Here is a 114969-nt window from a genome sequence, read left to right as displayed (position 1 = left end):
GGGACCGGCTTGCCAATGCGGTCGTCACTGGTGGAACTGAGGTTGGGCTTGAGGAATTGCAACGCATGATCGAGACCTTGCGCCCGCTGTCGCGCCTGTCCCTGTCGGTCCGGTTCGAACCCGGATCGTCCCGCCCGGACGCGCAGTCGCGCGCCAATATTCAGCAACTGGCGCAAATGCTGGACGCGGGTACGTTGCAGGCGCGCAAGGTGGTGTTTGCAGGCTTCAGCGATGGGGACGGGGGTGCCGTTTCAAATGCCCGCATCGCCCTACGGCGCGCGCAAACCGTGCGAAACGCGGTTATCGCCGCGCTTGAAGCCCCGATCCCTGATAGTATCACGGTCACCGCCGAAGGATTTGGTGAAGCGATGCCCATGGCCTGCGATGACACCGAATGGGGCCGCAAGGTCAACCGGCGGGTCGAGATTTGGGTGCAGTAGCCGCTAGAGATACCCTTCGGAACGAAAGCTGAGCTCGGTCGATTTGCCGATGATCAGGTGGTCATGCAGGGTCAGCCCCAGGGCGGAGCAGGCATCCTGAATGCGGTTGGTCATGTCGATATCTGACTGTGACGGCGTTGGGTCGCCCGAAGGATGGTTGTGCACCAATATCAGGGCCGAGGCATTCAGTTCCAACGCCCGTTTCGCCACTTCGCGCGGATAGACCGGCACGTGATCCACGGTGCCTTTGGCCTGTTCCTCATCCGCGATCAGGACATTCTTGCGATCCAGATAGAAAACGCGAAATTGCTCGGTCTCGCGATGCGCCATTGTTGTATGGCAGTAATCCAGCAGCGCGTCCCAGCTGGATATCACGTGCCGTTGCATCACCCGCGCCCGTGCCATCCGATGCGCGCAGGCTTCGAGGATTTTCAGATCGGTGATGACCGTATCACCAACGCCCTTGATCTGGCGCAGCCGTTCTTCGGGCGCTGTCAACACGCGGTTGAAATCGCCAAAGGCATTCATCAATGCGCGTGCCAATGGTTTCACATCCTGCCGCGGGATGGACCGGAACAAAACCAGCTCCAGCAACTCATAATCCGGGATCGCTGCTGACCCGCCCGCCATGAACCGTTCGCGCAGCCGCTTGCGATGGTCTTTGATGTAGGAGGGTAACCGACCATTCGGCAGCGGCTGCGCTGGCGCTTCGTCCGTATCAAACAGCATGGGGGCTTCGGCAAAGGCGTCCTGTGTCATGCGTTTACCCTGTCGCAGAATCACTTTCCGAAAGGTTAACGCGCCTCTCCTGCCATACGTGCGGTGGCGCGGCGGACAATCATGTGCAGAAGGATCGAAAACACGCCCAGCGTCAGCATCGCCGCAAACATCAGGTCCGTCTTGGCGCGGCCATTGGCCAGCAGCATCAGATATCCCAGACCTTGCGATGAACCGACCCATTCGCCGATCACGGCACCGATCGGCGCATACACCGCCGCAAGCCGCATCCCCGAGGCCAAAGACGGCAACGCCGCAGGGATACGGATGTGCCACAACACAGCGCGCTTGCCCGCCTGCATCGTGCGCGCAAGGTCCAGATACCCCTGCGGTGTCCGCATCAAACCGTCAAAAAAGGACGACGTGATCGGGAAATAGATGATCAGCACCGCCATCGCGACCTTGGACAACAGGCCATAGCCCAGCCACAGGGTCAGCAACGGGGCCAGCGCAAACACCGGCAGGGCCTGAGTGAACACCAGCATTGGCTGCACCAGAACCCGTGCGACACGGGAATTGGCCAGCTGCAATGCGGTGACAACGCCAAGCAGCGTGCCGCAGGCAAGACCGATAATGACCTCGATGGCTGTGATCCAGGTGTGTTCTGCAATCAGCCAGCGGTTCTGCCACCAGGTCTCGGCAACCACTGCGGGACCGGGCAGGATGAATTTTGGCAATCCGGTCAGGGTCACGATCCCCTGCCAGATGGCAAGGGCAAACAGGGTTGCTGCCAGAACAGAGAGGGACTTCATACCCCGCCCTCCCGCAACAGCCGCAAAAGCGCGCCTTGTGTTTCCAGCGTCTGCAGATCATCCACGCTGCGCGGGGCTGGAGCAACCGGCGGGTCGCAGGGCGTCAGCCCGTGCTGTGTCATGACGACGATGGATTGCCCCAGACGCGCGGCCTCGCCCGGATCGTGGGTCACCAGAAGGACAGTGCGGCCTCTTAGCGCCTCGGCGGCCAGATCCTGCATATCGGCACGGGTTCGGGCATCAAGGGCGGAAAAGGGTTCATCCAGCAACACAATCGGCCGGTCTTCCATCAGGGTGCGGGCCAGCGCCACGCGCTGACGCTGCCCGCCCGAAAGCTCGGGCGGTTTCTTGGTCATATGGTCCTGCAACCGCATCCGTTCGATCAGGCGGTCACGCCGGTCAACGTCAACTTTCTCGCCCCGCAGCCGCGCGCCCAACGAGACGTTTTGCGCAACACTCGCCCAAGGCAGCAAAAGGTCGTCCTGCGCCATATAGGCAACCCGGTCCGAAACCGGCTGGCCATCGCTGGCGGTGATCCGGCCCGAGAATTCAGCCCCGGTTTCCAGCCCCGCAATCAGCCGCAAGACCGTGGTTTTTCCAACACCCGATCCACCCAGCAGACAGGTCCACGCCCCGGCGTCAAGCGTCAGGGTCAGCGGCGCGAACAAAGTCGCGCCGTCGATCGTGGCTGTACCGCTGATGGTCAGATCGGGCGCCGGGGTCATGGGGTCAGACCCATCTGCCAGAAGTTGACCTCCAATTCCGTCGCCGTACGGAACGTCCGGCACAGACGATCCCAGCGAGGTGACGATTGAAAATCCGCCCCAATCCTTCGTGTTAGAGCCGAATCCAGCAATTCGCCTACGGCGGTGCAGGCGTTCTGATAGCCCTCGTCCGCGTAGGTATCGATCCAGCCACGATAGGATGTGGATGTTGCCTCTGCAGACAGGCGGGTGCCAATCTCACCATATCCCATGACGCAGGGTGCAAGTGCAGCCAGAAGATCCGGCAGATCACCGCTATAGCCCGCCTCGAGAACAAAGCGGGTATAGGCCAGATTCTCGGGCCGTTCAGGCGTTGCAAACAGATCGGACTGCGAAATGCCTTCTGCTTCGCAAATACCGATATGCAGCTTCATCTCTTCGCTGATCAGGCCGTTCACGGTACGCGACGCCGCCAGCATTTCAGCATGTGTTTCCGATTTCACCACGGCCAGCGCCCAGGCGCGCGAGAAGTGGATCAGGAACACGTAATCCTGCCGCAGGTAATGCAGGAACGCCTCGCGTGGCAGCGTCCCGTCTTTCATCCCTTCGACAAAAGCGTGGCGGGTGTAGTCCCGCCACGGCCCCTGCGCCGCATCGCGCATCAGCGCAAAGGCTTTGCCATAATCGCTCATTGCGCGGTGACGTCGATGGCAATGTCACTGACGGGCAGGACAGTGTCGATCATGCCGCTGTCGTTCAGGAATGCTTCGAACCGGGCATATCGGCCAGCGTCAAACCCGGCGGGACGCAGGGCAAAGCGCGGCAGCGTGTCGACCCATGCGCGCGCGTTCAGCTCGTCCTGCAACTCGGGTGATGTGGCCGAGAAGACCTCCCAGCCTTTTTTCGGGTTGTTGACGATGTACTGAGTCGCTTTTTCGGTCGCGGCCAGGAAACGGGCGATCTTGTCTTTGTCCATCGTATCGGGGTTGGCGACATAGATCAGTTCGTCATAAGACGGCACGCCTTCTTCCTCGATATAGAAACAGGTGCCGGGGCGGCCTTCGATATCCATCTGGTTCAGTTCGAAGTTGCGATAGGCGCCAATCACCGCATCCACCTGACCGGTCATCAGCGAGGGCGAGAGTGAGAAATTCACGTTGATCATCTCAACATCATCCAGCGCGACGTCGTATTTGCCAAGCACGGTGCTGAGGATGGCCTCTTCCACACCGGCGACGGAAAAGCCGATTTTCTTGCCCTTGAGGTCAGCGGGCGATTTGATCGGGCCGTCTTTCAGAACCAGCAGGCAGTTCAGGGGCGTCGCGACCAGCGTGCCGACCCGTTTCAGCGGCAGCCCTTCGTGGATCTGCAAATGCAGCTGCGGCTGATAGGATACCGCCAGATCCGCCTGACCGGCAGCAACCAGACGCGGCGGCGCGGACGGGTCGGCGGGGGCAACGACTTCGACCTGCAATCCCTGCTCGGCGAAATAGCCGTTTTCCTGCGCCACGATGATGGGCCCGTGGTCGGGGTTGATGAACCAGTCCAGCAGGACGGTCATCTTGTCTTCGGCCCAGGCCGGCGCGGCGGCCAGAAGGGCAAGGGCTGTCATCAGCTTTTTCATATCTCACGTTTCCTTTTCTCAGGAGGCTGAGGCCGCGACGAGGACAATCTCGCCCGGCCAAATCGGTTGAATTTTCTCGGCAGCGCGCCATGCGCGCAGCCCGGTGGCACAGCAAAGGGCAAGGCGTTGCCCTTTTTTAGAATCTATTATTTGAATTTCTTCGGGTGAAATGCGCGTCGCATTCGGGTGAGCTGGAACCGGCGCTTCGTCCGGGTCACGCAGTTCGACAATCTGGTCTGTCTCCTTCAACTGACTGGCAGAGAGAAAGCGGAAACAGCTGTTCGGTTCCGGCGCGTCATCAAAACGAAACCCGGTGCAGCGCAGGGTTCGCGCATCATATTGCACCATCTGCCCAAGCGGGGACGGGTCAAGCCGCAAGATCAGGTTCAGCGCCATCTGCGCCTGCATGGACCCGATCACACCGACAACGGGGCCTAGAACACCCGCCGTGGCGCAGCTTGCGCCGCTATCCGGCGCATCGGGGAAAACGGCTCGCAGAGAAGGCGCGCTGCCGCAGAAGCCGCCCACATAACCCGAAAGCCCCAGTACCGAGGCGCTGATCAGTGGCTTGCCTTGTGCCAGACAGGTATCCGACAGCAAATAACTGACCGCATAGCTGTCGGCACAATCCAGAATGATATCTGCCTGCGACACCAGATCGGGCGCATTTTCCCCAGTTAGAGCCTGTTTCCTGGAAATCACATCGATTTCGGCATTCAACGCACGGCATCGGTCAGCGGCGCGTTCAGCCTTTGACTGCCCGCAATCTTCTTCTGAAAACAACGTTTGGCGATGCAGATTCGACAGATCAATGATATCACCATCTACAATCGTGATATGCCCCACTCCGGCTCCGGCCAATAGCGGCAGAAGCGGCGCGGCCAGACCACCTGCGCCGACCACCAGAACACGGGCCGCAGTCAGGCGGGCCTGTCCTTCGGCCCCAACCTCGGGCAGCAGCGTTTGGCGGACATAGCGGCTCATCTCGTGACCTCTATCCAAGCACGCACCCGCGCTTCGGGGTCGGTGTTCAGCGTGATGTCCGTGACGGCCGAGACAATGTCGGCCCCCGCTGCCAGCACCCCTGCTGCGCGCTCGACGCTCATGCCGCCAATACCGACCAGAGGAATGTCGCCAACCCGCGCCTTCCATTCGGTCACGCGGGGCAGGCCCTGCTGATGCCATTTCATCTTTTTCAGGATGGTCGGATAGATGGGACCCAGCGCCACGTAATCAGTATCCATGGCCAGAACCCGCTCAAGCTCATCATCGTCATGAGTAGAAACGCCCAGCTTTAGACCCGCTTTTCTGATGGCTTTCAGGTCAGCATCATCCAGATCCTCTTGCCCCAGATGAACCCAGTCACAACCCAGATCGATGGCCTGCTGCCAGTAATCGTTGATCACCAGAACCGCCCCGTAGTCGCGGCACAGATCGCGCGAGGCGGCAATCTGATCGCGCACCACCTCATCCGGCTGATCCTTGATACGTAGCTGCACCAGCTTGACACCCAGGGGCAGCATCCGCCGCAACCAGTCCGCGTGATCGAAGATCGGATAGAAACGGTCCAGCGTCATGACAGGAATGCCTTTCCAACAACAGGGGTCGAAGGTTCGGCCATATCACGCGCCTCGATCGGGTCTGCCTGATGGGCGAGTTGTCCGGCATGGATTGCCTGCGCCATCGCCTTGGCCATCAAAACGGGATCACCGGCACGGGCCACAGCGGTGTTCAGCAGAACGGCGTCATAGCCCAGTTCCATCGCATGGGCCGCGTGGCTGGGCAGGCCGATCCCGGCATCCACCACCAGCGGCGTGTCAGGAAACTCGGCCCGCATCGACCGCAGGGCGTATTCGTTGTTCAGCCCTCGCCCGGACCCGATAGGCGCGCCCCACGGCATCAGCACTTCGCACCCCGCTTCCAGCAGGCGTTCGCCCACGATCAGATCATCGGTGGTGTAGGGAAACACCTCAAACCCGTCTTCGGTCAGGATGCGCGCGGCCTCGACCAGCTGGAACACATCCGGCTGCAAACTGTCGGTGTGGCCGATCAGTTCCAGCTTGATCCATTTGGTATCAAACACTTCGCGCGCCATATGGGCTGTTGTCACCGCCTCTTTCACCGTATGACAGCCAGCCGTATTTGGCAGGGTCAAAACACCCAGCTCGCGGATCATCTGCCAGAATGTCTGACCCGCGCCGGATTCCCGCCGCAGCGATACCGTGGCAACCGCCGCACCGCTTTCGCGAAAGGCCTGTTCCAGAATGGCAGGGCTGGGATATTGGGCGGTGCCCAGCATCAAGGGGTTCGGCAGTTCGATGCCGTAGAACATTCGCATCCTCAGCCCCCCTGCATTGGTGCGACCACTTCGACCCGGTCGCCGTCGGTCAGTTTGTGCGCAATACGCAGGCTTGACGGCACGAAATCTTCGTTCACGGCGGTGGCCACACGGCCTGAGAAGCCGCATTCCAGCAACAGATCCGACAGGGTTTCCGCGCGCACATCGCGCGTCTCGCCGTTAAGCACGATCTTCATCGACCATCTCCGAATGTGTGTTGTCCAATGCCAGATCAGCGACACCCCGCGCCAGTGCAGGGGCCAGCAGATAGCCATGGCGATAAAGCCCGTTGGCATAAATTGTCCGGCCCAATCGCCGGATACGCGGCAGGTTGTCCGGGAAAGCGGGGCGCAGGTCGACGCCGATCTCCAGCACCTCAGCCTCGCCAAAGGCCGGGTTCACGGCATAGGCCGCGCTGAGCAGTTCCAGCATCGAGCGGGCGGTGATGCGGCTGCTGTCCTCAGATTCGATCATGGTTGCGCCCAGCATGTAGACGCCGTCCCCGCGCGGAACGATGTAAAGCGGCATCCGCGGGTGTAACAGCCGCACCGGGCGCGAAAGGGTCACATCGGGGCAACGAAGAACCAGCATCTCACCCTTCACGCCGCGCAGGTCGTGCAGATATTCGCGCGCGTGCAGGCCCCGGCAGTCTATGGCGTTGTCCAGTTGCGCCGGAGCCAGCTTTCGGTGGAATTCCACGCCGGCGCCTTGCAGGTGACGATGCAGATCGCGCAACGCCTGACGAGGATCAAGGTGCGCTTCGTTTTCAAAATACAGAGCTTTACCGAACTTGCTCAGATCAGGCTCTAATTCGCATATTTTCGCCCGATCAACCTCGCTGTACCCTTCGGTTCGGCGCGCAAACCGGCGCAGGTCAGGCAGGTCACGCGCGTTGGCAACAACAAGGGTTCCATGTCTGTTTACCTGCGTTCGCTGCGCCCACCATTCGATTGCTTCCTGCCCCAGCCGCAGCACCGGTTCTTCGGCATTTTCGTACTCACACCAGGGGGCCAGCATCCCCCCGGCCCACCAGGAACACCCATGCGGGCCGGGCGGGCCGCCCGGATCGAAAACCTGCACCTTTGCGCCGCGTGACACAAGCTCGCTGGCCACGGCCAGACCCGCTACGCCCGCACCTATGACCGACCAGAGTGTCATGCGGGCCAGAGCCGGTGGAAATGGTGCACAGGTCCGTGCCCGGCACCAATCTTCAGTTCATCCGCCCGCGCGATGGCCCCTTGCAGATAATCATGCGCCTGCGCGACCGCATCTCTCAGCGGCAGGCCCCTGGCCAGACCGGCAGCGATCGACGACGACAGGGTGCAGCCGGTTCCGTGGGTGTTTCTCGTATTCTGACGCGGGGCCTGAAACGTGGCCACGATACCTGAGGGGTCGACCAACAGATCATGGCAGACATCGCCCGACCCATGCCCGCCCTTCATCAAGACCGCACCCGCGCCCAGATCGCAAAGGGCCTGGCCTTGTGCGGCCATCTCGTCCGGTGATTGCGCCGGTGTCGCATCCAACAAACATGCCGCTTCCGGCAGATTGGGCGTCAGCACAGTCGCTGCTGGCACCATCACTTCACGCAGCGTCCGGACCGCTTCCTGCGCCAACAGCGCATCTCCGGATTTTGCGATCATGACAGGATCAAGAACAACGGGGCCTTTGAACGCTTCCAGGCCTCGGGCCACTGTGTGAATGATCTCTGGCGTCGCAAGCATACCGATCTTAATTGCCTTCACGTCCAGATCGCTCAGCACAGCATGGATTTGAGCGGCAATGACATCCAGCGGAACCCCATGCACCGCAGTGACGGCTTGCGTGTTCTGCGCTGTAATGGCGGTAATGACGCTTGCGCCGAACACACCCAACGCGGACATCGCTTTCAGATCGGCCTGAATCCCGGCGCCTCCGCCACTGTCAGACCCAGCAATGGTCAGGGCAATTGCCGCCATTTCGTTGCTCCATCTTTTTTGGGCAACGAGGTAGGGAAAACGTCTGTGTTCATAAGACCGTTCCCTACGCCGGAATTGCCCGGATCAGGTTCGATGGGTTAGCGCGGCTGCGCCTCTCAGCCCTGATACGGGCACCCCAACGGTTGTCTTGGACAATTTCAGGGTCAGCGGTTGGAATCAAGACCCAATTTGGCAAATGCATTGCCACTTTTGGTCATCTGATAAGGCCAATTGAGTGTCTTTAGGGAGTGTTTTGCGAGGCTCTGCCTCGCGCTCCGGGATATTTAGAGCCAGATGAATAACGGATCCCTGCTTCATCGTCTACGATACCCCAAGTTTGTGGGCGTTTTGGCAATATAGCAATTATTTAGCGTAGAAACACTCTATTTTGTTGTTCGCAAAGTTATCCACACCAAATGATTGACTCAACATCAACTTCAGGGAATCATAGGCTGTCTTGAAGGTGCGCCATCGGGAATCGCTAAACTGCCCGACAGCGCTTTCCTTCAGGCAAACGCAACAGAGGTTGCTTCGACTGTTTGGACTCTGACACTAGAATCTAGTTGTTGGAAACTGTCAAGAGCGGCCTCTCTAATCCGGTAACCCCGGGAAAGGAGGCCAACATGGCCAAAAAAGCACCATGGCATTCAATCAAATCGAATGTTTATCACGACGACACCGAATGCAACACCGGCAACAATATTGAACGCGAAAACTTGCGCTCTGGCACTGGTGGGAAACCTAAATGCCAAGAATGCAAAAGCATCAATAGCCGGTAGGCCAAAAAACGGGTAGGCGGCTTTGGTCGCCTACTCAACTCTTCATACCGTCCCAGAAGGATTTGACGGATGAGAAGAAGCTTTTTGATTCCGGGTGGTTATCTTCGCCCAGGTCATCAAACTCGCGCAGCAGTTCTTTTTGGCGGCTGGTCAGGTTGACCGGGGTTTCGACGGCCAGTTCGATGAACATGTCGCCAACACCGCCGCCGCGCAGCGCGGGCATACCTTTGCCGCGCAGGCGCATTTGCCGGCCCGACTGGCTGCCTGCCGGGATCTGCACCCGCCCACGGCCGCCATCGATTGTCGGAACCTCGATCGATCCGCCCAGCGCGGCCTTGGCCATGCTGACCGGTACACGGCAATAGAGGTTCACGCTGTCGCGTTCGAACAGTTTGTGATCAGACACTTCCACAAAGATGTAGAGGTCGCCCGGAGGGCCACCGCGCATTCCGGCCTCGCCTTCACCTGCCAGACGAATACGGGTACCGGTTTCGACACCAGCGGGGATGTTGACCGACAAGGCGCGATCTTTTTCGACGCGGCCTGCACCTTTACAGGATTTGCAGGGGTTCTTGATGATCTGACCCAGACCCGAGCAGGTGGGGCAGGTTCGTTCGACCGTAAAGAAACCCTGTTGCGCCCGTACCTTGCCCATGCCGGAACAGGTGGGGCAGGTTGTCGGCTCGACCCCGCCTTCTGCACCGGTTCCTTCGCAGGAGGAACAGGCCACGGCTGTCGGTACATTGATGGTTTTCTGCTGACCCGAATACGCCTCTTCCAGCGATACGCGCAGGTTATAGCGCAGGTCCGAGCCGCGCGCGGCGCGTCGACCGCCACCGCCACGTTGCCCACCCATGAAATCGCCGAACAGGTCGTCGAACACATCCGAGAACGCGCTGGAGAAATCGCCCTGCCCAAAGCCGCCGCCAGGTCGGCCACCACCGCCCATGCCGTTTTCGAACGCCGCATGGCCAAAGCGGTCATAGGCCGCCTTTTTGTCGGCATCGCGCAGCACGTCATAAGCCTCGTTGGCTTCCTTGAACTGCGCCTCGGCATCCGGGTTGTCCTTGTTGCGGTCCGGATGCAGCTCTTTGGCTTTCGTGCGAAAGCCTTTCTTGATCTCATCCGCCGAAGCGCCTTTGGACACGCCGAGCACTTCGTAATAGTCGCGTTTTGACATCAGTATTTCCTTCTGCCTCAACGTAAATAGGCCGGCCCGGCATCCGGACCGGCCTACATTGGCCCGGTTACCCGTTAGTTACGCTTGTCGTCGTCCAGATCTTCGAACTCGGCATCGACGATATCGTCATCACCATGTGCGGCATCTGCCGCGGCAGGCTCGTCCTCGGCCTCTTCGGACTGCGCCTTGTAGATGGCCTCACCCAGCTTCATCGCTGCTTCGGTGACGTTCTGGATGCCAGACTTGATCTTGTCGGCATTGTCGGTTTCCAGCTCGTCCTTGAGTGCGGCGATCGCCAGTTCGATAGCTTCGATCGTGGTCGGGTCGACCTTGTCGGCATGCTCTTCCATCGACTTTTCGGTCGAGTGGATGAGGCTTTCCGCCTGGTTCTTGGCGTCGACCAGCTCGCGGCGTTCCTTGTCGGCTTCCGCGTTCTCTTCGGCGTCCTTGACCATCTTTTCGATGTCTTCGTCGGACAGACCGCCCGATGCCTGGATAGTGATCTTCTGTTCCTTGCCGGTGCCTTTGTCTTTGGCCGAAACCGAGACAATGCCGTTGGCGTCGATGTCGAAGGTCACCTCGATCTGGGGCATGCCACGCGGTGCGGGCGGGATGTCTTCGAGGTTGAACTGACCGAGGATTTTGTTGTCCGCAGCCATTTCACGCTCGCCCTGGAACACGCGGATGGTCACGGCGTTCTGGTTGTCCTCGGCGGTCGAGAAGACCTGAGACTTTTTCGTCGGGATCGTGGTGTTGCGGTCGATCAGGCGGGTGAACACGCCACCCAGCGTCTCGATGCCCAGCGACAGCGGGGTTACGTCCAGCAGAACCACGTCCTTGACGTCGCCCTGAAGAACACCGGCCTGAATGGCGGCACCCATGGCAACCACTTCGTCCGGGTTCACGCCTTTGTGCGGCTCTTTGCCGAAGAACTTCGTGACCTCTTCGATCACTTTCGGCATCCGGGTCATACCACCGACCAGAACAACTTCGTCCACGTCAGCGGCCGACAGACCGGCATCTTTCAGAGCAGCCTGGCACGGCTTCATCGACTTCTTGATCAGGTCACCGACCAGGGATTCCAGCTTGGCACGGGTCAGTTTCATGACCATGTGCAGCGGCTGACCGTTCGAACCCATCGAGATGAACGGCTGGTTGATCTCGGTCTGCGAGGTCGAGCTGAGTTCGATCTTGGCTTTTTCCGCGGCTTCTTTCAGACGCTGCAGGGCCATCTTGTCAGCAGACAGATCGACACCGTGTTCCTTTTTGAACTCATCCGCCAGGTAGTTGACGATGCGCATGTCAAAGTCTTCACCGCCCAGGAAGGTGTCGCCGTTGGTCGATTTGACCTCGAACAGGCCGTCGTCGATTTCCAGAATGGTCACGTCGAAGGTACCGCCACCAAGGTCATAGACCGCAATGGTTTGGGTTTCCTGTTTGTCCAGACCATAGGCCAGTGCGGCAGCAGTCGGTTCGTTGATGATCCGCAGCACTTCCAGACCGGCGATTTTACCGGCGTCTTTGGTGGCCTGACGCTGTGCGTCGTTGAAGTATGCCGGAACGGTGATGACCGCCTGCGTGACTTCCTCACCCAGATAGCTTTCCGCGGTTTCCTTCATCTTACCCAGAGTGAAGGCCGAGATCTGGCTTGGGGAGTATTTTTCACCGCGGGCCTGAACCCATGCGTCGCCATTGCCACCATCAACGATGGTATAAGGCACCATTTTCTTGTCTTTTTCGACTTCGGCATCATCCACACGACGGCCGATCAGGCGCTTGACGCCAAAGATCGTGTTGTCGGGGTTGGTGACCGCCTGACGCTTTGCAGGCTGACCGACCAGTCGCTCATCTTCAGTGAAGGCGACGATCGAGGGCGTGGTCCGCGCCCCTTCGGCGTTTTCGATAACCTTCGGCTGCGAACCGTCCATGATGGCCACGCACGAGTTTGTGGTCCCGAGGTCAATCCCGATTACTTTTCCCATTTTTGCAATCCCTTTCTCTTCAAGGCGATGTCTCGACGACAGGACCCGTTACGGCATCCCGCCCCCGATCTGATGTGCGCGACAGCACTACCATCGCGCGTCCCGGCGTATATAAGGGCGAGACCAGAGGCCTGCAAGCACCGTAGAACGCAGGTTTTAGGGATTCTGATGCCTTTTTTGGCAAGGAATTGGAAAGGATTGGGGTTTCTGGAATGGCGCGATTGGTTTTGCGGGGGTTCGATATCAGGAAAGGTTATCTTGATCCTGAGGCCCAGTCGCGGGTGATCGCGGATTTGCGCCCGATTCTGAAAGCTGCGCCCCTGTTCCGGCCTGTTACCCCCTCGGGCAAGGAGATGTCGGTTCGGATGACCTCGGCCGGTGATCTGGGTTGGGTGACCGACAAGGCAGGATACCGATATCAGGATCAGCACCCCAAAGGTGGAATATGGCCGGAAATCCCCGCCACCATTCTGGATATCTGGCGTGATCTGGTCAGCACCGAGCGGGCCCCCGATTGCTGTTTGGTCAACTATTACGGGGAAGGCGCAAAAATGGGCCTGCACCAGGACAAGGACGAGGCAGATTTTTCATGGCCCGTCCTGTCGGTTTCGCTGGGCGACGATGCCTTGTTTCGGATTGGCAGCACGACGCGCGGCGGCAAGACCGAGTCGATCTGGCTGAGCTCGGGGGATGTGGTTGTCATGGGTGGTCCGGCGCGGCTGGCATATCACGGTGTGGATCGGATCAGGTTCGGATCCTCGCGCCTGCTGCCCAAAGGCGGGCGCATAAATCTTACGCTGCGGGTGGCGCGTTAGCGGCGCGCATTCCAGCTTTTCGACACGTGCTGACGGGTAAAGAACTCACCCATAAGACCGATCATCAACAGGGCGATTCCAACCCAGGCCGCGTATTCCCAGCTGGTGTTTCTTGGATAATAGTTGCGGAACACGAACCCGCGGGTCTGGTCGATGATGTGAAACAGCGGGTTCCAGGCAAACATCATCAACAGCCCGCCACCCAATGCGTTCGCAATGAACATCTTGCCGGAAAACACCATGTTCAGACGGCGATATATATTGGTTAGCATCGAAACGGTCGTCGGGGCCCACGGTTTCAACGCCATGAACACAAGCCCCACCGCGCAGCCGGTAAACCAAGCCAGCACCAGCATTGCGAAGGCGCCGCCGGGGTTCTGCACCTCAAGCGGAGCAACCGCGACACTGTAGACGAACAGGATGATGAACATGGCCAGCAGAAACTTATAGAATGTGCTGAAGGCCGCCGCGAGAATCGTGACCATTACGTTCATCGGCGAATGCAGCATCATCGGGTTATTGGATGACCCAACCCCGGAAATCGCGCCAATCGATTGTATGTGCAACATGAACGGGAACACGCCCGACAGGACATACAGCAGAAATTCGCCCCTGATCCTGGCGACCCCGCCCCGGCCCATCAGCGACATGAGCAGATAGAACGTGACCATCATCACCAGCAATTGCACAACGTTGAGCAGGATCGCGATCACCGCATTCGGATGCTGCGCGCGCACGTTCCGCACCACCGCGTGGAACACCAGTTCCGCAGTCGTCAGTGCACCGCCCAGCAGCGTTTGATTGCGCTTGTAATAGAACACTTAAAGGGTCTTTCCTGCCTCGTCGTCCCTAACCTGGCATGAATATCTTGCCGTTCGGTAACCGTCGCATCATAAGTCGGTCACGAGTTTGGATCAACAAACCACAGGAACGGAGCATTTTTGTGACCTACGACGCGCTTATTCCCGTCATCCGGCGTCTGGCCCTTGAGGCAGGCGACAGGATCATGGAAATCTACGAGGCAGACGATTTCGACGTCAAAGTCAAATCAGACTCCAGCCCTGTGACCGAGGCGGATGAGGCAGCCGATGCGCTGATTTCAGCCGGGTTGCGTCAGGCGTTCCCCGATATCCTGCTAATCACCGAAGAACAGGCCGCCTCGCATTCCGAAAAAGGGGATACCTTTCTGATCGTCGATCCGCTGGATGGCACCAAGGAATTCATCAACCGTCGTGGCGATTTCACCGTCAACATCGCGCTAGTCGAGAACGGAACACCGACACGGGGCGTGGTCTATGCCCCGGCGCGGGGCCGCATGTTCTATACGCAGGCCGATGGTCAGGCAGTCGAGGAAACGGGCGCGTTTGACAAGGATGCACCCGGCACCCTGACCCCAATATCAGTCTCTAACCCGGACAATTCCGCGCTTTTGGTCGTGGCCTCAAAATCGCACCGGGATCAGGCCACCGAGGATTACATCAACAAGTATCAGGTCAAGGACAGCAAAAGCGCGGGATCGTCTCTCAAGTTCTGTCTGGTTGCGACGGGCGAGGCGGATCTTTATCCGCGGGTCGGGCGCACGATGGAATGGGATACGGCGGCAGGGCACGCGGTACTGGCCGGGGCCGGAGGCCGGGTTGTGCGGTTTGACGATCACGCGCCACTTGTCTATGGCAAAGAGGGCTATGCGAACCCGTTTTTTATCGCGTACGCTCCGGGTGTTAAGCTGAAGGAGGCCTGATGTCAGTTCTGATCGCCATCCCCGCGCGCTATGCCTCGACCCGGTATCCGGGCAAGCCTTTGGTGCCGCTGACCGGCGCGACCGGCGTTTCGATGACACTGATCGAACGGTCCTGGCGGGCGGCCACTTCTGTTGCGGGCGTGGACCGGGTTGTGGTCGCAACCGATGACGACCGCATCCGCGAACTGTCCGAAGGCTTTGGCGCCGAGGTGGTGATGACCTCGGAAAACTGCCAGAACGGCACCGAACGCTGCGCCGAGGCGCACAAGGTTCTGGGCAGCGGATATGACATCGTGGTCAACCTTCAGGGCGATGCACCCCTGACACCGCATTGGTTTGTCGAAGACCTGATCACAGGGCTGCGCGCGGCACCCGACGCTGGCGTAGCCACACCCGTCCTGCGTTGCGACGGGGACGCTTTGAACAGCCTGCTGAACGACCGAAAACATGGCCGTGTTGGCGGAACAACCGCCGTGTTCGGGCGCGACAACAGCGCGATGTATTTCTCGAAAGAGGTCGTGCCCTTCACGTCAGAAACCTTTGGCGGGGATGAACCCACGCCGGTGTTTCACCATGTCGGCGTCTATGCCTATAGGCCTGATGCGTTGGCGGCCTATCCGGGCTGGCCAACAGGCCCTCTGGAAAAGCTGGAAGGTCTTGAACAGCTCAGGTTCATGGAAAATGGCCGCAAGGTTCTGTGCGTCGAGGTTGACGCCAAGGGCCGTCAATTCTGGGAGCTGAACAACCCGCAGGACGTGCCCAAGATCGAAGAGATGATGGCCGCGATGGGGCTGGAATAGCCGGTTTTTGCCCATGACGCCCCGCGGTTTCCATATCTCGATGACAGGCAATCTGGTTCCAAAGGACGTTTCATGAAACCAATCCTCGTGACCGGTGGTGCCGGATATATCGGGTCGCATGCCTGCAAGGCGCTTGCGCAGGCGGGTTATGTTCCCGTGACCTACGACAATCTGGTCACCGGCTGGCAGGATGCGGTGAAATACGGGCCGTTTGAACAGGGCGACCTGTTGGACCGGGCACGCCTGGACGAGGTATTTGCCAAACACAAGCCGGTTGCGGTGATGCATTTTGCGGCGCTCAGCCAAGTGGGCGACGCGATGCGGCAGCCCGGTTTGTACTGGTCGAACAATGTGACCGGATCGCTGACGCTGGTCGAGGCTGCGGTTGCGGCAGGCTGTCTGGATTTCGTGTTCTCGTCCACATGCGCCACATATGGCGAACATGACAATGTGGTTCTGGATGAAGCCACCGCCCAACACCCGCTGAATGCCTATGGTGCATCAAAGCGCGCGATCGAGGACATCCTGAGGGATTTCGAAGCGGCCCATGGGCTGCGCCATGTCATTTTCCGGTATTTCAACGTTGCTGGTGCCGATCCCGAAGGCGAAGTGGGCGAGTTTCACCGGCCTGAAACCCATCTGATCCCCCTGATGCTGGACGCGATTGATGGCAAGCGCGAGGGTTTGACCGTTTTTGGCACCGATTACGATACGCCGGACGGCACATGTATTCGCGATTATGTCCATGTCTGTGATCTGGTCGACGCACATGTTCTGGGGCTGGGCTGGTTGGAACAGGGTAAAGAAAGCCGTGTTTTCAATCTGGGCACCGGCTCGGGGTTTTCCGTGCTTGAAGTGATCGAGCATTCCAAATCCGTCACCAACCGCCCTGTGCCATATTCGGTCGGCGCCCGACGGGCGGGCGATTGCACCAAGCTGGTGTCCGGTTCCGTCCGCGCCCAAACCGAACTGGGATGGAAGCCGAAAAGGTCAACGTTAGAGACGATGATTGCGGATGCCTGGCGCTGGCATCAGAACGGCCACTACGAGAAATGAGGCCCCTGTGATGTCCAATACGGTTCAGACACTTCCTGATATCGGTTGGCGACAGGAATACCGGTTGCGCTGGAAACGGCGACGCCTTCTTTGGCGCTCGATGCGCAGCCGACATCAACTGACCTGCCTGAAAGATCAGACAAGCAGGATACGGGGCGGCGACGTGCTGGCCTTTACCACCTTGCGCAATGAGATTACCCGCCTACCCTGGTTCTTCCGTCACTACCGCCAGCTGGGCGTGAACCATTTTCTGATCGTCGACAACGGCAGCGATGACGGCTCGGCTGACTACCTGCAAGGGCAACCGGATGTGTCCCTTTGGCAGACCCGGTCCAGCTATCGCGGATCACGCTTTGGGCTGGACTGGCTCAGCTGGCTACAGATGCGTTACGGCCATGGCCACTGGTGCCTGATGGTCGATGCGGATGAGTTGCTGGTTTATGCCCGGCACGACCGCCATTCCCTGCATGAGCTCACAGAATGGCTGGACCGGCAGGGGCGGGTCGGGTTTGGCGCTTTGATGCTGGATCTGTATCCAAAAGGGCCGTTGGGCGGACAAACCTATGACCCGGAAACGGCCCCGATCGAGGTGCTGAACTGGTTTGACGCAGGCCCGTATCGCGCGCAGCGGCAAAGCCCGATGGGAAACCTGTGGGTTCAGGGCGGCGCACGCGAGCGGGTGTTTTTTACCCAAACGCAGCAGCGATCCCCGACACTGAACAAGATCCCGCTGATGCGCTGGTCGCGGCGATATGCCTATGTAAACTCGTGCCATTCCGCCCTGCCCCGCCGCCTGAACGCAGTGTATGACGGGCCAAGCGGCGACACCCCGTCCGGCGTTCTGCTGCACACTAAATTTCTGCCGGACATTATTGAAAAATCTAAAACTGAAAAGCTGCGCCGCCAGCATTTTCATGACCCGAACCAGTTCGCTGCGTATTACGATCAGATATTCAATCAACCAGACATGTGGACCCCGCACTCGGTGCGCTATACCGGCTGGTCGCAGTTGCTGGAAATGGGGCTGATGCGCGACGGCGGCTGGCGTTGAAAACAAATCGAGGGGGATCAACGGCACCTTTACCATTTCCGGGGTTTAAAAAAGTTGCCTCAGAAGAGGTAGAAGTGGCATAAACCCACAATGTCCTGTCGCACCAGCGGTCACGGCAGGTTCGGGGAAAGCTCGCGTCATAATAAAGGTTGGGCAGTCGCGTGAGCCTGTTTGATTCATACAAGATGAGATTGCGGCGCAAGCGCCGTATTCTGCGCTGCCTCAGACGTCGGCGCGAACTTAAGCCCGCCAGCACCAACACGTCTGCCATCCGCCGTGACGATATCCTGTTGATGAGCGTTGTGCGAAACGAGAAAATTCGCCTGCCCTACTTTCTGGAATATTACCGCAAACTGGGCATCGACCATTTTCTGTTCATCGACAATGACAGCGATGACGGCAGTTTCGAATTCCTGAAAGAGCAGGCCGATGTATCGGTCTGGCGGACAACAAGCAGCTACAAACGTGCAAGCTATGGTCTTGACTGGTCGAATTACCTATTGCGCAAATACGCGCATGGACATTGGGTTCTGAGCGTCGACCCGGATGAGTTTTTCATCTACCCCTTCTGCGACACCCGCCCGATCCGCGCCTTGACAGACTGGCTGGACGGAAGCGCCGTGCGCAGCTTTGGCACCATGCTGATCGACATGTATCCCGAAGGGCCTGTCGATGCCGAAACCTATCGCGAGGGGCAGGATCCCTTTGAAATCGCACGGTGGTTCGATCCGGGGAATTACACGATCACCAAGAACCCCGATTACAAGAACCTGTGGATTCAAGGGGGCGCGCGGGCGCGGGTGTTCTTTCGCGACAAGCCATCCAAAGCCCCGGCACTGAACAAGATCCCGCTGGTCAAATGGGATCGGCGGTATGTCTATGTCAGCTCGACCCACTCGCTTTTGCCGCGCGGACTGAATCAGGTTTACGACGAATGGGGTGGGGAAAAGGCCAGCGGTTCGTTGCTTCATGCCAAGCTGATCGACACCCTTGGCGACAAGGCACGCGAAGAATTGCAGCGCAGCCAGCACTATAGCGGTTCTGGCGAATACAAGGCCTATGCCGCACAGCTTGAAGACAAGCCCGTATTCTGGTGCGAATGGTCTGAGGCCTATATCAACTGGCGGCAGCTTGAGATTCTGGGCCTGATGTCAAAAGGAAACTGGGCATGAGCGGTCTGGGCATCGTCATGTTGGTTCATACCTCGCTGGACCGGGCCGAACAGGTCGCGCGCCATTGGACCGCTGCCGGATGCCCGGTTGTGATCCATGTGGATCGCAAGGTGCCCGGTGAAGAATTTGCGCGATGCGTCGCGTCCTGTTCCGACAACCCCCGGATCGCATTTTCTGACCGGCATCAATGCGACTGGGGCGGGTGGGGCATCGTTGCTGCTTCACAAAGCGCGTCCGAACTGATGCTGGAGCGGTTTCCGGAAACGCGCCACATATTCCTGTCGTCGGGGGCCTGCCTGCCGCTGCGCCCGGTTCAGGAGCTGATCGATTACCTGGCCGACCGGCCCCGTGTCGATTTCATCGAAAGCGCGACAACGTCTGATGTCAGCTGGACAATCGGCGGGTTGGATCATGAACGGTTTACGCTGCGGTTCCCGTTTTCCTGGCGAAAACAGCGCGGATTGTTCGACGCATATGTAAAGCTTCAGCGCGCGGTCGGGTTTCGCCGGAAAATCCCCGACGGTTTGGTCCCGCATATGGGCAGCCAGTGGTGGTGCCTGACCCGTCAAACACTGTCTGCCATTTTGCAGGACCCCAAGCGCAAACAATATGACAGTTACTTCCGCCATGTTTGGATTCCGGATGAAAGCTATTTCCAGACATTGGCGCGGCTGTATTCTACACATATCGAGAGCCGATCCCTGACCCTGTCCAAGTTCGACTATCAGGGCCGCCCGCACATCTTCTACGACGACCATCTGCAATTGCTGCGGCGGTCAGACTGTTTTGTTGCCCGCAAGATCTGGCCCCGTGCGGAACGGCTGTATCAGGCGTTTCTGACCGATCAAGCAAGTGCGATGAAACCGGCCGAACCCAATCCCGGCAAGATTGACCGGGTGTTTTCCAAGGCGGTCGAGCGGCGGACACGGGGGCGTGACGGGCTGTACATGCAAAGCCGGTTTCCCCGGCACGGCAGTGAAAACGGCCTTACCTCGTCACCCTATTCCGTATTTCAGGGCTTTTCCGAACTGTTTGAAGATTTCGAAGAATGGCTGGCCGCGGCCACTGGCACACGCGTGCACGGGCACCTGTTCGGACCCGAGCGTGCAGAATTTGCAAAGGGTGAAACCATCACAAACGGTGCGCTCAGCGATTGTGCTTTGCTGCGGGATTACAATCCGACGGCCTTTCTGTCGAACCTGATCTGGAACACACGCGGCGAACGCCAGTGTTTCCAGTTCAGCCCCCGCGACACGCAGGACATCAACTGGTTTCTGGCGCGGGACAAGAATGCGCAAATCTCTGTCATCACCGGGGCCTGGGCAATTCCGCTGTTCCGGTCGAACCTGAACTTCTCGGACATCCGGAGCGAGGCCGCGCGTCTGCAACAGATCGAAACCAAACAGCTTGAGGTTTTGACCTCGGTCTGGACCAAGGCGCGGATGCGCAGCTGGTCGCTGGCCGATTTCCTTGAAGCACCGATGGAGCCCCTGCAGACAATCCTGGACGAGATTGGCGCGCATCAGTCCAGCCACCTGACAGAAGCGCCCACAATGGTCGATCTGTCCGGCTTCGGGAAGTTCCTGCAAAACCTCAAGAACCAGGGTATGCACCCTTACCTGATGGGCGATTTTCCTTCGGACGATGTGTTCGGCCGTCAGACGAAACCCTATCGCAAACCCTATCTGGTGCAGTAATTACCCATGCCAGCCAATTTTGATTACTTCGTTGTTCTGGCTGCCATGCGCACAGGGTCGAACCTTCTTGAGGCCAATCTGAACGCGCTGGACGGGGTTTCCTGTCATGGCGAAGCCTTTAACCCGCATTTTGCCGGCAACCTGAAGTCCGATACCCTTCTGGGTCTGTCGCTGGAAGACCGCGATGCAGATCCGATGCGACTGTTGAAGGCAATCCGGTCGGCACCGGGTGGCTTGAACGGTTTTCGGTATTTCCAGGACCACGATCCGCGCATTCTGAAGCCTGTGCTGAATGATCCGCGCTGCGCCAAGATCATTCTAACACGCAATCCGCTGGACAGTTTTCTGTCCCTGAAAATCGCGCGCACCACGCAGCAATGGCTGCTGAAGAACGTGAAGCGTCGCGTCGATGCACAGGTCGCTTTCGACGGGGTTGAGTTTTCTGAGTATCTCGATCAGGTCCACGGCCACCAACACATGTTGCAGCGGCATTTACAGAAGACCGGGCAAACCGCTTTTTTCATCACCTATGACGACCTGGCCGAGTTGGACGTTCTGAACGGTCTGGCCGCATGGCTGGGGGTCGAGGCGCGGCTGAGCAAGCTGGACGATACTCTGAAACCGCAAAACCCGGCACCTGCCGTATCGAAGGTCACCAACCCCGATGAGATGCAAGACGCCCTGTCCAAACTGGACAGGTTCGGATTGCACCAGCCTTCCCGTTTCGAACCAAACCGGGGGGCGGCAGTACCGCAATACATCGCCGCAGCCGGATCAGCATTGATGTATTTGCCCATTCGCGGCGGAGTAGAGCCTGTTATTGCGCAATGGATGGCCGACATGGATGGCTGTTCTACGGACGATCTGGTCACAAACCGGAACCGCAAGGAAATCCGCGCCTGGATGCAAGACCACCCCGGACACCGGAAGTTCACCGTGTTGCGCCACCCGCTGGCACGGGCGCATTCGGCGTTTTGCCAGTACATTCTGGATACCGGGCCGGGCAGTTACAAGATGGTTCGCAATTACCTGCGCAACCGCCTTGACCTGCCGATCCCCGGGCAGGTGCGCGACACCAATTACTCGGTCGAACAGCATCGGGATGCGTTTCTGGCGTTCCTCGGGTTCCTGCGCATGAACCTCAACGGTCAGACGCCGATCCGCGTTGACGGGACGTGGTGCAGCCAGTCCCGCACGCTGGATGGTATTGCCAGCTTTTTGATGCCGGACCTGATTCTGCGGGAAGAAGAGCTGACCACGGCTCTGCCGGATCTGGCCCGCTCAACAGGCCACCCCAATCCGCCGGTTCCCGGCCCGTGCGCGCAAGATGTTCCGTTTACGCTGGATCAGATCTATGACGAACAGCTTGAAGCGCTGGCATCCGAGGTCTACCAGCACGACTATGAAACATTCGGGATTGCAGCGTGGGCGCCTGTGCCCCCTAAGGGCGCAGGGTGATCAGCGTCCCTCGGTTGACCATCGCATAGATTTCTTCGATCTCGTCATTCTTGACCGCGATGCATCCCGCGGTCCAATCCGGAGTTTTCTTGGCGCGTTTGAACTCGGATCGTAGATTTGGCTGCCCGTGAATGAAGATGTCCCCACCGGGATCAACTCCCGCAGCCTTAGCCTTGGCGATGTCCTGAGAGTTGGGATACGATATCCCGATAGACAGGTGATACCGGCTGTTGGGGTTGTGCCGATCGATCAGGTAACTTCCTTCGGGCGTGCGGCCGTCTCCGCGTTTGGTTTTTGTGCCCTGCGGCGCAAATCCCAGATCCACATCATATTCCTTGAGGACTTTTTCGTGGTGCAACAAATAAAGTTTGCGCGCGCCCTTGTTGACCACCAGCGAGGTGACCTCGGGCCCATCATAAGTCAGAAAATTTGGTCGGGCTGATGCACAAGCCGATAGGCCCAGCGTTGCTACCGCCCCCAATCCGAATGCTCGACGATCCATGTTTCACTGCCTGCTTTGTTTTTTTGGGGCTTATTATGCCAAAAAACGCGAAAACTGAAATCACTTTTTGATGTTCAAGTTTTCGGTCAGATGCCGCTCGATGCTCTCCAAGCGTTCCAGAACCTCATCACGATACGCATCAGTTTTGACCTCATCCTCTGCATGGTGCGCGTCCTGCATGGAATTTACGATCAGACCCACCAATAGGTTCACCACCGCAAAGGTTGTGACCATAATGAAGGGGACGAAGAACAGCCAGGCATAGGGATAAACCTCCATCACCGGGCGGACGATCCCCATCGACCAGCTTTCAAGCGTCATGATCTGAAACAGTGTATAGGCCGACAGGCCAAGATCGCCGAACCAATCCGGGAAGGTTGCCGAGAACAGCTTGGTCGAGATCACGGCACCGATATAGAACAGAATTGCCATCAGCAGGAAAACACTGGCCATTCCCGGTAGGGCCGAGATGAACCCTTCAACCACCCGGCGCAGTCTTGGCGCAACGGAAATCACGCGCAATACCCGCAGGATTCGCAGGGCTCGCAGAACGGAAAGACCTCCGGCGCTGGGAACAAGCGCAATGCCGACGATCAGGAAATCGAAATTGTTCCAGCCGTTTGTGAAAAACCTGCGTCCGGTCGCGGTCAGCTTCATGGCGATTTCCGCCACAAAGATCGCAAGGCACAGCTTGTCCAGCATCACGATCAGCGGCCCGGCGGCTTCCATCAGGGTCGGCGACGTCTCCATCCCCAAAAGCACTGCGTTAAAGATGATGACAGCCGTTATGAATTGCCCGAATGCAGGCGCTTCGATGATGTTCAGCAGACGCTGTCTGAAACCCATGGGTCGCTTTCTCCTGTCTGATCAAGATGCGGCGTTCAGGGTAAACCGCGCAGCAAGTTCCGTATGTGACGACCATCGAAACTGGTCAACGACCTGCACCCATTCAAGGGTATAGCCAGCGTTAACCAAAATTTTTGCATCGCGCGCAAAGGTGACGGGGTTGCACGAGACATAGGCAATCACCGGGCGTCTGGCCTCTGCCAGCTCGGCCACCTGCGCCTCGGCACCGGCGCGGGGCGGGTCCAGAACGATTGCGTCAAACGATTTCAGTTCATCCGGCATCAACGGACGGCGGAACAGGTCGCGGGCCTCGGTCGTCACGCGTTTCAGACCTTGCGCCCTGCGCCAGCCCTGATCCAGTGCCTGCACCATGTCTGCCGCACCTTCTACCGCGTGAACCTCGGCTTTTTCCGCCAGAGGCAACGAAAACGTACCGCTGCCCGCAAACAGGTCAACAATTCGTTTCGCACCCTGCGCCGCCTCGGAAACGGCCTGTAATAGAGCCTGTTCTCCGTCTTTGGTCGCCTGAAGGAAGGCACCGGGCGGCGGCGTGACGACGGCGGCCCCAAAGCGCTGAACCGGAGCGTGGCGCATGGCAATCACTTCACCATCCCAGCTGAGCCGCGCCAGACCATGTTTTTCGGTTTCTTGCGCCAGTGCCAGTTCCAGCGGCCCATCCAAGGGCTTGCCGCCCTTGACGGCCACATCCAGCCCGCCCTTGGACAGGGTGAGCGTGACGGCCAAGACACCCTTGCGGCTGCCGCCCAGAACCGCCAGCGCCTCGGCCACGGGAATTGCGGCGATCAGGGCCGGGTCAAGCAAACGGCAATCCGGGATTTCGGTGATCGTATCCGATGCACGTCCATGGAACCCGGCCAGTGTGCCTTTCTTGGTCCGCCTGACGGCAATCGTGGCGCGTCGGCGTGAGTGTTCGGGAGATGTGTGTATCGGACGCATCGGCGCCTCAAGCCCCTGCGCGGACAGGGCGTTGCGGACAATGCTCAGCTTCCAGTCGGCGACAAACACATCAGAGGCGTGTTGCAACTGACAGCCACCGCAGGCTTTGTAATGGCGACACGGGGCCTTTACCCGGTCATCAGACGGCACCTCGACGCGGATATCGGTCAGCACCTGATCAACAAGGGTGCCGCTGACAACCTCACCCGGAAGGGTGCGCGGGGCATAAACGGGCCCATCAGCGATGCCGTCGCCCTGATGGCCAAGCCGGGTGATTGTGTAATACTGCGTCATGAGGCGCCTGATATCCGGGCTTTGGGTGCAACAAAACCCTTATTCGGCAGCTTCTGCCTGAATGAAGCCACCAGATTGCCGATGCCAGAACCGGGCGTAAAGCCCGCCCTGATCCAAAAGGTCTTCGTGGGTTCCGGTTTCCACGATTTGCCCCTGATCCAGAACGATGATCCGGTCCATCTCGCTGAGCGTTGACAATCTGTGGGCGATGGCCAGAACGGTTTTGCCCTGCATCACCCGATGAAGCGCCGATTGAATCGACGCCTCGACCTCGGAATCAAGGGCTGAGGTTGCTTCGTCCAGAACCAGAATGGGCGCATCCTTGAGAATGGCGCGTGCAAGGGCGATCCGTTGCCTTTGACCACCGCTGAGCTTTACGCCACGCTCGCCCAGATGAGCGTTATAGCCGGTGCGGCCCTGGCCGTCCTTTAAGCTCAGGATGAAGTCATGCGCTTCGGCCTTGATTGCTGCTTCGATCAACTCGGCCTCGGACGCGTCCGGGCGACCATAGAGGATGTTTTCGCGGGCAGACCGGTTGAACATCGCCGTTTCCTGCGTGACCATGCCGATCTGGCGGCGCAAACTGTCCTGCGTGACCTGCGACACGTCCTGCCCATCGATGCAAATAGCGCCGTTTTCCCTGTCATAGAGCCGAAGAAGAAGCGAAACGAGTGTTGATTTGCCCGCCCCTGAGGCACCGACAATTCCCAGCTTTTCGCCCGGTTGCACGGTGAGCGTCAGGTCCGTAACACCGCCGACGTCCCGGCCGTAAGCAAAACTGACATCTTCGAACGAGATGGATCCTTCGGTTACATCAAGATCTTTCGCGCTGCGCGCATCCTCGACCCTGTCCCGTCTGGCCAGCGTCTTCATCCCGTTTTCAATCTCACCCACATTGGCATAGAGGCCCATCAGCGTGAAGCTGACCCATCCGGTCATCTGCGAAATACGAACCGACACGGCGCCAGCGGCAACGATGTCACCCGCAGTCGCCAATCCGAACTGCCATAACCACAGCGTCGTCCCCAGCAGGAGAACAGGCAAAATACCGGCAAGCGCCATCAGGACGAACCGGAAACTGGCCGACAGCTTGCCAAACGCCAGTGATTTTTTCCGCAGCTCGACCATCGAGTGCCGCGCGGCCTGATCTTCGAAATCCGAGTGCGCAAAAAGCTTGACGGTTTTGATGTTGGTGATCGTGTCGACCACCTGCCCCGAAACCATCGCCCGCGCCCCGGCACGCGCAGCTGAGCGTATGCGAATACGCGGCAGGTACCAGCGCACCAGAAGGAAATAGACCACCAGCCAGGCTGCAAAGGGCAGCATCACCAAAGGATGAATAGACCCTAACAATAGCAAAGAGCCCGCTAGCGACGCCAACGCAAACACAATCGCACTGATCGTTTCGGACACGACCGAGGCCATGGCGTTCGACGTCTGCATCTGTTTCTGGGCAATGCGCCCGGCGAAATCATCGTCGAAATAGGTGACAGACTGGCCCAGCGTCCAGCGGTTCAGCTTGGCCAGCACCAAAGGCGTGATGTTGGGCATCACGATATAGTTGTTCGAAATCGAAGACAGCCCAAACAGGATCGGGCGCAGCAGCATGAAGAACACCACCGCCCCAAAGATCATCCACATATTCCCGGCGGTCATGAAATGCTCGGGCCCGCTGGATGTTGCCACATCGATCACACGCCCCAGAATCCACGCTGTTCCAGCCTCCATCGCGCCAGCCAGGGCCGAAAAGAACGCGGCGACAAACAGCATGGGCCAAGCACCGGAAAGGCTCCAGCGAATGAACGCCCCCAATGTCTGCGGCGGGGGCGTTTCAGTGGTCCTGAACGGATAGATGAGATCGGCAATCTTCATTCAGCGGCCTCCGGGTTCATGAAGCCGCCAGATTGCCGCGCCCAGAACTGCGCGTAAAGGCCGCCCTGCGCCAACAGATCAGAATGCGCGCCCTCTTCGACGATGCGGCCCCCGTCCATCACCAGAATGCGATCCATCTGCGCAATGGTGCTGAGCCGGTGGGCGATGGCGATCACGGTTTTGCCCTGCATCATGCCGTAGAGCGTTTCCTGAATTGACGCTTCGACCTCGGAATCCAGTGCCGATGTCGCCTCGTCCAGCAAAAGGATTGGTGCGTCTTTCAGGATCACCCGGGCCAGCGTTACCCGCTGCCGCTGACCACCAGACAACTTTACGCCCCGCTCACCCACATGCGCGTCATACCCGGTGCGCCCCTGCGGATCTTGCAGGTCAAGGATGAACGCATGCGCTTCGGCCTGTTTGGCTGCGGCGATCATCTGCGCCTCGGTCGCGTCCGGGCGGCCGTAAAGGATGTTGTCGCGCACAGACCGGTGCAGCAGCGCACTGTCTTGCTGGACCATGCCGATATGGCTGCGAAGGCTGTCCTGTGTGACACCCGCAATGTTCTGATCATCGATCAGAATGGCACCGCGTTCGATGTCATAGAACCGCAAAAGCAGCTTTACCAGGGTCGATTTCCCGGCACCCGACCGCCCAATGAGACCGACCTTTTCGCCGGGCTGAATGGTCAGGTTGATGTGGTCAAGCCCACCGGCCTCGCGCCCGTAATGGTGCGAGAGATCGCGAATCCGGATCTCACCCCTGGTCAACCGCAGGGGTTTGGCTTCGCGCGCGTCAAGCAGGTCGATAGGCTGGGCAATGGTCTCCATCCCCTCGGCCACGATACCAAGCTGGCGGAAAAAGCTGGTCAGCGCCCACATGATCCATCCGGTCATGGCGTTCAGGCGCAGGGTCAGCGCGGTTGCTGCCGCAACGACGCCAACCGAAGCGGAACCCTGCATCCACAGGGCAATTGCCCAACCCACGACACCAACGATCAGCACCCCGTTCAGGGTAACCAAAACCGCATCCATGATGGTGAAAATCCGCATCTCGATCTGGAATGTCCGGCGGGTTTCCTCGATCGCTTCACGGGCATAGTCCAGCTCTTGCGGGCCATGGGCGAACATCTTGACGGAATGAATGTTGGTATAGCTGTCCACGACGCGGCCCGTGACGGTTGACCGCGCATCGGATGCCGCCTTGGACGCCGGCCCGACACGGTGAACAGTCCAGCGCACCAGCATCGCGTAGAACGCAAACCAGATCAGCAGCGGGATCAGCAGGCGCGCATCCGCCGCATAAAGCAGGATTGCCGCCCCGATCAGGTAAGCCAGTGAAAAGGAAATCGCGTCAAAGACCTGAAAGATCACCTCACCGGCCGCGGGCGGTGTCTGCATGATCCGGTTGGCAATCCGCCCGGCAAAATCATTCTCGAACCAGCCAACCGACTGACGCAGAACGTGCTTATGGGCGCGCCAGCGGATCAGAGTGCCAAAGTTCGGCAGAATCGTGTTGTTCAGGATCAGTACGTCGACCAGATGCAACAAAGGGCGCAGAAACAGGACAAAGGCCGCGATCAACAGCAGCTCGGTCCCGTGGTTCTGCCACACCTCGGTTGGTGTGCCGCCCAACAGGTCAACGACACGACCCATATAATAGATCAACCCAATCTCGACACCGGCGACGATAATGGAAATCAGCGCAGCCCAGACAAACACCCGATAGAACGGGCGCGAATAGTCCAGCAGAAACGGCCACAGCCGGGTCGGCGGCGCGTCAGCCTCATGATAGGCGACAAAAGGGTCAACAAGGTTTTCGAAATAGCGAAACATGGAGTGTGCTCCGATTGAGCAGAGATAAAGACGTGCGAAGACAGATGGCGCCTGAACACCACCCTTTACGGGGCAAGTGTCCCGGCTTTAGCCGAACCAGATCCCGTAATACATTCGCATTCCTCCATCCATGTGACTGGCGCACCTAACCACAATGGACCAAAGTTGTCATCCCCTTTTGAGACTAAACATTAACTTGCAAGCAAGTCCTCGCGCGACAGCGCAAAACCCGACGCGATCCACCGGCTTTCAAGCTCGGCCAGCTTTTGGCCCAGCGCCGGGCCGGTAAACCCGGGGATCAGGTCTTTGGCCTGTATCGGGAAACGCGCGGCTGCGCCTGCGTGCAGGTCCTGTCTGAAGCTTTCGGACCAGGGCTGTTCGAAAAACGCGCACCGCAGAAGGGTTTTGTTCAACCCGCCTTCGTCACCATACCGATAGCCCAGTTCAGCCACGCTGGTGGTTGACTGCGCTTCGCTCCGCATTCCGGTAAGGCGTTGCAGTTGCGAACGGCTCAGGCGCAGGGTTGCGGCGTCATCGGGTGTCGCGATGGCCGCCAGACGGCGCACGGGGTTCGGTTCGGCACCTGCCGCATGTTCCAAAGCGACCAGAGGTGCCAGTGACCGGTCATCCGCGCCCGGCAGCAACTTTGCCAATACGCCCGTGCTGCGCATCGTCGCAATGGCCGGGGCCGGATCAGGCGCGCCCAGCAGTTTCAGCAGTTCCGCCCCGACGCGTTCCCGCGACAACGAGGTCAGCCCGTCAAGATTGGCACCAATGGCAGCCAGCGCGTCCGGGTCGAAACCGGCATCCGGGTCGCCATACCATGCGTGAAACCGGAAATAGCGCAGTGACCGCAGATAGTCTTCGCGAATGCGGTCCTCTGCTTCACCGATGAACCGCACCCGCCGGGCCCGAAGGTCGGGAAGCCCGCCAAGCGGGTCTAACACAGTGCCATCGGGCCTTGCATAAAGTGCATTCATGGTAAAATCGCGCCGCGCAGCATCTTCTTCGACGTGATCGGAAAAGGCGATGACAGCGCGGCGACCATCGGTTTCGACGTCACGCCGGAAAGTGGTGATCTCGTGCGGGATACCGGCGCTGACCACTGTAATCGTGCCATGGTCGATACCGGTGGGGATGGCCTTGAGGCCGGCAGCCTGCGCCATCTCGACAACCTGTTCAGGCCGGGCATCAGTGGCAATGTCGATATCCGACACCGGCGCGCCCAGCAGCGCATTGCGCACGCACCCACCCACAAAAAGCGCCTGCGCCCCGGATGAGGTCAGGGCGGCGCATACCTTTTGGGTCGCCGGTTCGCTGACCCAAAGCTCCTCAATCTGCATCATTCATTCACCCGCGCTGCAAGCCCGCGCAATATGCGGGCCGTCGCACCCCATATGTAATAAGGGCCGTACGGAACTGTGTAATATCTGCGTTTTTGTCCGCGCCAACGGCGCGATTCCACCAGATAATTCTTGGGATTCAAGAGATGCGCAAGGGGGGTCGAAAAAACTTCGTCGACTTCGCCGGGTTCCGGAACAGGTTGAAATCCCTTTCGAAGAACGGCCACCACGGGTGTGACCGTGAATGAAGTGACAGTTTCATGCGTCGGCAGGTAACCCAGAATTTCGGGAAGGTCCGCGGGAAGGCCGATCTCTTCCTGTGCTTCGCGCAGGGCCGTTGCCGTGACATCCGCATCCCCTTCATCCTGTTTGCCACCGGGAAACGCGATCTGACCCGGATGGTGTTTGAGGGCCGAGGACCGTTTCGTCAGAATCACCCGAGGGGTGTCATCTGCAAGCGAGATTGCAACCAGAACCCCCGCCGGGCGCAGGCGGCGCCCGGGCGGCAGGACAGTGTCCGGGTTCAGGTCAAAATCGCTGGACCCGTGACCGGGACGGCGCAGTGCCGTCCGGATCTGTTCAATCGGGTCAAGCACCCTTGCGGTCTTCGGCTTCAAAGCCAACCGTTGACGGGTCAAGCACATAGTGTGCGCCGCAGAACTGGCAATCGGCGGTGACCTGACCTTCGGGCGTCGTCATCTTTTCGAGGTCTTTTGCCGAATAGATCGACAGGCTCTGCCGTACCCGGTCTTCGGAACAGGTGCAGCCAAACTGCACGGACTGCGCATCAAAGACCCGTGGCTGTTCTTCGTGGAACAACCGGACCAACAAATCAGTCGGCGCAATCGAAGGACCGATCAGCTCAAGATCCTCGACTGTGTCCAGCAGGATATTGACCCGGCCCCAGTTCTCGCCCTCTTCGCCGTCGACCAGATCGCTGGCGGTCAGGATCTCGCCATTGCCCTCACCCGAGGCGGCAAATGGCGAAGCTTTGGGCATATGCTGCAACATGATGCCGCCGGCACGCCAATGTTCATCCACGCCGGGCTCGGTCGATTTGCCAAAGCTCAGCGAGAACCGGGTTGGCAGCTGCTCGGACTGTGCAAAATAGGCCTCGGCACAGGCGCTGAGAGAGGCTCCGGTCAGCGGAGTGATGCCCTGATATGGCTGTGTGCCTTCGCCCTGATCTATCATGATGGCAAAATACCCTTCACCCACCTGATCGAAGGGTGTCGCATCTGTCAGCCGGTCACGGTCAAAGCTGGCATAGGCCCGGATCTGCGCCGGCTGGCCTTCGGCCTTGGGTGCGTAATAGTCGGTCGCAATCATGCGCACAGGCCCCTTGGATTGCACCTGCAACGACAGTTTCCAACGCAGCGCAACCGTCTGCCCGATCAATGCGGTCAGCAGGGCCATCTCGGCCACCAGCGCCTCGACCTGTTCGGGGTAGTCATGTTGCTTGAGGATGCCATCCAGCACACCATCCAGACGAGCCACACGGCCACGCATATCCGATACATCGAGTTGAAAGGGCAGGACGGTATCGTCCCACGCGATTTTCGTTCCAAGAGACATGGGGTTTCCTTACGCGCCACAGGTTGGCATACCGGCACCATATAGGTCGAACAGATTAGGTTGTAAGGGGCCATACATGATCAGGCGGTTCGGTGAAACCCCAGAGCCGGGGCGGAAATACACGCGACGGGTCGGTGTTTACGCACTTTTGCCCCGCAGAAGTCACCTTTTGCTGACCTGCCAGACAGAACCCGGACCCGACCTGCAATTGCCCGGCGGGGGTATTGATCCGGGCGAATCACCCGTTACCGCCCTGCATCGCGAAGTCTTTGAAGAAACCGGGTGGCTTATTGCGGCGCCCCGGCGGATTGGTGCCTTTCGGCGCTTCACCTATATGCCGGAATACGACCTGTGGGCCGAGAAGGTCTGCCTGATCTATCGCGCCCGCCCCGTGCGACGCATAGGCCCGCCGACCGAGGCGTTTCACGAAGCGCTGTGGATGGAAACTGCTGACGCCGTCGGTTTACTGGGAAATGACGGTGACCGGCACTTTGCCGAATTGCATCTCGGGTCGCTTTAAGGTCCGTTATATTCAAAAAAGACGGCCGAGACATCATCGCCGATGCCGTCTTTGGGTGACATCACTTGCGTCAAACGCCAGAACATGTCGTCCAGAAACTCTGACCCGCCCCTTTCCGAGATGCTCTGTTGGGCCATCTGACGCAAACCGTCTTCGTCCAACAAACCGCCACCAGCCAGTTGGCATTCGGTAAACCCGTCCGAGTACAAAAGCAGCTTGTCGCCGGGCTGCATCTGCGTTTCGATTTGTTGAAAGCTCGCATCTTCGATCAATCCTATGGGCAAGCCTCCGTCACCAAGAAACTCAGCGCGGCCACCCTGCCGCAGCAGCAGGGGATGCGGATGCCCGGCCTGCACCATCTTCAGATGCCCGTTGCGCAGGTCGACGATGGCGTAGACCATCGTAAAATACTCTTCGATACCTTCATCGGCCATCAGCCGGGAATTGAGCGTTTCAGCCACATGTTCTGGTGGCAGAAGTGCGTAAAACTTGTCGAACCTCCGCTCCATCGCGACGTTCTGATCGAAATGCTTGCTGGACAGATATCCCCCCAATCGCGCCGTCATCATGGCCGAGGTGATACCATGCCCGGATACGTCGATGCTGTAGAACCCAAGCCGGTTCACCCCGGGCGAGAACATCCCCACCAGATCACCGCCGATATGACCACAAGGTTTCAGCAACAAACTGACCCGCGATTTGCCGAATGTCCGGGTCAGTTCGGGAACCAGCGATTCCTGAATTTTCCGCGCCTGCATCAGGTCCTTGTCGATCGCGTCATGCGCAAGCCTGAGTTCCTTGAGCGCGGATTCAATCAGGCGGTTTTTCTGGGAGAGCTCGCGCTGCATGTCCAGAATGCGCGCACCAGCTGAAATCCGGGCGCGCAGTTCGTCCGCCTCAAGCGGCTTGATCAGAAAATCGTCGGCCCCGGCATCCAGACCGCGCGCGACTTCCTGCTTTTCGCTTTTGGATGTCAGAAGGATGAAATAGCTGTATTGATCCGTTTCCAAGGCCCGAAAGGCACAGCAGAATTCAAGGCCGCTCATCCCCGGCATGACCCAGTCGCTCAGCACAAGATCGGGCGGATTATCGACACAAAGCGCCAAAGCGGCATGGCCTGTATCGGCCTCGATCACCTCGAACCCCCATTTCCTGAGCGAGGCCACCAGAATGCGCCGTTGCAAGCGGCTGTCATCCACCACCAGCACCGTGCGGATCGCGCCGAAATCCAGATCAGTTCTGGTTTCCTCAAGACTCGCCCCCGGCACCATTTACCCTCAGCTCTGATGAGTTTCGTCACTTATGGCGACCCTATCGCCGACTGATTTAACATCCGGTGAAGAGTGACGATTGCCGAAGCGTGGCCCCGTTAACCTGCTTTTTACCGGACGCGTCTATTCAGAACCATGACCATTCATTAGCTGGTGTATAGGATGATCCACTGGGCCAGAGTCAGGCAGTTGCGGGATGAAGTCGGCCCCGAGGAATTCGATGAGGTGGTAGAGATATTTCTGGAAGAAGTGCAGGACGTGATCATCCGCCTGCGCCGCGACACCAACCGGGCCGAGCTGGAGCAGAACCTGCATTTCCTGAAAGGCAGCGCATTGAGCCTGGGGTTCGATCAATTCTCGAAACTCTGCCAGGATGGGGAACGGCAGGCCGCGGCAGGGCAAGGGGCCGAGGTTGATCTGCCAGCGCTTTTGGCTGCTTTCGACAGCTCGAAAACCATGTTTGAAGCCGAGCTGAATGAGAACCTGAACTAGATCACGAACTGTGCCAGCGTCTCGTCCTCGGTGATGTCGGTATAGGTGAACCCGGCATCGTCCAGATGGGCAAACAGGCGCATGAAGTTTTCGGGCTTGCGGGTTTCGATCCCGATCAGAACCGAACCGAAATTGCGCGCCGATTTCTTCATGTATTCGAACCGCGCGATATCATCCTCGGGGCCGAGAATATTCAGGAATTCCTTCAGGGCGCCGGGTCGCTGCGGCAGGCGCAGGATGAAGTACTTTTTCACACCGGAATACCGCTGCGCACGTTCCTTGACCTCGGGAAGGCGTTCGAAATCGAAATTGCCGCCGGATGTCAGGCAGACCACGGTCTTTCCGCGCACAAAGCTTTGGATATCACCTACTGCCTCGATCGCCAGCGCCCCCGCAGGTTCCAGCACGATGCCTTCGACATTCAGCATCTCGATCATGGTGGCGCAGATACGATCCTCGGACAGGACCAGAACGTCCGACAGGTGGCGTGATTTCAACAACTCGAACGGCTTTTCACCGATCCGCCCGACCGCCGCGCCATCGACAAAGGTATCCACATAATCCAGCGAAACAGGATGCCCCGCCGCCAGGGCTGCGCGCAGACAGGCCCCTCCGGCCGGTTCGACGAACAGGCAATGGGTGCGGTCCCCGAACCATGTAGCGACACCGGCGGACATGCCGCCTCCACCCACGGGAAGCACAACGTGATCGGGCGCACCGCCCATCTGCCTTTCGATTTCAACCGCCAGCGAGGCTTGCCCTTCGATCACATCGGCATCGTCAAAAGGTGACAGGAAATATCCGCCCTGCTGCGTGCACCATGCCTGAGCGGCAGCAAGCGTGTCATCGAAATAGTCACCGATCAGATGAATCTCGACGGTGTCCCCGCCAAAGATACGCGTTTTCTGGATCTTCTGCTGAGGCGTCGTGACCGGCATGAAGATCACGCCCCGGACCCCCATATGCTGGCACATATAGGCCACGCCCTGCGCGTGATTGCCCGCGCTGGCACAGACGAACAGGTCCTGCCCCTGTTGCTTTCGCATGGCGTTAAAGGCACCGCGAATCTTGTAGGAGCGCACCGGGCTCAGGTCTTCGCGCTTGAGCCAGATATCCGCCCCATAACGGTCGGACAGGTGGGCATTGCGCTGCAACGGCGTCGCCGGGAAGACAGAGCGCATCGCCTCTTCGGCGGCGCGGGCGCGGGTCATGAAGTCGGTCATGCCCGCCTCCCTGCCCCATCAGCGTGATAAGGGCAAGGAATACATATGTGTACGGGCGTCAGCGTAGTTCGCGCTTCTCGACGACAAAACCGTAAAGGGCCGTCATGATGCTGACGCCCAGCATGAGCAGAAACCATTGCGCAACTAGGAAATAGACAAAGCTGCCTATGATTGGGGCCAGAGGTGTATGTAGCAACAAATTCGGTATTGCTGTAAGAACTCCAACACAAAGTGCGGCAACAAAAATCGGCTTAGAGAACTCTTTGGTTTTGCGCCACGAATCTGGAACTTTCATAAATTCCCCAACTGCCGCAGCCGGTAACACGAGCGAAAGCCTAAACGAAATGTACGAAATGACGACACCAAGCAAAAAACCAAGAAAGGTGCCGTCATCAGTTGACACCCCGCCATCATAAAAAACGGCTGCAGGTACCAGAAAAATAAAAACAGCGACAAGACTCAGTAGAATGCTCAATGGGATAATCCGAAGAAATGCGCCGCCATAGGCCCACATACGGTCTCCGTCCCATACTGGCCACGCGAGATGTGGTTCAACGTTCTGAAGTACGTAACGATGCCAGCCTACGGCCACCCAAACCAGTACGATCAAATAGAGGACTGCGAGTACAAAGCCAGCTAGAGACACGCCCAACATCGGAGAGAGTTTATCGGTCTCCGGCAAACTTTCCGTCTGAAAAATAGTCAAAAAATAGAATGCGGTGCCTAAAACAAGAAACGGAAAAAAGCTTAATCTCAACGCGACTGATATGTTGTCCAAAAGCATTAATACCGCATGCCTAAAAATCTTGTAGCCCAGCATCCTAAAACTGCCCTCTCAACCAATCCTTGTTCTCTTTCCCTCCGTTTCACCTCATTTCCCGGCCTTCGTCAACGCGCACCAACTTGCCCCCGCGTCCAAAACCCGCTAGGGGCCAATCGTTCTACGCATAAAGGGAAGTCAGATGTCCGCGCCCAAGAAAGTTGTTCTGGCCTATTCCGGTGGCCTTGATACCTCGATCATTCTGAAATGGCTGCAGACCGAGTATGGCTGTGAGGTCGTGACCTTCACCGCCGATCTGGGTCAGGGCGAGGAACTGGAGCCCGCACGCCAAAAGGCCGAATTGCTGGGGATCAAGCCCGAGAACATCTATATCGAGGATATCCGCGAGGAGTTTGTCCGCGATTTCGTCTTCCCGATGTTCCGTGCCAATGCGCAATATGAAGGGCTGTACCTGCTGGGTACCTCGATCGCACGGCCGCTGATCTCGAAACGTCTGGTTGAGATTGCCGAGGCCACTGGTGCTGATGCTGTTGCCCACGGCGCAACCGGCAAGGGCAACGATCAGGTGCGGTTCGAACTGGCGGCTTACGCGCTCAACCCAGACATCAAGGTCATTGCACCGTGGCGCGAATGGGATCTGACCAGCCGCACCAAGCTGCTGGAATTCGCCGAGCAGAACCAAATTCCGATTGCCAAGGACAAACGCGGTGAGGCACCGTTCTCGGTTGATGCAAACCTGCTGCACACCTCATCCGAGGGCAAGGTTCTGGAAGACCCCGCCGATATGGCGCCCGACTATGTCTACCAGCGCACCGTCCACCCCGAAGACGCCCCGAATGAGCCTGAGTTCATCGAGATCGGCTTTGAAAAAGGCGACGCGGTCAGCATCAACGGTGAGGCGATGAGCCCGGCCACGATTCTGACCAAGCTGAACGAATATGGCGGCAAGCACGGTATTGGCCGTCTGGACCTGGTCGAAGGCCGGTTCGTGGGCATGAAGTCGCGCGGTATCTACGAGACACCCGGCGGCACCATCCTGCTGGAAGCGCATCGTGGCATTGAATCCATCACCATGGACCGCGGCGCGATGCACCTGAAAGACCAGCTGATGCCGCAATATGCGGAACTCATCTATAACGGTTTCTGGTACAGCCCCGAGCGCGAGATGCTGCAAGCCGCCATCGACAGATCGCAAGAGCATGTTACCGGCACCGTTCGTGTGAAACTGTACAAAGGTCTGGCCTCGACCGTGGGCCGCTGGTCGGATCATTCGCTGTATTCTGAGGCACATGTGACCTTCGAAGAGGATGCAGGTGCGTACGATCAGAAAGATGCGGCAGGCTTTATCCAGCTGAATGCGCTGCGTCTGAAACTGCTGGCTGCGCGCAACAAGCGCCTGTCCAAGTGATCGACGAAGACGATACCGACGACGAGCTCGATATGTTCATCGAGGCGCAGGACACGGTTTGGGCCGATGTCCTGCGCGAACTTGAACAGGGGCAGAAAACCAGCCACTGGATGTGGTTCGTGTTTCCGCAACTGGCCGAGCTAGGCCAATCCCATATGGCACAGCTCTACGGCATTGAAGATCTGGACGAGGCGACACGCTATCTGAACCACCCGGAACTGCGCGACCGGCTTAGGCAGACGGCCTCGCTGATGCTGCTGCACACGGGGCGCGATGCCCGCGACATTCTGGGCGGAATTGACGCGAAAAAGCTGCGGTCTTCGATGACATTGTTTTCATCTGTGGCAGATGCTCCGCCCGAGTTTCGTGCTGTTCTGGACGCCTTCTATGGCGGTAAGCCTTGTGACCGGACGGTTCAGATTCTCGGCGCATCGTGATCAGAAGTTCCAGTTGGGTCAGCCTTGCCTGTTCGGCACCTGACGCATTACGCATTCGGAAACCGTGAAAGGACCCCGAATGCTTCAGGACATCGCCGATGGAATTCAAAAAGGGCTGAACGGCAAAAGCTTTGACGGTTCGCTCAAATTCGATTGCGGCGCGGACGGTGTGATTGTTCTGGCGGACAATCAGGCAACGACGCAGGATCGGGACACGGATTGCACAATCCGCATCTCGCAGGAGAACCTGACCAAGCTGTTGACCGGAAAGCTGAACCCGATGACCGGCGTTGCTTTGGGCAAGCTCAAGATCTCGGGCAATATGGGTGTTGCGATGAAGCTGGGGCAACTGCTGGGCTGAGTTTACTGCAAAGCTGGCCTTTGTCCCAGGCCAGCCAGACCGGCGGTCCCGCCCGCGGTGTACCGCCGTTCCCCATCGGGATACCTATCGCGCATGATCCGTCGCAAATGAACGGTGGTTTCGTCCGCCTTTCAAGTGGGCCGTTTACGCGTGATCGCAGACGATAAACTAGTCTCACCAGCGCGTGACATTGCATGACAGGCAATTGCAAGGGGGTCGAACCCGCGTCAATCTCATCTTAAAAGGAGACCTGACATGATGCGGACTGCTTATTTTGAAACCGTCAGACCAGCCCTTCTGTTTACACTGATTGCATTGGCTGCACTGTTGCGCGCGCTGCCCGCCCCGGCTGCAGGAACCGAAACGCTGACGGTGGCTGGCGGGTGTTTCTGGTGCGTGGAATCCGATTTCGAATCCGTGCCCGGCGTAATCGGGGCGGTGTCAGGGTACACCGGCGGCACATCTGCGGACCCGACATATGATCAGGTTTCAAAAGGGGGAACCGGACACTACGAGGCGGTTCAGATCACGTTCGATCCGGCGCGCGTCTCTCGCGCGTCACTTCTGAACATGTTTTTCCGGTCGGTTGACCCGACAGACGCAGGTGGCCAGTTCTGCGACCGGGGCGACAGCTATCGAACTGCAATATTCGTCTCTAACAAAGGCGAAAAGGTGTTGGCAGAACAAGCCAAAGCAGACGCGCAGCAAGCGCTGGGGCAGACCATTGTCACCCCGGTTCTTAGCGCAGGACCCTTTTACCCCGCCGAGGCGTATCATCAGGATTATTACAAAGGCAACAAACTGGTCCTTACCCGTTTTGGACCAAAGCGCCAGCACAACGCCTACAAGGCGTATCGCAAAGCCTGTGGTCGTGACGCGCGCGTCAAGCAGCTTTGGGGTGGGGATGCGCCATTTGCAGGCTCCTAGTCAAAGGATGCGTCACGTACTTCTTTCAGATCGGGAATGACATCCGCCGTTCCGTGCCGCATGACCATCAGGGCTGCGGCGCGGTTTGCCTGCAATATGGCCTGTTCCATTGGCATTCCGCGATCCATGCCTGCCAGCACGTAGCCGGTGAAGGTGTCGCCTGCCCCTGTGGTATCCACCGCCCGCACCTTATGCGCGGGAAACTCGACCGGATCGTTGCCCTGCTGCAAGTACCTCGCACCTTTTGAGCCGAGGGTAACGATGACATGCCGAACGGGCAGATCGGCGATGCTCAGACCGGTTTCCTGGCGCAGCTGTTCAGCCTCCACCTCATTCAGGATCAGGAAATCCAGATAAGGCAGAACGCCCTGAACGGCCTGAGCCTGAAACGGGGCCGCGGCATAACAGACGGTCAGGCCAAGCTTGCGCCCCAGCTGCGCCGCTTCGACCTGGGCATTGGTTTCATTCTGCAAGATCAGCAGATCACCGGTGTTTGCCGAGGCCAGCGCCTGCCCCAGATGGGCGGGTTCCAATGCGTGATTGGCCCCGGGATACAGGATAATCAGGTTCTCACCCTCGGCATCCACCGCAATGATGGCGTGGCCTGTGGGAACATCCACCTTAGAGATATGGCGTGTATCCACACCATATTCTGTCAGTCGATCCTTGGCCCAGCGCCCATCGGGCCCCACGGCACCTATATGGCTGACGCGTGATCCCGCACGCGCCGCGGCCACCGACATGTTGGCCCCCTTGCCGCCCAGGAACCGATCCAGCCTACGGGCAGCCAGAGTTTCCCCCGGCGCAGGCAGATGCGGCAGGTCATAGACCATATCCGCGTTGATCGAGCCGAGATTCCAGATCGTCATGATTTATCCGATGTCGCAAGAGGCCAGAATGGCCATGTTCAGAATATCGTTCGCGGTCGAGACGGTCGAGCAGATCTGGATCGGCTTGTCGATGCCTGACAGGATCGGGCCGATCACGGTCGCTCCACCCATTTCCTGCATCAGCTTGGTCGAGATTGATGCCGAATGCCGGGCCGGAACGATCAGGATATTCGCCGGACCGGTCAGGCGCGAGAACGGATAGGCCGCTTGCTGTTCGATGTTCAGGGCGACGTCCACCGTCATTTCACCCTCGTATTCAAAGTCGACGCCGCGCCGATCCAGAACAGCCGGGGCACGGTGCATCTTTTCAGCACGTTCTGACACCGGATAGCCAAAGGTCGAGAAGCTGACAAAAGCCACGCGCGGCTCCAGCCCCATATGCCGGGCAACTGCGGCCGAACGCTCGGCAATATTCGCCAGATCGTTTTCGTCGGGCCATTCATGTACCAAAGTGTCGCCAATCAGGACAATCCGGCCCTTATGCAGCAAAGCTGTCACACCGGCAGCACCGTTGGCCGCATCTGCATCAAACACATGGTTGATCCGGTCGAGCACATGCGCGGACTTGCGGGTTGCGCCAGTGACCAGACCATCACCATGCCCGTGGGCCAGCATCAGCGAAGAAAACACATGGCGGTCCCGTGCAGCCAAACGGTGAATGTCTTTGCGGTCAAACCCCTTACGCTGCAGGCGCTGATACAGGAAGTTCGAATAGGTTTCGAGATGCGTGGTATTGGCGGCATTCACGACCTCGATTTCACGCACAGCGTCGCCCAGGCCCGTGGCTTCCAGTTTGGTCTTAACATCGTCTGGCCGACCCACCACAAGCGCCTTACCAAAACCTGACCGCTGATACATGACCGCAGCGCGCAATACCCGGGGATCGTCGCCTTCGGCGAAAATCATGCGGCTTTGCGCCTGACGCGCACGGGCGTTCAAACCGCGCAGGATACTGGCGGTCGGGTCCATCCGGGATTTCAGGCTCAGCTCATACGCGTCCATATCGATGATCGGACGGCGCGCGGCACCGGTGTCCATCCCCGCCCTTGCAACGGCCGGTGGGATGCGATGGATCAAACGCGGGTCGAATGGGGTGGGAATGATATAGTCCCGCCCAAAGGTCAGCGACTTGCCATAGGCCATGGCGACCTCATCCGGCACATCCTCGCGCGCCAGATTGGCAAGTGCGTGGGCACAGGCGATCTTCATCTCATCATTAATGGCGCGGGCGTGAATGTCCAACGCACCGCGGAACAGGTAGGGGAAGCCCAGAACGTTATTCACCTGGTTTGGATAATCGCTGCGCCCGGTGGCAACGATCGCATCCACGCGAACCTCGTGCGCTTCTTCCGGAGTGATCTCGGGGTCGGGATTGGCCATTGCAAAGATGACAGGATTGTCGGCCATGCTGGCGACCATATCCTGCGTGACCGCGCCTTTCACCGAAACGCCCAGGAACACATCCGCCCCCTTCATCGCGTCTTCCAATGTGCGCAAGTCGGTTGTGATCGCGTGGGCCGATTTCCACTGGTTCATGCCCTCTGTCCGGCCCTGATAGATCACGCCCTTGGTATCGCAGACAATGCAGTTTTCATGCCGCGCGCCCATTGCCTTGAGCAGTTCGATACAGGCAATCCCCGCGGCACCTGCGCCATTCAGAACGATTTTCACGTCCTCGATCTTCTTGCCCGAGATATGCAGCGCGTTCAGCAGGCCCGCCGCACAGATCACGGCCGTGCCGTGCTGGTCATCGTGAAAGACGGGGATGTCCATCTCTTCCTTCAGTCGCTGTTCGATGATGAAACACTCGGGCGCCTTGATGTCTTCCAGATTGATGCCGCCAAAGGTTGGCCCCATCAGACGCACCGCGCGGCAGAATTCATCCGGGTCTTCGGTGTCCAGCTCGATATCGATCGAGTTCACATCGGCGAACCGTTTGAACAGGACCGATTTGCCTTCCATCACCGGTTTCGAGCCCAGCGCGCCGAGGTTACCAAGGCCCAACACCGCCGTCCCGTTCGAGATTACGGCCACCAGGTTGCCCTTGTTGGTATAATCATAGGCCGTTTCCGGGTTTTCCGCGATAGCCTCGCAGGGAACGGCCACACCCGGGCTGTAGGCCAGCGACAGATCTCGCTGCGTTGTCATGGGGACGGTGGCCTGCACCTCCCACTTGCCGGGGGTGGGGTCCAGGTGAAAGGCCAATGCCTCTTCTTTGGTGATCTTCGCTTTGGGCATCTTAAATGTCGTTTCCATGACTTCAGGGCTGACGCCTCATAGCGCAGGAGAACGCCCGCCTCAACGAGAATGAGTTTTCGGCTTTTACAGAAGATGCGGGATTTGTAAGGTCGCGCCCGGAATACGCCAAAAGGGGGCCGCTTTTGTCCACAGTCACGCCAATGATGGCGCAATACCTCGAAATCAAAGAGGCCCACCCGGATGCCCTGCTGTTTTATCGCATGGGTGATTTCTATGAGATGTTTTTCGAGGATGCCGTCAACGCTGCCGAGGCGTTGGACATCGCCCTGACCAAGCGCGGCAAGCACAATGACGAAGACATCCCGATGTGCGGCGTGCCGGTGCATTCAGCCGAAGGGTACCTTCTGACCCTGATCCGCAAGGGCTTTCGCGTTGCGGTCTGCGAACAGTTGGAAAGCCCGGCTGAAGCAAAGAAAAGAGGCTCTAAATCGGTCGTAAAACGTGATGTCGTGCGACTCGTCACGCCCGGAACACTGACCGAGGATGCGTTGCTTGAGGCGCGCCGACACAACTTTCTGGCTGCCTATGCCGAGGTCCGGGACGAGGCCGCGCTTGCCTGGGCGGATATATCAACGGGCGCGTTTCACGTGATGCCCCTGACCTCGGTCCGGCTCAGCCCCGAGCTTGCCCGGCTTGCGCCCTCCGAACTGATCGTGGCCGATGGAACGCAGGAAAAGCTGAACGAATCGCTGCTTGATCTGGGGATTTCACTGACGCCGGTCGGGCGCGCCAGTTTCGACAGCACGGCGGCGGAAAAGCGCATCTGCGGGCTGTTTCACGTGGGTGCCTTGGACGCGTTCGGCAATTTCGGCCGCGCCGAAGTGTCCGCGATGGGCGCGCTGATCGACTATCTGGAGATTACGCAAAAGGGCAAACTGCCCCTGCTGCAAACGCCGCTGAAAGAATCTGAGGATCGGGTCGTTCAGATCGACGCTGCAACGCGCCGCAATCTGGAACTGACCCGCTCGCTGTCCGGCGGACGCGCAGGATCGCTTCTTTCTGTCGTTGACCGGACCGTTACCCCCGGTGGCGCGCGATTGCTGGAACAGCGGCTTTCAAGCCCTTCTCGAAATCTGGATGTGATCCATGCCCGGCTTGACGCAGTCAGTTTCGCCGCTGGTGACAGCCTGATCGCGTCTGATCTGCGCGAAGCCTTGCGCAAAACCCCGGATCTGGACCGCGCCCTGTCGCGTTTGTCATTAGAACGCGGCGGGCCTCGTGACCTGACAGCCATTCGCAATGGCCTGACCCAGGCGGCCACGATTGCCGAAATCTGCACCGGTCAGGATTTACCGGTGTTGCTGGCAACCGCGCTTCAGAACCTTGTTGGTTTCGATGACTTGCTGACCTTGCTGGACGAGGCGTTGGTGGCCGAGCCCCCGCTTCTGACCCGCGACGGAGGCTTTATCGCGCCAGGTTTTGACGCTGAACTGGACGAGGCCCGCACCTTGCGCGACGAAGGCCGGTCCGTCATCGCCGGGTTTCAACGAAATTACGTCGAACACACCGGCATCACCTCGCTGAAAATCAAGCACAACAACGTGCTGGGCTACTTCATCGAAACCACGGCCACCCATGCCGAAAAGATGCTGAACACACCCTTTAGCGAAACCTATATCCATCGCCAGACGACAGCCAATCAGGTGCGGTTTACAACCGTCGAACTGTCAGAGATCGAAACGCGTATCCTGAACGCCGGAAATCTGGCGCTGGAGATCGAAAAGCGGCTCTATCAAAGGCTCTCTGGCGCTATTTTGGACCTCGCTTCCCGATTGAATCAAGCCGCCCGCGGGCTTGCGGAACTGGACCTGACGACCGCTCTGGCTGATCTTGCGCGGGGTGAAAACTGGTGCCGTCCAAGGGTTGATGCCTCTCGCTCATTCAATGTGCAGGGCGGTCGACACCCGGTTGTGGAACACGCCCGCCGGCAGCAAAGCGGCGATGCATTCATTTCCAATAATTGCGATCTGACCGTCGAAAACGGCGCGGCGATATGGTTACTGACGGGTCCGAACATGGCCGGTAAGTCAACCTTTCTGCGCCAGAACGCCCTGATCGCACTGCTTGCCCAAATGGGCAGCTATGTTCCGGCCGAAGAGGCGCATATTGGCGTCGTCAGTCAGCTGTTCAGCCGCGTCGGAGCCTCGGACGATCTGGCGCGGGGGCGGTCGACCTTCATGGTCGAAATGGTCGAAACCGCCGCCATCCTGAATCAGGCCGATGACCGCGCTCTGGTCATTCTGGACGAAATCGGTCGTGGCACCGCCACCTATGATGGCCTGTCCATCGCCTGGGCCACATTGGAACACCTGCACGCGGCCAACAAATGTCGCGCATTGTTTGCCACGCATTATCATGAGCTTACGGCTTTGGCTGGCAAACTCGAAGGTGTCGATAACGCCACCGTAGCGGTCAAAGAGTGGGATGGCGAAGTCATCTTCCTGCACGAGGTTCACAAGGGCGCGGCTGATCGGTCTTATGGGGTGCAGGTTGCGCAGCTGGCCGGTTTACCCGCTTCTGTCGTCGAACGTGCCCGGGTGGTTCTGGACCAGCTTGAAAAAACCGAACGCGAAGGCGGCAAGCAAAAGGCGCTGATTGACGACCTGCCGCTGTTCTCGGCAGCCGCGCCGCCACCCCCGCCCGCACCGAAAACCTCGCCAGTGACCGAGATGCTGGAGGGTGTCCTGCCCGACGAACTGACCCCGCGCGAGGCGCTGGATCTGATCTACAAATTGAAAGAGGCGGCCAGATCCTGACCGCCCTTCATCTTTTCAAAAATACTCTCGCCGAAGGCTTGGCTTTGAAAAGCCAATCAGCTTGCTGGCGTTGAAGAGACCCCGACCTGAGCCGGACGCAACAGTCGGTCGTGCAGCATGAAACCTTCGGCGGACACCTGGATGATGTCCCCTGCCCGCGTGCCCGGGACCGGGGCCTCGAACATTGCTTCGTGCACATTCGGATCAAACCGGTCGCCAACCTGGGGTGTAATCACTTCGATCCCGTGTTTCTGGAACACATCCTTCAGGGCACGCATGGTCAGTTCGACGCCTTCCAGCAGTCCGGCGGCAACCTCTTTCTGCTCGTCGGTCGCGGCCTCAAGCGCGCGCTTCATGTTGTCGTAAACAGGCAGCATATCGCGGGCCAGCTTGGAACCGCCATACTGCTCGGCATCGCGGCGCGCCTTGTCACCGCGTTTGCGCGCGTTCTCGGCGTCGGCAAGCGCGCGCATGAATTTGTCTTTATACTCATCCCGCTCAGCGCGCAGCTCGTCCAGCTCCAACGCCTCGTCACTGATCTCAGTAAACTCCTCGGCCAGCTCTTCCGCTTCTGCCGCCATGATATCGTCCAGAAAATCTTCGTTCTTGGGCTCTGCCATCTCTTACCCTCTAGCTCCGGTCGGATATCAGCTTGCCGACCAGTTGCGCCGTATAATCCACGATCGGCACGATCCGTCCATAATTCAGACGCGTGGGTCCGATGACCCCGACCGCACCGATTATCTTTCGATCAGCGTTCATATATGGAGACACCACCAAAGAGGAACCCGAAAGTGAGAAAAGTTTGTTCTCAGACCCAATAAAAATGCGCACACCCTCGCCGCCTTCCGTCAATTCGAGGAAATCAGCGATGTCGCGCTTGCGCTCCAAATCATCAAACAGGCTGCGAATACGCTCCAATTCTCCGGCCTGACCGGGTTCGTTCAACAGATTCGCCCGCCCCCGCACGATCAAACGGGCCGAGTCGGCTCCGTCTCCGTCCCAGGCCGCCAGCCCACTTTCCACCAGCTCGCGCGCCAGCGCATCTATTTCCTGCTTGCGCGCCTGAATCTGTTTCTGCATCTGACGGCGCACTTCACTGAGCGTGCGCCCCTCGATCAGCGCATTCAGAAAATTCGCAGCCTCGCGCATCGAACTGGGCGTCTGGCCGGGCGGCGGTGTGAACAGGCGGTTTTCAACATGGCCGTCAGAAAAAACCAGCACCACCAAAGCCCTGTCATGCCCTAACGAGACAAACTCGATATGTTTGATTTCGGCTTCATGCTTTGGCGTCAGAACCAGCGACGCACCTTGTGTTACGTGTGACAGAGCTGACCCGACCCGATCCAGCATTCCGCCAACATCACCCGTGTTAGAGCCTAAAGTCTCTTCCAGTTTTTGCTTGTCGTCGACGCCCAGATCGCCAACCTCAAGCAAACCGTCCACGAACATACGCAGTCCTTGCTGCGTCGGTACCCGACCCGCGCTGATATGCGGGCTGTCCAGAAGACCCAGAAACTCAAGGTCCTGCATCACGTTGCGCACGGTTGCGGCACTGACTTTTTCAGACAGGGTACGCGTCAGGGTGCGGCTTCCAACCGGCTCTCCGCTTTCCAGATAACTTTCAACGATCAACCGGAACACCTCGCGCGACCGGTCGTTCATCTCGTCCAGAATTTTGCTCGCTTCACTCATGCGTTTTCCCCTGCTGGTTCATCATTAAATAGCAGGCAAATGAAAGGTCAATCGGGGTTGCATCGTAACGCTGCGGGGCGGTATCCCCAACCCAGCAAACAAAGGATTTCCCATGCGACCCTCTGGAAGAGACTTAAGTGAAATGCGCGCCGTTTCAATTGAAACGGGGTTCACCAAACATGCCGAAGGTTCCTGCCTGATCAAAATGGGCGATACACATGTTCTGTGTACCGCTACGATCGAAGATCGCGTACCCCCTTTCATCAAGGGTTCGGGGCTAGGCTGGGTCACCGCCGAATACGGTATGCTGCCCCGCGCCACCAATACTCGGATGCGGCGTGAAGCGGCCTCGGGCAAGCAAGGCGGGCGTACGGTGGAAATCCAGCGCCTGATTGGTCGCGCCCTGCGCGCCGGCGTCGACCGGGTTGCACTGGGCGAACGTCAGATCACCGTTGATTGCGATGTGATCCAGGCCGATGGCGGCACCCGCTGTGCCTCGATCACCGGCGGCTGGGTTGCGCTGCGACTGGCCGTCAACAAACTGATGAAAGCAGGTGACGTGATTTCAGATCCGCTGGTTGATCCGGTCGCCGCCGTGTCCTGCGGGATCTATGCGGGCCAGCCTGTGCTGGACCTTGACTATCCGGAAGACAGCGAGGCCGGTGTCGACGGCAACTTTATCATGACCGGATCAGGCAAACTGATCGAGGTCCAGATGAGCGCCGAAGGTTCTGTTTTCAGCCGCGCCCAGATGGATCAGCTGGTGGATTTGGCGGAAAAAGGCGTTGCCGAGCTGGCCGCAGCCCAGAAAGCCGCCACCGCATGACCCGTAAGTTTGACAGCGACAGGCTTCTGGTCGCGACCCACAACAAAGGCAAGCTTGAGGAGATGGCGCATCTCCTCGAACCTTTCAGCGTGACGGTTGTGGGTGCGGCGGACATGGACCTGCCCGAACCGGAAGAGACCGAGGACACCTTTGTCGGCAACGCCCGGATCAAGGCCCACGCCGCCGCAAAGGCCACCGGACTGCCTGCCCTGTCAGACGATTCCGGAATCACCATCGACGCGCTGGACGGCGCGCCGGGTGTTTATACCGCGGATTGGGCCGAAACCGCCAATGGGCGCGACTTCCTGATGGCGATGACCCGCGCCCATACTGAGCTTGAGGCAAAGAACGCCCCCCATCCCCGCACAGCGCAATTCCGCAGCACGCTGGTGCTGGCCTGGCCTGATGGGCATGATGAAGTGTTTGAAGGCATTGCCCCCGGTCATTTGGTCTGGCCCATCCGCGGCGAAGGTGGATTCGGCTATGACCCGATGTTTGTTCCCGAAGGATACGACATTACCTTTGCCGAGATGGATCGCTGGGAAAAGAACAAGATCAGCCATCGCGGACGCGCGGTTGAGAAGTTCGTGAAAGGCTGCTTTGGCGGATGATTGGCGCAACGGGGGCTTTGGCCTGTACGTGCATTGGCCCTTTTGCGAGGCCAAATGCCCCTATTGCGACTTCAACAGCCATGTTTCCAAAACTATCGATCAAAAACAATGGCTTAACGCCTATCTGAGCGAATTGCGGCGCTCGGCCGTCGAAACCCCGGATCGGGTGCTGAACACGATCTTTTTCGGCGGTGGAACCCCGTCGCTGATGGACCCGGAAACCGTTGCTGCCGTGATCGGTGAGGCCCGTGCGCTCTGGCGCCCTTCCAACACCATGGAAATCACGCTGGAGGCTAATCCCGGATCGGTCGAGGCCGGCCGGTTCGCGGCCTATCGTGACGCAGGCGTCAACCGGATCTCGATGGGCGTGCAGGCGCTCAACGACGAAGACCTGCGCCGCTTGGGGCGGATTCACACTGTGGCCGAGGCCCGCGCTGCCTTTGACATCGCCCGTGATTGTTTTGAACGGGTGAGCTTTGACCTGATCTATGCCAGGCAACACCAAGCGTTGGACGCCTGGCGGGCCGAGTTGAACGAAGCTTTGTCCATGGCCGTGGATCACCTGTCGCTGTATCAGCTGACAATCGAAGAAGGCACGGCTTTTGGCGATCGTTATGCTGTCGGAAAGCTGCGCGGCTTGCCCGAAGATGACAGTGCGGCCGACATGTACCTTGCAACACAAGAGATTTGCGAGAAACACGGCCTGCCCGCCTATGAGGTGTCCAACCATGCCCGCCCCGGCGCAGAGTCGCAGCACAATCTGGTCTATTGGTGTTACGGAGATTATGTCGGCATTGGTCCCGGTGCTCATGGGCGAATAACGGTGGGTGGTGAAAGACACGCGACCGAAACCCATCTGAACCCGCAGCGTTGGCTTGACGCCGCCGCGAAGGGTGACGGAGAAAAGAAACGCTATGTCCTTTCGCTTGAAGATCAGGCGAGCGAATACCTTATGATGGGCATGAGGAATTCAGAAGGACTAGATGTAGATAGGTGGGAGGCCCTGTCGGGCCGTCCACTTCCAGACGAAACCGTGGACCATCTGGTCGGCATTAATATGATTGAACGTGATAACAACAGACTCAGAGCAACACCAGCGGGGCGCGCCGTGCTGAATGCTGTAATCCGGGAATTGATGGGCTAGATATGCAGTATCTTTGGGCGGGGCTGGGATTGCTTTGCGTTGCGATGGCCGCGATTGGGGTTGTTCTGCCTCTTCTTCCAACGGTCCCGTTTTTGTTGCTGGCAGCGTTTTTCTTTGCGCGATCCTCTTCACGGTTGCACAACTGGCTTCTGTCGCACCGGATTTTCGGGCCAATGATACTGGATTGGCAGAGTTCGGGCGCAATACGCCCGGCCGCAAAAAAGGCAGCAACCCTGTCGGTCGCCGCTGTTTTAGGAGTGTCTTTGCTCTTATCCGTTCCGCCCTTCGTGCTGATCCTTCAGGTCATTGTTCTGGGCGGCGTCCTGATATTTATCTGGACGCGCCCTAACGGCTGAGCTTTGCACAAAGATCGTCAAGCTGATCCAGGTTTTCATATGTCAGAACAACCTGACCGGATTCCGTTCCCGCCTTGTGGTTGATTGATACTTTCATTGCCAGAATCGCAGACAGGTCTTTTTCCAGCGCGCGTGTATCAGCATCTTTTCCGGCATCCAGATTCCTGGATCTGGGAGCAGGTCGTGCAGTGTCGCCCTGCTGCTGTTTCTTGACCAGCGCCTCGGTCGCGCGCACAGACAAACCATCCTTGACGATCAGTTTTGCCAATTCCGAGGGATTTTCCGCCGTAATCAGCGCCCGCGCATGACCAGCCGATAATTTCCCTTCAATTACAAGAGTTTGCATGTCAATTGGCAGAGACAAAAGCCGCAACAGGTTCGCAATATGGCTGCGGCTTTTCCCCAAAGCCTCAGCAAGCTTTTCCTGCGTGTGGCCAAAGCGATCCATCAACTGCCTGTATCCGGCGGCCTCTTCCACTGCGTTCAGATCAGCGCGCTGGATGTTTTCGATGATCGCAACTTCCAGTACCTCGGTATCATCGAATTCGCGCACAATCACAGGGATCTCGTGCAGCTGCGCCATCTGAGCAGCCCGCCACCGGCGTTCACCAGCGACGATTTCGTATTCTCCAACCCCTGTTGGACGTACGATCAAGGGTTGGATGATACCTTTTTCCCGAACCGACGCGGCAAGCTCATCCAATTGTTCGGGCTGAAATGTGCGTCGCGGCTGATTTGGGTTTGCCTTCAGCTTTTCAATCGGAACCTTCAGATCAGGTCTGCGCACGTCAGATGGTACTCGGTTGCCCGCCTCTGGATTAACGTCCGCCATGAGTGCGGATAATCCGCGGCCCAACCCTCTGGATTTCGCTTTCCTGGTGCTCATGTCGGCCTCCTCTCCACCGCTCATGCTGCGGTCTTGTTGTTCTTATGCATGATCTCACGGGCCAGATGCCGATACGCCATCGCACCAAGTGATCCCGAGTCATACTGCAATACCGGCAGCGCATAGGATGGCGCCTCGCTGACCCGCACATTCCTGGGTATCTTTGTTTTAAAAACCATCTCGCCCAAATTGTCACGCGCATCCTTTTCGACCTGGCGGGACAAGTTGTTGCGGTTGTCATACATAGTTAACACAACACCTTCGATTCTCAGGTCTGGATTCGCGGTTTGCCGGACCTCCCGAATTGTCAGCATCAATTGCGAAAGACCCTCCAGCGCAAAGAACTCACTTTGCAGCGGTACTAGGACAGAATGGGCGGCAACCATCGCGTTTACCGTCAAGAGGTTCAGTGACGGCGGGCAATCTATCAGGATGAAATCCAGCTCAAACGCGTCCACCGCCGTCTGACGCAGCGCATCATGCAAAAGATAACTGCGTTTTTCGTTGGAAATCAGCTCGATATCCGCCGAGCTCAGGTCGACCGTTGCAGGGACAACCAAAAGGTTCTCGATCTCCGTCTCTTGAACCACTGCCTCCAAAGGCGCGTCGTCCAGAATGAGGTCATAAGTGGTCCAATCCCGATCTTCGACCCCTAATCCGGTGGATGCGTTCCCTTGTGGATCGAGGTCAACCACTAACACCCTGCAACCAGCTTCGGCCAGTCCTGCCGCCAGGTTGATCGCTGTGGTTGTTTTCCCTACTCCGCCCTTCTGATTGGCAACCGCAATTATCCGGGGTCCGGACGGTCGAGACAGATCAACCACGTGATACTCCTTTGATCTTAAGGATAACGGCCTGAGGTTCAGTTAAACTTGTAATGGCCTCAGCATCGAAATTCCATTCCCCGCGCGCTTCTTCCAGCTCTTTTTTCCAGTTTGCACCTTTGGGCAACAGCGCGGTCCCGTTTTCACCTAAATGTCTGTCACAAAACGATAACAATGTACGCAAATCCGCCAGCGCGCGCGCCGAAACGATGTTTGCACCCAGGGGTTCAACCACCTCAATCCGCTTGGAAATCACTTTACACGACACGCCACATTCACGGGCAACGTTACGCAGAAATGCCGATTTTCGCTGGTCGCTTTCCACAAGAGAGAAACTGGCGGCCGGAACTTCCTCGGCCGCAATAATGGCGCACACCATTCCGGGGAACCCGCCGCCACTGCCAAGGTCCACCCAGGTGTCAAACGTTTCAGCGCATCGAAAAACCTGGACAGAATCCAGAATATGCCGATCCCAAATGAATTCCAGGCTATTGCGCGAAACAAGATTTATCCTGGGGTTCCAGCGGTTCACCAGATCAACATAGGTTTTCAGACGCTCAAATGTTTCACGTGAAACATTCAAGCCATCAAACTTGGAATAATCGACCGTCATGCCTGGCGTGCTCGTTGATCGCGGCGCAATTTCGCCAGGACAAGGGTCAAGGCAGCCGGAGTAACACCTTCGACACGGCTTGCTTGCGCTATGTTCGACGGCTTGGCCTGCGACAGTTTTTGCTTCATCTCAGAAGACAGCCCATCCAAGCCAAAGTAGTCAAACCCACGTGGGATAACATAGGATTCATCCCGCTTCATGGCCTCAACATCGCGCTTTTGCCGATCGATATAGTTTGCGTAAAGCGCGTCGCGTTCGATTTGAAGCCGGATCGCCACGTCAACATCTTGTAGATCAGGTATCAGACGGAACATATCCTCGAAGGATGTATCCGGAAATGCCAGAATCGCCATTCCATCTCGGCGGTTTCCATCCTGGTTGACGTTGATCCCAGCCGAAAGAACTTCCTTGGGTGTGTATGTGCGTGCGGTCAACTTGGATTTCGCGGCATCAAGCTGGCTCATTTTCTTTTCAAAATGTGCCTGTCGCTTCTCTCCGACACAACCAAGTTCCAACCCAATCGGTGTCAACCGTTGATCGGCATTGTCTGCCCGCAAAGACAGACGGAATTCAGCCCTGGAGGTAAACATTCGATACGGCTCAGCCACACCACGGGTCGTCAGGTCGTCTATCATCACGCCGATATAGCTGTCTGATCTGGTGAAAATGACCGGTTCGCGGCCCAGTACATCCAGCGCCGCATTGAGGCCGGCGACCATCCCTTGTGCTGCGGCTTCCTCATATCCTGTGGTTCCGTTGATCTGCCCTGCCAGATATAGTCCCGGAACGTCGGGTAGCGACAAGGACGCGGTTAAGATACGAGGGTCCACATAATCATATTCAATCGCATAGCCCGGTTGCAGAATATTTGCCTTTTCAAGCCCTTTGATCGACCGAACATATTCCAACTGCACGTCCTGAGGCAGTGACGTTGAAATACCGTTGGGATAAATCGTGTGGTCATTAACGCCTTCGGGCTCAAGGAAAACCTGATGCGAGTCCTTATCTGCAAAGCGCACAATCTTGTCTTCGATCGAAGGGCAATATCTTGGACCTATGCCGTCGATATGGCCGCCATACATCGCCGATTTTGAGAGGTTTGCTTCGATGATCTCATGCGTCTTTGCATTGGTGTGTGTAATACCGCAGGAAATCTGAGGCGCGACAACCGATGTTGACAGGAAAGAAAACAAGGTTGGGTCCTCATCCCCGTCTTGTTTTTCCAAACCCGACCAGTCGATCGTACGCCCATCCAGACGCGGCGGTGTGCCGGTTTTCAAGCGTCCCAGCGGAAGGTTATAGCTATCCAACCTCTCGGCCAGTTTTATTGACGGGCGATCTCCCATTCGCCCACCAGCCCGTGACACGTCGCCGATATGGATGACGCCGCGCAGGAAGGTTCCGGAGGTCAGAACAACGGCTTTGGCGTACACTTCCGACCCATCTCCGAGGACGACACCGGCGACACGGTGTCCGTCCATCAGAAAATCTACAACCTCCCCAACGATAACGGATAGGTTTTCCTGATTGCTGATTTCGTTTTGCATCGCCGCCCGGTACAAGGCGCGATCAGCCTGCGTTCTGGGACCCTGAACAGCCGGACCTTTTCGCCGGTTCAGCAGTCGGAACTGGATACCAGCCTGGTCAGCGACACGGCCCATTACACCATCTAGCGCGTCAATCTCTCGTACCAGATGTCCCTTCCCCAACCCGCCGATGGCCGGATTGCAGGACATGACTCCGATATCGGTCGCGGATAATGTCACCAAAGCGGTTTTCGCACCCATCCTGGCAGCGGCGTGCGCAGCCTCCGTACCGGCATGACCAGCCCCAACCACGATGACATCAAAGTTTGAATGTTTCACGTGAAACAATCCTTATTTTCCCAAACAAAAGCTGGAGAAGATTTCATCCAACAGTGTTTCGACATCTATTCTGCCAACCAGAGATTCAAGTGCCCGTATGGCGGTTCTTAACTCCTCCGCAGCGATATCATACAGGTCCGGGCCTGATTCCAGAACCGTGATCGCAGCAGCAAGTGAATCCGATGCCTTGTTCATCGCAACGCGGTGGCGCTCACGCGTGGCAATACCATGTGTTGTGGTTCTATCACTCAAAACCCACGAAATCTGGCCTACAAGCGCGTCAATCCCCTGTCCTGTCTTTCCTGAAACACCTTCAGCAGCGCCCTCTCGTAAGTCCGCTTTGGGTAGAACGTGGATATCACCATCCTGCATGGCCACACCCAGATCTTCCGGTGCTTCAGCCAGGAAAACACGCAGGTCCGCCGCATCTGCCCGTTTTCGAGCCAGCTCGATCCCAAGATTTTCGACATGATCTTCGGTATCCCGCAACCCGGCCGTATCCAGCAATGTCACAGGCAAACCAGCCAGATCCATTCGAACCTCAATCACGTCCCGGGTCGTGCCTGCGTATTCCGAAGTAATCGCAGCCTCGCGCCCCGCAAGCGCGTTCAGCAGTGTTGATTTTCCTGCATTGGGAAGACCGACTATAGCCACTTCAAATCCGGTACGAATACGCTCGGCGATTTTCACCCCATCAGCTTCTCGACGAAGATCTGCCAGAACTCCGCTTGTCAAACTACGGACTTCCGGCGTGACGTCAGTGGGGACGTCTTCATCAGCGAAATCTATGACCGCTTCCAGCAACGATGCCGCGCGGATCAAATCGCGCCGCCAGCGCTCGGCCAGCGTGCCAAGCTCACCGGCCAGAATGGTTTGGGCCTGCTTACGCTGTGCCTCGGTTTCCGCGTCAATCAGGTCTGCCAGGCCTTCGACCTGTGTCAGATCCATCTTGCCATTTTCAAGGGCCCGGCGTGTGAACTCACCCGGGTCCGCCAGTCGTAGACCAACGGTGTTCGACAAACAGCGCAGAACCGCATTGACCGAGGCCGTGCTGCCATGGATCTGAAGTTCTGCCACGTCTTCACCGGTGAAACTTGCCGGTGCCTGAAAGGTCAGAACCAAACCATCATCCAGATGTGATCCATCCTGGTCCCGCAGGGTGCGCAAGACCATTCCCCGCTTGGGCAGTTCCGCGCCGCACAGATATGCGGCTGCGGAGTGCGCTTCGGGGCCAGAGAGGCGAATGACCGCCACCCCTGCTTTGCCTTGCGCGCTGGCCAAGGCGAATATCGTATCCATTCGAAGGCCTCGCTGGGGTCTAAGACCTGTGTCAGGTGTTCATCGAATCGAAGAACTCACCGTTTGTCTTCGTCTGTTTCAACTTCGACAACAAGAACTCGATTGCGTCGGTGGTGCCCATCGGATTGAGGATACGGCGCAGAACAAAGGTTTTGGCCAGATCGCCCTTTTCGACCAGCAGGTCCTCTTTCCGAGTACCGGATTTGAGGATGTCGATCGCCGGGAACACGCGTTTGTCTGCAATCTTCCGGTCCAGAACGATTTCCGAGTTACCAGTACCTTTGAATTCTTCAAAGATCACCTCGTCCATCCGGCTGCCGGTATCGATCAGCGCGGTGGCGATAATGGTCAGCGATCCACCCTCTTCAATATTCCGGGCCGCACCGAAGAAACGCTTGGGCCGCTGCAACGCATTCGCATCCACACCACCGGTCAGAACCTTGCCCGAGGATGGTACAACGGTGTTAAAAGCCCTACCAAGTCTTGTGATTGAGTCGAGTAGAATAACAACATCTCGTTTATGTTCGACCAGGCGCTTGGCCTTTTCAATGACCATCTCCGACACGGCCACGTGACGCGTTGCGGGCTCATCGAAGGTTGACGACACAACCTCACCCTTAACCGAGCGCTGCATGTCGGTCACTTCTTCCGGGCGTTCGTCGATCAGCAGGACGATCAGATAACACTCCGGATGGTTCTGTTCGATCGAATGCGCGATGTTCTGCAGGATCACGGTTTTACCGGTCCGCGGCGGTGCCACGATCAGCGAACGCTGACCTTTACCGATCGGCGCAACCAGATCGATCACGCGCGCCGACTTATCTTTTATGGTGGGATCTTCGATTTCCATCTTCAGACGCTCATCCGGGTACAGAGGCGTCAGGTTGTCGAACAGGATCTTGTGCTTGGCCTTTTCGGGATCTTCAAAGTTGATCATGGTGACTTTGGTTAGCGCGAAATAACGCTCATTCTCATCCGGCGCCTTGATCTCGCCCTCGACCGTGTCCCCGGTCCGCAGCGAGTGCAGACGGATCATATCGGGCGAGACATAGATATCGTCAGGACCCGGCAGATAGTTCGCCTCGGGTGAGCGCAGAAAGCCGAACCCGTCCTGTAGCACTTCCAGTACGCCATCACCGCCGACGGTCCAGCCATCATCGGCACGTTCGCGCAGAATCTGGAACATCATTTCGCCCTTGCGCATGGTCGAGGCGTTTTCGATCTCCAGTTCTTCGGCCATGGCCAGAAGGTCTTTGGGGCTTTTGGCTTTCAGGTCGGCCAGATTCAGGGATTCATTGGACATGATATATACCTTCACCGCTAAGAACGCGGCTTGAAGTGGAATTTCAGTACGGAAAATACGCCGCCCGGACGGGCGTGTTGTGATCTACATAAGCGCAGCGCCGTTCGGAGTCAAACAGGCGTTCAGAACTTCAGAATGACCGCCAGAACGATGGCAACCATCAGAATGGTAGGAACCTCGTTCATCATGCGATACTGCCGCCCAGTGAGCTTATTCTGGCCTGCCAGGAAATCCTTCCTTCGGGCCATAAGCCAATGGTGGAACCAGGTCATCGCGATCACGCCCGCACCTTTGACCCAGGGCCATGCAAAATCCCATCCGACGATCCCCGGTGTGAACACCATGATCAGCCCGCATACCCAGGTTACAACCATCGCGGGGCGCATGATCACCCGCAGCAGCTTGTCTTCCATTTCAAAGAAGATGTCTTGCGCGCCCTCTACGGTCTGCGCTTTTTCGACGTGATAAACAAACAGTCTGGGTAAGTAGAACAAGCCGGCCATCCATGAGATCACGGCCATGATATGTAATGACTTCACCCACGGGTAAATCGTGAAAAGAAGGTCTGTCATGCCGGCTCCGAACGTTGTTCGGAACTCTCCCTAATAAAAAAAAAAGAAAAGAAAAAGGATGATGGTTTTGTAGGGTGCCAAAAATCCGTGGATTACTTTCTTACCCTAGCGTTTTCCCCAAGGGGACAGAATATCTGAGATCGCCAGTGATTCTGTTGATATAAATAAATTGTTATCTAAATCAATAAGTTAATATTGAATCATCGTATCTGATCTGTGGATAACCCGATGGGTATCGCTGGATAGATCTGTTATCCCAAGAGTTGGAGTTATCCTTGTCCCGACAGGATGAGATTTGAGCGACTCGGGGATCTTTGCCACAAAATTCCCGGGGTTGCGTGTCAACCGGAAAACCATACAAAACACTCCAGAACTCTCATCAATTTGCACACGGGGTTTTCCACATGTCTGTCCCCATTCTATTGGCCTCGGGATCTGTTATTCGCGCGCAGTTGCTAAGGAACGCAGGTGTGCTGTTTGCGGTTCAAACGGCGCGCGTGGATGAAGAGGCGGTCAAAAGGGCGTTGCTGGCAGAAAATGCTTCGCCACGCGATATTGCTGATACGCTGGCTGAGATCAAAGCGCGTAAGGTCAGTGACAAGAACCCCGGTGCTATGGTGATCGGGTGTGATCAGGTGCTGGATTTCGAAGGGCTGCTGCTGTCAAAGCCCGAAACCCCGGAACAGGCGCTGGACCAACTGAAAGCCATGCGCGGCAAGCGGCACATGCTTTTGTCCGCAGCTGTGATCTATCAGGACGGTGAGCCGATCTGGAGGCATGTAGGGCAAGTGCGTTTGCGGATGCGGGCCAGTTCTGATGCCTATCTGAAAGACTATGTTGCGCGGAACTGGGACAGCATTCGCCATGCCGTCGGAGCCTACAAGCTGGAAGAAGAAGGCGTTCGCCTGTTCGCCACCATTGACGGCGACTATTTTAACGTTTTGGGTATGCCCCTGTTAGAGCTTCTCAATTTTCTGGCTGTCAAAGGGATGATCGAGCAATGACGGACAATCGGGTTCCTTTGGCCGGAGTGATTGGGCATCCCATCGGGCATTCGCGCTCACCCAAGCTGCACGGGCATTGGTTAAAGACCTATGGGCTTGCCGGGCATTATATCCCGATGGACGTCGCCTCTGCTGATCTGGAGACTGTGCTGCGAACCCTGCCCAAAGCGGGCTTTGTCGGGGCCAACGTGACCGTTCCGCACAAAGAAGCTGCGTTGAAGATCGCAGATCACGTTTCCGACCGTGCAACAGTGATTGGTGCCGCAAATACGCTGGTGTTCCGAACTGATGGTTCGATCCACGCAGATAACACCGACGGGTACGGGTTTATGGAAAACCTGCGCAATGGCGCACCTGACTGGAATGCGAAAGATGGCCCGGCGGTTGTGTTTGGTGCCGGGGGCGCTGCCCGTGCCGTTTTGCAGGCTTTGTCTGATGCCGGGGTGCCGGAAATCCTGCTGACCAACCGGACGCGCGCCCGCGCGGATCATCTGAAGGAAGAGTTCGGCCAACGCATTCGCGTGGTCGATTGGGTTCAGGCGGGAAATGTCATTGAAAACGCCGAACTGGTGGTCAATACGACTTCACTGGGGATGCAGGGCCAGCCAGAGCTGCGCGTGCCGTTGGACGGGTTGCAGCCCGGTGCCGTGGTAACGGACCTGGTCTATACCCCGTTGAAAACCCGCCTGCTGCAAACTGCCGAGGAGGCCGGATGCACCACAGTCGATGGTCTTGGGATGTTGCTGCATCAGGCCGTTCCCGGATTTGAACGCTGGTTTGGTGTCCGCCCTGAGGTAGACGCAGATACGCGCGCGGCGGCTTTGGCATGAGTTTTGCGCTTGGCCTGACAGGCTCAATCGGTATGGGGAAAAGCACCACAGCGCAGATGTTCGTTGAAGAAGGGTGCGCATTGTGGGATGCGGATGCGGCGGTGCATCGGCTGTATGCCATTGGTGGAGCAGCGGTTGAACCAATGCGGGCAGCCTTTCCCGATGCGATACGTGATGGGGTGGTTAGCCGTGACGCGTTGAAACGGATCATCGCGGATGACCCGGCCACGTTGAAAACGATTGAGGCGATTGTGCATCCACTTGTCGCTGCTGACCGCGCAGAATTTCGCGAAAGCGCAACAAGCGACATTTTGGTGTTCGATATTCCACTTTTGTTTGAAACGGGCGGGGATGCAGCAATGGATGCCGTGGCCTGTGTTTCTATCCCGGCCGAAGACCAAAAACGGCGCGTGATGGAACGCGGAACAATGACCGAGGCGCAGTTCGAGCAAATCCGCGCCAAGCAGATCCCGAATGATGAAAAATGCGCGCGGTCGGATTTTGTGATCGTGACCGATACTCTGGACCACGCCCGCGCGCAGGTGCAGGATGTGGTCAAGCAGATACGGGCGGGGATGGCACATGCGTGAGATTGTACTGGATACCGAAACCACCGGGTTTGATCCCGAAAGCGGAGATCGGATCGTGGAAATCGGCGCCGTTGAGCTGTGGAACCACGTTGCCACCGGTGAAACCTACCACGTCTATATCAACCCCGAACGCTCGATGCCGGAAGAGGCGTTTGGCGTGCATGGTATAGGTCCCGATCTGCTGGAAACCCCGCGCCCGCCTGAAAAGGGCGAAGTGACTCTGAAAGACAAGCCGGTCTTTGCAAAGGTTGGCCACGGATTTCGCGAATTTGTTGGCGATGCGCGGTTGGTGATCCACAACGCCTCATTCGACATGAAGTTCCTGAATGCCGAGCTGAAATGGATGGGTGCCCCGCTTATCCCCATGGAGCAGGCGTTGGATACACTGGCAATTGCCCGTAAACGGTTCCCCGGTTCGCCAGCGTCACTGGATGCGCTGTGCCGTCGCTTCAATATCGACAACTCGAACCGTGTGTTGCACGGCGCGTTGCTCGACTCGGAAATTCTGGCCGAGGTTTACCTGGAATTGATCGGTGGGCGGCAGCCGGATTTTGGTCTGTCGACATCCACATCTTCTGCGGACGGTGGCAGCGATGATTGGCGAGCTACACCGCGCAGCACACCATTGCCATCCCGGATCACCGAGGATGAACGCGCAGCACATGAAGCTTTCGTGGAAAAACTGGGCGAGAACGCCTTGTGGACCCGCGCCTGATCCGGACAGGCGCGGGTCAAAACCTTACGCGTCTGCTTTTTGGGCCTGTTCGGCCTGACGGCGCATCAACTCATTGCGATAGAGCGCAACGAAATCGATATTGTCCAGGTTGACCGGCGGGAAGCCGCCATCGCGGGTGATATCGCTGACGATGCGGCGCAGGAACGGGAACAACATGCGCGGGCACTCGATCATCAGGAACGGGTGCAGCTGATCTTCCGGCACACCTTCCACGTGGAACATTCCGCAATAGTCCAGTTCACACAGGAACAAGATGTCATCCATGCCTTTGGCTTTGGATGTCAGGTTCAGCTTGATCGAAACTTCGAACTGATGGTCCGCCGCGCGTTTTTTGGCATCCAGATTCACCTGAACGGCGATTTCCGGTTGTACGTCTCCGGAAACGCCCTTTTGCGCCATCACGTTTTCAAAGGACATATCACGGATGAACTGCCCCAGAACACGCATCTGAACCTGCGGGGCGGCTTGGGCCGCAGTGTTTTCTGCAGCGTTTTCTTCGGCCATGGATCTACTCCAAAAATGAAATTCGCCACTGCTTAGCAAGTTGGGCGCGGCACCTCAATGCTGGTGGGGGCCTTCCACCCATTTCGAAGGCTTCGAGGGGTCTTTTTTTGGCCGAACTTCGGTGAATTCCCCATCGATGATATCGCCCTGATCGAAAGGGTTCCCCCGGGTTTGATATCCGGGGCCCGGCCCCATCTGGAACTGGGTTACTGTAACCTTGGATTTCAGGTACCGGAAAACGGCGACGCGGATACCGGGAACTAACAACGCAAAACCAACGGCATCAGTGAAAAAGCCCGGTGTCAGCAACAAAGCGCCCGACAACAGGATCATTGCCCCATGGGCCAGGGGTTCGGTCGGATCGTCCAATTCGGCAAAGGACCGTTGCAGCCGTCCAAGCGCCATGCGACCTTGTGTCCGCACCAAAACCGTGCCCAGAACCGCGGTCAGCACTACGATGGCAAGTGTCGGCCACAACCCAATCAAACCACCAACCTGAATAAACAGCGCGATTTCGATTATGGGCACCAACAAAAATGCCAAGAACAGATACATTTGCGTTATCCTTTCCCTTAGGCCGGACTGTGGACTTGCCACTCACTGTCACCTACATAGTGGCATGAGGCCGTGTATACAAAGTCGCGGCGTTGAAAAGAGAATGAAATGAGCGACAACCCTATGATCCAGCTCCTGGTCCTGGCCGGAATTGCCATTTTCCTGATCCTGCGCCTCAAAAGCGTATTGGGCACGCGTGAAGGCTTTGAAAAACCGCCTGTGCAGCAACAGCCCGAAGCCCATAAATCGCGCCGCGGTTTCGAGGTGATCGATGGCGGCCCGGATCATGACATTACCGACCATGTCGCCGAAGACAGCGAACAGGCGCAAACCCTGGCTGCAATGAAACGTGTCGAGCCCGGCTTCTCGGTCGGCGAGTTCGTTCAGGGCGCGCGCGGTGCGTATGAGATGATCGTGATGGGGTTTGAAAGGGGCAATCTGGATGAAATCCAGCCTTTCCTGTCGGAAGAGGTGTTCGAGACTTTCGTTTCGGTCGTGGCAGCGCGCGAAGATCAGGGCCTGACCATTGAGGCCGAATTCATCGGTGTGCGGGAAACCACCCTGACGGATGTGAAATTCGACAAGGATACGAACCAGGCCGAAATCACGATGAAGTTCGTGGGGGAGCTGACCTCGGTCGTTAGGGATCGCGGAGGCGATATCGTCGAAGGCAACCCGAATACTGTGAAGCGCCAGAAGGACAGCTGGACCTTTGCCCGCGTCATGGGCAAGGACGATCCAAACTGGCTGCTTGTCGCCACGGACGCATGATTGCAACGCTTCGGTCGCTTTTACTGGTGGGTGCAATGACCATCGCCAGCGCTGCCGAAGCCGAGGCAACGCGATCCATACTGTCGTTTGACGATCTGCAGGGCTGGGCCGAGGACGACCACGGCGCGGCCCTTTCCGTATTTCTGAACACGTGCGGTGATCTGGATGACCCGGATTGGCGCGCCTTGTGTGGTGTGGCCAGAACATATGAACCGGATGCCGCCCGCGCCTTTTTCGAGTTATTCTTCCGCCCTGTTCTGGTCGAGGATGACAAAGAGGGCCTGTTTACCGGCTATTTTGAACCCGAGCTTGACGGCGCGCGCACCCGGACAGACCGTTTCAAATACCCGATCTACAAGATGCCGCCCGAAGCCCGTGCCGAAGGACCATGGCTGAGCCGTCGTGACATCCTGACCGGTGATGTGATGCAGGGCCGCGGGCTAGAGATCGCCTGGGTTGACGACCCTGTCGAGCTGTTCTTTCTGCAAATTCAGGGCTCGGGGCGCATTCGATTGTCGGATGGTGGTGCGCTGCGGGTTGGATATGGTGGTGCGAATGGTCACCCCTATCGGTCGATTGGTGTTGAGCTGGTGCGACGCGGGGTTCTGGGTGCGCATGAGGTCAGCGCCCAGATGATCCGTGCCTGGGTGCGCAAAAACCCCGAGGCCGGTGCCGAGTTGCTGCTTCACAACCCGTCATACGTTTTCTTTCGCGAAGTCTCACGCGTTGCCCCCGAATTTGGACCTTTGGGGGCGATGAACCGGTCGATCACGACAATGCGCTCGATTGCGGCAGACCCCGCCTATACGCCGTTGGGCGCACCTGTTTGGGTGGAAAAGGACGGTGAAAACCCGTTGCGACGGCTTATGATCGCGCAGGACACGGGCGCGGCCATCAAAGGCGCGCAGCGCGCCGACATCTTTTTCGGAACCGGTGAAGAGGCCGGGCAGGCTGCGGGCAGGCTGAAAGATCCGGGTCGGATGGTTCTGTTGCTGCCTATTCAGCGCGCCTATGCCCTGTTGCCGGATGAATTCTGATGACACGGCGCAAACTGACAACCGACGAGATCGAGCTATGGCGCAAGGTCACCAAACAGGCCGAGCGACTGCATCCGGACAGTCCGCAGAGTGTCCATCCGACCACCCTGCCGAAGCCCAGACCCAGAAAAACACCAAAACCCCGGTTTGAGGTGTTTGAGCTTGGTCAGAACCTTCAGCCGAAACCTAATCCAAACGATCTGAAGCCATCGGTGACGGATGCGCTGCGTGCCGCGCCTGTTCAGATGGATATCAAAGCTTTTGGCCGGATGAAACGCGGTAAGCTAAAGCCCGAAGGCAAGCTGGATCTTCACGGTATGCGGGTTGATACGGCCCATCCTGCGTTGATCCGCTTTATCCTGAGCGCACAGGCACAAGGTAAGCGACTGGTTCTGGTGGTAACCGGCAAAGGCAAGGACCGCGACGAACCCGGCCCGATCCCCACCCCGCGCGGCGTTCTGCGCAATCAGGTGCCGCACTGGCTGTCCATACCGCCGTTGGCGCAGGCGGTGATGCAGATCACACCCGCGCATATCAGCCATGGCGGCGACGGCGCCTATTACGTCTATCTCAGGCGAGTGCGCTAAAGATCCCGCCGGGAGCGGGAAATGCCGGTTTGGACCAGAACGCATACCAGCACGAAGAATACGCCAATCCAGATGAACTGCGTATTCAGCGAAATGCCAAGGTCAATCAGGACGCCAGTCAGGCCGGGACCTATGGCTGATCCAAGAACCATGACAGCCGCGGCCATCGCCTTGATCGCACCGATATGTCGGGTTCCGTAGAATTCGGCCCAGAATGCGCTGGGCAATGTGCTGTTTGCCCCAACGGTCAAAGCCAGGAAGACCAGCCCTAGGGTTGCGCCGCTGATCGAGTTTGTCATGCCCAGAATGACGAACCCAAGTGCGATCGGAAGCTGGTAGTAGGGCATGATCCGGGCGGTTCCCCATTTATCCAGCGCCCAGCCAGATGCAAACATGGACAGCAGGGATATTCCGGTAAAGATCGGAAATAGCGCCACCAGCTGGATATGCTGCCACCCCTTCACATCAGCCAGATAAACCTGATGAAAGAAAAACGCGGTGATAAATGCGGATGGCCCAAGCACTGATGGCACCATGAACCAGAACAGGGGATGGAACAGAGCGTCCCGGCGGGTCCAGTGTTTTCCCTGCATTCCCGATGCTGAAAACGCGTTGGCGAGGCTTTGTGGAGTTCTCTCTTCTCGCAGCAGCCGCATCAGGATCGGAATACCCAACGCCGTGATGCCCGCCGCGGCAATCCACAGCCAACGCCAATCCAGATAAACCATGGCGCCAACAAAGATCAGCGGCAGCAACGCCTCGCCAAGCGCATAGCCGGTGGACGCTATGGAAAGCGCTTTGCCCCGCGTAACCGTGAACCAGCGGGCCATTGCGACCACGGCAAGATGCGTGCTCATCCCCTGCCCAAATAACCGCAACAAAAAAATCACCAACGGCAACAGCAGCAGCCAAGTGTTCAGCGCCATTGCAATCGCGGCCAACGCCAGTCCCGCCAGCACAACCGGGCCCAAAACCCGTACGCGGAAGATATCCGTCAACCCTCCGGCCCAGATCATCACGACGGCGGACAGGGTCGTGCCTAACGTGTACAGCCCACCCCATGCGCCGTGGCTGAGGCCAAATTCCGAGCGGATTTCACCAGCAAAGACCGAGATGAAAAAGGTCTGCCCGAAACTGGACAGAAATGTCAGCAGAACGCCGGCCCCAAGCCAGGTCGCGTTGTCCGCAAGAAACCGGTGCAGGGAAACCCGCGTCACGGATTACTTACCTGGGCCTGGCCGGTTTCAGTCAGCACGATTTCTGTGGCGCCAGCAGGATTGCGCTGGCTTGGCGGCACGAGAATGTCGATCCCGCGCCGGTCATCGCGCCCAAATGTTTCGCTGACCCGGCGCACAGAGCGGAGGATAGTCAATAAGGCCGGAGAAGTAGCAGCCACAAAGTGGGAGGATTCCGCATCGCTGTTGAAGGCAGTCGTATCCAGGATTTCAATCGGATAATCGGACAGCTTCTCGGCCGATCCGATATTGCCAAGCCTTTCACCATCGGCGGTTCCCCTCAACCGGCCGGAGACGTTCAGGACCTTGTCTTTCTTGGACACCATCAGGACAAAAGGATCAGGAGGATTTTTGATACTGTTCATCTGCGACCGAAAAACATCCACATCCAGATCGGGCGATATCAGAATAAGGCCTTCCAGATTTCGCTTTGCCCAGCCCGGCTGTTTCAGTTCGGTTTGCCGTATCATCTCCATTGCCAGCGCGCCGCCCATTGAATGCGCCACAAGGGCTACTCGCTTGACCCCCATGGACTTGAGTAGACGAATGGTTTCTTCCAGCCCATCACGGGCAAACAACATACTGTCCAGATCATAGGCATAACCATAGCCTGTCGCGCGGCTGGGCCATGAATAGACAAGGATTTGACCGGGAATGCCGATATCATGCGACAGCTGAGCGGCCCGGAACAATGTCTCTGTCTGAGTGGAGTTATAGCCGTGCACAAAAATCGTAACTTCCTCGGCCCCACTCAGCCTGTCTTTCAGCTGTTGCGGCCCGCTTAGCTGATCTACCTCTGCCAGCACGAACTGTTTTCTCGGGTCAGGGTTTGCGTATGAAAATTTAAGGCTTCCCGGTGAACGCCCCGGTGGTATCGACACGGTGGTTTCCAGAAATTGCAGGCGTTCTGCGCGGCGGAATCCATACGTGCCATCGGGCTCGCGCGCACGCGTCGTGGCCGCAAAAACCGTTTCGGGAGTTCCGATTTCCAATGCAGATGGAAGCGTTTCGGATACAGTCCGGTCAACACATGCCGCCAGCACGACCGGACACAGAATGAAGATTAAAAAACGCAGCACGGACAGCCCCCGGAACCAATTGCCGACACGCTATCTTATTCTAATCCCGCGTCCAGCACGGCGACGCGAAAAAGCGGCAGAAACTGGCCCGAGCGGTTACAATCTGTAACAGACCGTATTCGTACGGAACCGATCTCTGCCGGTGCTGTTGGACCTAGACCTCCGTATCCTCGTCCTGTTCCTTGTGCGGCATTTCTTCGATCAGGCGGGTTTCCAGCAATTGCCCGTTCCGATACAGGATCGGATAGGCCACCGCAGCGATGTGGCTGTTGAATTCACGGAACGCGCGCAGGGTTTCCAGGTGTATATCGCTGGTCTCAAAGCTTTCCGTACTGCCGTGCTGCAGGCGTTTGAGGTGGCGTTTGCGGCTGTCGCGCTCGGCCCGTTTGATTTCGGTTTTCTCAAGGCTCAGCAGACGGGCGCTTTCCAGATCGTCCGAGATCAGAACGTTTGAGGCCAGTTTGAGGTTGGCCAGGATGCCTTCGTGCATCTCAACCAGTTCCGACCAGCCCTCTTTTGAAAATGAAGCGCCCTTTTTCCGCATGTCGCCCGCCAGAACAGTCAACCGCTTGGCAACAACGTCGCCCGCAGTTTCCAGGCGGATTGCGTATTCCATCAGGTCGCGCGCCACTTTTGCGTTCTGCTTTCCGAATGTCTCCTCGGGAATGGCAGCCACGAATTTTCGAATACCCGACAGGCAGTTGTTCACATCTTCGTCCATGTCCCTTACGGCGCGTATCTGGTCCTTGTCGCCGCTGCGGTACAATTCCAGTGACGGGCGGAACATCGACTCGACCAGATCGCTCATCCGCAGCAGTTCACGCTTGAGGCTGGACAGCGCCTGAGACGGGCTGCCGGCGGTGCGCACATCCAGCGCGCTGGCCGGGCGACCTGCCTGGGCCAGCGCATTCGCAGATTTCGGGTCCGGAAAAAACTGCTCGAACGGCGCGCGCAATCGCCCGCAGAACGGCAGTGCCAGCAACAGCAACGAAGCATTGAACGCCAGATGCGCATTGACCAGCATCTGACCGCCCTGCAAATCCCCCAGAACACCGGCACGCAGTGCCGCAGTCGCTGCGAAAAGGGTGACAATCGCCCAGCTGCCGCGCAAGGCAAGGTTGGCAAAGGGTATGCGCCTGGCAGGCATTTCCATCCCCCTGCTCAGCCAAACAGGTATGAAAGCTGAACCGAAATTGGCCCCCAATACCAGCGACAGCCCGGCAGCAAATGGGATTGCGCCGATCTGGACCAGCGTCACACACATCAGGATCGCCGCGACCGAGGAATGCATAACAAAGGCCAGCGCGCCGCCGACCAGAAACGCTGTAATATAGTCGCGCGCCAGATACTCGGCGACGGCAGGCAAAAAAGCACTGTCCCGGATCGGGTCCATGGCTTCGCGCAAAAAGCGCAATGAGATCAGGATGAACGCAATCCCCATCAGGATGCGCCCCAATTGCCGGGGCTTCTTGGCCTCGGTCTTGACAAACAGATACCCACCAACCGCGAGAAGCAATGGTATCAGCCAACCCAGCTGGAACGACAAAACCTGAATGATCAGCGCCGAACCGAGATCAGCGCCCAGCACGATTGCAAGGCCGGTGGGAAAGGTCAGGAACCCCCCAGCAGCAAAACCCGATGTCAAAAGGGCAACCGCTGCCGAGCTTTGCAGAACCACCGCCATTACAATGCCGACCATTGACGCCTGCGCGTAATGGCTTTGGCCCGTCATGAGACGCTGGAACGAAGCCCCATAGCTGCGCTCGATCCCTGTGCGGACCATCCGCACTGCATAAAGCAGCAGCATCGTGGCTCCGGCCAGGCTGATGAGAAAGCTTACTATCGCCATGATCCTATCCGTTCACCAAGTCCAGCATTTCCCCGTGCAGTTCGGGTGTTGCCGCTGAAATCACCCGGCCGTCAGAATTCAGGTCAAGCGGCCGACCCTGCCAATCTGTCATCACGCCACCCGCCGCTTCAACCACGGCCAGCACTGGCAGGTAATCATAGGGCTGTAGATCATAGTCGATCACAGCATCCACATGGCCCGCCGCCAGCAGGGCATGGGGGTAGCAATCATAGGCGAACCGTCTGGTCTGTCCAGAATGCATCAGCCTGTCGAATAACGTCGGATGATCGCGATAGATCTTGTCCCCTTCGTTTACGAAAAGAATGGACTGATCCAGCCGCGTCTGGGCCGAAGTTGTGATCTCACGGCCATTCAACGTGGCGCCCCGGCCAACAACGCCGGTGAAAATTTCATTTATCGCTGGCATGCCGATCACGCCGATATCCGGTTTACCGTCAACCAGATGCCCCAACAGAAATCCAAAAAGCGGATGCCCGGACAGAAATGACCGGGTTCCATCGATCGGGTCGATGATCCAAACCTCGCGACAATCCTGACCCTCGAACCCATGTTCTTCGCCAAAGATGCCGTGATCGGGAAAATGCTGTCCAAGATAGGCGCGAACCTGCGCTTCAACACCCCTGTCGGCCTGTGTCACCGGGCTTTCATCCGATTTGAACTCAACCCCCAGCGCGCCACGAAAATACCCCCGCGCTGCTTCGCTGGCCAGGTCAGCTATCTTTACCGCATGAGACAGCAGGTCGGTGCTTTCATCGGTCTGTGACGTCTTTGGATTCAGCATTTGTTTCTATCCTGTTTAACGATGATTGCGATCCCGGAGCGGTTACAAATCAGGAACGACCATTTGGCGGTCTCGCCTCGATCTCATCTCAACACATCCCACAATAATCCTACAAATCAACAAATACTCAAACAAAAAAACCCAAATATCCACGCTTTCACAAAAGTATGTGGATTTTGAAACATGATTCGATTCTCAGAACATGCAGGCAAAGGCTGGCTACACGCAAACAGGCGCACCCAAAGGCCAGAGGGTTGTGACGAAAACAAGAGTGAGCTCCTGTGGACGTTCCGGCCCCTACACACTTGAAGACAAAGATTTAACTTATCCAGTAAACAAGTTTCCGGGATCGTGCCGCCTTTAGCAGCATTTCGGCGCTGAGCAAAACCGCGACCGCCGAAAGCCATGATTCCGAAGACCGACTGCAGACAGTTAAATACACTGAAATCTACCTAATGAATTGTCATGGAATACACTTCTAGGTAACGCGATCCAGCTATCTGAATTAAGGTCAGCAGTTCCAGGGTTGGCTAAGGTCTCTACATTTCGCTTATCCAGTGATCACTGTAAAGCGGGCCCAGGTCTCGGAGGGTCAGCGTCTTGCCCGACGACAGATCGATAACAGGCTTATCCAAAATAAGTTCTGCACGATCGAGCCCGCGAAAAAAGGACATTGCCATATTTTCATCCCGCGAGTCCCGGTGCCGGGATGGCCATGCGCGAAATGTATCAAGTTTTGATGTGATATGTGAGGCGAGGTCATCACGTACGAAAAATGCGTTCACGCCGGCCGAGTTTGTTCCGACAAATTGATACCCTTTCGCAGCGGCCAGCATTTTGAACGCACCCAGAGATGCACCATAATACTGGCCTGAATAATGTGCCGAGAAACGCTCGAAGCCCGGATCGTAAGGGACAGTCAGGTTATGCAAATCACCAAAGATCGCGTTGTATTCAACAATCAGTATCGCCGGAGATACGGAGCTAATCGCATCCAGCACCCAATAATCGTTGCCGTCAATATCGACACTAAGAATGCCAATTTCGCCCGACAGATCGTGTTCGATCAGCAGAGTGTCGATATTTTCCGCAGTAATAAAGGCTTCAACGGGCGTTATGTCATTGAAGACGTGGATTGGATCTGCCCGAACATACGCAATATTCGCGGCTGACCCATCCATGATCAGACCGCGCCACCCCCTGTGGCGCACCAAAAAGCGCGTATTCGCTTCGGTATAGTTTTCAACTCCAAACTCAACAAAGACGCGTGGTATGCTTGGCAGTTGCGAGACCAACCATTCGATAATGCCATCTTCCCCGAATTGAGAATGGATGCGGAATTCTGCGTCGGCGATACATTCAAGCCTTTCCATCGCCTGAACCTGCCGGGCAGCAACCTGCCCAGTGGCCAGCAGTAACCGTTCCTGGCGCTCCGCAATTTCAGCGAGATGAGCTGCAGTCATCTGCGGGGCCGGCGCAGACAAAGGCAGCGTTTCGGAAGAATGCAAGAAGCGCGATAAGACCCGACGCAGTTTCACGATAGGTTTCCGTAGTTGAATTGTAACAATGGTATCAAGAGCCTGTAAGATTTGGCATCAGCAAAAGATCAGTATGCGGAGAACCGGCCTTGGACTCGCCTTGCCGCAATGCCTCGTACATCTGATCAAGCGCATCAAGAGATAGCTGGTTTAGGCTATTCGGGTTAGATGTGCCAAGATCAATGACCCGGATATCGTCGCGTGATGCGATTGCGTCGCGTAACATTTTGTAACCCCCGGAACGCTCAAGACCATAGGGCCAAAACTCAAGCACAACCGGGCAACGCATTGTGGCCATTCTTTTTGCACAGGCCAGCACGTGACCTTCATGCCCTTGCGTATCGATCCAAATCAAATCGGGCCCGTCTTCAGGCAGCAGGCCATCCTCGACTAAACTGTCAAAGGTCCGAACCGGCACATCCTGAAGGATCCAATCGCCCTCATCATGTAGATTATTCGCGATGTCGCCTGAGACGCGAAGGCGATGGTCTCCGAAATTGGAAGGCGAGAGCTCCATCTGCATCGTGCCGTTTCTGTCCGATACTGCCATTTGGTGGCAGGACACCTTGTGATCTACCTCATGCAGGAATGTGTTAGCGCGCAAAAGTCGAAAGTTTTGCGGGTCTGGTTCAAAAGCGATAACGCGGTCAAAACCACGCCGTGCCGCATGGATCGAATGGGAGCCGATATTCGCTCCGATATCCACGAAACATGACGTCGCGATTTCATGCCCATTTTGGGCAAGAATCTGCATTACATCATCAATGGCGTGCTCCTGGAACTGGCCAGTCTGACGAAGAGACCCGCCAATCACGGAATCATTTCGGTGCGTTATCCAGTGCCCTCCTTCGGCACCGCGCGACATGACGAGTTCCGAGTTTTGCACGAAGGGTTCGGGTGAAGCCCATTTTGTTGTCGAGATTTCAGCCCCCCCTGAAAGGAAAGTTGCCCCGTTGCCATCGTCTTCTGAGGATTTAGGTGCTGCGTTCAAGCGTTGGCTCGACGGCCAGTGTAGCGCCAGATATTCCGGGCTTGCCATCCATTGCTGGAATTGGCGCCGAGGAGATCCGTCGTGATTCAATACCCACCTACGAAATATCCCGCGCGGCTTACCGTTCGCGTGGAAGAGCAGCCTCCGCAATATCCGGACTGGACGCCCGTTCGTTGTGCGGAACAGCTTTTTTTCAAGCGCTCCGCGCTTGGGTTGAACTTGGGTCATTGTGTGCGTTCTTTGCAGTTGCATGATATCATCGCGAAGGCTCGACACTTCCGTGGCGAGAGGTGGAACGTTGCCCAGCGCCCGGTGAATCTCTGATAATGCTCTGTCAAACCGGTAGACACCTTGGATCAGGTCCATCCCAATTCGAAGCGAAAACGCCTCATCCAGAGCACCGATCTCTGGTCCATCAACCTGTGCCACCACTGCATAATCAAGCGAAACATCTGTGAAAAGACTGATCAAATGAGCAGCTGTTTCCTCTCTTGGCTCACTGCCCTGCAAACGAAGAATCACGTTGCGCTCGAACCCGACATGCTCGGTGAGAAAACTGGTTAACCCCGGAGGCAGCGGTCGCAAGTGCGTAGGGTCAAGATGAAAATTGACCAAGCTAACAAGTGGATTTTCCGGATTGGGTGTTTCCAAAATCAAAAGCCCACCAGGGCGCAAAACACGGTGCGCCTCTGTTACCAGTTCGCGAATATCGTCAAAAGGCAGATGCTCGATCAAATGAAATGCGGACACTAGGGCAAGCGCGTTGTCTGGCAGCGCTTTCAACGCCGGCAGAGCCTCCATCTGTTCAACCGCCAGACCTTTTTGGTGAGCGATATCAAGCATCCCTTTGTCGATATCGACGCCACGTGCACTCAGGCCAGCCTCTTCCAGAATTTCCAGCCATTCACCTCGACCGCATCCCAGATCAAGCGCCTGTGCGTCCCCTTTCTGAGCGGCAAGTGGCGACAGGAAGGGTTGGTATACTCGCAAACGCTCTCGAATAAGAGAAGGATCGCCACGAAATCGTGCCTCGAAATCGCGATAGAAGGTGTCAGTCATACTCCGTACTTTCACATTTGCATGGTTTTGTCCGAGATGATCGCGCTTTTCTCGGATATTTACCTGATTGTTAGTACAAGTCAGGACAGAGGTCATCCCGTTTCTGGCTCGGAAATCACGCGTTCCTTCGCGTTACGTATTAGGTCAGAGGATCTGCAAGCTTAGGTGTGATCGGCGAAGGATCAAAACACCCTTAATCTGATATCACTCTGACCCCAAGCCGTTCTGGATAAGAAAGTAGACGGCCATAAACGGTGATGTGAATCAGAGATCCAATCACCTTTTCCTGCAGTTCATATACAATCCAGTTGGCGATGGTATCCGGATGCTACGGCCGATTGTTCTGCCAAGAACCTCTGGCGGCGGCAATCGAGATGCTTCAGGTCACTCCTTCAGCATCCATTTCAGCGTCTCTTCCAGAGTGTGACGGATGCCGATCGGGATCAGGTTTTCCAGAAGTGTGGGATCGCCCATCAGAACCTTGATTTCTTGTGCACGCATAAAGGCAGGATTAGACACCACCTCGATCTCATGGCCGGTTATGGTTCGGCACATGTCCAGAATCTCTGCCAGCGCGGTTGCTTTACCGGAGCAGATATTCACGGTTTCACCTTCGGGCGCGTTTTCCAGAAGCAACCTGTATACTCGCGCAACATCGCGTACATCGGAAAAGTCCCGCGCGACATCCAGGTTTCCCAATTCTATCTGTGGCTGCTTACGCCGGAAATGAGAAACGATCTTGGGAACAAGAAACTTGGGGTCCTGGCCAAGACCGGTATAATTGAATGGTCGGGCAATAACGACAGGAAGACGGTCGTTATACAGCCGGGCCATGTGCTCCATTGCAAGTTTTGAAACCGCGTAATCGTTAACAGGTGCCGGGGGGGTAGATTCCCCTATGGATGGCACGGCGGCGTTACCATAGATATTCGCGCTACTGGCCAGAACGACGGCTTTGCGGCCATGTCCGGTGTTGGCAAGCGCTTCTAGTAAGCACCGCGTCCCCATCAGATTGACCTGATAAAAGCTCTCGGCGGTTCCGTGTGCCACAAATGCGACCCCTGCCAAATGCAGCACCGCGTCCGGAGCGACATGGGTAATGACCTGCTCTAGACCCGATGAATCTGTCAAATCTGCTTCCAGATATTGGGAATCAGGCTTGGGGGCCGGATTTGTTCCGGTGCCCCAAACGTCCCACCCTGCTTCTGCAAGCTCTATTGCGGCATAGTGTCCGGTAAAGCCATAGCGTCCGGTAATCAGAACTCGGGGTGCCGGCATCAAAAGGACACACCCTTTTCGTTACGTGCAAGATCCGCCTCAACCATCATCTGGCAGAGTTCCTCCAAAGATGTTGTCGCCTCCCAACCAAGCTCTTGTTTTGCCTTGCTCGCGTCGCCAATCAGCAAATCCACTTCAGCAGGGCGATAGAATTTGGGGCTAATCCTCACAAGAACACGGCTGCCTTCGGCGTCCACCGCCACTTCTTTCTCACCTTCACCTTCAAAACGCAGCTCGATACCCGCGCTCTTGAAAGCCATGGAGACAAAATCCCGCACTGTCTCGGTGCGACCGGTCGCCAGTACAAATGTATCGGGTTCATCAGCTTGCAGCATACGCCACATGCCATCCACGTAATCCCGGGCAAACCCCCAATCGCGCTTTGCGTCAAGATTGCCCAGCTCAAGGCAATCAAGTTGACCCAGTTTGATTTTGGCAACCGCGTCAGTGATTTTGCGTGTTACGAACTCCAACCCTCGCAAAGGGCTTTCGTGGTTGAACAGAATACCTGAGCTGCCGAATATATCGTAGCTTTCTCGATAATTGATGGTCATCCAATGCGCGTATAGTTTGGCAACACCGTAGGGGCTGCGCGGCCAGAACGGAGTCGTCTCGCGCTGCGGTACTTCCTGAACCTTGCCGAACATTTCGGAAGTGGAAGCCTGGTAGAACCGGATTTTGGGGTTCACTATTCTGATAGCTTCCAGCAAATAAAGTGCGCCAACGCCGGTGATCTGTGCGGTTGTGTGCGGTTGTTCAAACGAGACGCCCACAAAGCTTTGAGCCGCCAAGTTATAGATCTCATCCGGTTCCACCTTCTGAATAAGCCGGATCATTGTCCCCATGTCAGTCAGGTCGAGTTCCGACAGATCCAGATTGGGATGGTTACGAATACCAAGCTCTTCAATGCGCCAGAAATTCGTGGAAACAACCCGACGGAAGGTCCCCACGACGTTATAACCCTTGTTCAGCAACAGCTGAGCGAGATAGGCACCATCCTGTCCTGTGATACCTGTGACGATAGCAGTTTTTGTCACTCTTAATCCCTTTCTGTTTTGTCTTTTGCCTGTCGGAAAATCCTGGCCGACATGAGCAGTGCTTTTTTGTCAACTTAGTAGTGTGTGCAAGACCGCTTTAGTATTATTTCACGCGCAAGGGCTACAAAACTGGCCAATTCAAAGCTCTGTATTGGAATTGAAACCTGCGAACCCAAGCTTAGAACCAAGAGCGCGGACTTTCTGATGAAAGATTGGGCCTGCGATAAGTCGTGAAAGACGTCAATATGCATCGGTTTTTTTGGGTGCGTACATTGCCCGCCCCATATCCCGAGCCACATCTGACCAACTGCGCAGTGGCGCGGTTTTGATTTTTTCTTCCAGTTCTGAACGGTGGGCAGCGTTATTGAGCCTTAAGACGGCCTCGCCGATGCTTTGGACGCTCATTGCATCACAATATTCAACAAGATCCATTCCTACTTCGACGAGCGAGCTATTCTGGGCGACTACGGCCGTTTTTCCGTAGGCCAACGCCTCGCCCACGGGCAGGCCCCATCCCTCGTAAACACTCGGCATCAGCACGAACTGGCAGTTCTTGTAAAGGACGCCAAGCTCCTCATCTGTTGGTCCGTCAACCATGCTTACATAGCCGTATATATCGCCTGTCCCCTCCAATAGGTTATCGAACTCGTCTGTAAGCCAGCCTTTGCGGCCGGCAAACACAAGCTTAGGCAGATCAACATGGCCCTGATCAACAAGGTACTTCCACGCCATCGCGGTGCGCCAGATATTCTTGCGTGGTTCGACCGTACCAACACAAAGCGCATAAGGCTCACCAATAATTTTCCGCAGGTGGACACTTAGCTGGCTGGCGTCTTCAAGATGGGGGAAAGCGTCGAACGAAATCCGCGAAGACACGGGCCCTTGTTTCTGGGCATTCTCGTCTTCGAGCCCAATCTTGGACAACCCCGCCTGCGCCAAGGGAACAGCGGTCGCATTTCTCTGGATATCGTGTGCTTGAAAAAAGCGTAAAAGATCCTGCCGGGTCGCCTCAGAGATTGTCATGTAGCGGCTTGTGTACTCCCGACTGTCTAAAAGCCAGTCATAAAATACATAAGGCATGCTTCCAGCTGTAAACTGTGGTGCCACGATAGGGATCAGATCGTACACCAGCGAATGTACTTCCATCCCACTCGCTTTCGCCTTTTTGAACGCCTGAGTGTGGCGCGCCAGCCAACTGCTGTCCAGAAGCACAAGATGGTCACCTTCTATTGCCACATCGAACAAAGGTTGCTCGGTTCGGCGAGACCCCGAGGTTTCGACTGGTGCTTTCTTCCGCCGGGCCGCGCGCCACATCTCTGATGACATGTCCTTTTTTCGAAATACGGACTCTCTTCTGAGAAAGCTCATCACATCCAATTTGGTGCGGTGGAAGAAATACTTTGCAGGGCGGTTCCGGTACCCGTCCAACATTGGAAGATTTGAGCGCGCGGATTTCCAAGGATAGAAAATCTGCCGCAGCTTAGCTGGCGACGTAAGGGTTTCTCGACCCATTTCCTCCAGAAGCAAACAGCGCTGAACACCGGAGTTTGCATCGCACCAACAAAGGTAAACAAGCTTTGGATCGCTTAGTTTAGAAAACTCTGAGATCAACTCAACAACAACACGCTGAATGCCCGAGTAGCGATCAACTTTTTTGATATAGTCGATTAGTCCTGAGATATCGAAGAATACTTTTTTGCCATCTTGGTTAAACGTAGGGGCGTTCATAGCTTACTCTCCATGCAGTCTGCCAGATGAAGTGGTCTCATCTTCTTGGATTGTTTCGCAGTAATACCGAAGTGTACTGATTTTAAGGGCTTTTGCGACTAACTCGACTTCATGAGCAAGTAATCGCGCTTTTCTGGAAAATTGAGGTTCACACAACAGAAGGGCTGACTCTTGACGGCGAGTGTGGCGTCTGCCTGACAGAATGCCGAGTAATGCGGAGACCTGCGCGCAGCGCCGAGGTCGATTGGACCAAAACCACGTGACATTTTAGAGGGGAATTGCCAGGCATGACAGTCCTTTCAAAGTTTATGGGCTCTATTGCCGGGATGGGTAACGGTCCCGTTAGTCCAGTCTTTGCAATACCGCTCGCACGTCCGCTGCAACGTTCGACCAAGCGCGAAGCTGCGGTTTATGCGCAGCAATGCGTGCGCGAAGGTTCTGAGCGAACTCCGGATCTGTCAGCAGCCTTGTGATATGGTTTGCAAGTTGATCAGGCCGATCTGGATCGAAATAGACACCAAGATCTCCGCACACTTCTTTCAGAACCGCCGCAGTAGAGCAAAGCGCTGGTGTACCGAACCACAAGGCTTCACCGGCGGGTAAACCCCAGCCCTCCATTCGGCTAGGCATGACAAGTGCCAAAGCATTCTTGTACAGGTTTACAAGGTCTGTCTGATTGGGGTTCTCGCGGAAGACCACGTGCTCACGGATCGTTGTGCATTCGTCTGATTGCAGATAGGTGCTTGTTTTGTGACGCAACGCCCCTGCCAGAACCAAAGTGGGTACGTCTTTCCCGTCACGCTTCAGAATGCGCAATGCTTCGAATACGACATCCAGGTTCTTGCGGCCCAGCATCGATCCAACTGTCATGATATATGGATTATCCGGAATATCTTGCTCGGATTGCTCGGTTCCCTCGGGGCATTCATGAACCAAGGGGACTGCGTAGACCTCTGGCGCTTCCGGCAGAACACCTTTTTCGGAGAAGTCCAGAACTTCCTGTCGCGTAAATTCGGAGTTTGTTAACAGCGCCTTGGCGCGGGAAACCAGCAGTTGGTTATCCCCTATGAAGTTGCGCGGGAAACTTGCCAGCTGGTGTTCAAAATCGTGCATGGGGATCATGTCATGCAGCAATGGAATGATATCGCAAGACACCCCTTTACGATCCAGAGTGCACAGGATTTCAACGATCAACTTGGGCCGCCCACAACTCACCAACGTCTTTCCAGACATGTCGATGGGCGTCATGTCTGGGGCTATCGCCTCCCAGGCTTTGCGGTTTCTGCGCCCGACCAGCGGTCTGACGGCCGCCAGCACCAGATCCCTCATAATTGACTTGGTGTAGTGGTGACTGCGCACGCGCAATTGCCGGATACCGATTGGAACGTTCAGGTCAACGCCACCATCTGCTCGTATGGTTGGGAATACTTCTAGAAGTTCATTATGACCCTGCGAGAAAACGGCGAATCTGACGGACGCGTCCTGTTTTCTGAGCTCAGCGCCAATCTCGGCAACGACCCTGGCGATCCCGTAATAACGCAGCTTACCGGTCGAGGCTAAAAGCACCTCGGTCAGGTCATAGACAACCTGCCGCTTCTTGGCTGCATTGAGATCGTTTTCCATTTCCGTTTTCCTTCGGCCACCCGGTCAGTCTAAAGCGGTTATCCAACCGTGTCCTAGACCCTGGAATAGACGTCCTCATAGCGGATGATGTCATCTTCGCCCAGATAGCTTCCGGTCTGCACTTCGATCAGCACCATTGGAACCTTGCCTGGGTTTTCCATGCGATGCACAGCGCCAAGCGGAATGTATACGGACTGGTTTTCAGTGACCAGCTTGACGTCGTCATCGACGGTCACCTTCGCGGTTCCCTCAACAACAATCCAGTGTTCGGACCGGTGGTGATGGCTTTGTAGCGATAGTGCTGCGCCGGGGTGTACATGAATACGCTTGACCTGAAAACGTCCGCCAACCACCAGGCTTTCAAACCAACCCCACGGGCGGAAATCCTTGGGAAAAATGGTGGCCTGGCTTGCGCCCTTGACTTTGAGCGCCTCGACAGCCTTCTTCACGTCTTGCGCACGGGATTTGTCCGCCACCAAAACCGCGTCGGATGTAGCCACAGCGATTATGTCCTTCAGGCCGATGCCGACCACTTCCAAATTACCCGCCTCAGAACGCAAAAGCGTGTCATTACAGTCTATTGAGGTCGCATTACCTGTGGCCACAACTCCGTTGTCATCCGGTCCCGCCTCACGCCAAACCGAACCCCAGTCACCCAGGTCAGACCAGCCAGCAGAAAATGGAACAACGCTCAGGTTGTCGGCCTTTTCCATCACCGCATAGTCGATCGAGATATCTTCGGCCTGCTTCCAGGCCTCTGGGTCCAGCCGTAGAAAACCCAAATCCGTTTTGGCAGCTTCGCAAGCGGCCCGGACCGGAGCCATCAGTGTCGGGGCGTGGGTTTCAAAAGCGGCGATGACGTCACAGGCCCTGAAAAGGAAAATGCCACCATTCCACAGATGCTTGCCGTCGGCCAGCATCGCAGAGGCGGTTTCAACATCTGGTTTCTCGACAAAGCTGTCGAGTTTGACAGGAGCGGTGCCCTCCGGTGCTCCAGCCAGTTTAAGATAGCCATAGCCGGTCTCGGGCCGATCCGGTGTTATCCCAAAGGTTACCAACTGCCCGGCTTGGGCTGCTGGCACACCTGCAGCCACGGCTGCACGAAAGGCGTCAGCATCAGGTACAACATGGTCGGAGGGCTGAACCAGCAATAGGGCTTCGGGGTCGGACTTTGCCACATGGAGGGCTGCCGCCAGAACCGCCGGCGCGGTGTTGCGCCCCTCAGGTTCAATCAGAATCGTGCCTGGATCAATGCCAGCCGCCTGCAATTGTTCAGTCACGATAAACCGGAAATCAGATCCGGTCACCACTACCGGTGCATCATAGTCCGACCCTGACACGCGCCGGGCCGAGGATTGAAACAGGGTCTCGTCCCCGGTGATCGCTGTAAACTGCTTGGGATAGGATTTCCGGGACAGCGGCCAAAGACGGGTGCCAGAACCACCGCAAAGAAGAACAGGAGTGATGGACACGATCAGATAACCTTTGCCAATAAATGCAAGTGCCTAGTGTCAACTTAAGGGCGCAATTTCAAGGTTGTTCCACTACCACTGGGTACGTTTTGGCGAAAAAACGCTAAACGCCTGCCCCCTGAGGCCGCATTGTCCAGGCATTTCCGCCTCAATTTCCCAGTTGAGGTTCGATCGCCACGTGCCTCCAACGTGGCGTGCCTCAGACAAACCGCCATGCTTCCAGTTGGCAAAAGGGAAAAGCGGCAGTATCGGATCCGAGCTGCTACAAAACGTAACGGCTCAAATCTGCTGATTTGGTCAATTCACCCAGATTGTCGTCCACGAATTGTGCGTCGACAGTTATTTCTGTTCCGGCCCTGTCTGGTGCAGCGAATGACAGCTCTTCAAAGACCCGTTCCATGACTGTGTAAAGTCGCCGCGCACCAATGTTTTCAATGCTCTGGTTCACGTCGGCTGCGATCCGTGCCAAGGCGGCAATACCATCTTCGGTAAACCCAACCGTGACCTCTTCGGTGGCCATGAGGGCTGTATACTGCCGGGTCAGTGCGTTATCGGTTTCAGTCAGGATGCGCACGAAGTCTTCCTCGGTCAGCGCGCGCAGCTCTACCCGGATGGGCAGACGGCCTTGCAGCTCGGGCAAAAGGTCTGACGGTTTGGCGATATGGAACGCACCGGATGCGATGAACAGGATGTGGTCGGTTTTCACCGGACCGTGTTTTGTCGAGACGGTTGTGCCTTCGATCAGGGGCAGCAGGTCGCGCTGCACACCTTCGCGACTTACATCACCACCACGTGCTTCTGTGCGGGCGCAGACCTTGTCAATCTCGTCCAGAAAAACGATGCCATTCTGTTCCACCGATTCCAATGCGGTGCGGGTGACCGTCTCATCGTCCAGCAGCTTGTCTGCCTCTTCTCCGATCAGCACGTCATAGCTTTCGGCGACAGTAAGACGTTTCCTGACAGTACGCCCGGCAAACGCCTTGCCAAAGATATCGCCCAGATTCATCATCCCCATCTGACTGCCAGGCTGTCCCGGAATGTCGAACATCGGCATCGGGTTTGAACTGTCCGCGACGTCCAGTTCGATGACCGTCTCATCCAGTTCACCCGCCTTGAGCTTTTTGCGGAACATCTCTCGTGTGCCTTCACGGGCATCCGTACCAGCGATGGCGTCAATCACGCGGTCTTCGGCGGCTTGATAGGCTTTGGCCTTGACGTCTTCGCGCATGAATTCCCGTGTTTGTAGAATGGCGGCATCGGCCAGATCGCGAATGATTTGTTCCACGTCGCGACCGACATAGCCAACCTCTGTGAACTTCGTGGCTTCGACTTTGATAAAGGGTGCGCGCGCCAGCTTGGCCAGACGGCGGCTGATCTCGGTCTTGCCGACACCGGTCGGGCCGATCATAAGGATGTTCTTTGGATACACCTCTTCGCGAATATCGTCCGGCAACTGCTTGCGACGCCAGCGGTTGCGTAGGGCAACGGCCACAGCGCGCTTGGCATCCTTTTGCCCGATGATGAAACGATCCAGTTCCGAGACAATCTCGCGCGGGGTCAGGTCGGTCAAAGGGCAATCCTCTCGGTCGTATTTGCGTGATGCGGTCTAGGTAATCATGGCTTTGACGAAAACAAGCAAACCGCAGGTCTTGGCCGCGTTGGTTAACAATGCCTCATGCGGTTTGCAAATCCTTTGCTTGGGGAAAACACGAACCCTCTGTTACGGTTGCGTCAGGGTTACGAGCGTCAGGAGCATACAGAATGACGAAGATTGCCAAGATTACCCTGTTGTTTGTGGTGTTTGTGGATCTGATCGGGCAAGGCCTGGTCTTTCCCATCATCAATTCGCTGATCATGGAAACGAACTCGGGTTTCCTGCCTGAAAGTACGCCTGTCGGCCGCAGGCATTTTTACTACGGTCTGGTGATCGGATGTTTTTTCCTGTCGTGGTTTCTGGGTGTTGTTTATGTCTCGAAAGTGTCTGACTCGATCGGGCGAAAGAATGCGTTGCTGGTCTGCCTTGGGGGGGCGTTGGCCGGATATGCGCTGACCATTGTGGCGCTTTATCTCAATAACCTGCTTCTGCTGATCGTCGGCCGTTCGATTACCGGGTTCACTGCGGGCAATCAGCCCATCGCGCAGGCAGCGATGATCGATGGCAGCACTGACGCGTCTGACCGGGACCGAAACATGGGCTACATCGTGACAGGTGTCAGCTTTGGCCTTGTCGGCGGGCCGATCATCGGCGCGGTTTTGTCGGATTCGGCGCTGTTTGGCGGCTTTGCCACGCTGAAAACCCCGTTCTATGGCGCGTTCGTGTTGGTGTTGACCGCGATTCTTCTGGTGCTTCTGTTTTTCAAGGACACCCGAACCAAGCGCGAGCCCTTTGTGTTTCGTCCCCGCGATATTACCGACAGTCTGATCGCAGTTGGCGAACACCCTTTGGTTCTGAAAATCTTGCCGGTCTATTCGTTTTTCATGATCGCCAATGTCACATTCTACGTGTTTGTCGACAATTTCCTGACCAGCGCATTCGGGTATGGGGTCATCGGGGGCAGCGTGGCGATGGTTGTCATCGGTGTGGCGTTGGCCTTTTCCAGTACGTTCCTGGTGAAGCCTGCCCAGGAAAGGTTCAGCAAACACGCGATCATTTACACGTCGCTTGTGGTGATGGTCATTTGCGGGTTTGCCTTTGCCTTCAGCCCAAGCGGTGTATTCAGCTATGTCCCCGTGTTTTTCTTCTATTTCCTGTTCGGCATCGCCTATCCAACGCTGTTGGGCCTGTTCTCCTCAAGCGTGAGCGAGGCGGATCAGGGCTGGGCCATGGGCGTGGCCACCGCCGTGTTCTGTCTTGCGGGGGGGATCATGTCATTGATCGGTGGCGGGTTGATGAGCATCGATATCCGCGTGCCCTATTACATCGTGATCGTAGCGGCGGTCCTGGGGCTGGTCGGCATGCACCGTCGATGGAAAGGCAAAGAGATCAAGGCGCTTTTAGCCTGAGATCGTCTCAACCGTCAGGTTGCCATTGGTGTAGACGCAGATATCTGCTGCGATGGCCATGGATTGCCGGGCGATGTCTTCTGCGGATTTGTCGCTGTCCATCATGGCACGCGCGGCGGCCAGAGCGAAATTGCCTCCCGACCCGATGGCAGCCACATTGTGTTCGGGTTCCAGAACGTCCCCTGCCCCGGTGATGACAAGAAGATCTCTGCCGTCTGTCACGATCAGCATCGCCTCAAGCTTTTGCAGATACTTGTCGGTGCGCCAGTCCTTGGCGAGTTCAACCGAGGCGCGGGCCAGTTGACCGGGCGTAGCCTCAAGCTTGGCTTCGAGCCGTTCCAGCAATGTGAAGGCATCCGCTGTCGATCCGGCAAAACCTGCCACGACCTCGAACCCTCCGGGAGACAGGCGGCGCACCTTGCGCGCAGTGCCCTTGATCACGGTTTGACCCAGACTCACCTGACCGTCGCCGGCAATGACGACATGACCGTCCTTCTTGACGCCAATGATCGTTGTGCCGTGCCAACCGGGAAAGTCGTTATCTGCCATGATCGTCTCCGCTTTTGCTGGCGGTATATATGGGCCGGACCGGTTGTTGGCGCAACCCATTGCCAAACTGCCCAAAAGATATGCAAAAAATGCAATTCGGGGTTACCGGACCAGCAATTGTGAGTCCGGCCAAGCGGTACTAGATGAGGCTCACAACCGACAACGGGTCGGCTGTTTCTTCAATAAGGACTGCGCACATGGCAACTACAGCTAATATTCATGCGCCGCTCGGAGCAGCTACCATCCTGCACGTGGCGGACGTTTTCATCAATGCATTCGACAATGTTGTCGCATGGAATGAAGCCCGTAAAACACGGAACCTTCTGTCGGAACTCAGCGACACGCAGCTGGACGATATCGGTCTGAGCCGCGCGGATATCGCTAAAATCTGATCCAACCGACAGATCGTCAAACCGAACCAGCCGCCCGGATTTCCGAGCGGCTTTTTCGTTGCTCAGCCCTGGGCGTATTTCCCGGCAAGATCGGGCAAAAAGGCCTCGACCGCAGCAGTTGCAATGACGTGCAGAGTGCCAGCTTCTTCATCGGCGATATCCATACCACCTTTAACCGCGCGAACCTCGGCCCGGCCCCGTGGCAAGTCGACAGCAACCAACTCGCAATTCACCTGTTCCGGATTCTGAACGCCGATTGTCACGCGCACGCGCATTTCGTTGTGATCGATCCCCAGTTTTGAAAACAGCGTGATGGATGAATGATGCAGCGCGTCCTGAACCGCGCGGCGGGCTGCTTTGGTATAATCCTGACCATAAAGGTCATTGCCAGTGCCCATTTCCAGGATGATCCGCTTTTCACTCATTGCGTCGGTTCCATGTCGAAAGAAACGATCAGTGCAGCATTGGCGATGACCGTGTGGCCGTCGCCATGCGGTTTTTCGATGTCCAGCCCACCCTTTGTGACGGTAATGTTGGGCTGGCCATAAGGGAAAACGGCTTTGAGGGCGTCGGTATCCACTTGATCCGGCTGCTGCACGCCGATTTCGGCATCGATGATCATCGCCTCTTTCGGGAAACCAAACAGTTCGGCCATATTGACCGAGTTGTGCCACAGTGCGTCCCTGATCGCCCGCAGCGACGCTTCGGTATAGTCCATTCGGCGCAGGGATGTGCCCATCCCGAATTCTACAAGAACGCGCGTTTTCGCCATTGGTTTCCCCGCCGATTCAACAAAAAAGGCGCCCCGATCAGAGGCGCCTTTCGAACAATTCGTTATCGCCAGATTAGATGGATTCGTCGATCCAGCTTTGCAGCGCGGCTTTGGGGGCAGCGCCTGCGCGGTTCGATACAACCTGACCGTCCTTGAAGATGAACAGCGCCGGAATGCCGCGCACGCCCATGGCGGCGGCAGAGTTCGGGTTGTTGTCCACGTCCACCTTGGCGATCTTGACCTTGCCGCCATATTCGGCGGCCAGCTCTTCCAGTGCCGGACCGATCTGCTTACAGGGTCCGCACCATTCGGCCCAGAAATCCACTACAACTGGAACGTCCGAGTTCTTGACTTCGGCGTCAAAGGTTTCGTCGGTGACGGCTACGGTCGACATATTATGTCTCCTGAATGAAATGCGCTTGGGTTGTGAAGGTAGGGGCGGCAGTAGGCAAGGTCAAGATATCTGGGTGCAGGCCAGGGCATCTGTCACAAGATCGTGTGGCAGCCACATAAGATTTGCCGTTCTTGTCCAGAGGATTGCGGTGCGTATCTTATGGTTTGGATAGATCTGCGACAGGGCCTGCGCATACGCGCCCATTTGGCGAAGTAACCCTTCGGGGCAATCTTTGACCCGGTTCGGAACGGTGGCATTTGATTTGAAATCAATCACATGGACATCGGTGTCTGTCACGATCAGGCGGTCGACAATCCCATACATTCGCTGCCCGTTCAGGTCGGCAGTAACAGGTATTTCGGCCAATGTGTCCGGCGTGAAAATGTGTCGCAGGCTTTCGGATGTCAGTACGCCTGTGACTTCGGTCAGCAATGCGCCCTGATCCTCTTGCCTCATGTCGGGCAGCAGGCGGGCACAAAGCTCTGGCCAGTGGTTCTGCGTGACTTTGGGCAGATGCTCAAGCAGCAGGTGCACGCGGGTTCCGCGCAGTTTAGCAGCGTCTTCATCCATACCAGCGTCACCCGGCAACGCCTTGGCCCCACCCAGATCCGAAGGGCTGATAGAGGCTGCCGGTACAACTGGTTCCGGTGCGGGGTGCAGGAACATGTCGGGCAGTTCTGCATGTTTGGCCGATGCAACTGACTGCTCGACCAATGGCAACCCATCCCAGTCGCCATGGGACAGCCGACGTGTATCTGAACCAGGCAGTTGCGTTGCCCCGGCCTTTTCCATCGCCGCCTCTACCATCTGGTACCAGCTGTTGCCATCTTTACCCAGATCACCCGCCGCCGACACGATCAGCCACTTTTCGGCCCGTGTTAGAGCCACATATAGCAAGCGAAGCCGCTCGTTTTCCTCGCGGGTGCGCGCCTCTGACCGGGCGTGAGTGATCAGGTTTGGCGATTGGTCTGCCGAAACCTTCCACAGCGGTGTCCCGTCTGCCACCATGATTTCGGCGTCGCGTGGCGGCTGACGTTTGCCGGTATCCGGCAGAATGACGATCGGAGCCTCCAGACCTTTCGAGCCGTGCACCGTCATCACCCGGATCATATTGCCGACCCCGCTCATCTGTCGTTTGATTTCCAGATCGTCGGTCTGCATCCAGACCAGAAATCCCGTCAGGCTGGGGATATCCGTCCGCTCGTAGGCCAACGCCTGCGACAGCAGGGCATTGATACCGTCTTCTGCCTCGGGTCCCAGTCGGCCCAACAGGTTTCGCCGCCCGTCATGTCGGGTCAGAATGCGTTCGATCAGGTCATAGGGGCGCAGAAAGTCGATCTGACTGCGCAGATCGTTCAGCACGGCCAGGGTTTTGGGGAAATCGTCGGCGCGTCTGCGCAAAGCAGCCCACAGGAATTGCTCCTCCCGCCGATGGGCCAGATCGAAAAGCTGCTGCTCGGACCATCCGAACAGTGGGGATTTCAGAACTGTCGCCAGCGACAGGCTGTCTTCGGGCGTGGCCAGAAAGCTAAGCAGCGCAGCCAGATCCTTGACCGCAAGTTCGGCACCCACTTTCAGCCTGTCCGCCCCGGCGATGGGAAGCCCGGCAACCTTGCAGGCGCGAATGATTTCGGCAAACAAGTCGGACCGGCGTTGCACAAGGATCAGAAAATCACCCGGTTGCACTTTGCGTCGAACAAACTGGCCCTGCGTGTCCCCGTCTTCAGGGATCGTTTCGCCGCCATCGATCATTTCTTTGATCGTCTCAGCCACCCGTTTGGCCAGAATAACGGTATGATGCCGCGATCCGGGCCGGTCCACCGGATCGGTCCAATCCCCCTCTTCCGCGTCTTCGACTTTCTCGACGACGGGCCAAAGATCAACCCGACCGGGCAAATCGGATTTGAAGGCGCGGTGCTGGCTTTCCTTCTGAAATCCCGCATCGGCGCGGTTCTCAAAAAGCGTGTCGACCAGAGACAAGATCGCGCTGGAGGATCGGAATGAATATTCCAGCGTCGAATCCCACAGTTTAGAGCCTGATTCAGCGAGTTTTCGGTCAAACTCTTCCTGCATCCGGTCAAAAGCTTGCGGGTCGGCGCCCTGAAAGGAATAGATCGATTGCTTTTTATCGCCGACCACGAAAATCGTGCGCTCGACCCCTGATCGGGCCCCTTCCCCACTGGTGAATTCCTGAGCCAGTTTTTCGACCACATCCCATTGATCGGGGCTGGTGTCTTGCGCTTCGTCGACAAGAATGTGGTCGATACCCCCGTCTAGACGGTACAGCACCCATTCGGCCACCGCCGGGTCATTCAGAACCTGACGTGCGCGCAGGATCAGGTCGTCGAAATCCAGCCACCCCCGCAACTGCTTGCGGCGTTCATATTCCGGTAGAAATGCAGCGGCAAAGCGGTGCAAAACGGCGGTTTTCTGGGCGGCAACCAGCGCCAGTCGGCGTTCACGCGCAGCCTCGACTCGCAGCATGAGAGCTTCGAGTTGAGGCATCCGGTCAGTCAGCGCACCTTCGCGAAGGGGCTTGGTGGGAAAGCCGTTGATCTTGGCGGTAAACGGTTCTTTTGCGCCTTTTCCGGTCAGCAGCACGTCTTCCAGCATGGGCAAGTGAGCCAATCGTGCGCCGGTGAACCCTGCCAGCCTTGCCGCAGCCTTGGCATTATTGCCGCCACTTTCGAGCAATACGGGCAGCATTGATTGGATCAGCTGGACCTCACCACCCTGAAAAACGCTTTGGAACAACGCATTATCGTCGAAATGCGAGGGCAGTTCGAAGCGTTGCAGAAGATCAGACCAATCCAGTTGCTGCGCGAACAGGTTGCGTTTCTGGGTGATCGCCGCAGTCAGCTTGTCAAAGCCTGTATCGGTGACAAACCGGGCCACGTCTTCGATCAGCCCGGCCTGCGGGCCTTCTGCAAAATCTTCAACAATTTCTTCCCTTAGCAAAGCTGCCGCACGGTCTTCCATTTCCGAAAACTGCGGGCTGACCCCTGCCTCGAGCGGGAAACGACGCAGCAACGAGGCGCAGAAAGAGTGAATTGTCTGAATCTTCAAGCCACCCGGCGTCTCAATGGCGCGGGCAAACAGGGTGCGCGCTTGGGCCAATCGATCTGAATCGATGGTGCCAGTCACGCCCAATTCGGCCAGGTCCTTTTGCAGCCTGGCATCTTCCAGCATGGCCCATTTGCCAAGACGGTCAAACAACCGGTTCTGCATCTCGCTGGCAGCGGCTTTGGTATAGGTCAGGCAAAGAATGTGCTGCGGTTGGACGCCACCCAGCAGCAGGCGCGCCACCCGATCGGTCAGAACCCGTGTCTTTCCAGACCCCGCATTGGCGGCCAGCCAGGTCGAGGCATCTGGTCGCGCGGCCTGCACCTGCCGTTCGGTTGCTTCGTTGCGCGCGCTCATGTCAAATCCTCGGGGCGCGTTTCGGCTGTCCGGTCCCACTCGCCGAACCTGGCCAGATGATCATAGTCACCGATATCCGTATCCTTGTGTAGCATTCGGCGGGACGAATACCCCTGATCAGATTCTAAATAAGCCGAAATCAGCTCTTTCAGCTCGGCTAGAACCTTGTCGGCGGGTTCTTTCAGCAGCGGCGCGGGCACCTCTTTATAGGCACCACCCATCCCGATGAAGATCGCCTCTGCCACCGCCATCGGGTCAAGCCCTTCGATACCGCCCTGCTCGGCCATTGCGGCCTCGATCAGCAATTGCTTGTCGAATTTGGACTGCTGGCTTTCTGTCGGAGGCGCGCCGGTTTTATAGTCGATGATCCGCAAGGCCCCCCGGCTGTTGTGATCGATCCGGTCGGCGCGCCCTGTTATGGTGAAGTCCAGCGGGTTCAGCACCAGCTTCATCGCCGCTTCAAAGGCCACTGGCCCGCCATCACCCCGGCGCGAAAGTTCGGCGCTGATAAAGTCGTCTGCGATCCGTTCCAGTCGCGCAAGCCACAGGTGCCGCGCCGTGGGCCAGGCGACATGCTGCTCCAGCAATGCGTGCGCGCGCTTCAGGAAATTCTCACGCGTCAGCAAGGCGTTGTCGAGCACGCTATCCTTGACGAAATGTTCGAGGATTTCGTGGATTACGATCCCCCGCAGCAACGCGTCGGGTGCCTGGACAAGCGGGTCGAGAGGTTTCAAACGCAGCACATGCTTGGCATAGATGGCATAAGGATCGCGAATTAGCCGCTTGATTTCCGTTACTGACAGGTGACGTGGACGCGCGGCAACTGGCGGGCGCGGGGATGGGCGTTGCGCGGGGTCAATGCGCGGCGCGTCTTCCAGAGCGTCGGACCAATTCAGCCAGTTTTGGCCACGGGCGCGCATTTCGGCCAGCGCTTGGGGGCCACCCTGCTCAGGCAGGCCTTGCAACAGGTTTGTCAGCCGGTTCACCCAACGGGACGGCACCGTTTCCGCATCGTCCGAGCGGGTTGCGCGGGTTAGCCAGACCTCGGGCGCGCCGATGGCCTGTTGAAAATCATGCGCCGACAGGCCAATCCGCCGTTCGGGCAGCAACAACCCCGCTTTGTCACGCATCTGCCGGTTCAGCCAGGGGTCAGGAGCCGGAGCTTCTGGCCAACTGCCTTCGTTCAATCCGCCAAGGATCAACAGGTCCGCACCTTGTACCCGCGCTTCGAGTGTGCCCCAGATCATGATATGCGGATGTGGCGCGTCGCGGTCGCGGACCTCTTCCCCTGCAAGCAACGCGCCCAGAAGATCGGCAAAATCATGGGCTGTCATCGGCCCGCCATGTTGCGCCTCATCCCTGAGGGAATTCAGCACTGCCAGTGCCTTTTGACCCGCGTTCTTGTCCCACAACGTGCCGGTTTCACCTGCACTGCCAGCCGAGATCGCCTCGGCCAGTGTTGTGACCTGATCTACCCAGTCGGAAAGCGCCAACTCGCCACCGATCTGTTGATCGCAGAAGTGGTGAACAACCCATTGAACCCAGGCCTCGGGGGCTTCTTTGCGTACTGCAAATGCGGTGAGGCTGGTGCCATCCGGAAATGGCGGGCCATTGCGGCGCAGGTCCAGTTCCAGATCACGCGTGTGCAGCAAATGGTTACCGCGTTCACTGCCGTCATGGCACAAAGGGTGTTTTAGCAAGGTAAGCAGCGCCTCGCCCTCCAGACGGCGCGTGAACAGACCAGCCACATGTCGCAGAAACCGGCCCGGAGGAGAGAGTTGCAGCGGCAAACCGGCGCTGTCATCCGCCAGAATGTTCCACCGATCCAGCGCGGCGCTGACCTGACGGGTCAACATGCGATCGGGCGTGATCAGGGCGGCGGTCTGACCGGTTTCAGCAGCCTTTCGCAGGCGCAGGGCAATGGCCAAAGCCTCGTCCCGCGGTGATTGCGCCTCGACCAGTGTCAGGTCTTTGGTTGCGCCGAGTAGATCAGCCAGTTTCGGGCCTTCGCTCATCCAGGCATCGGTGATCGGGGCCGGGCGCAAAGCCAGGGAAACCAGACGGTTACGGGCAGGCGAGGGGGCGTTCAGGTCTGTCCAGGGGGTGATCTGGCCGGGTGACAGGCCCAGCCCGCGCATCAACTTGCGAAACCGGTATTGCGGATGATCTTCCGAAGTCAACGCATCATCCAACCCTTCCCAAACGTGATCCGGCTGGTCGAAATCGTATCCGGGCAGTACCAGCGCCCCTTGCGGCAAGCGCGCGACGGCGTCCATCAGCATCAGCGTGGTGCCGCGCGAACCGGTCGACCCGGCCAGAATAACCGGATGCAGGGGGGGATCGGTTTGCCAGCGGGCGATCAGGTTTTCGACCACGCGGCGTTGGCGGGCCTGCGCGTCCATCACCTGCGAGCCCGTGTCAATGAAATGATCTGCGATACCAATAAAGGTCTGAGCCCGCGCCCAATGGCCGGACATGTCGCTGACATCCAGCCCCCGGATTGTGTCCGGCGACACACCTTCACCCTGCATTTCGTCAATCAGCGCCGCCAGACTGTCGGACAGGTCAAAAACCGACGACCGCGCGGCCAGATCCGGTTGTTGTTCCAACAATTTGGCGACCAGCTGTGTCAACTCCAGACGCCGCCGAAGGGGCGGAATGGCAGGTGGAATATGCGCCAGATCAGCACTGTCCCCCAGATCGGTAACCAGAGAGATGCGGGGCAGCAGGCAAGGCGGCCCCTGATTGAACAGATCACGTACGCGCCGCTCCATGCGTCGCGTGTTCAACACCAGTTCCACCCGCGCCAAAGCCTCGGGCGGACCTGAACAACGCCGCTTCAGACCGTCGACCAACGCCTTGGGGAAATCCGTACCGGGTGGAACAGCGAAGACGCGGGGAAGGGGTTCGGGGTCAAACATCGGCCAGCAAATCCTCGGCCAGAGCGATCCCATCAGGGTGACCCACATCACACCAGCGCCCGGGATACTCGATGCCGAACAAACGCCCCTGGCCGTGCATCTGGTTCCAAAGCAGATTCAACGAAAACGCTGGCTGCGAGAAGGCGTGCAACCCTTGTGTCTTGAGAATCTGTGCACCCCCGTAAACCAATCCGGGTCCACGCGTGATCCGCCCCAACGGATCAGCGGTAAAATCACCCGGCCCGTCGTGACCAATGGCCTGCGCAGTCGGAACACACATCAAAAGCGCATCCATGCGGGACGGGTCCCATGCGTTTTGCAGCAGTTTCAATGGATTTGGGCCGGACCAGATTGCATCGGTATTCAGGGTGAACACAGGGTCGGTGCCCAGCAATGGCAGGGCTGCGCGCAACCCGCCGCCGGTTTCCAGAATCTCCGGCTCCTCCCGCGATATCAGAATGCCTTTAGGCCCGAGATGCGCGTCGAGCTGATCGGCGTGGTAATGCACGTTTGCCACTGTGCGAACAGGGCCAAGGTTGTCGACAAGGTCCAGCGCATGGTTGATCAGGGGGCACCCGGACACTTCGATCAGCGGTTTGGGTCGGTCCTTGGTCAACGCGCCCATACGGGTGCCAAACCCGGCGGCAAACAACATTACGGCAAAGGGCGATCCGGTCATTGCGGCCACAGCCTGGCCAAATTCTGAGGTGTTGGTCGGGGCAGAGCGTCGTGCAACAGCGAGGCCACCGAAACAAGGGCAGGGTGTTCCAGATCCCGCATGAGGTGCGACCAGACCGCCGGGATCATGTCCAGATATTGCGGCTTGCCGTAATCGGTTGCCAGCCGCGAAAAACCGCCCAGGATGCGAAGATTTCGCTGCGCACCCAATACGCTGTACGCGGTCCGAAACTCGTGATCGTCCATACCTGATCCTGCAATATAGCGGTTGATCATCTGCATTTCTGTCCCGACCGAAACATCGCGGCGAATGTCCTGAAGCAAGGACACCAGATCATAGGCGGGGTGCCCCAGCATGGCCAATTGGAAATCCAGCAATCCGACGCGCCTTATGCCGTCGCGCTCGGGCAGCCAAAGAAGGTTTTCTGCGTGATAGTCCCTTTGAATGACAACTTTGTCCCCAGAGGTTTCACGGTGCAAAATATCAGCAAACCGAAGTTCGAACCGGTCCAGAACGTCCTGATCAAAATTGCCCTGAATGCCCGCGGCATATTTCGTAAGCGCCAGCGCCGCCAGGTCCGTCATCAGGGCCGGGTCGTAGGACGGTAGCGACAATACTGGGGCCTGATGCAAGTGAAGCAACACGTCTGTTGCGGCCTCGTACAAAAGGCGTTCTTTGGACGGGTCTTTTTTCAGGACGCGTGCAAACAGATCATCACCCAGATCTTCCAGCAGCAGAAATCCATATTCAGCGTCTTCTGCGTAAATCTCGGGCGCACTCAGGCCAATTGAACGCAGATACTCGGCAACACGCACAAACGATTCGACGCTTTCGCCCTTGTCAGGTGGTGCATCCATCAGGACAGCCGTTCGCCCACTGAACGGATCGGTCACGCGTTCGTACCTGCGGTTCGATGCGTCGCCGGCCAGTGGTGCACGCGTTGCACCGGCCCAAGGAGTTTGCGCAATAAGGGCCTCTGCCAGGATTGTCCTGTTTGTCATCCTGCACTCTCCAGCTTTTCTACCCATTTCGGATCGGTCCATGACAAGGACACATGGCGGGTTTCTTCTGTGTCAGGGTCTGTTTCGAAGGCCAGCTTTAACGAAGCGGCAGGGGCTAGTGCGCCCAGCTTTTCCGGCCATTCCACAAGGCAGATTGCTGTGTCCAAGGCATCGACCAAACCCAGTTCATCCACATCCTCCAACGCGTTCAGCCGATAAAGATCGCAGTGCCAGATCTCACCCGCCGGGGTGTCATAGGTCTGAACCAAAGTGAATGTGGGTGATGGCACGTCTTCCGGTTCAGGCATGAGTGATTGAATGAGGCTGCGTGCGAAATGCGTTTTGCCGCTGCCGATTGCACCGCTAAGCAACAGGACATCCCCGGCATCAAGCGAAGACCCGATACGGGCCGCGAAATCTGCGGTTTCATCGGGCGAAATAAACGTCAGGGTTTGGGGGGTCGTCGTCATGGCGTCACAATGACGTTCTGCCTAATCGGCTGCAACCCCGGTTCAGGCGCTGATCTGTTTCATCGGAGCTGTTTTTGTCAGAATATCCACGGGTGCAAACCGCACGATCGTCGCACCATTATGAACCGGTGAAACCGTGCAGTCCAAAGTGATACCTGACCGCATCCGGATTTCAGCCGTCCATTCCGCCCGATTATCCCGCATTTCGACAAAATCCCGGATCTCTCCAAGGATCGGCGTAGCGACACAATGGTCCTGCCAATGCCGCGTGACATCGGTGATGGTGTCGGTCTGAAAGCCGATTTCCTGTGCGCTGCCCCAAAGCTTTTCGTAGGCGTAGTTGGTAAGGGCCAGGGTTCCATCATCGGCAAATACAGCGATTGCATCGGCCAGCTTGTCCAATATGGATTGCATCAGATCCATCTCGGACCGGAAGCGGCGCGTCAACGTGATTTCGGCAGTAATATCTTCGAACAGAAACGCAACGGCCCCGTCGGGATGTGGCCTGCCGCTTACAGAATAAACCGAGCCAGAGGGAAGCGACCATGTTTCGTGATAGTTTCCGCCCTCGGCCGCTTCGAGCAGGTCGTTCATCTGACGCCGCCAGGTGCGGTAGTTCTTGGGTTCTGGCATCATGTGCTGATCCCGAAGCCGATCGAAGAAACTGCTGATATTCGGGCGGCAGCTGAGGAAATCCGGCGGCAGCGTTGTCAGATCGATCAGGGCTGGGTTGAACAGCGCCAGTTGCCGGTTGCGGTCAAAAATGGCCAGGCCAATCGAAAGTTGAGCAAAGGTCTTGGTCATGGTCTGCACGAACTTGCGTTGCGCAGTTTCAGCTTCGACAATGGCGTTGATGTCTGTGGCGTAACATAACCGCCCGTCGTCCTGTTCGATCTGCGTCAGATCGAACCACAACTTGCTGTTGGACCCAGTCACATCTACCGAAACCCTTGATTTTCCAAGCGACGGCGCATCAGAGGTGCCCGGAAACAGCGGGGCAGTCAGATCGGCATCCTGACCACGCGCCCGGCGAACAAGCGTGACATAAGTCGCATTGCACCATTGCACCTGGCTGTTGTGATCCAGCAACCATACCGGATAGGGGGCCTGTTCCATGGCCAGACGGCTCGGTTCACTCAGCGTGCTTGACCCAGTCGGAGAAATTCTGGCCGGTTCGTGCAGACGCACGCGGACAATCCCGTCGATCCATTCACACACGATTTCGCGTTCGACTGTGCAATCAATGGCCGAGATTACCAGTACATTTTGATCGCGAACCTTTTCGGGTGTTTCGGGGAAGGTGGGGAAATCCCTTTGCAGCAGGCGGCGCAAGTCCTGCCAGCTTCCAACATGTTCGAACCCGGCAAGCGCGATATCGGAGTGGCTGATCAGGTGATCACCATCAAACAGGAATACCGCATCGAACAGGGATGTTGTCGAAAACAAACCAAAGACATCGTCGCGTCGCGTCTGGCGTGGCAATAACCACTGCACGGCAAAGCATCCCGATACCAGGCTGATCGCGGCCAGAATGATCCAATCGGCCATGAATATCCCCAAGGTAGAACAAACCCCGGCTGACTATGGGCAGGATAGGTTAACGGCTCCTTAACTCACACCTGAATGCGTTTGTTGGAACCGGATGGAACCGGCGTGTCACCCTTTTGCGCGTCAATCAGGTTGCGCGGCCACGAGACTTTGACGATCGCGCCTGTCCGGTCCTTGTGATCAGTCAGATGCTGATACGGATCCGTGCCATTTGCGAATTTCAGCTCGGCACCGCTGCGTTCCAGCAACGTTTTTGCGATGAACAGTCCCAGTCCCATGCCTTCGTATTCCGGCCGGGTTCGCAGGTCGGCTTCGGCCCGTCTGCGGCGCATGAAGGGGTCACCGATGCGTCCAATCATGTGCGACGGGTAGCCTCGCCCGTCATCCATGATGCTGACGGTGATCCTGCTGTCTGTCCATTCGGCTTCGACCCAGACATTCGCGCGGGCAAAGTCCACGGCATTCTGGATCAGGTTGCGAAGCCCGTGAATAATCTCGGGCTTTCGCAGGATCGAGGGTTGCAGCACGTCTCCGTCCTGCACCGGGCCTTCCGAAAAATGAACGACCTTGCCCCGGTCAACATGTGGCTCGGCGGCTTCGTTCACCACCGTCGAAAGCGGAGCCTGCCGCAAATGCAGGTCATCTTTTCCGGCACGACCCATATCGCGTAGAATGTCGCGGCACCGATCGGCTTGTTCGCGGATCAAGGCGGCATCTTCCTTGAGGTCGGGACGGTCGTCCAGCTCTTCGATCAGTTCCGCACTCGTCAGTTTGATCGTGGCCAGGGGGGTGCCCAGCTCGTGCGCGGCGGCGGCGACCACGCCGCCAAGATCGGTCAGCTTTTGCTCGCGCGCCAGTGCCATATGGGTGGCAGCCAGCGCTTCGGACATGGACTGAACCTCGGAACTGACGCGGTGAGAATAAGCACCGATAAAGACGATGGCGATAATGATAGCAGCCCAGTTGCCAAACAGCAGGATTTCCGGAATGTCCAAAACCACCCCGACGTTGGTTCGCAGCGGCAGGTGGAATTCCGCCAGCAAAGTGGTCAGAACAATCGCAACAGCCCCGACAATCAAGGTCGACCGTGTGCTCATCACATTGGCGGAAATCGTGACCGGCCCCAAAAGCAGAAGCGCAAAGGGGTTATTCAGCCCGCCCGTCAGATACAGCAAGATCGACAGTTGCAGCAGGTCGAACAAAACCATCAGGAAGTTTTCGAACTCGGACATCCGCTTGTTCTGTGGAAACAACAGAATGGCAGTCAGGTTACCCATGACCGAGATCCCGATGGCCAGATAGCACAGGCCCAGTTCCAGCTGCACGTGATAGTATTGCTGGGCCACGGTGATGGCGGTGATCTGACCAAAAATGGCAACCCATCGCAACAGGATCAGGGTACGCAGGCGGATCCAGCTGCTGCGTTCCTGGCCGCGCCAAAAAGTCTGATTGGAATCTGCCATTGGTCGCTTATGTCCTGTTGCAAAGGCTGGTCATCTTGTTAGGTGTCCCGGCCGAAACGATCAACAACTCCTTGCGACCGGAAAACCGAAATGACCCGCCTATACGCAATTCTTGCAACTCTCGTTCTGGCCATCGGTCTTGGTGCGATGTGGCTTTTGACGCGTGGGGGCGGTTCCGGCGACCAGTTTGCACAGTGCCGATCCGGGCAGATTGCCGGGGGGACCGCTGCTATCGGCGGGCCGTTTGAACTGGTGAATGGCAAAGGTGAGACGGTGACCGACAAAGACGTGATCACCGAACCCACACTTGTCTATTTCGGCTATACATTCTGCCCCGATGTCTGCCCGTTTGACATGTCCCGCAACGTTGAGGCCGTGGATATCCTGAACCAGCGCGGGCAGTCGGCAACGGCGCTGTTCATCTCGATCGATCCCGAACGGGACACGCCCGAGGTTGTGGATGATTATGCCTTCAATCTTGGCGGCAAGACGATTGCGTTGACCGGTTCGCCCGAACAGGTCAGGGCGGCCAGCAAGGCTTACAAGACCTATTACAAGGCACAGGATAAAAGCGACGAATTCTACCTTGTTGACCATTCCACCTTCACCTATCTGGTGACGCCCGAACATGGTTTCCTTGAATTCTTCAAGCGCGACGACACCGCCGAACAGATGGCGGACAAGGTCGGGTGCTTTCTGGAACAGGCTGCGCCTTAACAAGGTTGTTTGACCTTTGTTTCTGCGCTGCTATTACTCATGTTTAAGCCAAAGGCATGAAATAGCGGAAAGACCTAACATATGGCAGACAGTTCTCAGCTTGATATCGGCCCTGACAAATCCTTGCTTTTGGTGGATGATGACGAGCCGTTCCTGAGACGTTTGGCCAAGGCCATGGAAAAGCGTGGGTTCGAGGTTGAAACCGCAGGATCCGTCGCCGCAGGCCGCGCAATTTCCACCGCCCGCCCACCGGCTTACGCGGTTGTTGACCTGCGACTGGAGGATGGCAACGGTCTGGATGTGGTTGAGGTTTTGCGCGAAAAGCGCCCTGACAGCCGGGTCGTGGTTCTGACCGGGTACGGGGCGATTGCGACTGCGGTTGCTGCCGTAAAAATCGGCGCAACCGATTATCTGTCGAAACCCGCCGACGCCACCGACATCACCAATGCGCTGCTGGCCAAGGGTGACGAATTGCCCCCGCCGCCGGAAAACCCGATGAGCGCGGACCGCGTGCGTTGGGAGCACATCCAGCGGGTTTATGAGCTGTGCGACCGGAATGTCAGTGAGACCGCACGGCGGCTGAACATGCACCGCCGGACCTTGCAGCGGATACTAGCGAAACGCAGCCCGCGTTGAGACTATAACCTAATCACCGCAAAAAACCCCACTCAGCGTCACTGAAGGGAACACTTTATTTCAGCGCAAAGCTGCTGTGTCAGGTGACGATAACCGATTGGATTGGGGTGTAGGCCGTCCGATGTCCACTTGTCGATGTTATCACTATACCCGGGAGGGGAGTTGAGAAACGTGCAGTTTCCCATCTCCAAGCAAGCTTGTTGTGCTGCAATGTTGTAGGTGGTTCGAAACGTTTCGTTTTCGATAGTCCAAGTTTCGCTTGCGACAGGCAGAACGGCACGCCAGATCAATCTGTCTACGGAGGTGAACACATCCGCTAACTGCTTAACATATTTCGGAATCTCCTCCAGAGGTGTGTCGTTCAGGGCGTCATTAACCCCAACACCCAAGTACCAGACCGGAACATGAGTGATGAGCTCCGGGTGTACCCTTGCTATTAAGCCTTGGGTTGTGTCCCGACTGATTCCCAGATTCAATGCGTTTGAAACGATGTTGCTGGTTAGCCATCCCTCGATGATGGAATCACCAATAAATGCGATTTGAATATTCGGTGACGCTAGAGCTTGGGAAATCGGTCGTTTGTGCAGCCACACCATTGTCTGATAGTGTTTAGTTTCTGTGACGGGAGTATGCGCTCCGGTAAGCTTGCGTACTGTCTTCGCCAGATACCCAGTTCTGATCAACACGGCTGCTAGCGCCAGGATCAGCACCAAATTTGTTGCAAGCAAGATCCGGTTCCCAATCGGCCGTTTCGCGCTCATTTCACCATTTCCTTTAGCTGTTCAGGTTGCAAGTCGCTAAAGTAGCGCGAGAAGCACTGTGTGCCGATCTGTGTAGGCTTTCCTTACTTCGACCGGTGGTCTCAACGTAATCTCCAATCCCTCCATCACCGCTTTATCCGGGCGACCAAAGAATTTCGTCGCCTCAGCCTCGGAAAAGCCCGCGATCTGGGTGGCCTCCATCCAGGCGCTGATCTTGTCGGCTTTCTTGATCTGCCGCTTCACCGTTTTCGGCACCGCGGCTGGCAGGCCGAAGCGGATGTGAATTGCTGCCGCCAGACGGTCATCCAAGGCGCCGTAACCGGGGCCCACAGCGGATTTGACCGGCGAAATCATGTCGCCGATCACGTATTCCGGCGCATCATGTAACAGGGCTGCCAACCGCCACTTGACGGGTGTCTTGGGGGCAATTCTGCCGAAGAGTTCCTCAACCAACAGGGAGTGTTCGGCCACGGAATAGGCGAAATCGCCGCGTGTCTGCCCGTTCCAGCGCGCCACAAAAGCAAGCCCATGGGCGATATCTTCTATCTCGATATCCACCGGGGTCGGGTCCAGCAGGTCCAGCCGACGCCCCGATAACATGCGCTGCCATGCCCTGGGTTGTGTTGCCATTTTGCTATGCCTCGCCTGACCGGACGCGATTGCGCCATATTTTTGTGTTATGATGTACCTGTCTGGATCACTTGCTGCCAACAGTTTCTTGAGCATTTGTGCTTTGAAACGGCGCGCCATGATCCCGACATCAAAACCGAGGGGGGCACATGCTTCTCCCGGTGTGCTCCTCTCGACCGTGAAACGCGAAACGATAGGAGTTTGTCATGTTCAAGCGTTTATTCGCCATTGCCTTGACCTTTGGAATGGCCGCGACCGCCCCACCAGCTTTTGCCCGAAGTTGCGCAGATCGCGACGATATTGTCACCAGATTGCAGGAAAACTACGCCGAAGAATTGGCCTTTGGCGGTTTGCAAAAGACGCGCGACGCGCAATCTGTGATGGAGGTCTGGGCCTCGAAGGAAACGGGCAGTTATACCGTTTTGGTAACCAATGCGAACGGAATCAGTTGTATTGTTGCCGTTGGCACAGATTTTTTTGAAGCGATACCAAAGATAAAAATCGAAGGCACGCCAAGCTGAAAGCGGCCAGCAGGCTTCCGGTAACAGTCTTCAAAGTTGCCACCTGCCCCAAGGAGTGCTAGGGGCAGCCGGGACTGTGATTTACCGAAAATGGAGCGCCTGATGGCCGTGGACTATATCGTTAAAGACATTTCGCTGGCCGGGTTCGGCCGCAAGGAATTGGATATTGCCGAAACCGAGATGCCGGGACTGATGTCCCTGCGTGCGGAATATGGGGACAGCAAGCCTCTGACAGGTGCGCGTATCGTTGGGTCGCTGCACATGACCATCCAGACCGGCGTTCTGATTGAAACGCTGGTTGCGCTGGGTGCGGATGTGCGCTGGGCGTCGTGCAACATCTTCTCGACTCAGGACCATGCCGCCGCCGCGATCGCCGAGGCGGGCATTCCCGTCTTCGCCATCAAGGGTCAGACGCTGGAAGAGCATTGGGATTATCTGGATAAATCCTTCCTGTTTGAAGATGGTCCGAACATGATCCTTGACGATGGCGGCGACGCGACCCTGTACATCCTGCTGGGCGCACGTGCCGAAGCGGGCGAAGACATCATCCCAGTTCCGGGTTCGGAAGAGGAAGAGGTGATCAAGAAGCAGATCGCCAAGCGCATGGCGGCCAGTCCCGGTTGGTTCACCAAGATGCGCGACCAGATTCAGGGCGTGTCCGAGGAAACCACCACCGGCGTGAACCGTCTGTATCAGCTGGTGAAAGACGGCCATCTGCCGTTCCCGGCGATCAACGTGAATGACTCGGTCACAAAATCGAAATTCGACAATAAATACGGCTGTAAGGAATCGCTGGTTGACGGTATTCGCCGCGCCACCGACACCATGATGGCCGGTAAGGTTGCCGTGGTTTGCGGCTATGGCGACGTGGGCAAGGGCTCGGCCGCCAGCTTGCGTGGCGCGGGTGCGCGCGTGAAGGTGACCGAAGTTGACCCGATTTGCGCGCTGCAGGCTGCGATGGATGGGTTCGAAGTGACCTTGCTGGAAGACGAAGTTGCCAGCGCGGATATCTTCATCACCACCACCGGCAACAAGGACGTGATCCGCATCGAGCATATGCGCGAGATGAAGGACATGGCCATCGTTGGCAATATCGGTCACTTCGACAACGAGATTCAGGTGGCTAGCCTGAAGAACCACAAGTGGACCAACATCAAGGAGCAGGTGGACATGATCGAGATGCCTTCGGGCAACCGTCTGATCCTGCTGTCTGAAGGCCGTCTGCTGAACCTTGGCAATGCCACAGGTCACCCGTCTTTCGTGATGTCGGCTTCGTTCACCAACCAGGTTCTGGCACAGATCGAACTGTTCACCAAAGGTGACCAGTACGAGAACAAGGTCTACATCCTGCCCAAGCATCTGGACGAAAAAGTGGCCCGCCTGCATCTGGATCGCATCGGCGTGAAGCTGACGAAGATGGATGCGGATCAGGCGGCGTACATCGGTGTCAAACCGGAAGGTCCATACAAGCCGGAACACTACCGCTACTGATTGTCGTCTGACGATGACGCAGAACAACGGTCGCCGCCGGTTTCTTTACTCGGCGGCGTTCTTTGTTTTCAGGGTTCTGGTTGTGGTGATCGTGCTGGGCGGCGGCGGCTGGGTGCTGTTGGCGCATCCAAAGACACCGGTGCCATCGCACTGGAACCCGTTGCGCGACCTGAAAGTCAGCGCGCCGGTCACGCCGGTCACCAGGTATCAACTGAACCGCGCCGTGGCGGACGAAACCCAGTGTCGGGCTACGTTGGCCGAAGCGGGGGTTCATTTCGAGGCGATGGAGGATCTGGTCATTGACCAGAACTGTGGCATTGCCGCACGCGGCCTTCTGACCCGACTGGCCACCTCGCATATCGAAGCCGTTGAAACCAGTTGCGCCACGACATTGCGGCTGGCGATGTGGGAACACCATGTCGTGCAGCCGGTCGCGCACGAACTGCTTGGAACCGGTATTGCCCGATTGCGCCATGTCGGAAGTTACAATTGCAGGCGCATGCGCACCCTGAAGGGTGAAAACAACGGATGGAGCAGCCATGCCCGTGCGGACTCGATCGATATCATCGGTGTAGAGACGAGCGATGGCCGCGTGCTGACCCTGTTAAAGGACTGGCACGGCTCTGGCGCCGAACCCGCGTTCCTGCGACAGATCTGGCGGGGCGCGTGCGACTGGTTTCGTGTGGTTCTGGGCCCGGACTTCAATCGCTTGCACGCGGATCATTTCCACCTGCAAGGTTCTGGCTGGGGGTACTGCAGATAGGTCTTGCATTCTGTGCCTTCCAGCCCCCGTTAAGGGGGAGGAAACGCAGTTTTTTATCCTTTTTGGCAGACCTGTGACACGTCTAATCTCGGCTATCGGTGATTGGTGCCGGATTAACGGATTAAGGAGATTAGGACATGGGCAAGCGCGACGAGCTGATCGCCAAATACGCTGAAGATCTGAAAAACAAATGTGGGATGAACCCCGATATGGACCTGCTGACCAAGGTCACAATCGGTTGCGGCCCGGCGATTTATGACGCAGATGCGGCAACTGTTGCAGCCAGCCAGGAGTCCGAGTTGGAAACCGTCAAAAACAACTTCCTGATCAAGAAACTGGGCTTGTCCGATGGTCCCGAGCTGATGGCAGCGATCAACAAAGCCATGGAAACCTATGGCATGTCCGAGCGCAACAAATACCGCGCCGTGGTCTATTACATGCTGACCAGGCATTTCGGAAAAGAAGCCGTTTACGGCTGATCTTTCCGCGCATTCCTGAAACGCCTGTCGCCTTCCCGGCGGGCGTTTTGTATTTGAGTTGTTTTTTAAGGACTTGGCGTTTGAAATGCTGGGCGCGGTTGGGCTAAGGTCAAACCGTGACCAGGACGGTCAGAACCAGACATTTCCATACGCGTGTGGTGAGTAGGGAGCACGCGGGGGTAGGGAAGGTTCTGTATCGTCAGAACCTTCCCTCATTATTCATCTGAACTCTTTTAGGATACGCGCGATAAGGTTTTCTGCGCTGTCAGGCTGAACGGTTGAATTATCGTCCGCATTTCCGCCGCTGCCTTCCAGATAAACCTCGATCCGCCCCGGGCGCGTCTTGCTGCCCGAGCTTGTGAAGTCCCGTGCGATACCCCCAAGTGCATCGGCGGCCATCGCGGCGTTTTCGGCGTCATCGGGATGGTAAAACCGGACCTGGGTTTCTCGGACCCGGTATCCCACCCGAGCTGTTGCCACCACCGTTGCCTGACCTCGGGCAAGCAGTTCCAATGCCCGGTTGCTGGTCTCTTGCGAAACTCTCGACGGTACAAAAAGCGAGACCTCCAGACCAATGGCTGGCGCCAAAAGAAGCGGTTTCACCTCGGTGTAGGGTCGATTGGCGGGTGTGTCGATCTCTTGCGGAACGGGATCATGGGCTATCTGCGACATTTGCGATAACCCGTCCTTGTTCAGCGGATTGAGATTGCGAAATCGTGGATCATACCAGGCTGGAATCGCGGCTTGAATGTCTGAAGCAGTTGCGACGGCCAACATGGGTTCCATCTGGGCAGGAATGAAAATCTTGGGCGGCGTTAAGGAAACCTCCGGCTTCGCTGTTGCCGCTTCAGGATTCGGGCCGGTTGCAAACTCGCTTTCCGGCAAGACAGCGTTTTCCGGTTCCTGGGAAGGGGTTGCACTGGATTGATCCAAAATAACCGGATCGACTGACCGGCTATTTGGCTCGTCCAAGGGTTTGCTGACGTCAGCGGGTATTGAGAGAGGCTCAGGCTCAGGGGGCCCTGAAACCAACAGATCCTCTGGCGTAGGGGTGTCTTTCGGGTCCGGCAGGCTGGTGGTTGCAGCCTCAGGCGGTTCTTCGGGGACCAAGAAGGCTTCAGAAAGCACATTCAGAACGGCCTGGTCTTCTGCGTCTGCGGATGGCCAGTCATTTAAAAGATTTGCAGCGACCCATTGCAAGGCCGCCCCACACAAAAGGGCAAACAGTACTAACGCGACCCAAGTTTTCCGTTTTTTTCTGACGCGCGGTTTGTCCAGATTTAGCGAGCGGACCCGCTCGGAAACGATCTGCTCTGTATCTGTATCATCCGGCGGGGGTGGTTCGTCTGTCTGGACAGACGTCGAAACAGGTTCTTCCGACGTCTCTTCTTGCGCCTTCGCAAGCACCGACGCGCGCTTTTCCCGCGCCTCTTTCAGGCGCGCTTCCCAGGTTTTCGTGCTTTTCGCAGCAACGGTGTTATCGAGTGTCCCGTTGCCGTTTTCAGTGTCAGACACGGGGTTCAAACTTTCAAAACATATCGAATTTATCCGAACAACACCAAGCGGTTACGACCAGAGCAATCATAACCTTCAGATCCCTACCCGGCGTAGCCCTTGGAAACATAACACCTTGCCGGACGTTTGAGAAGTTTTGCACCTGATACAGGACGGCAGGTTAATCCGGCTGCGTTTCACCCAAGGCGCAAACCACTTTCCATTGATCGTCTGTTACCGGCTGAACCGACAAACGAGAGTTTTTCACCAGCACCATGTCGGAAAGCCGTTCGTCGGCCTTGATCTGGTCCAGTGTCACGGGTTTGGAAAAGGGTCGGACGGCCTTGATATCCACGCATTCCCAGCGCTCATCATCGGTGGAACTGTCGGGATGTGCCTCGGCGCATACTTCGACAATACCCACAACCGATTTGTCCTTTTGAGAGTGGTAGAAGAACCCCCAATCCCCAATGGCCATCTGACGCATGAAATTGCGCGCCTGATAGTTGCGCACACCGTCCCATTCCTCGCCCGTGTCCCCCTTGGCCATTTGCTGTTCCCAGCTCCAGGTCGAAGGTTCGGACTTGAAAAGCCAATATGCCATCAGCCGATCACCTTTTTCCAGGGAATCAGTTCAACCGACTGGAACAATCCAGCCTTCGCATAGGGGTCATTATCTGCCCAGTTTTGCGCAGCAGCCAGATCTTCGACGTCGAGCACAACCAGCGAACCGATCATGGCGTCGCCATCCAACAGCGGCCCTGCCTGCGATACAACACCCGTTTCTTCGATATAGGCCAGATGGGCCGCGCGATTGTCCAACCGGGTCTGCAGTGCCCCGGCTTTGTCACGGGCGATGAGTGCGATCAGCATGTTATTCCTCCTTGAGTGGGCGATTGAGCAGGTTTTGGATGGCCTCGGTCACACTGTAGGCACCATGGCTCAGATCCGCCACAGTTGTACTGATGGGCATGTCCAGCCCTTCCTTGACGGCAATCTCTGACATGGCGCGCGCGGTGGCGACGCCTTCGACGGTAGTATGTTGGTCAAATGGTTGGCTCAGACCCAAACTAAGGCCAAAACGGTAGTTTCGGGACAGTTCTGAGGAGCAGGTCAACACCAGATCCCCAAGCCCGGACAAACCCATCAGGGTGTCAGAGCGCGCGCCACGCAGGGTGGCAAAGCGCTGCATTTCCGCAAAACCGCGAGTCATCAACGCGGCCCGGGCGCTGTCCCCCAGCCCCGCGCCGATTGCTGCGCCGCAACCGATGGCCATGATGTTTTTCAGCGCCCCACCAAGTTCAGCACCTATGGTGTCAGTGGTCCGATAGAGGCGCAGGTTTGCAGTGGCCAGTTTGGTCTGCAATGCTTTGCCAAGATTCGTATGACCGCAAGCCAGCGTTAACGCAGTGGGCAAACCGCGCGCTATGTCATCAGCAAAACTGGGCCCTGTCAGCAAAGCGATCGGGGCGTCGGGGACAACATCCCTGATGACCGCAACGGGCCCGAGGCCAGAATCCAACTCTATCCCCTTACAGCAAGCGACCAGTGTCTTGCCGCGCAGCACCGGGGCGTGATCCTGCAAGGCGCTTCGCAATTGCTGCATGGGAACGGCCAAAAGCAGAATGTCAGCCTTCGACGCCTCAGCGATATTTGCGGTTACGGCGATGTTCGTGGGTAAGGAAACCCCAGGCAGCCGGGTGGAGTTTTCGCGCGTCTCGTACATCTGCCGCGCCTGATCGGCGTTTCTGGACCACAGCGTTACTGGCCCGTTGCCTGATAGCGAGATCGCCAAAGCGGTACCAAACGCGCCGGATCCCAGGACAGATATGTTCATGCCTTGGCCCCTTTCTTACCGCTGCCCAGCATGGCCGGGCTGCGTTGATCCAGCGGCCAGCGGGGGCGGGCAATCAGGTCCAGACCGTCGCGCGCGCCGGTGCGAAAGCGTTCAAGACCCGCATAGGCAATCATCGCGGCATTGTCCGTGCACAAAGCCAGCGGAGGTGCAGTAAACCGAGCGCCTTGCTGGGCGCAAACAGACTCTAACGCTGTCCGAATGGCCGAATTCGCTGCCACCCCACCTGCGACCGCGACAACGGGATCAGCAGGGTTGTGATCAAGATACAGATCAATCGCGCGGCGGGTTTTCTCGGCCAATGTGTCCACTATGGCCTGCTGGAATCCTGCGCACAGATCAGCACGGTCCTGACGGGTCAACCCACCCTTGTCGGCCACGATCTGGTCGCGCATCCGCATCAACGCTGTTTTCAGCCCCGAAAAAGACAGGTCACAGCCGGGCCGGTCGAGCAGTGGCCTGGGAAAGCGGAACCGCTGGGGATTACCATCACGGGACTCAGCCTCGACAGACGGGCCGCCGGGTTGCGACAGGCCCAGCAGGCGAGCGGTCTTGTCAAAGGCTTCCCCAGGTGCGTCGTCGATTGTACCGCCCAGGCGGGCAAACTGCTCGGGACTATGGGCGATCAGGTATTGGCAATGGCCGCCCGACACCAGAAGCATGAGGTAAGGGAAGGCGATGCCGTCCGTCAGGCGGGGTGTCAAGGCGTGACCGGCAAGATGATTGACGCCAATCAGCGGCAAGCCCGTGGCGACGCTCAGCCCTTTGGCGCACATGACACCGGACATGACCCCTCCGATCAGACCGGGCCCGGAGGTGACGGCAATAGCGTCCATGTCGCGAAGTGACAGACCGGCGGCCTCCAGCGCCTGCATGACACAGACATCCAGCTTTTCGGCATGCGCACGGGCCGCAATCTCGGGTACGACACCGCCAAAGGCGCTGTGCAGATCGGTTTGACCGTGCACCACAGAAGACAGGATCTCGGCTTTGGCACCTTCGGTCTGGCGCACGACAGCTGCGGCTGTGTCGTCACAGCTGCTTTCCAAACCCAATACGGTAAGTGTTTGCACCATCACCCTGATCCGTTGCATCATGTATATACGGCGGGGTATCACCCTGCGCGGATGCAAACAATCCTGAAGGGTCAAGGCGCCACACGTTGTTTTTGTTGATGACCCGCCCCCGCTCCGCCTCGGAAAGGTTTGTCGAGCAGCTGCCAACCCGCGTCAGATCCCGGGTTCAGGTCCTCTATTCGCCGATCATGGAAATCCGGCCTCTGCCAGTTGCGGTGGATACCAAAGGTGTAAAGGGGTTGATCTTTACTTCGGCCAATGCGGTAAATGCGGCGGTCTCGAAAGGTGTTGACCGCACTCTGCCGGCCTATTGCGTGGGACCCGCAACAACCGGTACCGCGAAAGGGCATGGGTGGCAGGCCAAGATGGTTGGAACCACGGCAGAAGAATTGGTCGGGCATCTGCTCAAGCATCGGCCCAAAAGCCCCCTTTTGCACCTGCGGGGTGAGCATACACGGGGCAATGTCGCTGGCAGCCTGACCGAATCTGGTCTGACCGTTCGGGAACAGCCAGTCTATCAGCAGCGGTTGTTGCCGCTAACACCCGAGGCCACCGAGGCCGCCGAAGGAAATCTGCCGATAATTGCTCCGCTTTTCTCGCCGCGCACGGCGCGACATTTTGCCGATATTTGGGCCGGATCAGCCCCCCTTTGGCTGGTTGCGATCAGCCAGGCTACGGCTGACCCCCTTTATTCTTTGGACTATGAGCACCTGAAGATTGCAAAACATCCGACACCGAAGAAAATGCGTAAAGCTGTTAAAAAGCTTGTGAAACATGTGTTGCGGGTTGAGGGTGGCGAGGTCCCCGATTAACTTAACCTGGGCTGTTATTAATCTGAATTTGGATTCGATAAGGGGAATATTGCGGTGGCTGGTAAGAAGAAATCCGATCAAAAGCCGGTGGAACCCCTCCTAGCGGATGATGCAGTCGAAACTGATCTGCGGCAGGACGATACGCCTGTTGACCCGGCTGAACCTGTAGAAGAAGACCTGTCCGAAGCCGAAGCCGAAGCCGAAGCCGAAGCCGAAGCCGAAGCCGAAGCCGAAGCCGAAGCCGAAGCCGAAGCCGAAGCCGAAGCCGAAGCCGAAGCCGAAGCCGAAGCCGAAGCCCCGGTCACTGAAAAGACCGTCGAACGCGTAGTTGAAAAACGTGGCGGTTTCGTTCCGGCCCTGTTGGGGGGCGCGCTGGCTGCCGTTGCAGGTTTCGCGCTGGGCAACGGAGGGCTGCTGCCAACCAGCCCGGACAACTCGGGAGCGCTGGCAGAGCTGGAAGCAAAGCTGACAGAGCAGTCGGACCAGATCGCCAAACTGTCACAGGCGCTTGCAAACAGCCCTGATGTGTCTGGACTGGCAGATCAGGTCAAAACGTTGTCGGACAAGCTGACACCGGTTGAAGGCGACCTGAGCACGGTAAAATCCTCGGTTGATGCGCTGTCCGGTCAGGTCGCGCCATTGACGGAACGGATCGCTGCGCTGGAAAAAGCCCCGATTGCCTCCACTGCCTCGCCCGAGGCAACCGCCGCGTTTGAGGCGGAACTGAAGAAACTTCAGGATTCGCTGGCAGCGCAACGGGCTGAAGTCGAAAAAATGGTTTCGGACGCTCAGGCCCTTGAAGCGAAAGCCTCGGCAGAAGCACAAGCCGCAACGAATGCTGCCACTCTGGCGCGCCTGCGTGGGCAGCTGGATACCGGCCAGCCTTTTTCGGAACTGGTTGCTGAATTGAAGGCAGGCGGCGTGAGTGTGCCGGACGCCCTGTCCGGCCCGTCGGAAAAAGGCGTGGAAACACTGACCGCGCTTCGGGCGTCGTTCGAGCCTGCGGCGCGAAATGCATTGGCCGAGGCGCGCGAGGCTGAAAAAGGAACGGGTTTGGTCGCCTTCCTGCAACGTCAAACGGGCGCCCGTTCCGTCACGCCTCAGGAAGGTGATGGTCCAGACGCTGTTCTGTCGCGCGCGCAGGCTGCGCTGGCAGATGGCGACCTGACCAAAGCTTTGAATGAACTGAAATCACTTCCCGAAGTGGCGCAGGCTGCGATGGCCGATTGGGAGCAGGCGGCCGGGACACGAGCCGCCGCCGTTGACGCCGTGAATACGCTGGCTTCCAGCCTGAACTCGAACTGAAGGACCTGCCATGCTGTGGTCATTGTTTAAGATCCTCGTTTTTGTTGCGATTATCGGCCTGCTGGCGCTGGGCGGTCACTTCCTGATGCAAACCAGCGGTGGGGTGCAGATCACCGTCGCGGGCACGGAATTCACCCTTGGGCCGCTTCAGTCGGTGATTGCGCTGGGTATTCTGGTATTTGCGGTCTGGCTGTTCTTCAAACTGCTCAGCCTTTTGGTTGCGACGCTCAAATTCCTCAACGGCGACGAAACCGCCCTGTCGCGTTATTTCGACCGCAGCCGGGAACAGCGCGGCTATCAGGCGCTGGCCGATGGGTTGATGGCGTTGGCCTCGGGCGAGGGGCGCATTGCCATGACCAAGGCCAGTAAAGCCGAAAAGCTGTTGAACAAGCCGGAACTGACGGATCTTCTGGTGGCGCAGGCTGCCGAGATGACGGGTGACACCAAGAAAGCTTCGGACACCTACAAGAAACTGGTGACAAACAGTGCGACCCGATTTGTCGGGGTGCGCGGTATCATGAAACAGAAGCTGGCCGAGGGAGATGATGAAACCGCCCGCAAGCTGGCCGAAAAGGCACTGGCCATCAAACCGCGTCACGAAGAGACACAGGATGTTCTGCTGAATTTGCAGACCAAGGCGCAGGATTGGGCCGGTGCCCGGTCGACGCTGACTTCCAAGTTGAAAGCAGGGTATCTGCCGCGCGACGTCTTCAAACGCCGTGATGCGGTTCTGGCGCTGTCCGAAGCCAAGGGAATCCTAGATGAAGGCGCAACTGTCGAGCAACAGGAGCGCGCGATCGAAGCCAATCGCCTGTCGCCCGATCTGGTGCCTGCCGCCGCCATGGCGGCCCGCGCGTATATCGCCAAGGGTAAGTCGCGGGCGGCGACAAAGATCCTGAAAAAAGCGTGGGAGGTTCGCCCACATCCGGATCTGGCCCATGCCTTTGCCGAGATCGCGCCGGATGAAACCCCGGAACAACGGGTCAGACGATTCACGGCACTGACCCGCATTCATCCTGAAAACATGGAAACTCGTTTGATCCTGGCCGAGCTGAACATTGTGGCCGAAGACTTTCCCGAAGCCCGCCGTGCCCTGGGTGATGTTGTCGAAAAACGGGGTGATGCGCGCGCCTATACATTGATGGCTGCTGTTGAGCGCGGCGAGGGTGCCACGGATGCCGTTGTCCAAGGTTGGCTTGCCAAGGCGCTGAACGCGCCGCGCGGCCCGCAATGGGTGTGCGACAACTGTCATGACATTCAACCCGAATGGGGACCTGTCTGTCAGAACTGCCACAGCTTCGATACGCTCAGCTGGCAGACACCACAGACACCCGAGATTGCAACAGCAACCGGGGTTCACATGTTGCCCCTGATCGTCGGCGCACTTGAGAACCAGACCGAAGAACCCGAAACAGTCGAGCCTGCGGAAGACGATGACGTGGTTGAAGCCACGGTGGATGCCGTAGAGGTCGCGGACGATGCAGAGGCTCAGAAACAGGTCTGAGCCCTGCTGTTAATAACTGTGAATTGTCGCAATCAATTCGGTTTGCTAACGTCATCCTCGCGTCGGGGAGGGCGTTCAAATCCAAATGCTGGACTACTCTCACAACACTTGGTTGGTGGTGGCTTCGCTTGCCGTGGCGCTCATGGCCGGGTTCACGGGTCTGTACCTGACGCATGGCGCGTCAAGGCTGGATAGCCAGCAGCGCAAGTTCGTGGTGGCATTGGCCGCTGTCATTCTGGGCGGCGGCATCTGGTCGATGCATTTCGTAGCGATGCTGGGGCTGCAACTGCCAATCCTGTTCTACTATGATGCCCTGATCACTCTGATGTCGGCACTGGTCGCGATCCTGATGGTCGGGCTGGCGTTGCTGCTGCTGCATTTCCGGCCTCGCTCGGTTCAGACGATGATCGGATCTGGTGTGATTGTCGGGCTGGGCATCGTCGCGATGCACTTTGTCGGGATGGCTGGTATGCAGCTTTGCCGCCCCGTCTATGACATTTTCGATGTTGCTCTGTCAGCACTGGCATCAGTAATCTTGTCGGTGGCTGCAATTTGGGTGGCTTATGGCAACCGGACTCAACGAAACATCCTGCTTGGAACGGTTTGTTTCGGGCTGGCGGTGTTCACCATGCATTTTGTCGCCACAGGCCTTACGGATTTCGTCGCGAGCGACAGCCTCGGTGGTGCGGGTCCTGCGCTGGATAACCAAGTTTTGGCAATGGGGGTGACGGTATCCGTCTTCCTGATCTGTGGTGCTTTCCTGTTAACCGGTATCACGTTCATAGAACCAAAGCCCGTTGCTGCACCTGCCGCACCTGCCTCGGGACTTATGTCGGAACCCGCCCCAATGCGCGCTGGTGTTCCGTATGAGCGCGAAGGCCAGACCTTTTTTGCGCATCCCGCGCGGATCGCCGCCATTCGGGCCGAGGGGCATTATACGGTTCTCTATATGAACGCAGAGAAACTGTTCTGCCCCTGGTCGATCACCGATGCGGAAACGCGGCTTTTGCCCGAAGGGTTCCTGCGGGCGCATCGCAGTTATCTGGTGAACCCGAAACACGTCTCGCGATTTGAACGTCACAAGGACAACGGCACCTGTTATTTCGATGGTGTTGACGCGCTGAGCAAGGTGCCGGTCAGCCGGTCCCGCCTGACAGATATTCGCGAAGCACTGGGGGTCTAGGCGCAACTCGTGCAGTTCTTTCGCATTTCGTGAAACAAGCCGCGCGCTCCGTTTTCCTTAACTGGATCAGTTAAATCCGCCGTTCTTTCCTGACCTCAGGTCCCCCAAGGCATATCGCCCGGACCCAGGGAGGAAAAACATGATACCAGCCGGCTTTGAGTATCACCGGCCAGGCGACATTGCCTCGGCCATCGGCATTCTACAGGAATATGGCGACGAGGCGCGCGTGATCGCGGGCGGGCACAGCCTGATCCCGATGATGAAGCTTCGGATGGCCGAGATGGGTCATCTGGTCGATCTTCAGGCCATTGAAGAACTAAAGGGGATAGAGGTCGGGCCTGACACCGTTACTTTGGGCGCGATGGTCACGCAGCACGAGCTGATCACCCACAGTGGTCTGGCCGAAGCCATTCCGCTGATCCGCGAGGCGGCGCTTCAGATTGCGGATCCGCAAGTGCGGTACATGGGCACTGTCGGTGGCAATGTAGCCAATGGTGACCCGGGCAATGACATGCCGGGTCTGATGCAATGCTTGAACGCCTCGTTTGAATTGTCCGGCCCGGACGGGAACCGGACAGTTGCCGCGCGTGATTTTTATGAGGCCGCGTATTTCACCGCCCGCGAAGACGAAGAAATCCTGATCCGGATTTCGATCCCTGTGCCGGGTGCAGGCGTGGGGCAGGCCTATCAAAAGCAAAAGCGCAAGATAGGAGATTATGCGACCGCCGCCGCGGCTGTGATGGTTGGCAACGGTCAGGCCTCGGTTGCGATGACCAATCTGGCCGACACGCCCATCTGGTCGGATGAGGCCAGCACCGCGCTGGCCGGAGGTGATGTCGAAGGGTGCGTTGCCGCAATGCTAGACGCGATCGATCCGGTCGCTGATAACCGCGGCCCCGTCGAATTCAAGAAACACGTGGCAGTCGTGGTGCTGCGCCGCGCCATCGACCGTGCGCAAAGCCGCGCGGGCTGAGGGGGAGGGAACCAATGTCGAAAATGCATGTCAAACTGACCGTAAACGGCAAGCAGGTTGAAGGTCTGGCCGAGCCGCGCACGCTGCTGATCCACTTCCTGCGGGAAGACCTGAAAATCACCGGCCCACATATCGGGTGTGAAACCAGCCACTGCGGTGCCTGCACCGTGGATATCGACGGCAAGTCGGTCAAATCCTGCACCGCCTTTGTAGCGCAGGTAAACGGTGCTGAGATCACAACCGTTGAAGGCCTGACCAATGATGATGGCAGCCTTGGAGTGTTGCAGGAAATGTTTCGCGAACATCACGGGCTGCAATGTGGGTTCTGCACGCCGGGCATGATCACCCGGGCGCATCGTCTGCTTCAGGAAAACCCGAACCCGACCGAGGAGGAAATCCGTTTCGGCATGGCCGGAAACCTGTGCCGCTGCACCGGATACCAGAATATCGTCAAGGCGATCTCGGCCTCGGCTGATTTGCTCAATGCTCAGAAGGAGGCCGCGGAATGAACGACCAGACTCTGACCCCCGAAGAACGCGCTGCCAACCTCAAAGGTATGGGCTGCGCCCGAAAGCGCGTCGAGGACGTGCGTTTCACCCAAGGCAAGGGTAATTACGTTGATGACATCAAGCTGGACGGGATGCTGTTTGGCGATTTTGTGCGCTCTCCCTATGCTCATGCCCGTGTCGTCAGCGTGAACAAAGAGGCCGCTTTGGCACTGCCCGGCGTGATCGCCGTTTTGACCGCCGAAGACCTGTCGCCTTTGGGATTGCACTGGATGCCGACATTGGCCGGTGACAAGCAGATGGTGCTGGCCGATGGCAAGGTGCTGTTCCAGGGCCAGGAAGTTGCCTATGTTGTCGCCGAAGACCGCTATGTCGCGGCGGATGCCGTTGAATTGGTCGAGGTCGAATACGAAGAGCTTCCTGTCATCACTGACCCGTTCGAATCGTTGAAGTCGGACGTGGTGCTCCGCGAAGATCTGGAAGGTCAGACCGAAGGCGCACATGGGCCGCGTAAGCATCACAACCACATCTTTACGTGGGAACAGGGCGACAAGGACGCGACCGAAGCTGTGCTGGCCGAGGCAGACGTGGTCGCCGAAGAGATGATCTATTACCACCGCACCCACCCGTGCCCGCTTGAGACCTGCGGTTGCGTGGCGTCGATGGACAAGGTGACTGGCAAGCTGACTCTGTACGGGACGTTCCAGGCTCCGCACGCGATCCGCACGGTTGTGTCGCTGATTTCGGGGTTGGCCGAGCATAATATCCGCGTGATCAGCCCCGATATCGGTGGTGGGTTTGGCAACAAGGTGGGGGCCTACGCAGGCTATGTGTGCTCGGTGGTGGCCTCGATCGTTACCGGCAAGCCGGTGAAATGGGTCGAGGACCGGATGGAAAACCTGATGTCCACTGCCTTTGCGCGCGACTACTGGATGCAGGGGAAGATTGCCGCCACCAAGGATGGAAAGATCACTGGATTGTGGTGTCATACCACGGCAGATCACGGCGGTTTCGACGCGTGTGCCGACCCGACCAAATTCCCTGCCGGGTTCATGAATATCTGCACCGGGTCTTATGACATCCCGACTGCCTATTTGGCGGTGGATGGCGTCTATACCAACAAGGCGCCGGGCGGTGTGGCCTATCGCTGTTCCTTCCGCGTAACCGAAGCCGCCTATTTCGTCGAACGCATGATCGAGGTTCTGGCCATCAAGCTGAACATGGACGCGGCCGAGTTGCGTCGGATCAACTTCATCAAGGCAGATCAGTTTCCCTATCAATCCGCGCTGGGCTGGGAATATGACTCGGGCGATTATCACACGGCCTGGGACAAAGCGCTGAAGGCTGTGAACTATGAGGGTCTGCGGGCGGAACAGGCGCAGCGGATCGCGGATTTCAAGGACGGAAAAACGCGCAAGCTGCTGGGCATCGGCCTGACGCATTTCACGGAAATCGTCGGAGCCGGACCGGTGAAGAACTGCGATATCCTCGGGCTGGGGATGTTCGACAGCTGCGAGATTCGCATTCATCCGACCGGATCAGCGATCGCGCGGCTGGGGACGATCAGTCAAGGGCAGGGCCATGCCACAACCTTTGCCCAGATCATCGCCAGTGAAATCGGCCTGCCCGCCGATGACATCACGCTGGAAGAGGGTGACACGGATACCGCGCCTTACGGGCTTGGGACCTATGGATCCCGGTCCACTCCGGTCGCTGGCGCGGCCACGGCAATGGCGGCCCGCAAAATTCGGGCAAAAGCCCAGATGATCGCGGCCTATCTGCTGGAGGTACACGACAATGACGTCGAATGGGACGTGGATCGCTTTGCTGTCAAAGGCGCGCCGGAGCGGTTCAAGACCATGAAGGAAATCGCATTCGCCGCCTATAATCAGGCCATTCCTGGGCTGGAGCCGGGTCTGGAGGCCGTCAGCTATTACGACCCGCCGAATATGACTTATCCGTTCGGGGCCTATATCTGTGTCATGGAGATTGACGTGGATACCGGTGAATGGGAGGTCCGGCAGTTCTACGCTTTGGATGACTGCGGCACCCGGATCAACCCGATGATCATCGAGGGTCAGGTCCATGGCGGTGTGACCGAGGCACTGGCTATCGCGATGGGGCAAGAGATTGCCTATGATGATATGGGCAATGTGAAGACCGGTACGCTGATGGACTTCTTCCTGCCAACCGCGTGGGAGACGCCGAACTATACCACCGACCATACGGTGACCCCGTCCCCGCACCATCCGATTGGGGCAAAGGGTGTGGGGGAAAGCCCGAATGTCGGCGGTGTGCCTGCGTTCTCGAACGCAGTGCATGACGCGTTCCGGCATTTTGGCTTGGTGCAGAGCCATATGCCGCACGACCACTGGCGGATCTGGAAGATTGCCAATGGTCTGGGGATGCATGGGTGAATGGGGTCGGACCGGCTGTTGCCGGTCCGACCGGACGGAGGGGGCTCTGCCCCCTCCGAACC

General features: G+C 57.4%; 110 protein-coding genes and 1 riboswitch (1 of these 111 only partly in view). Of the genes, 42 read left to right on the top strand and 68 right to left on the bottom strand.

Annotated elements, in window-relative coordinates; all coding sequences use genetic code 11:
* Nucleotides 1-440, top strand: partial view of a phosphate ABC transporter substrate-binding/OmpA family protein gene (locus ACR0DY_RS11335; RefSeq protein WP_480546056.1) — the end only. 1117 nt of this gene lie to the left of the window's left edge; 440 of the gene's 1557 nt are visible here — the last part of the coding sequence; its start codon lies off the left edge, out of view; the stop codon is at nt 438-440.
* A 3-nt stretch (nt 441-443) separates the two neighbouring features.
* Here ACR0DY_RS11335 and radC read toward each other — a convergent pair whose 3' ends face one another.
* The 13 genes from radC to dnaK form a co-directional block, all read right to left on the bottom strand.
* Nucleotides 444-1199, bottom strand: coding sequence for a RadC family protein (radC, locus tag ACR0DY_RS11330; RefSeq protein ID WP_209506928.1), 756 nt, complete (start codon nt 1197-1199; stop codon nt 444-446).
* 35 nt (nt 1200-1234) lie between these two features.
* Nucleotides 1235-1969, bottom strand: a complete 735-nt coding sequence (locus ACR0DY_RS11325) for an ABC transporter permease (RefSeq protein WP_480486978.1) — start codon at nt 1967-1969, stop codon at nt 1235-1237.
* Nucleotides 1966-2694 carry an ABC transporter ATP-binding protein gene (locus ACR0DY_RS11320; RefSeq protein ID WP_480506890.1) on the bottom strand — a complete coding sequence of 243 codons (729 nt, stop codon included), beginning with the start codon at nt 2692-2694 and terminating at the stop codon, nt 1966-1968. Before ACR0DY_RS11320 ends, ACR0DY_RS11325 begins: the two co-directional genes overlap by 4 nt.
* Nucleotides 2691-3365, bottom strand: a complete 675-nt coding sequence (tenA, locus tag ACR0DY_RS11315; protein ID WP_480546057.1) for a thiaminase II — start codon at nt 3363-3365, stop codon at nt 2691-2693. Before tenA ends, ACR0DY_RS11320 begins: the two co-directional genes overlap by 4 nt.
* Complete coding sequence (locus ACR0DY_RS11310) at nt 3362-4297, bottom strand: ABC transporter substrate-binding protein (protein ID WP_480898295.1); 936 nt, start codon at nt 4295-4297, stop codon at nt 3362-3364. Before ACR0DY_RS11310 ends, tenA begins: the two co-directional genes overlap by 4 nt.
* Nucleotides 4298-4315: 18 nt before the next feature.
* Nucleotides 4316-5281, bottom strand: a complete 966-nt coding sequence (locus ACR0DY_RS11305) for a HesA/MoeB/ThiF family protein (protein WP_480538352.1) — start codon at nt 5279-5281, stop codon at nt 4316-4318.
* Nucleotides 5278-5874 (bottom strand): thiamine phosphate synthase, encoded by a 597-nt coding sequence (locus ACR0DY_RS11300; RefSeq protein ID WP_480486970.1) that lies wholly within the window; start codon nt 5872-5874, stop codon nt 5278-5280. Before ACR0DY_RS11300 ends, ACR0DY_RS11305 begins: the two co-directional genes overlap by 4 nt.
* Nucleotides 5871-6635, bottom strand: coding sequence for a thiazole synthase (locus tag ACR0DY_RS11295; protein WP_480898292.1), 765 nt, complete (start codon nt 6633-6635; stop codon nt 5871-5873). The genes ACR0DY_RS11300 and ACR0DY_RS11295 overlap by 4 nt, the downstream gene beginning before the upstream one ends.
* A 2-nt stretch (nt 6636-6637) precedes the next feature.
* Entirely contained in the window at nt 6638-6832 is a 195-nt protein-coding gene (gene thiS, locus ACR0DY_RS11290; RefSeq protein WP_209506920.1) for a sulfur carrier protein ThiS, read from the bottom strand.
* A complete protein-coding gene (thiO, locus tag ACR0DY_RS11285; RefSeq protein ID WP_480546062.1) occupies nt 6816-7793 on the bottom strand; it encodes a glycine oxidase ThiO in 978 nt (325 codons plus the stop codon). The genes thiS and thiO overlap by 17 nt, the downstream gene beginning before the upstream one ends.
* Nucleotides 7790-8593, bottom strand: a complete 804-nt coding sequence (gene thiD / locus ACR0DY_RS11280; protein ID WP_480546063.1) for a bifunctional hydroxymethylpyrimidine kinase/phosphomethylpyrimidine kinase — start codon at nt 8591-8593, stop codon at nt 7790-7792. The genes thiO and thiD overlap by 4 nt, the downstream gene beginning before the upstream one ends.
* Before the next feature lie 44 nt (nt 8594-8637).
* Nucleotides 8638-8742: riboswitch (TPP riboswitch) on the bottom strand.
* 664 nt (nt 8743-9406) lie between these two features.
* Nucleotides 9407-10552, bottom strand: a complete 1146-nt coding sequence (gene dnaJ, locus ACR0DY_RS11275) for a molecular chaperone DnaJ (protein ID WP_480538354.1) — start codon at nt 10550-10552, stop codon at nt 9407-9409.
* Nucleotides 10553-10626: 74 nt separating this feature from the next.
* Nucleotides 10627-12534 carry a molecular chaperone DnaK gene (gene dnaK, locus ACR0DY_RS11270; RefSeq protein WP_480482473.1) on the bottom strand — a complete coding sequence of 636 codons (1908 nt, stop codon included), beginning with the start codon at nt 12532-12534 and terminating at the stop codon, nt 10627-10629.
* A 212-nt stretch (nt 12535-12746) separates the two neighbouring features.
* Here dnaK and ACR0DY_RS11265 point away from each other — a divergent pair, with 212 nt between their 5' ends.
* Nucleotides 12747-13349: an alpha-ketoglutarate-dependent dioxygenase AlkB family protein gene (locus ACR0DY_RS11265; protein ID WP_480546065.1), complete on the top strand. Its 603-nt coding sequence runs from the start codon at nt 12747-12749 to the stop codon at nt 13347-13349.
* On the opposite strand, the gene ACR0DY_RS11260 is transcribed toward ACR0DY_RS11265, so the two are convergent.
* A complete protein-coding gene (locus ACR0DY_RS11260) occupies nt 13346-14170 on the bottom strand; it encodes an ABC transporter permease (RefSeq protein ID WP_267364436.1) in 825 nt (274 codons plus the stop codon). The two genes, ACR0DY_RS11265 and ACR0DY_RS11260, sit on opposite strands and share 4 nt — an antisense overlap.
* 122 nt (nt 14171-14292) lie before the next feature.
* On the opposite strand from ACR0DY_RS11260, the gene cysQ reads away from it, so the two are divergent.
* The 7 genes from cysQ to ACR0DY_RS11225 all read left to right on the top strand — a co-directional run bounded on the left by cysQ (nt 14293) and on the right by ACR0DY_RS11225 (nt 22324).
* Nucleotides 14293-15090 carry a 3'(2'),5'-bisphosphate nucleotidase CysQ gene (gene cysQ, locus ACR0DY_RS11255; protein ID WP_209506913.1) on the top strand — a complete coding sequence of 266 codons (798 nt, stop codon included), beginning with the start codon at nt 14293-14295 and terminating at the stop codon, nt 15088-15090.
* Nucleotides 15090-15890, top strand: a complete 801-nt coding sequence (locus tag ACR0DY_RS11250; protein ID WP_480482481.1) for a 3-deoxy-manno-octulosonate cytidylyltransferase family protein — start codon at nt 15090-15092, stop codon at nt 15888-15890. Before cysQ ends, ACR0DY_RS11250 begins: the two co-directional genes overlap by 1 nt.
* Before the next feature lie 72 nt (nt 15891-15962).
* Nucleotides 15963-16946, top strand: coding sequence for a UDP-glucose 4-epimerase GalE (gene galE, locus ACR0DY_RS11245; RefSeq protein ID WP_480482483.1), 984 nt, complete (start codon nt 15963-15965; stop codon nt 16944-16946).
* A 10-nt stretch (nt 16947-16956) separates the two neighbouring features.
* Complete coding sequence (locus ACR0DY_RS11240) at nt 16957-17997, top strand: glycosyltransferase family 2 protein (RefSeq protein ID WP_480546066.1); 1041 nt, start codon at nt 16957-16959, stop codon at nt 17995-17997.
* Between the two features lie 185 nt (nt 17998-18182).
* Nucleotides 18183-19169, top strand: a complete 987-nt coding sequence (locus tag ACR0DY_RS11235) for a glycosyltransferase family 2 protein (protein ID WP_480482893.1) — start codon at nt 18183-18185, stop codon at nt 19167-19169.
* Entirely contained in the window at nt 19166-20866 is a 1701-nt protein-coding gene (locus tag ACR0DY_RS11230) for a DUF5927 domain-containing protein (RefSeq protein WP_480898288.1), read from the top strand. Before ACR0DY_RS11235 ends, ACR0DY_RS11230 begins: the two co-directional genes overlap by 4 nt.
* A gap of 6 nt (nt 20867-20872) precedes the next feature.
* Complete coding sequence (locus ACR0DY_RS11225; RefSeq protein WP_480546068.1) at nt 20873-22324, top strand: nodulation protein NodH; 1452 nt, start codon at nt 20873-20875, stop codon at nt 22322-22324.
* Here ACR0DY_RS11225 and ACR0DY_RS11220 read toward each other — a convergent pair.
* The 8 genes from ACR0DY_RS11220 to hslO all read right to left on the bottom strand — a co-directional run bounded on the left by ACR0DY_RS11220 (nt 22308) and on the right by hslO (nt 31548).
* A complete protein-coding gene (locus ACR0DY_RS11220; protein ID WP_480486947.1) occupies nt 22308-22826 on the bottom strand; it encodes a L,D-transpeptidase family protein in 519 nt (172 codons plus the stop codon). The two genes, ACR0DY_RS11225 and ACR0DY_RS11220, sit on opposite strands and share 17 nt — an antisense overlap.
* Nucleotides 22827-22886: 60 nt before the next feature.
* Complete coding sequence (locus ACR0DY_RS11215) at nt 22887-23672, bottom strand: ion transporter (RefSeq protein ID WP_480486945.1); 786 nt, start codon at nt 23670-23672, stop codon at nt 22887-22889.
* A 21-nt stretch (nt 23673-23693) separates the two neighbouring features.
* Complete coding sequence (locus tag ACR0DY_RS11210; protein ID WP_480898285.1) at nt 23694-24923, bottom strand: class I SAM-dependent RNA methyltransferase; 1230 nt, start codon at nt 24921-24923, stop codon at nt 23694-23696.
* Nucleotides 24924-24962: 39 nt separating this feature from the next.
* Nucleotides 24963-26795 carry an ABC transporter ATP-binding protein gene (locus ACR0DY_RS11205; RefSeq protein WP_480494011.1) on the bottom strand — a complete coding sequence of 611 codons (1833 nt, stop codon included), beginning with the start codon at nt 26793-26795 and terminating at the stop codon, nt 24963-24965.
* Nucleotides 26792-28630, bottom strand: coding sequence for an ABC transporter ATP-binding protein (locus ACR0DY_RS11200; protein ID WP_480546071.1), 1839 nt, complete (start codon nt 28628-28630; stop codon nt 26792-26794). The genes ACR0DY_RS11205 and ACR0DY_RS11200 overlap by 4 nt, the downstream gene beginning before the upstream one ends.
* 191 nt (nt 28631-28821) lie before the next feature.
* Entirely contained in the window at nt 28822-29976 is a 1155-nt protein-coding gene (locus tag ACR0DY_RS11195) for a CCA tRNA nucleotidyltransferase (RefSeq protein WP_480546072.1), read from the bottom strand.
* Nucleotides 29973-30569 (bottom strand): CoA pyrophosphatase, encoded by a 597-nt coding sequence (locus tag ACR0DY_RS11190; RefSeq protein ID WP_480482502.1) that lies wholly within the window; start codon nt 30567-30569, stop codon nt 29973-29975. The genes ACR0DY_RS11195 and ACR0DY_RS11190 overlap by 4 nt, the downstream gene beginning before the upstream one ends.
* Nucleotides 30562-31548, bottom strand: coding sequence for an Hsp33 family molecular chaperone HslO (gene hslO / locus ACR0DY_RS11185; protein WP_480482504.1), 987 nt, complete (start codon nt 31546-31548; stop codon nt 30562-30564). The genes ACR0DY_RS11190 and hslO overlap by 8 nt, the downstream gene beginning before the upstream one ends.
* Before the next feature lie 76 nt (nt 31549-31624).
* On the opposite strand from hslO, the gene ACR0DY_RS11180 reads away from it, so the two are divergent.
* Nucleotides 31625-32068, top strand: coding sequence for an NUDIX hydrolase (locus ACR0DY_RS11180; protein WP_267363745.1), 444 nt, complete (start codon nt 31625-31627; stop codon nt 32066-32068).
* On the opposite strand, the gene ACR0DY_RS11175 is transcribed toward ACR0DY_RS11180, so the two are convergent.
* Nucleotides 32065-33339 carry a PP2C family protein-serine/threonine phosphatase gene (locus tag ACR0DY_RS11175; protein ID WP_480474377.1) on the bottom strand — a complete coding sequence of 425 codons (1275 nt, stop codon included), beginning with the start codon at nt 33337-33339 and terminating at the stop codon, nt 32065-32067. The genes ACR0DY_RS11180 and ACR0DY_RS11175 overlap by 4 nt on opposite strands.
* 162 nt (nt 33340-33501) lie before the next feature.
* Between ACR0DY_RS11175 and ACR0DY_RS11170 the strand changes: the two genes are divergently transcribed.
* Nucleotides 33502-33831, top strand: a complete 330-nt coding sequence (locus ACR0DY_RS11170) for an Hpt domain-containing protein (protein WP_480546073.1) — start codon at nt 33502-33504, stop codon at nt 33829-33831.
* On the opposite strand, the gene ilvA is transcribed toward ACR0DY_RS11170, so the two are convergent.
* Together ilvA and ACR0DY_RS11160 are read right to left on the bottom strand one after the other, a co-directional pair.
* A complete protein-coding gene (gene ilvA / locus ACR0DY_RS11165; RefSeq protein ID WP_480482508.1) occupies nt 33828-35054 on the bottom strand; it encodes a threonine ammonia-lyase IlvA in 1227 nt (408 codons plus the stop codon). The genes ACR0DY_RS11170 and ilvA overlap by 4 nt on opposite strands.
* Nucleotides 35055-35112: 58 nt before the next feature.
* The gene (locus ACR0DY_RS11160; protein WP_480482510.1) at nt 35113-35874 is read right to left on the bottom strand and encodes a hypothetical protein; all 762 of its coding nucleotides are present in this window, start codon (nt 35872-35874) and stop codon (nt 35113-35115) included.
* Nucleotides 35875-36016: 142 nt separating this feature from the next.
* Between ACR0DY_RS11160 and ACR0DY_RS11155 the strand changes: the two genes are divergently transcribed.
* From ACR0DY_RS11155 to msrA, 4 genes are all read left to right on the top strand, one after another.
* Nucleotides 36017-37243: an argininosuccinate synthase gene (locus tag ACR0DY_RS11155; RefSeq protein ID WP_480482512.1), complete on the top strand. Its 1227-nt coding sequence runs from the start codon at nt 36017-36019 to the stop codon at nt 37241-37243.
* 32 nt (nt 37244-37275) lie between these two features.
* On the top strand, nt 37276-37680 hold the full coding sequence (locus ACR0DY_RS11150; protein WP_480482895.1) for a DUF1810 domain-containing protein: 405 nt from the start codon (nt 37276-37278) through the stop codon (nt 37678-37680).
* 79 nt (nt 37681-37759) lie between these two features.
* Nucleotides 37760-38041 carry an SCP2 sterol-binding domain-containing protein gene (locus ACR0DY_RS11145; RefSeq protein WP_480482514.1) on the top strand — a complete coding sequence of 94 codons (282 nt, stop codon included), beginning with the start codon at nt 37760-37762 and terminating at the stop codon, nt 38039-38041.
* Between the two features lie 255 nt (nt 38042-38296).
* Nucleotides 38297-38968, top strand: coding sequence for a peptide-methionine (S)-S-oxide reductase MsrA (msrA, locus tag ACR0DY_RS11140; RefSeq protein ID WP_480482516.1), 672 nt, complete (start codon nt 38297-38299; stop codon nt 38966-38968).
* On the opposite strand, the gene ACR0DY_RS11135 is transcribed toward msrA, so the two are convergent.
* Nucleotides 38965-39837 (bottom strand): ribokinase, encoded by an 873-nt coding sequence (locus tag ACR0DY_RS11135; protein WP_480898283.1) that lies wholly within the window; start codon nt 39835-39837, stop codon nt 38965-38967. The genes msrA and ACR0DY_RS11135 overlap by 4 nt on opposite strands.
* 3 nt (nt 39838-39840) lie before the next feature.
* A complete protein-coding gene (locus ACR0DY_RS11130) occupies nt 39841-42096 on the bottom strand; it encodes an NADP-dependent malic enzyme (protein ID WP_267363735.1) in 2256 nt (751 codons plus the stop codon).
* A gap of 161 nt (nt 42097-42257) precedes the next feature.
* Here ACR0DY_RS11130 and mutS point away from each other — a divergent pair, with 161 nt between their 5' ends.
* The gene (gene mutS, locus ACR0DY_RS11125) at nt 42258-44873 is read left to right on the top strand and encodes a DNA mismatch repair protein MutS (RefSeq protein WP_480546098.1); all 2616 of its coding nucleotides are present in this window, start codon (nt 42258-42260) and stop codon (nt 44871-44873) included.
* Between the two features lie 56 nt (nt 44874-44929).
* On the opposite strand, the gene ACR0DY_RS11120 is transcribed toward mutS, so the two are convergent.
* Both ACR0DY_RS11120 and hrcA read right to left on the bottom strand, forming a co-directional pair.
* Complete coding sequence (locus tag ACR0DY_RS11120) at nt 44930-45493, bottom strand: nucleotide exchange factor GrpE (protein WP_480482518.1); 564 nt, start codon at nt 45491-45493, stop codon at nt 44930-44932.
* Between the two features lie 10 nt (nt 45494-45503).
* Nucleotides 45504-46568, bottom strand: a complete 1065-nt coding sequence (gene hrcA / locus ACR0DY_RS11115; RefSeq protein WP_480482520.1) for a heat-inducible transcriptional repressor HrcA — start codon at nt 46566-46568, stop codon at nt 45504-45506.
* 112 nt (nt 46569-46680) lie between these two features.
* Between hrcA and rph the strand changes: the two genes are divergently transcribed.
* Genes rph through ACR0DY_RS11095 form a run of 4 tightly spaced genes read left to right on the top strand, consistent with a single transcriptional unit; the run spans nt 46681 to nt 49505 of the window.
* The gene (gene rph, locus ACR0DY_RS11110) at nt 46681-47394 is read left to right on the top strand and encodes a ribonuclease PH (protein WP_267363729.1); all 714 of its coding nucleotides are present in this window, start codon (nt 46681-46683) and stop codon (nt 47392-47394) included.
* Nucleotides 47391-48005 carry an RdgB/HAM1 family non-canonical purine NTP pyrophosphatase gene (gene rdgB, locus ACR0DY_RS11105; protein ID WP_480898280.1) on the top strand — a complete coding sequence of 205 codons (615 nt, stop codon included), beginning with the start codon at nt 47391-47393 and terminating at the stop codon, nt 48003-48005. Before rph ends, rdgB begins: the two co-directional genes overlap by 4 nt.
* The gene (gene hemW, locus ACR0DY_RS11100) at nt 47995-49149 is read left to right on the top strand and encodes a radical SAM family heme chaperone HemW (RefSeq protein WP_480898277.1); all 1155 of its coding nucleotides are present in this window, start codon (nt 47995-47997) and stop codon (nt 49147-49149) included. The genes rdgB and hemW overlap by 11 nt, the downstream gene beginning before the upstream one ends.
* A gap of 2 nt (nt 49150-49151) precedes the next feature.
* Complete coding sequence (locus ACR0DY_RS11095; RefSeq protein ID WP_480482526.1) at nt 49152-49505, top strand: YbaN family protein; 354 nt, start codon at nt 49152-49154, stop codon at nt 49503-49505.
* Here ACR0DY_RS11095 and ACR0DY_RS11090 read toward each other — a convergent pair.
* The 7 genes from ACR0DY_RS11090 to ACR0DY_RS11060 form a co-directional block, all read right to left on the bottom strand.
* Nucleotides 49495-50391, bottom strand: coding sequence for a ParB/RepB/Spo0J family partition protein (locus tag ACR0DY_RS11090; RefSeq protein ID WP_480898276.1), 897 nt, complete (start codon nt 50389-50391; stop codon nt 49495-49497). The two genes, ACR0DY_RS11095 and ACR0DY_RS11090, sit on opposite strands and share 11 nt — an antisense overlap.
* A 20-nt stretch (nt 50392-50411) precedes the next feature.
* Nucleotides 50412-51215: a ParA family protein gene (locus tag ACR0DY_RS11085; protein WP_209506882.1), complete on the bottom strand. Its 804-nt coding sequence runs from the start codon at nt 51213-51215 to the stop codon at nt 50412-50414.
* Nucleotides 51208-51828, bottom strand: a complete 621-nt coding sequence (gene rsmG / locus ACR0DY_RS11080) for a 16S rRNA (guanine(527)-N(7))-methyltransferase RsmG (protein ID WP_480538386.1) — start codon at nt 51826-51828, stop codon at nt 51208-51210. The genes ACR0DY_RS11085 and rsmG overlap by 8 nt, the downstream gene beginning before the upstream one ends.
* Nucleotides 51825-53693, bottom strand: a complete 1869-nt coding sequence (gene mnmG, locus ACR0DY_RS11075) for a tRNA uridine-5-carboxymethylaminomethyl(34) synthesis enzyme MnmG (RefSeq protein WP_480538388.1) — start codon at nt 53691-53693, stop codon at nt 51825-51827. The genes rsmG and mnmG overlap by 4 nt, the downstream gene beginning before the upstream one ends.
* Before the next feature lie 12 nt (nt 53694-53705).
* Nucleotides 53706-54992 (bottom strand): tRNA uridine-5-carboxymethylaminomethyl(34) synthesis GTPase MnmE, encoded by a 1287-nt coding sequence (mnmE, locus tag ACR0DY_RS11070; protein ID WP_480546079.1) that lies wholly within the window; start codon nt 54990-54992, stop codon nt 53706-53708.
* 31 nt (nt 54993-55023) lie between these two features.
* Entirely contained in the window at nt 55024-56295 is a 1272-nt protein-coding gene (gene rho / locus ACR0DY_RS11065; RefSeq protein ID WP_480482536.1) for a transcription termination factor Rho, read from the bottom strand.
* 122 nt (nt 56296-56417) lie between these two features.
* The gene (locus tag ACR0DY_RS11060) at nt 56418-56867 is read right to left on the bottom strand and encodes a CopD family protein (protein ID WP_480486911.1); all 450 of its coding nucleotides are present in this window, start codon (nt 56865-56867) and stop codon (nt 56418-56420) included.
* A 404-nt stretch (nt 56868-57271) separates the two neighbouring features.
* Between ACR0DY_RS11060 and ACR0DY_RS11055 the strand changes: the two genes are divergently transcribed.
* From ACR0DY_RS11055 to dnaQ, 4 genes are read left to right on the top strand one after another with little or no spacing between them, the layout of a single operon-like run.
* Nucleotides 57272-57871 carry a Maf family protein gene (locus ACR0DY_RS11055; RefSeq protein WP_480546080.1) on the top strand — a complete coding sequence of 200 codons (600 nt, stop codon included), beginning with the start codon at nt 57272-57274 and terminating at the stop codon, nt 57869-57871.
* A complete protein-coding gene (locus ACR0DY_RS11050) occupies nt 57868-58701 on the top strand; it encodes a shikimate dehydrogenase (protein WP_480898271.1) in 834 nt (277 codons plus the stop codon). Before ACR0DY_RS11055 ends, ACR0DY_RS11050 begins: the two co-directional genes overlap by 4 nt.
* Nucleotides 58698-59291: a dephospho-CoA kinase gene (gene coaE / locus ACR0DY_RS11045; protein ID WP_480624792.1), complete on the top strand. Its 594-nt coding sequence runs from the start codon at nt 58698-58700 to the stop codon at nt 59289-59291. The genes ACR0DY_RS11050 and coaE overlap by 4 nt, the downstream gene beginning before the upstream one ends.
* The gene (gene dnaQ / locus ACR0DY_RS11040; protein WP_480554299.1) at nt 59284-60006 is read left to right on the top strand and encodes a DNA polymerase III subunit epsilon; all 723 of its coding nucleotides are present in this window, start codon (nt 59284-59286) and stop codon (nt 60004-60006) included. The genes coaE and dnaQ overlap by 8 nt, the downstream gene beginning before the upstream one ends.
* A 24-nt stretch (nt 60007-60030) precedes the next feature.
* Here the strand turns inward: dnaQ and secB are convergent, their stop codons facing one another.
* Nucleotides 60031-60531, bottom strand: coding sequence for a protein-export chaperone SecB (gene secB, locus ACR0DY_RS11035; protein WP_209506872.1), 501 nt, complete (start codon nt 60529-60531; stop codon nt 60031-60033).
* Nucleotides 60532-60585: 54 nt separating this feature from the next.
* Nucleotides 60586-61086, bottom strand: coding sequence for an FxsA family protein (locus ACR0DY_RS11030; RefSeq protein ID WP_480518241.1), 501 nt, complete (start codon nt 61084-61086; stop codon nt 60586-60588).
* Nucleotides 61087-61194: 108 nt separating this feature from the next.
* Between ACR0DY_RS11030 and ACR0DY_RS11025 the strand changes: the two genes are divergently transcribed.
* Genes ACR0DY_RS11025 through ACR0DY_RS11015 form a run of 3 tightly spaced genes read left to right on the top strand, consistent with a single transcriptional unit; the run spans nt 61195 to nt 63481 of the window.
* Entirely contained in the window at nt 61195-61857 is a 663-nt protein-coding gene (locus tag ACR0DY_RS11025) for a Tim44/TimA family putative adaptor protein (RefSeq protein ID WP_480559165.1), read from the top strand.
* Nucleotides 61854-62894, top strand: coding sequence for a murein transglycosylase A (gene mltA / locus ACR0DY_RS11020; RefSeq protein ID WP_480538396.1), 1041 nt, complete (start codon nt 61854-61856; stop codon nt 62892-62894). The genes ACR0DY_RS11025 and mltA overlap by 4 nt, the downstream gene beginning before the upstream one ends.
* On the top strand, nt 62894-63481 hold the full coding sequence (locus ACR0DY_RS11015; RefSeq protein ID WP_480482554.1) for a Smr/MutS family protein: 588 nt from the start codon (nt 62894-62896) through the stop codon (nt 63479-63481). The genes mltA and ACR0DY_RS11015 overlap by 1 nt, the downstream gene beginning before the upstream one ends.
* On the opposite strand, the gene ACR0DY_RS11010 is transcribed toward ACR0DY_RS11015, so the two are convergent.
* The 12 genes from ACR0DY_RS11010 to hslU all read right to left on the bottom strand — a co-directional run bounded on the left by ACR0DY_RS11010 (nt 63478) and on the right by hslU (nt 80742).
* Nucleotides 63478-64698, bottom strand: a complete 1221-nt coding sequence (locus tag ACR0DY_RS11010; protein ID WP_480486897.1) for an MFS transporter — start codon at nt 64696-64698, stop codon at nt 63478-63480. The two genes, ACR0DY_RS11015 and ACR0DY_RS11010, sit on opposite strands and share 4 nt — an antisense overlap.
* Entirely contained in the window at nt 64695-65795 is a 1101-nt protein-coding gene (locus ACR0DY_RS11005) for an alpha/beta hydrolase (RefSeq protein ID WP_480482558.1), read from the bottom strand. The genes ACR0DY_RS11010 and ACR0DY_RS11005 overlap by 4 nt, the downstream gene beginning before the upstream one ends.
* A 154-nt stretch (nt 65796-65949) precedes the next feature.
* Nucleotides 65950-67644: a Na/Pi cotransporter family protein gene (locus tag ACR0DY_RS11000; RefSeq protein ID WP_480898267.1), complete on the bottom strand. Its 1695-nt coding sequence runs from the start codon at nt 67642-67644 to the stop codon at nt 65950-65952.
* Nucleotides 67645-67648: 4 nt separating this feature from the next.
* Nucleotides 67649-68446 carry an inositol monophosphatase family protein gene (locus ACR0DY_RS10995; protein WP_480898265.1) on the bottom strand — a complete coding sequence of 266 codons (798 nt, stop codon included), beginning with the start codon at nt 68444-68446 and terminating at the stop codon, nt 67649-67651.
* 539 nt (nt 68447-68985) lie between these two features.
* Nucleotides 68986-69984, bottom strand: coding sequence for a hypothetical protein (locus tag ACR0DY_RS10990; protein ID WP_480482564.1), 999 nt, complete (start codon nt 69982-69984; stop codon nt 68986-68988).
* Nucleotides 69985-70018: 34 nt separating this feature from the next.
* On the bottom strand, nt 70019-72130 hold the full coding sequence (locus tag ACR0DY_RS10985; protein ID WP_480898262.1) for an FkbM family methyltransferase: 2112 nt from the start codon (nt 72128-72130) through the stop codon (nt 70019-70021).
* Nucleotides 72131-72418: 288 nt separating this feature from the next.
* Nucleotides 72419-73312 (bottom strand): NAD-dependent epimerase/dehydratase family protein, encoded by an 894-nt coding sequence (locus tag ACR0DY_RS10980; protein WP_480482568.1) that lies wholly within the window; start codon nt 73310-73312, stop codon nt 72419-72421.
* Entirely contained in the window at nt 73312-74349 is a 1038-nt protein-coding gene (gene gmd, locus ACR0DY_RS10975) for a GDP-mannose 4,6-dehydratase (RefSeq protein ID WP_480482570.1), read from the bottom strand. Before gmd ends, ACR0DY_RS10980 begins: the two co-directional genes overlap by 1 nt.
* Nucleotides 74350-74589: 240 nt before the next feature.
* Entirely contained in the window at nt 74590-76077 is a 1488-nt protein-coding gene (locus ACR0DY_RS10970) for a glycosyltransferase family 4 protein (protein WP_480482572.1), read from the bottom strand.
* Nucleotides 76078-76419: 342 nt separating this feature from the next.
* Nucleotides 76420-77700: a glycosyltransferase family 4 protein gene (locus tag ACR0DY_RS10965; protein ID WP_480482574.1), complete on the bottom strand. Its 1281-nt coding sequence runs from the start codon at nt 77698-77700 to the stop codon at nt 76420-76422.
* Between the two features lie 53 nt (nt 77701-77753).
* On the bottom strand, nt 77754-79172 hold the full coding sequence (locus tag ACR0DY_RS10960) for a mannose-1-phosphate guanylyltransferase/mannose-6-phosphate isomerase (protein WP_480773023.1): 1419 nt from the start codon (nt 79170-79172) through the stop codon (nt 77754-77756).
* Between the two features lie 262 nt (nt 79173-79434).
* Nucleotides 79435-80742, bottom strand: a complete 1308-nt coding sequence (gene hslU, locus ACR0DY_RS10955; RefSeq protein WP_480546084.1) for an ATP-dependent protease ATPase subunit HslU — start codon at nt 80740-80742, stop codon at nt 79435-79437.
* 191 nt (nt 80743-80933) lie between these two features.
* On the opposite strand from hslU, the gene ACR0DY_RS10950 reads away from it, so the two are divergent.
* Nucleotides 80934-82175: an MFS transporter gene (locus ACR0DY_RS10950; protein ID WP_480546085.1), complete on the top strand. Its 1242-nt coding sequence runs from the start codon at nt 80934-80936 to the stop codon at nt 82173-82175.
* Here the strand turns inward: ACR0DY_RS10950 and hslV are convergent.
* Nucleotides 82167-82724: an ATP-dependent protease subunit HslV gene (gene hslV / locus ACR0DY_RS10945; RefSeq protein ID WP_480474424.1), complete on the bottom strand. Its 558-nt coding sequence runs from the start codon at nt 82722-82724 to the stop codon at nt 82167-82169. The genes ACR0DY_RS10950 and hslV overlap by 9 nt on opposite strands.
* A 197-nt stretch (nt 82725-82921) precedes the next feature.
* On the opposite strand from hslV, the gene ACR0DY_RS10940 reads away from it, so the two are divergent.
* Nucleotides 82922-83116: a DUF1127 domain-containing protein gene (locus ACR0DY_RS10940; RefSeq protein WP_209505251.1), complete on the top strand. Its 195-nt coding sequence runs from the start codon at nt 82922-82924 to the stop codon at nt 83114-83116.
* A 62-nt stretch (nt 83117-83178) separates the two neighbouring features.
* On the opposite strand, the gene ACR0DY_RS10935 is transcribed toward ACR0DY_RS10940, so the two are convergent.
* The 10 genes from ACR0DY_RS10935 to regB all read right to left on the bottom strand — a co-directional run bounded on the left by ACR0DY_RS10935 (nt 83179) and on the right by regB (nt 95784).
* Nucleotides 83179-83541, bottom strand: coding sequence for a Lin0512 family protein (locus ACR0DY_RS10935; RefSeq protein ID WP_480482586.1), 363 nt, complete (start codon nt 83539-83541; stop codon nt 83179-83181).
* On the bottom strand, nt 83538-83888 hold the full coding sequence (locus ACR0DY_RS10930; RefSeq protein ID WP_209598521.1) for a Lin0512 family protein: 351 nt from the start codon (nt 83886-83888) through the stop codon (nt 83538-83540). The genes ACR0DY_RS10935 and ACR0DY_RS10930 overlap by 4 nt, the downstream gene beginning before the upstream one ends.
* A 73-nt stretch (nt 83889-83961) precedes the next feature.
* Entirely contained in the window at nt 83962-84282 is a 321-nt protein-coding gene (gene trxA / locus ACR0DY_RS10925; protein ID WP_209505247.1) for a thioredoxin, read from the bottom strand.
* Nucleotides 84283-84342: 60 nt separating this feature from the next.
* The gene (gene addA / locus ACR0DY_RS10920; RefSeq protein WP_480546086.1) at nt 84343-87702 is read right to left on the bottom strand and encodes a double-strand break repair helicase AddA; all 3360 of its coding nucleotides are present in this window, start codon (nt 87700-87702) and stop codon (nt 84343-84345) included.
* A complete protein-coding gene (gene addB / locus ACR0DY_RS10915) occupies nt 87699-90623 on the bottom strand; it encodes a double-strand break repair protein AddB (RefSeq protein ID WP_480898259.1) in 2925 nt (974 codons plus the stop codon). Before addB ends, addA begins: the two co-directional genes overlap by 4 nt.
* Nucleotides 90616-91302: a nucleotidyltransferase family protein gene (locus ACR0DY_RS10910; RefSeq protein WP_480898257.1), complete on the bottom strand. Its 687-nt coding sequence runs from the start codon at nt 91300-91302 to the stop codon at nt 90616-90618. Before ACR0DY_RS10910 ends, addB begins: the two co-directional genes overlap by 8 nt.
* On the bottom strand, nt 91299-92303 hold the full coding sequence (locus tag ACR0DY_RS10905) for an aminoglycoside phosphotransferase family protein (protein ID WP_480898256.1): 1005 nt from the start codon (nt 92301-92303) through the stop codon (nt 91299-91301). The genes ACR0DY_RS10910 and ACR0DY_RS10905 overlap by 4 nt, the downstream gene beginning before the upstream one ends.
* Nucleotides 92300-92773, bottom strand: coding sequence for a tRNA (adenosine(37)-N6)-threonylcarbamoyltransferase complex ATPase subunit type 1 TsaE (tsaE, locus tag ACR0DY_RS10900; RefSeq protein WP_480898254.1), 474 nt, complete (start codon nt 92771-92773; stop codon nt 92300-92302). Before tsaE ends, ACR0DY_RS10905 begins: the two co-directional genes overlap by 4 nt.
* 42 nt (nt 92774-92815) lie before the next feature.
* A complete protein-coding gene (locus tag ACR0DY_RS10895) occupies nt 92816-94321 on the bottom strand; it encodes a PAS-domain containing protein (RefSeq protein WP_480898251.1) in 1506 nt (501 codons plus the stop codon).
* Nucleotides 94322-94386: 65 nt separating this feature from the next.
* A complete protein-coding gene (gene regB / locus ACR0DY_RS10890) occupies nt 94387-95784 on the bottom strand; it encodes a sensor histidine kinase RegB (RefSeq protein ID WP_480546091.1) in 1398 nt (465 codons plus the stop codon).
* Nucleotides 95785-95874: 90 nt separating this feature from the next.
* Between regB and ACR0DY_RS10885 the strand changes: the two genes are divergently transcribed.
* Together ACR0DY_RS10885 and ACR0DY_RS10880 are read left to right on the top strand one after the other, a co-directional pair.
* On the top strand, nt 95875-96501 hold the full coding sequence (locus ACR0DY_RS10885) for an SCO family protein (protein ID WP_480546092.1): 627 nt from the start codon (nt 95875-95877) through the stop codon (nt 96499-96501).
* An 81-nt stretch (nt 96502-96582) separates the two neighbouring features.
* A complete protein-coding gene (locus ACR0DY_RS10880) occupies nt 96583-97137 on the top strand; it encodes an ActR/PrrA/RegA family redox response regulator transcription factor (RefSeq protein ID WP_050604676.1) in 555 nt (184 codons plus the stop codon).
* A 38-nt stretch (nt 97138-97175) separates the two neighbouring features.
* Here the strand turns inward: ACR0DY_RS10880 and ACR0DY_RS10875 are convergent, their stop codons facing one another.
* Nucleotides 97176-97898: an SGNH/GDSL hydrolase family protein gene (locus tag ACR0DY_RS10875; protein ID WP_480546093.1), complete on the bottom strand. Its 723-nt coding sequence runs from the start codon at nt 97896-97898 to the stop codon at nt 97176-97178.
* A gap of 36 nt (nt 97899-97934) precedes the next feature.
* Nucleotides 97935-98528 carry an HD domain-containing protein gene (locus ACR0DY_RS10870; protein WP_480482603.1) on the bottom strand — a complete coding sequence of 198 codons (594 nt, stop codon included), beginning with the start codon at nt 98526-98528 and terminating at the stop codon, nt 97935-97937.
* Nucleotides 98529-98734: 206 nt separating this feature from the next.
* On the opposite strand from ACR0DY_RS10870, the gene ACR0DY_RS10865 reads away from it, so the two are divergent.
* The 4 genes from ACR0DY_RS10865 (at nt 98735) to ACR0DY_RS10850 (ending at nt 101782) form a co-directional block, all read left to right on the top strand.
* The gene (locus ACR0DY_RS10865) at nt 98735-99049 is read left to right on the top strand and encodes a hypothetical protein (RefSeq protein ID WP_480482605.1); all 315 of its coding nucleotides are present in this window, start codon (nt 98735-98737) and stop codon (nt 99047-99049) included.
* Between the two features lie 102 nt (nt 99050-99151).
* Nucleotides 99152-100540 (top strand): adenosylhomocysteinase, encoded by a 1389-nt coding sequence (gene ahcY / locus ACR0DY_RS10860; protein WP_267366313.1) that lies wholly within the window; start codon nt 99152-99154, stop codon nt 100538-100540.
* Nucleotides 100541-100553: 13 nt separating this feature from the next.
* Nucleotides 100554-101303, top strand: a complete 750-nt coding sequence (locus ACR0DY_RS10855; RefSeq protein ID WP_480482607.1) for an extensin-like domain-containing protein — start codon at nt 100554-100556, stop codon at nt 101301-101303.
* 137 nt (nt 101304-101440) lie between these two features.
* Nucleotides 101441-101782, top strand: coding sequence for a DUF2853 family protein (locus ACR0DY_RS10850; protein ID WP_480482609.1), 342 nt, complete (start codon nt 101441-101443; stop codon nt 101780-101782).
* A 219-nt stretch (nt 101783-102001) separates the two neighbouring features.
* Here the strand turns inward: ACR0DY_RS10850 and ACR0DY_RS10845 are convergent, their stop codons facing one another.
* The 5 genes from ACR0DY_RS10845 to tsaD form a co-directional block, all read right to left on the bottom strand.
* A complete protein-coding gene (locus tag ACR0DY_RS10845; protein WP_480898249.1) occupies nt 102002-103297 on the bottom strand; it encodes a hypothetical protein in 1296 nt (431 codons plus the stop codon).
* Between the two features lie 160 nt (nt 103298-103457).
* Nucleotides 103458-103880, bottom strand: a complete 423-nt coding sequence (locus tag ACR0DY_RS10840; RefSeq protein WP_480486854.1) for an EVE domain-containing protein — start codon at nt 103878-103880, stop codon at nt 103458-103460.
* Nucleotides 103880-104149 (bottom strand): YciI family protein, encoded by a 270-nt coding sequence (locus ACR0DY_RS10835; protein ID WP_480482615.1) that lies wholly within the window; start codon nt 104147-104149, stop codon nt 103880-103882. The genes ACR0DY_RS10840 and ACR0DY_RS10835 overlap by 1 nt, the downstream gene beginning before the upstream one ends.
* Nucleotide 104150: 1 nt before the next feature.
* A complete protein-coding gene (locus tag ACR0DY_RS10830; protein ID WP_480482617.1) occupies nt 104151-105113 on the bottom strand; it encodes an NAD(P)H-dependent glycerol-3-phosphate dehydrogenase in 963 nt (320 codons plus the stop codon).
* The gene (gene tsaD / locus ACR0DY_RS10825) at nt 105110-106207 is read right to left on the bottom strand and encodes a tRNA (adenosine(37)-N6)-threonylcarbamoyltransferase complex transferase subunit TsaD (RefSeq protein ID WP_480482619.1); all 1098 of its coding nucleotides are present in this window, start codon (nt 106205-106207) and stop codon (nt 105110-105112) included. Before tsaD ends, ACR0DY_RS10830 begins: the two co-directional genes overlap by 4 nt.
* A 98-nt stretch (nt 106208-106305) precedes the next feature.
* Here tsaD and ACR0DY_RS10820 point away from each other — a divergent pair, with 98 nt between their 5' ends.
* The 7 genes from ACR0DY_RS10820 (at nt 106306) to ACR0DY_RS10790 (ending at nt 114907) form a co-directional block, all read left to right on the top strand.
* Nucleotides 106306-107019, top strand: a complete 714-nt coding sequence (locus tag ACR0DY_RS10820) for a uroporphyrinogen-III synthase (RefSeq protein ID WP_480482621.1) — start codon at nt 106306-106308, stop codon at nt 107017-107019.
* A gap of 54 nt (nt 107020-107073) precedes the next feature.
* Entirely contained in the window at nt 107074-108324 is a 1251-nt protein-coding gene (locus ACR0DY_RS10815; RefSeq protein WP_480856471.1) for a COG4223 family protein, read from the top strand.
* Between the two features lie 10 nt (nt 108325-108334).
* Entirely contained in the window at nt 108335-109828 is a 1494-nt protein-coding gene (locus ACR0DY_RS10810) for a heme biosynthesis HemY N-terminal domain-containing protein (protein ID WP_480482625.1), read from the top strand.
* An 85-nt stretch (nt 109829-109913) separates the two neighbouring features.
* Nucleotides 109914-111011 (top strand): MHYT domain-containing protein, encoded by a 1098-nt coding sequence (locus ACR0DY_RS10805; protein WP_480547696.1) that lies wholly within the window; start codon nt 109914-109916, stop codon nt 111009-111011.
* Between the two features lie 139 nt (nt 111012-111150).
* Entirely contained in the window at nt 111151-111984 is an 834-nt protein-coding gene (locus ACR0DY_RS10800) for an FAD binding domain-containing protein (RefSeq protein WP_480898245.1), read from the top strand.
* 14 nt (nt 111985-111998) lie between these two features.
* Complete coding sequence (locus ACR0DY_RS10795; protein WP_480474462.1) at nt 111999-112493, top strand: (2Fe-2S)-binding protein; 495 nt, start codon at nt 111999-112001, stop codon at nt 112491-112493.
* Nucleotides 112490-114907: an aerobic carbon-monoxide dehydrogenase large subunit gene (locus ACR0DY_RS10790; protein WP_480547698.1), complete on the top strand. Its 2418-nt coding sequence runs from the start codon at nt 112490-112492 to the stop codon at nt 114905-114907. The genes ACR0DY_RS10795 and ACR0DY_RS10790 overlap by 4 nt, the downstream gene beginning before the upstream one ends.
* Nucleotides 114908-114969 lie beyond the last annotated feature (62 nt).

It is taken from the genome of Ruegeria sp. O6, assembly GCF_056535045.1.
The sequence above is the reverse complement of the archived record's forward strand: the minus strand, read 5'-3'. Positions and strand labels throughout refer to the sequence as shown.

Bases quoted from the DNA above. Each gene is read 5' to 3' on its own strand.
- radC (WP_209506928.1), bottom strand. From the start codon at position 1,199: ATGACACAGGACGCCTTTGCCGAAGCCCCCATGCTGTTTGATACGGAC.
- ACR0DY_RS11325 (WP_480486978.1), bottom strand. From the start codon at position 1,969: ATGAAGTCCCTCTCTGTTCTGGCAGCAACCCTGTTTGCCCTTGCCATC.
- ACR0DY_RS11320 (WP_480506890.1), bottom strand. From the start codon at position 2,694: ATGACCCCGGCGCCCGATCTGACCATCAGCGGTACAGCCACGATCGAC.
- tenA (WP_480546057.1), bottom strand. From the start codon at position 3,365: ATGAGCGATTATGGCAAAGCCTTTGCGCTGATGCGCGATGCGGCGCAG.
- ACR0DY_RS11310 (WP_480898295.1), bottom strand. From the start codon at position 4,297: ATGAAAAAGCTGATGACAGCCCTTGCCCTTCTGGCCGCCGCGCCGGCC.
- ACR0DY_RS11305 (WP_480538352.1), bottom strand. From the start codon at position 5,281: ATGAGCCGCTATGTCCGCCAAACGCTGCTGCCCGAGGTTGGGGCCGAA.
- ACR0DY_RS11300 (WP_480486970.1), bottom strand. From the start codon at position 5,874: ATGACGCTGGACCGTTTCTATCCGATCTTCGATCACGCGGACTGGTTG.
- ACR0DY_RS11295 (WP_480898292.1), bottom strand. From the start codon at position 6,635: ATGCGAATGTTCTACGGCATCGAACTGCCGAACCCCTTGATGCTGGGC.
- thiS (WP_209506920.1), bottom strand. From the start codon at position 6,832: ATGAAGATCGTGCTTAACGGCGAGACGCGCGATGTGCGCGCGGAAACC.
- thiO (WP_480546062.1), bottom strand. From the start codon at position 7,793: ATGACACTCTGGTCGGTCATAGGTGCGGGCGTAGCGGGTCTGGCCGTG.
- thiD (WP_480546063.1), bottom strand. From the start codon at position 8,593: ATGGCGGCAATTGCCCTGACCATTGCTGGGTCTGACAGTGGCGGAGGC.
- dnaJ (WP_480538354.1), bottom strand. From the start codon at position 10,552: ATGTCAAAACGCGACTATTACGAAGTGCTCGGCGTGTCCAAAGGCGCT.
- dnaK (WP_480482473.1), bottom strand. From the start codon at position 12,534: ATGGGAAAAGTAATCGGGATTGACCTCGGGACCACAAACTCGTGCGTG.
- ACR0DY_RS11265 (WP_480546065.1), top strand. From the start codon at position 12,747: ATGGCGCGATTGGTTTTGCGGGGGTTCGATATCAGGAAAGGTTATCTT.
- ACR0DY_RS11250 (WP_480482481.1), top strand. From the start codon at position 15,090: ATGTCAGTTCTGATCGCCATCCCCGCGCGCTATGCCTCGACCCGGTAT.
- galE (WP_480482483.1), top strand. From the start codon at position 15,963: ATGAAACCAATCCTCGTGACCGGTGGTGCCGGATATATCGGGTCGCAT.
- ACR0DY_RS11240 (WP_480546066.1), top strand. From the start codon at position 16,957: ATGTCCAATACGGTTCAGACACTTCCTGATATCGGTTGGCGACAGGAA.
- ACR0DY_RS11235 (WP_480482893.1), top strand. From the start codon at position 18,183: ATGAGATTGCGGCGCAAGCGCCGTATTCTGCGCTGCCTCAGACGTCGG.
- ACR0DY_RS11230 (WP_480898288.1), top strand. From the start codon at position 19,166: ATGAGCGGTCTGGGCATCGTCATGTTGGTTCATACCTCGCTGGACCGG.
- ACR0DY_RS11225 (WP_480546068.1), top strand. From the start codon at position 20,873: ATGCCAGCCAATTTTGATTACTTCGTTGTTCTGGCTGCCATGCGCACA.
- ACR0DY_RS11220 (WP_480486947.1), bottom strand. From the start codon at position 22,826: ATGGATCGTCGAGCATTCGGATTGGGGGCGGTAGCAACGCTGGGCCTA.
- ACR0DY_RS11215 (WP_480486945.1), bottom strand. From the start codon at position 23,672: ATGGGTTTCAGACAGCGTCTGCTGAACATCATCGAAGCGCCTGCATTC.
- ACR0DY_RS11210 (WP_480898285.1), bottom strand. From the start codon at position 24,923: ATGACGCAGTATTACACAATCACCCGGCTTGGCCATCAGGGCGACGGC.
- ACR0DY_RS11205 (WP_480494011.1), bottom strand. From the start codon at position 26,795: ATGAAGATTGCCGATCTCATCTATCCGTTCAGGACCACTGAAACGCCC.
- ACR0DY_RS11200 (WP_480546071.1), bottom strand. From the start codon at position 28,630: ATGTTTCGCTATTTCGAAAACCTTGTTGACCCTTTTGTCGCCTATCAT.
- ACR0DY_RS11195 (WP_480546072.1), bottom strand. From the start codon at position 29,976: ATGATGCAGATTGAGGAGCTTTGGGTCAGCGAACCGGCGACCCAAAAG.
- hslO (WP_480482504.1), bottom strand. From the start codon at position 31,548: ATGTCTCTTGGAACGAAAATCGCGTGGGACGATACCGTCCTGCCCTTT.
- ACR0DY_RS11180 (WP_267363745.1), top strand. From the start codon at position 31,625: ATGATCAGGCGGTTCGGTGAAACCCCAGAGCCGGGGCGGAAATACACG.
- ACR0DY_RS11175 (WP_480474377.1), bottom strand. From the start codon at position 33,339: ATGGTGCCGGGGGCGAGTCTTGAGGAAACCAGAACTGATCTGGATTTC.
- ACR0DY_RS11170 (WP_480546073.1), top strand. From the start codon at position 33,502: ATGATCCACTGGGCCAGAGTCAGGCAGTTGCGGGATGAAGTCGGCCCC.
- ilvA (WP_480482508.1), bottom strand. From the start codon at position 35,054: ATGACCGACTTCATGACCCGCGCCCGCGCCGCCGAAGAGGCGATGCGC.
- ACR0DY_RS11160 (WP_480482510.1), bottom strand. From the start codon at position 35,874: ATGCTGGGCTACAAGATTTTTAGGCATGCGGTATTAATGCTTTTGGAC.
- ACR0DY_RS11155 (WP_480482512.1), top strand. From the start codon at position 36,017: ATGTCCGCGCCCAAGAAAGTTGTTCTGGCCTATTCCGGTGGCCTTGAT.
- ACR0DY_RS11150 (WP_480482895.1), top strand. From the start codon at position 37,276: ATGTTCATCGAGGCGCAGGACACGGTTTGGGCCGATGTCCTGCGCGAA.
- ACR0DY_RS11145 (WP_480482514.1), top strand. From the start codon at position 37,760: ATGCTTCAGGACATCGCCGATGGAATTCAAAAAGGGCTGAACGGCAAA.
- msrA (WP_480482516.1), top strand. From the start codon at position 38,297: ATGATGCGGACTGCTTATTTTGAAACCGTCAGACCAGCCCTTCTGTTT.
- ACR0DY_RS11135 (WP_480898283.1), bottom strand. From the start codon at position 39,837: ATGACGATCTGGAATCTCGGCTCGATCAACGCGGATATGGTCTATGAC.
- ACR0DY_RS11130 (WP_267363735.1), bottom strand. From the start codon at position 42,096: ATGCCCAAAGCGAAGATCACCAAAGAAGAGGCATTGGCCTTTCACCTG.
- mutS (WP_480546098.1), top strand. From the start codon at position 42,258: ATGATGGCGCAATACCTCGAAATCAAAGAGGCCCACCCGGATGCCCTG.
- ACR0DY_RS11120 (WP_480482518.1), bottom strand. From the start codon at position 45,493: ATGGCAGAGCCCAAGAACGAAGATTTTCTGGACGATATCATGGCGGCA.
- hrcA (WP_480482520.1), bottom strand. From the start codon at position 46,568: ATGAGTGAAGCGAGCAAAATTCTGGACGAGATGAACGACCGGTCGCGC.
- rph (WP_267363729.1), top strand. From the start codon at position 46,681: ATGCGACCCTCTGGAAGAGACTTAAGTGAAATGCGCGCCGTTTCAATT.
- rdgB (WP_480898280.1), top strand. From the start codon at position 47,391: ATGACCCGTAAGTTTGACAGCGACAGGCTTCTGGTCGCGACCCACAAC.
- ACR0DY_RS11095 (WP_480482526.1), top strand. From the start codon at position 49,152: ATGCAGTATCTTTGGGCGGGGCTGGGATTGCTTTGCGTTGCGATGGCC.
- ACR0DY_RS11090 (WP_480898276.1), bottom strand. From the start codon at position 50,391: ATGAGCACCAGGAAAGCGAAATCCAGAGGGTTGGGCCGCGGATTATCC.
- rsmG (WP_480538386.1), bottom strand. From the start codon at position 51,828: ATGACGGTCGATTATTCCAAGTTTGATGGCTTGAATGTTTCACGTGAA.
- mnmE (WP_480546079.1), bottom strand. From the start codon at position 54,992: ATGGATACGATATTCGCCTTGGCCAGCGCGCAAGGCAAAGCAGGGGTG.
- rho (WP_480482536.1), bottom strand. From the start codon at position 56,295: ATGTCCAATGAATCCCTGAATCTGGCCGACCTGAAAGCCAAAAGCCCC.
- ACR0DY_RS11060 (WP_480486911.1), bottom strand. From the start codon at position 56,867: ATGACAGACCTTCTTTTCACGATTTACCCGTGGGTGAAGTCATTACAT.
- ACR0DY_RS11055 (WP_480546080.1), top strand. From the start codon at position 57,272: ATGTCTGTCCCCATTCTATTGGCCTCGGGATCTGTTATTCGCGCGCAG.
- ACR0DY_RS11050 (WP_480898271.1), top strand. From the start codon at position 57,868: ATGACGGACAATCGGGTTCCTTTGGCCGGAGTGATTGGGCATCCCATC.
- coaE (WP_480624792.1), top strand. From the start codon at position 58,698: ATGAGTTTTGCGCTTGGCCTGACAGGCTCAATCGGTATGGGGAAAAGC.
- dnaQ (WP_480554299.1), top strand. From the start codon at position 59,284: ATGCGTGAGATTGTACTGGATACCGAAACCACCGGGTTTGATCCCGAA.
- secB (WP_209506872.1), bottom strand. From the start codon at position 60,531: ATGGCCGAAGAAAACGCTGCAGAAAACACTGCGGCCCAAGCCGCCCCG.
- ACR0DY_RS11030 (WP_480518241.1), bottom strand. From the start codon at position 61,086: ATGTATCTGTTCTTGGCATTTTTGTTGGTGCCCATAATCGAAATCGCG.
- ACR0DY_RS11025 (WP_480559165.1), top strand. From the start codon at position 61,195: ATGAGCGACAACCCTATGATCCAGCTCCTGGTCCTGGCCGGAATTGCC.
- mltA (WP_480538396.1), top strand. From the start codon at position 61,854: ATGATTGCAACGCTTCGGTCGCTTTTACTGGTGGGTGCAATGACCATC.
- ACR0DY_RS11015 (WP_480482554.1), top strand. From the start codon at position 62,894: ATGACACGGCGCAAACTGACAACCGACGAGATCGAGCTATGGCGCAAG.
- ACR0DY_RS11000 (WP_480898267.1), bottom strand. From the start codon at position 67,644: ATGGCGATAGTAAGCTTTCTCATCAGCCTGGCCGGAGCCACGATGCTG.
- ACR0DY_RS10995 (WP_480898265.1), bottom strand. From the start codon at position 68,446: ATGCTGAATCCAAAGACGTCACAGACCGATGAAAGCACCGACCTGCTG.
- ACR0DY_RS10985 (WP_480898262.1), bottom strand. From the start codon at position 72,130: ATGACCTCTGTCCTGACTTGTACTAACAATCAGGTAAATATCCGAGAA.
- ACR0DY_RS10980 (WP_480482568.1), bottom strand. From the start codon at position 73,312: ATGCCGGCACCCCGAGTTCTGATTACCGGACGCTATGGCTTTACCGGA.
- ACR0DY_RS10970 (WP_480482572.1), bottom strand. From the start codon at position 76,077: ATGAACGCCCCTACGTTTAACCAAGATGGCAAAAAAGTATTCTTCGAT.
- ACR0DY_RS10965 (WP_480482574.1), bottom strand. From the start codon at position 77,700: ATGGAAAACGATCTCAATGCAGCCAAGAAGCGGCAGGTTGTCTATGAC.
- ACR0DY_RS10950 (WP_480546085.1), top strand. From the start codon at position 80,934: ATGACGAAGATTGCCAAGATTACCCTGTTGTTTGTGGTGTTTGTGGAT.
- hslV (WP_480474424.1), bottom strand. From the start codon at position 82,724: ATGGCAGATAACGACTTTCCCGGTTGGCACGGCACAACGATCATTGGC.
- ACR0DY_RS10940 (WP_209505251.1), top strand. From the start codon at position 82,922: ATGGCAACTACAGCTAATATTCATGCGCCGCTCGGAGCAGCTACCATC.
- ACR0DY_RS10935 (WP_480482586.1), bottom strand. From the start codon at position 83,541: ATGAGTGAAAAGCGGATCATCCTGGAAATGGGCACTGGCAATGACCTT.
- ACR0DY_RS10930 (WP_209598521.1), bottom strand. From the start codon at position 83,888: ATGGCGAAAACGCGCGTTCTTGTAGAATTCGGGATGGGCACATCCCTG.
- trxA (WP_209505247.1), bottom strand. From the start codon at position 84,282: ATGTCGACCGTAGCCGTCACCGACGAAACCTTTGACGCCGAAGTCAAG.
- addA (WP_480546086.1), bottom strand. From the start codon at position 87,702: ATGAGCGCGCGCAACGAAGCAACCGAACGGCAGGTGCAGGCCGCGCGA.
- addB (WP_480898259.1), bottom strand. From the start codon at position 90,623: ATGTTTGACCCCGAACCCCTTCCCCGCGTCTTCGCTGTTCCACCCGGT.
- ACR0DY_RS10910 (WP_480898257.1), bottom strand. From the start codon at position 91,302: ATGACCGGATCGCCCTTTGCCGTAATGTTGTTTGCCGCCGGGTTTGGC.
- ACR0DY_RS10905 (WP_480898256.1), bottom strand. From the start codon at position 92,303: ATGACAAACAGGACAATCCTGGCAGAGGCCCTTATTGCGCAAACTCCT.
- tsaE (WP_480898254.1), bottom strand. From the start codon at position 92,773: ATGACGACGACCCCCCAAACCCTGACGTTTATTTCGCCCGATGAAACC.
- ACR0DY_RS10895 (WP_480898251.1), bottom strand. From the start codon at position 94,321: ATGGCCGATTGGATCATTCTGGCCGCGATCAGCCTGGTATCGGGATGC.
- regB (WP_480546091.1), bottom strand. From the start codon at position 95,784: ATGGCAGATTCCAATCAGACTTTTTGGCGCGGCCAGGAACGCAGCAGC.
- ACR0DY_RS10885 (WP_480546092.1), top strand. From the start codon at position 95,875: ATGACCCGCCTATACGCAATTCTTGCAACTCTCGTTCTGGCCATCGGT.
- ACR0DY_RS10880 (WP_050604676.1), top strand. From the start codon at position 96,583: ATGGCAGACAGTTCTCAGCTTGATATCGGCCCTGACAAATCCTTGCTT.
- ACR0DY_RS10875 (WP_480546093.1), bottom strand. From the start codon at position 97,898: ATGAGCGCGAAACGGCCGATTGGGAACCGGATCTTGCTTGCAACAAAT.
- ACR0DY_RS10870 (WP_480482603.1), bottom strand. From the start codon at position 98,528: ATGGCAACACAACCCAGGGCATGGCAGCGCATGTTATCGGGGCGTCGG.
- ACR0DY_RS10865 (WP_480482605.1), top strand. From the start codon at position 98,735: ATGTTCAAGCGTTTATTCGCCATTGCCTTGACCTTTGGAATGGCCGCG.
- ahcY (WP_267366313.1), top strand. From the start codon at position 99,152: ATGGCCGTGGACTATATCGTTAAAGACATTTCGCTGGCCGGGTTCGGC.
- ACR0DY_RS10855 (WP_480482607.1), top strand. From the start codon at position 100,554: ATGACGCAGAACAACGGTCGCCGCCGGTTTCTTTACTCGGCGGCGTTC.
- ACR0DY_RS10850 (WP_480482609.1), top strand. From the start codon at position 101,441: ATGGGCAAGCGCGACGAGCTGATCGCCAAATACGCTGAAGATCTGAAA.
- ACR0DY_RS10840 (WP_480486854.1), bottom strand. From the start codon at position 103,880: ATGGCATATTGGCTTTTCAAGTCCGAACCTTCGACCTGGAGCTGGGAA.
- ACR0DY_RS10835 (WP_480482615.1), bottom strand. From the start codon at position 104,149: ATGCTGATCGCACTCATCGCCCGTGACAAAGCCGGGGCACTGCAGACC.
- ACR0DY_RS10830 (WP_480482617.1), bottom strand. From the start codon at position 105,113: ATGAACATATCTGTCCTGGGATCCGGCGCGTTTGGTACCGCTTTGGCG.
- tsaD (WP_480482619.1), bottom strand. From the start codon at position 106,207: ATGGTGCAAACACTTACCGTATTGGGTTTGGAAAGCAGCTGTGACGAC.
- ACR0DY_RS10820 (WP_480482621.1), top strand. From the start codon at position 106,306: ATGACCCGCCCCCGCTCCGCCTCGGAAAGGTTTGTCGAGCAGCTGCCA.
- ACR0DY_RS10810 (WP_480482625.1), top strand. From the start codon at position 108,335: ATGCTGTGGTCATTGTTTAAGATCCTCGTTTTTGTTGCGATTATCGGC.
- ACR0DY_RS10805 (WP_480547696.1), top strand. From the start codon at position 109,914: ATGCTGGACTACTCTCACAACACTTGGTTGGTGGTGGCTTCGCTTGCC.
- ACR0DY_RS10800 (WP_480898245.1), top strand. From the start codon at position 111,151: ATGATACCAGCCGGCTTTGAGTATCACCGGCCAGGCGACATTGCCTCG.
- ACR0DY_RS10795 (WP_480474462.1), top strand. From the start codon at position 111,999: ATGTCGAAAATGCATGTCAAACTGACCGTAAACGGCAAGCAGGTTGAA.
- ACR0DY_RS10790 (WP_480547698.1), top strand. From the start codon at position 112,490: ATGAACGACCAGACTCTGACCCCCGAAGAACGCGCTGCCAACCTCAAA.